Annotated in this window: 92 protein-coding genes and 2 pseudogenes (2 of these 94 cut by a window edge); 63 read left to right on the forward strand and 31 right to left on the reverse strand. The window is 43.6% G+C overall.

The features are described from left to right. Positions 1-1,603, forward strand: the 3' portion of a protein-coding gene (gene parC / locus QP775_RS02485) for a DNA topoisomerase IV subunit A (protein ID WP_285103331.1). It extends 830 nt beyond the left edge of the window; 1,603 of the gene's 2,433 nt are visible here — the last part of the coding sequence; the start codon falls outside the window, past its left edge; the stop codon is at positions 1,601-1,603. Positions 1,604-1,659: 56 nt separating this feature from the next. Here the strand turns inward: parC and QP775_RS02490 are convergent, their stop codons facing one another. Continuing rightward, a complete protein-coding gene (locus QP775_RS02490) occupies positions 1,660-1,827 on the reverse strand; it encodes a hypothetical protein (RefSeq protein WP_239327456.1) in 168 nt (55 codons plus the stop codon). A 203-nt stretch (positions 1,828-2,030) separates the two neighbouring features. Here QP775_RS02490 and QP775_RS02495 point away from each other — a divergent pair, with 203 nt between their 5' ends. Next, the gene (locus QP775_RS02495; protein WP_239327457.1) at positions 2,031-2,498 is read left to right on the forward strand and encodes a MarR family winged helix-turn-helix transcriptional regulator; all 468 of its coding nucleotides are present in this window, start codon (positions 2,031-2,033) and stop codon (positions 2,496-2,498) included. Between the two features lie 69 nt (positions 2,499-2,567). Here the strand turns inward: QP775_RS02495 and QP775_RS02500 are convergent, their stop codons facing one another. The 4 genes from QP775_RS02500 to QP775_RS02515 form a co-directional block, all read right to left on the reverse strand. Beyond that, positions 2,568-3,872, reverse strand: a complete 1,305-nt coding sequence (locus QP775_RS02500) for a CapA family protein (RefSeq protein ID WP_239327458.1) — start codon at positions 3,870-3,872, stop codon at positions 2,568-2,570. Between the two features lie 31 nt (positions 3,873-3,903). Further along, the gene (locus QP775_RS02505) at positions 3,904-4,632 is read right to left on the reverse strand and encodes an RluA family pseudouridine synthase (protein WP_239327459.1); all 729 of its coding nucleotides are present in this window, start codon (positions 4,630-4,632) and stop codon (positions 3,904-3,906) included. Between the two features lie 5 nt (positions 4,633-4,637). Next, positions 4,638-5,501, reverse strand: coding sequence for a class I SAM-dependent methyltransferase (locus QP775_RS02510; protein ID WP_239327460.1), 864 nt, complete (start codon positions 5,499-5,501; stop codon positions 4,638-4,640). A gap of 141 nt (positions 5,502-5,642) precedes the next feature. Continuing rightward, positions 5,643-6,335 (reverse strand): response regulator transcription factor, encoded by a 693-nt coding sequence (locus QP775_RS02515; protein WP_239327461.1) that lies wholly within the window; start codon positions 6,333-6,335, stop codon positions 5,643-5,645. A 170-nt stretch (positions 6,336-6,505) separates the two neighbouring features. Here QP775_RS02515 and QP775_RS02520 point away from each other — a divergent pair, with 170 nt between their 5' ends. Continuing rightward, complete coding sequence (locus QP775_RS02520) at positions 6,506-8,548, forward strand: sensor histidine kinase (RefSeq protein ID WP_239327462.1); 2,043 nt, start codon at positions 6,506-6,508, stop codon at positions 8,546-8,548. Positions 8,549-8,582: 34 nt separating this feature from the next. On the opposite strand, the gene QP775_RS02525 is transcribed toward QP775_RS02520, so the two are convergent. From QP775_RS02525 to QP775_RS02540, 4 genes are all read right to left on the reverse strand, one after another. After that, on the reverse strand, positions 8,583-8,903 hold the full coding sequence (locus QP775_RS02525) for a helix-turn-helix domain-containing protein (RefSeq protein WP_239327463.1): 321 nt from the start codon (positions 8,901-8,903) through the stop codon (positions 8,583-8,585). A gap of 396 nt (positions 8,904-9,299) precedes the next feature. After that, entirely contained in the window at positions 9,300-9,533 is a 234-nt protein-coding gene (locus QP775_RS02530; RefSeq protein ID WP_239327464.1) for a 3-dehydroquinate dehydratase, read from the reverse strand. Between the two features lie 225 nt (positions 9,534-9,758). Beyond that, a complete protein-coding gene (locus tag QP775_RS02535) occupies positions 9,759-10,049 on the reverse strand; it encodes a YxcD family protein (RefSeq protein ID WP_239327757.1) in 291 nt (96 codons plus the stop codon). Next, a complete protein-coding gene (locus tag QP775_RS02540) occupies positions 10,049-10,492 on the reverse strand; it encodes a hypothetical protein (protein WP_239327465.1) in 444 nt (147 codons plus the stop codon). Before QP775_RS02540 ends, QP775_RS02535 begins: the two co-directional genes overlap by 1 nt. A 130-nt stretch (positions 10,493-10,622) precedes the next feature. Here QP775_RS02540 and QP775_RS02545 point away from each other — a divergent pair, with 130 nt between their 5' ends. Then, a complete protein-coding gene (locus tag QP775_RS02545; RefSeq protein ID WP_285103338.1) occupies positions 10,623-11,168 on the forward strand; it encodes a DUF309 domain-containing protein in 546 nt (181 codons plus the stop codon). A gap of 88 nt (positions 11,169-11,256) precedes the next feature. On the opposite strand, the gene QP775_RS02550 is transcribed toward QP775_RS02545, so the two are convergent. Further along, positions 11,257-11,799, reverse strand: coding sequence for a PadR family transcriptional regulator (locus tag QP775_RS02550; protein ID WP_239327467.1), 543 nt, complete (start codon positions 11,797-11,799; stop codon positions 11,257-11,259). 201 nt (positions 11,800-12,000) lie between these two features. Between QP775_RS02550 and QP775_RS02555 the strand changes: the two genes are divergently transcribed. After that, positions 12,001-13,137 carry a CobW family GTP-binding protein gene (locus QP775_RS02555; protein ID WP_285103340.1) on the forward strand — a complete coding sequence of 379 codons (1,137 nt, stop codon included), beginning with the start codon at positions 12,001-12,003 and terminating at the stop codon, positions 13,135-13,137. A 306-nt stretch (positions 13,138-13,443) separates the two neighbouring features. Here QP775_RS02555 and QP775_RS02560 read toward each other — a convergent pair whose 3' ends face one another. Continuing rightward, positions 13,444-14,073, reverse strand: coding sequence for a beta-class carbonic anhydrase (locus QP775_RS02560; RefSeq protein WP_239327469.1), 630 nt, complete (start codon positions 14,071-14,073; stop codon positions 13,444-13,446). A 26-nt stretch (positions 14,074-14,099) separates the two neighbouring features. After that, the gene (locus QP775_RS02565; RefSeq protein WP_285103342.1) at positions 14,100-14,432 is read right to left on the reverse strand and encodes an iron-sulfur cluster biosynthesis family protein; all 333 of its coding nucleotides are present in this window, start codon (positions 14,430-14,432) and stop codon (positions 14,100-14,102) included. Positions 14,433-14,556: 124 nt separating this feature from the next. Between QP775_RS02565 and QP775_RS02570 the strand changes: the two genes are divergently transcribed. Then, positions 14,557-16,068, forward strand: a complete 1,512-nt coding sequence (locus QP775_RS02570) for a carboxypeptidase M32 (RefSeq protein ID WP_285103344.1) — start codon at positions 14,557-14,559, stop codon at positions 16,066-16,068. Positions 16,069-16,222: 154 nt separating this feature from the next. On the opposite strand, the gene QP775_RS02575 is transcribed toward QP775_RS02570, so the two are convergent. Next, complete coding sequence (locus QP775_RS02575; protein ID WP_239327472.1) at positions 16,223-17,326, reverse strand: nitric oxide synthase oxygenase; 1,104 nt, start codon at positions 17,324-17,326, stop codon at positions 16,223-16,225. Positions 17,327-17,549: 223 nt separating this feature from the next. Here QP775_RS02575 and QP775_RS02580 point away from each other — a divergent pair, with 223 nt between their 5' ends. From QP775_RS02580 to QP775_RS02715, 28 genes are all read left to right on the forward strand, one after another. Then, the gene (locus tag QP775_RS02580) at positions 17,550-20,168 is read left to right on the forward strand and encodes an FAD-dependent oxidoreductase (RefSeq protein WP_239327473.1); all 2,619 of its coding nucleotides are present in this window, start codon (positions 17,550-17,552) and stop codon (positions 20,166-20,168) included. A gap of 97 nt (positions 20,169-20,265) precedes the next feature. Further along, a complete protein-coding gene (locus QP775_RS02585; RefSeq protein WP_239327474.1) occupies positions 20,266-20,526 on the forward strand; it encodes a metal-sensitive transcriptional regulator in 261 nt (86 codons plus the stop codon). A 231-nt stretch (positions 20,527-20,757) separates the two neighbouring features. Continuing rightward, complete coding sequence (locus tag QP775_RS02590; RefSeq protein ID WP_285103348.1) at positions 20,758-21,771, forward strand: ABC transporter substrate-binding protein; 1,014 nt, start codon at positions 20,758-20,760, stop codon at positions 21,769-21,771. A 36-nt stretch (positions 21,772-21,807) separates the two neighbouring features. Beyond that, positions 21,808-22,602, forward strand: coding sequence for an ABC transporter ATP-binding protein (locus tag QP775_RS02595; protein WP_285103350.1), 795 nt, complete (start codon positions 21,808-21,810; stop codon positions 22,600-22,602). 43 nt (positions 22,603-22,645) lie between these two features. Then, positions 22,646-23,428, forward strand: a complete 783-nt coding sequence (locus tag QP775_RS02600) for an ABC transporter permease (protein WP_481857244.1) — start codon at positions 22,646-22,648, stop codon at positions 23,426-23,428. 146 nt (positions 23,429-23,574) lie between these two features. Continuing rightward, the gene (locus tag QP775_RS02605) at positions 23,575-24,078 is read left to right on the forward strand and encodes a GNAT family N-acetyltransferase (protein WP_239327478.1); all 504 of its coding nucleotides are present in this window, start codon (positions 23,575-23,577) and stop codon (positions 24,076-24,078) included. A gap of 141 nt (positions 24,079-24,219) precedes the next feature. Further along, positions 24,220-24,858, forward strand: a complete 639-nt coding sequence (locus QP775_RS02610; protein WP_285103353.1) for a GTP pyrophosphokinase — start codon at positions 24,220-24,222, stop codon at positions 24,856-24,858. Between the two features lie 103 nt (positions 24,859-24,961). Then, the gene (locus QP775_RS02615; RefSeq protein ID WP_285103355.1) at positions 24,962-25,984 is read left to right on the forward strand and encodes an aromatic acid exporter family protein; all 1,023 of its coding nucleotides are present in this window, start codon (positions 24,962-24,964) and stop codon (positions 25,982-25,984) included. Between the two features lie 103 nt (positions 25,985-26,087). Next, positions 26,088-27,419, forward strand: a complete 1,332-nt coding sequence (locus tag QP775_RS02620; RefSeq protein WP_285103357.1) for a hypothetical protein — start codon at positions 26,088-26,090, stop codon at positions 27,417-27,419. A 467-nt stretch (positions 27,420-27,886) separates the two neighbouring features. Next, positions 27,887-28,447, forward strand: coding sequence for an outer spore coat protein CotE (locus QP775_RS02625; RefSeq protein WP_239327482.1), 561 nt, complete (start codon positions 27,887-27,889; stop codon positions 28,445-28,447). 145 nt (positions 28,448-28,592) lie between these two features. Then, the gene (locus QP775_RS02630) at positions 28,593-30,128 is read left to right on the forward strand and encodes a putative amidoligase domain-containing protein (RefSeq protein WP_285103360.1); all 1,536 of its coding nucleotides are present in this window, start codon (positions 28,593-28,595) and stop codon (positions 30,126-30,128) included. A gap of 205 nt (positions 30,129-30,333) precedes the next feature. After that, complete coding sequence (gene mutS / locus QP775_RS02635) at positions 30,334-33,153, forward strand: DNA mismatch repair protein MutS (RefSeq protein WP_285103362.1); 2,820 nt, start codon at positions 30,334-30,336, stop codon at positions 33,151-33,153. Positions 33,154-33,286: 133 nt separating this feature from the next. After that, on the forward strand, positions 33,287-35,569 hold the full coding sequence (gene mutL / locus QP775_RS02640; RefSeq protein WP_285103364.1) for a DNA mismatch repair endonuclease MutL: 2,283 nt from the start codon (positions 33,287-33,289) through the stop codon (positions 35,567-35,569). Between the two features lie 75 nt (positions 35,570-35,644). Continuing rightward, positions 35,645-36,430 carry a class I SAM-dependent methyltransferase gene (locus QP775_RS02645; protein WP_239327486.1) on the forward strand — a complete coding sequence of 262 codons (786 nt, stop codon included), beginning with the start codon at positions 35,645-35,647 and terminating at the stop codon, positions 36,428-36,430. After that, on the forward strand, positions 36,414-37,367 hold the full coding sequence (gene miaA / locus QP775_RS02650) for a tRNA (adenosine(37)-N6)-dimethylallyltransferase MiaA (protein ID WP_285103367.1): 954 nt from the start codon (positions 36,414-36,416) through the stop codon (positions 37,365-37,367). Before QP775_RS02645 ends, miaA begins: the two co-directional genes overlap by 17 nt. Before the next feature lie 49 nt (positions 37,368-37,416). Further along, a complete protein-coding gene (gene hfq / locus QP775_RS02655; RefSeq protein WP_028546686.1) occupies positions 37,417-37,656 on the forward strand; it encodes an RNA chaperone Hfq in 240 nt (79 codons plus the stop codon). Between the two features lie 352 nt (positions 37,657-38,008). Further along, positions 38,009-40,741, forward strand: a complete 2,733-nt coding sequence (locus QP775_RS02660; protein WP_285103369.1) for a transglycosylase domain-containing protein — start codon at positions 38,009-38,011, stop codon at positions 40,739-40,741. Between the two features lie 40 nt (positions 40,742-40,781). Continuing rightward, the gene (locus QP775_RS02665; RefSeq protein WP_285103371.1) at positions 40,782-41,492 is read left to right on the forward strand and encodes a peptidylprolyl isomerase; all 711 of its coding nucleotides are present in this window, start codon (positions 40,782-40,784) and stop codon (positions 41,490-41,492) included. Positions 41,493-41,583: 91 nt separating this feature from the next. After that, a complete protein-coding gene (locus QP775_RS02670; protein ID WP_285103373.1) occupies positions 41,584-42,243 on the forward strand; it encodes a YdcF family protein in 660 nt (219 codons plus the stop codon). 290 nt (positions 42,244-42,533) lie between these two features. Then, positions 42,534-43,550: an AAA family ATPase gene (locus QP775_RS02675; RefSeq protein WP_239327491.1), complete on the forward strand. Its 1,017-nt coding sequence runs from the start codon at positions 42,534-42,536 to the stop codon at positions 43,548-43,550. Positions 43,551-43,958: 408 nt separating this feature from the next. Further along, a complete protein-coding gene (gene hflX / locus QP775_RS02680; protein WP_285103375.1) occupies positions 43,959-45,248 on the forward strand; it encodes a GTPase HflX in 1,290 nt (429 codons plus the stop codon). 63 nt (positions 45,249-45,311) lie between these two features. After that, positions 45,312-46,568, forward strand: a complete 1,257-nt coding sequence (locus QP775_RS02685) for a methionine gamma-lyase family protein (RefSeq protein ID WP_239327493.1) — start codon at positions 45,312-45,314, stop codon at positions 46,566-46,568. 214 nt (positions 46,569-46,782) lie between these two features. Beyond that, positions 46,783-47,193: a MerR family transcriptional regulator gene (locus tag QP775_RS02690; protein WP_028546681.1), complete on the forward strand. Its 411-nt coding sequence runs from the start codon at positions 46,783-46,785 to the stop codon at positions 47,191-47,193. Positions 47,194-47,226: 33 nt separating this feature from the next. Further along, entirely contained in the window at positions 47,227-48,555 is a 1,329-nt protein-coding gene (gene glnA, locus QP775_RS02695; protein ID WP_285103378.1) for a type I glutamate--ammonia ligase, read from the forward strand. 701 nt (positions 48,556-49,256) lie between these two features. Continuing rightward, positions 49,257-50,507 carry a Kelch repeat-containing protein gene (locus QP775_RS02700; protein ID WP_285103380.1) on the forward strand — a complete coding sequence of 417 codons (1,251 nt, stop codon included), beginning with the start codon at positions 49,257-49,259 and terminating at the stop codon, positions 50,505-50,507. A 192-nt stretch (positions 50,508-50,699) separates the two neighbouring features. Then, entirely contained in the window at positions 50,700-50,918 is a 219-nt protein-coding gene (locus tag QP775_RS02705; RefSeq protein WP_285103382.1) for a hypothetical protein, read from the forward strand. Then, complete coding sequence (locus QP775_RS02710; protein ID WP_285103384.1) at positions 50,903-51,049, forward strand: hypothetical protein; 147 nt, start codon at positions 50,903-50,905, stop codon at positions 51,047-51,049. Before QP775_RS02705 ends, QP775_RS02710 begins: the two co-directional genes overlap by 16 nt. 208 nt (positions 51,050-51,257) lie before the next feature. Next, a complete protein-coding gene (locus QP775_RS02715) occupies positions 51,258-52,913 on the forward strand; it encodes a PA14 domain-containing protein (RefSeq protein WP_285103386.1) in 1,656 nt (551 codons plus the stop codon). A gap of 351 nt (positions 52,914-53,264) precedes the next feature. Here QP775_RS02715 and QP775_RS02720 read toward each other — a convergent pair whose 3' ends face one another. The 5 genes and pseudogenes from QP775_RS02720 to QP775_RS02740 form a co-directional block, all read right to left on the reverse strand. Continuing rightward, positions 53,265-53,633, reverse strand: coding sequence for a hypothetical protein (locus tag QP775_RS02720; RefSeq protein ID WP_285103388.1), 369 nt, complete (start codon positions 53,631-53,633; stop codon positions 53,265-53,267). Between the two features lie 689 nt (positions 53,634-54,322). Then, positions 54,323-55,243: pseudogene (locus QP775_RS02725) on the reverse strand (VOC family protein). Positions 55,244-55,775: 532 nt separating this feature from the next. After that, positions 55,776-58,037: a beta-glucosidase family protein gene (locus tag QP775_RS02730; protein WP_285103390.1), complete on the reverse strand. Its 2,262-nt coding sequence runs from the start codon at positions 58,035-58,037 to the stop codon at positions 55,776-55,778. 62 nt (positions 58,038-58,099) lie between these two features. Next, the gene (locus tag QP775_RS02735) at positions 58,100-59,335 is read right to left on the reverse strand and encodes a PTS sugar transporter subunit IIC (RefSeq protein WP_285103392.1); all 1,236 of its coding nucleotides are present in this window, start codon (positions 59,333-59,335) and stop codon (positions 58,100-58,102) included. 212 nt (positions 59,336-59,547) lie between these two features. Further along, the gene (locus tag QP775_RS02740; protein WP_285103394.1) at positions 59,548-62,043 is read right to left on the reverse strand and encodes a GH39 family glycosyl hydrolase; all 2,496 of its coding nucleotides are present in this window, start codon (positions 62,041-62,043) and stop codon (positions 59,548-59,550) included. Positions 62,044-62,897: 854 nt separating this feature from the next. Here QP775_RS02740 and QP775_RS02745 point away from each other — a divergent pair. Beyond that, positions 62,898-63,350 carry a hypothetical protein gene (locus QP775_RS02745; RefSeq protein ID WP_239327589.1) on the forward strand — a complete coding sequence of 151 codons (453 nt, stop codon included), beginning with the start codon at positions 62,898-62,900 and terminating at the stop codon, positions 63,348-63,350. 402 nt (positions 63,351-63,752) lie between these two features. Here the strand turns inward: QP775_RS02745 and QP775_RS02750 are convergent, their stop codons facing one another. Then, positions 63,753-64,145, reverse strand: coding sequence for a hypothetical protein (locus tag QP775_RS02750; protein WP_285103397.1), 393 nt, complete (start codon positions 64,143-64,145; stop codon positions 63,753-63,755). A 401-nt stretch (positions 64,146-64,546) separates the two neighbouring features. On the opposite strand from QP775_RS02750, the gene QP775_RS02755 reads away from it, so the two are divergent. Beyond that, positions 64,547-65,329, forward strand: coding sequence for a hypothetical protein (locus QP775_RS02755; protein WP_285103400.1), 783 nt, complete (start codon positions 64,547-64,549; stop codon positions 65,327-65,329). A 568-nt stretch (positions 65,330-65,897) separates the two neighbouring features. Then, a complete protein-coding gene (locus tag QP775_RS02760) occupies positions 65,898-66,068 on the forward strand; it encodes a hypothetical protein (protein ID WP_285103402.1) in 171 nt (56 codons plus the stop codon). A 468-nt stretch (positions 66,069-66,536) separates the two neighbouring features. Here the strand turns inward: QP775_RS02760 and QP775_RS02765 are convergent, their stop codons facing one another. Then, positions 66,537-67,019: a hypothetical protein gene (locus QP775_RS02765; RefSeq protein WP_285103404.1), complete on the reverse strand. Its 483-nt coding sequence runs from the start codon at positions 67,017-67,019 to the stop codon at positions 66,537-66,539. 442 nt (positions 67,020-67,461) lie between these two features. On the opposite strand from QP775_RS02765, the gene QP775_RS02770 reads away from it, so the two are divergent. The 6 genes and pseudogenes from QP775_RS02770 (at position 67,462) to rpoN (ending at position 76,454) form a co-directional block, all read left to right on the forward strand. Further along, positions 67,462-68,790 (forward strand): cohesin domain-containing protein, encoded by a 1,329-nt coding sequence (locus tag QP775_RS02770; RefSeq protein ID WP_285103406.1) that lies wholly within the window; start codon positions 67,462-67,464, stop codon positions 68,788-68,790. Positions 68,791-69,951: 1,161 nt separating this feature from the next. Then, positions 69,952-70,776: pseudogene (locus QP775_RS02775) on the forward strand (MerR family transcriptional regulator). A gap of 78 nt (positions 70,777-70,854) precedes the next feature. Further along, positions 70,855-71,994, forward strand: a complete 1,140-nt coding sequence (locus QP775_RS02780; protein WP_483311982.1) for an agmatine deiminase family protein — start codon at positions 70,855-70,857, stop codon at positions 71,992-71,994. A gap of 344 nt (positions 71,995-72,338) precedes the next feature. After that, the gene (locus QP775_RS02785) at positions 72,339-73,949 is read left to right on the forward strand and encodes an FAD-dependent oxidoreductase (protein WP_483311983.1); all 1,611 of its coding nucleotides are present in this window, start codon (positions 72,339-72,341) and stop codon (positions 73,947-73,949) included. Between the two features lie 332 nt (positions 73,950-74,281). Then, on the forward strand, positions 74,282-75,031 hold the full coding sequence (locus QP775_RS02790) for a YEATS-associated helix-containing protein (protein WP_285103410.1): 750 nt from the start codon (positions 74,282-74,284) through the stop codon (positions 75,029-75,031). A gap of 85 nt (positions 75,032-75,116) precedes the next feature. Next, a complete protein-coding gene (gene rpoN / locus QP775_RS02795) occupies positions 75,117-76,454 on the forward strand; it encodes an RNA polymerase factor sigma-54 (protein ID WP_285103412.1) in 1,338 nt (445 codons plus the stop codon). A 9-nt stretch (positions 76,455-76,463) separates the two neighbouring features. Here rpoN and ablB read toward each other — a convergent pair whose 3' ends face one another. Further along, complete coding sequence (gene ablB, locus QP775_RS02800) at positions 76,464-77,324, reverse strand: putative beta-lysine N-acetyltransferase (protein ID WP_285103414.1); 861 nt, start codon at positions 77,322-77,324, stop codon at positions 76,464-76,466. A 192-nt stretch (positions 77,325-77,516) separates the two neighbouring features. Between ablB and QP775_RS02805 the strand changes: the two genes are divergently transcribed. The 7 genes from QP775_RS02805 to QP775_RS02835 all read left to right on the forward strand — a co-directional run bounded on the left by QP775_RS02805 (position 77,517) and on the right by QP775_RS02835 (position 85,192). After that, positions 77,517-77,993, forward strand: a complete 477-nt coding sequence (locus QP775_RS02805) for an SRPBCC family protein (RefSeq protein ID WP_285103416.1) — start codon at positions 77,517-77,519, stop codon at positions 77,991-77,993. 355 nt (positions 77,994-78,348) lie between these two features. Then, positions 78,349-79,689: an aspartate aminotransferase family protein gene (locus tag QP775_RS02810; RefSeq protein WP_285103418.1), complete on the forward strand. Its 1,341-nt coding sequence runs from the start codon at positions 78,349-78,351 to the stop codon at positions 79,687-79,689. Positions 79,690-79,758: 69 nt separating this feature from the next. Beyond that, positions 79,759-80,394, forward strand: a complete 636-nt coding sequence (locus QP775_RS02815) for a CoA transferase subunit A (protein WP_239327761.1) — start codon at positions 79,759-79,761, stop codon at positions 80,392-80,394. After that, positions 80,361-81,023, forward strand: a complete 663-nt coding sequence (locus tag QP775_RS02820) for a 3-oxoacid CoA-transferase subunit B (protein ID WP_239327597.1) — start codon at positions 80,361-80,363, stop codon at positions 81,021-81,023. The genes QP775_RS02815 and QP775_RS02820 overlap by 34 nt, the downstream gene beginning before the upstream one ends. A 98-nt stretch (positions 81,024-81,121) precedes the next feature. Beyond that, on the forward strand, positions 81,122-82,426 hold the full coding sequence (locus tag QP775_RS02825; protein WP_285103420.1) for a peptidase: 1,305 nt from the start codon (positions 81,122-81,124) through the stop codon (positions 82,424-82,426). Then, the gene (gene gabT / locus QP775_RS02830; protein ID WP_285103422.1) at positions 82,386-83,750 is read left to right on the forward strand and encodes a 4-aminobutyrate--2-oxoglutarate transaminase; all 1,365 of its coding nucleotides are present in this window, start codon (positions 82,386-82,388) and stop codon (positions 83,748-83,750) included. Before QP775_RS02825 ends, gabT begins: the two co-directional genes overlap by 41 nt. Before the next feature lie 20 nt (positions 83,751-83,770). Continuing rightward, entirely contained in the window at positions 83,771-85,192 is a 1,422-nt protein-coding gene (locus QP775_RS02835) for an aldehyde dehydrogenase family protein (RefSeq protein WP_285103424.1), read from the forward strand. Between the two features lie 287 nt (positions 85,193-85,479). On the opposite strand, the gene kamA is transcribed toward QP775_RS02835, so the two are convergent. The 3 genes from kamA to QP775_RS02850 form a co-directional block, all read right to left on the reverse strand. Then, positions 85,480-86,988: a lysine 2,3-aminomutase gene (gene kamA / locus QP775_RS02840; RefSeq protein ID WP_285103426.1), complete on the reverse strand. Its 1,509-nt coding sequence runs from the start codon at positions 86,986-86,988 to the stop codon at positions 85,480-85,482. A gap of 130 nt (positions 86,989-87,118) precedes the next feature. Beyond that, positions 87,119-88,564: a sigma-54 interaction domain-containing protein gene (locus QP775_RS02845; protein ID WP_239327602.1), complete on the reverse strand. Its 1,446-nt coding sequence runs from the start codon at positions 88,562-88,564 to the stop codon at positions 87,119-87,121. 132 nt (positions 88,565-88,696) lie between these two features. Continuing rightward, the gene (locus tag QP775_RS02850; protein ID WP_285103429.1) at positions 88,697-89,800 is read right to left on the reverse strand and encodes a helix-turn-helix transcriptional regulator; all 1,104 of its coding nucleotides are present in this window, start codon (positions 89,798-89,800) and stop codon (positions 88,697-88,699) included. Between the two features lie 170 nt (positions 89,801-89,970). Between QP775_RS02850 and QP775_RS02855 the strand changes: the two genes are divergently transcribed. Then, positions 89,971-90,876: a Gfo/Idh/MocA family protein gene (locus tag QP775_RS02855; protein ID WP_285103431.1), complete on the forward strand. Its 906-nt coding sequence runs from the start codon at positions 89,971-89,973 to the stop codon at positions 90,874-90,876. Between the two features lie 251 nt (positions 90,877-91,127). Next, the gene (locus tag QP775_RS02860; protein ID WP_285103433.1) at positions 91,128-91,784 is read left to right on the forward strand and encodes a CatB-related O-acetyltransferase; all 657 of its coding nucleotides are present in this window, start codon (positions 91,128-91,130) and stop codon (positions 91,782-91,784) included. 178 nt (positions 91,785-91,962) lie between these two features. On the opposite strand, the gene QP775_RS02865 is transcribed toward QP775_RS02860, so the two are convergent. Then, on the reverse strand, positions 91,963-93,345 hold the full coding sequence (locus QP775_RS02865; protein WP_285103435.1) for an MFS transporter: 1,383 nt from the start codon (positions 93,343-93,345) through the stop codon (positions 91,963-91,965). Between the two features lie 112 nt (positions 93,346-93,457). Between QP775_RS02865 and QP775_RS02870 the strand changes: the two genes are divergently transcribed. Further along, positions 93,458-94,345 carry a LysR family transcriptional regulator gene (locus QP775_RS02870; protein ID WP_285103437.1) on the forward strand — a complete coding sequence of 296 codons (888 nt, stop codon included), beginning with the start codon at positions 93,458-93,460 and terminating at the stop codon, positions 94,343-94,345. Positions 94,346-94,552: 207 nt separating this feature from the next. On the opposite strand, the gene QP775_RS02875 is transcribed toward QP775_RS02870, so the two are convergent. After that, positions 94,553-95,449, reverse strand: a complete 897-nt coding sequence (locus QP775_RS02875; RefSeq protein WP_285105670.1) for a LysR family transcriptional regulator — start codon at positions 95,447-95,449, stop codon at positions 94,553-94,555. Positions 95,450-95,571: 122 nt separating this feature from the next. On the opposite strand from QP775_RS02875, the gene QP775_RS02880 reads away from it, so the two are divergent. From QP775_RS02880 to QP775_RS02900, 5 genes are all read left to right on the forward strand, one after another. Then, positions 95,572-96,561 carry a quinone oxidoreductase family protein gene (locus QP775_RS02880; RefSeq protein WP_285103439.1) on the forward strand — a complete coding sequence of 330 codons (990 nt, stop codon included), beginning with the start codon at positions 95,572-95,574 and terminating at the stop codon, positions 96,559-96,561. Between the two features lie 127 nt (positions 96,562-96,688). After that, positions 96,689-97,810, forward strand: a complete 1,122-nt coding sequence (locus QP775_RS02885) for a response regulator (protein WP_239327609.1) — start codon at positions 96,689-96,691, stop codon at positions 97,808-97,810. 153 nt (positions 97,811-97,963) lie between these two features. Beyond that, positions 97,964-98,662 (forward strand): GGDEF domain-containing protein, encoded by a 699-nt coding sequence (locus QP775_RS02890; RefSeq protein ID WP_285103441.1) that lies wholly within the window; start codon positions 97,964-97,966, stop codon positions 98,660-98,662. Between the two features lie 61 nt (positions 98,663-98,723). After that, complete coding sequence (locus QP775_RS02895) at positions 98,724-99,725, forward strand: glycosyltransferase family 2 protein (protein WP_239327611.1); 1,002 nt, start codon at positions 98,724-98,726, stop codon at positions 99,723-99,725. Between the two features lie 401 nt (positions 99,726-100,126). Further along, positions 100,127-101,383 (forward strand): macrolide family glycosyltransferase, encoded by a 1,257-nt coding sequence (locus QP775_RS02900; protein WP_285103444.1) that lies wholly within the window; start codon positions 100,127-100,129, stop codon positions 101,381-101,383. Between the two features lie 61 nt (positions 101,384-101,444). Here the strand turns inward: QP775_RS02900 and QP775_RS02905 are convergent, their stop codons facing one another. Beyond that, a complete protein-coding gene (locus QP775_RS02905) occupies positions 101,445-102,899 on the reverse strand; it encodes an ABC transporter substrate-binding protein (RefSeq protein ID WP_239327613.1) in 1,455 nt (484 codons plus the stop codon). 314 nt (positions 102,900-103,213) lie between these two features. On the opposite strand from QP775_RS02905, the gene QP775_RS02910 reads away from it, so the two are divergent. The 3 genes from QP775_RS02910 to QP775_RS02920 all read left to right on the forward strand — a co-directional run bounded on the left by QP775_RS02910 (position 103,214) and on the right by QP775_RS02920 (position 106,644). After that, a complete protein-coding gene (locus QP775_RS02910; protein ID WP_285103447.1) occupies positions 103,214-104,707 on the forward strand; it encodes an alpha/beta hydrolase family protein in 1,494 nt (497 codons plus the stop codon). A 251-nt stretch (positions 104,708-104,958) separates the two neighbouring features. Then, entirely contained in the window at positions 104,959-105,891 is a 933-nt protein-coding gene (locus QP775_RS02915; RefSeq protein WP_285103449.1) for an NAD(P)/FAD-dependent oxidoreductase, read from the forward strand. A gap of 30 nt (positions 105,892-105,921) precedes the next feature. Next, positions 105,922-106,644, forward strand: a complete 723-nt coding sequence (locus tag QP775_RS02920; protein WP_285103451.1) for a DUF1361 domain-containing protein — start codon at positions 105,922-105,924, stop codon at positions 106,642-106,644. A gap of 103 nt (positions 106,645-106,747) precedes the next feature. Here the strand turns inward: QP775_RS02920 and QP775_RS02925 are convergent, their stop codons facing one another. Beyond that, positions 106,748-107,656: an alpha/beta fold hydrolase gene (locus QP775_RS02925; RefSeq protein ID WP_285103453.1), complete on the reverse strand. Its 909-nt coding sequence runs from the start codon at positions 107,654-107,656 to the stop codon at positions 106,748-106,750. A 195-nt stretch (positions 107,657-107,851) separates the two neighbouring features. On the opposite strand from QP775_RS02925, the gene QP775_RS02930 reads away from it, so the two are divergent. Beyond that, positions 107,852-108,472 (forward strand): bifunctional transcriptional activator/DNA repair enzyme AdaA, encoded by a 621-nt coding sequence (locus tag QP775_RS02930; RefSeq protein WP_239327618.1) that lies wholly within the window; start codon positions 107,852-107,854, stop codon positions 108,470-108,472. A gap of 477 nt (positions 108,473-108,949) precedes the next feature. Here the strand turns inward: QP775_RS02930 and QP775_RS02935 are convergent, their stop codons facing one another. From QP775_RS02935 to QP775_RS02945, 3 genes are all read right to left on the reverse strand, one after another. Further along, complete coding sequence (locus tag QP775_RS02935; protein WP_239327619.1) at positions 108,950-109,312, reverse strand: nuclear transport factor 2 family protein; 363 nt, start codon at positions 109,310-109,312, stop codon at positions 108,950-108,952. Between the two features lie 346 nt (positions 109,313-109,658). After that, on the reverse strand, positions 109,659-110,759 hold the full coding sequence (locus QP775_RS02940) for a GerAB/ArcD/ProY family transporter (RefSeq protein ID WP_239327620.1): 1,101 nt from the start codon (positions 110,757-110,759) through the stop codon (positions 109,659-109,661). 337 nt (positions 110,760-111,096) lie between these two features. Next, positions 111,097-112,842, reverse strand: coding sequence for a methyl-accepting chemotaxis protein (locus QP775_RS02945; protein ID WP_285103457.1), 1,746 nt, complete (start codon positions 112,840-112,842; stop codon positions 111,097-111,099). A gap of 325 nt (positions 112,843-113,167) precedes the next feature. On the opposite strand from QP775_RS02945, the gene QP775_RS02950 reads away from it, so the two are divergent. Beyond that, on the forward strand, positions 113,168-115,343 hold the 5' portion of the coding sequence (locus tag QP775_RS02950; RefSeq protein WP_285103459.1) for a hybrid sensor histidine kinase/response regulator. The gene runs 926 nt beyond the window's last position; 2,176 of the gene's 3,102 nt are visible here — the first part of the coding sequence; it begins with the start codon at positions 113,168-113,170; the stop codon falls past the right edge of the window.

Raw genomic sequence — 115,343 nt, forward strand, 5'->3', positions numbered from 1 at the left:
TATTCGGTTGGAGAAAAAAGTAGATGGCATAGCAGAAGTTCGCGACGAGAGTGGTCGTGAAGGTTTACGAATTGTCGTTGAATTAAAGAAGGAAGCGGATGCACAAGGCATTTTGAACTATTTGTTCAAGAAGACAGATCTTCAGACCGCTTATAACTTCAACATGGTGTCAATCGTTAATAAGACACCAATGCAGCTTGGCCTTATGCCAATGTTGACAGCGTATATCAATCACCAGAAAGAAGTCGTGACGGCACGAACCACATACGATCTCAAGAAGGCGGAAGACAGGGGTCATGTACTGGAAGGGCTTGTGAAGGCACTCGATATTCTGGATGAGGTCATCGCAACGATTAAAGCATCGAAGAATCGTCAGGATGCACAGCAGAACTTGGTAGACAAGTTTGGCTTCTCTGAACGACAAGCGGATGCTATTTTAACGCTGCAATTGTATCGACTTACAAATCTTGAACTATCATCCCTAGATAAGGAGCTTAACGAGATTCGCAAAAAGATCGCCGATTTGCAAGCTATATTGGCCAGCGAACGCAAGCTGTTGTCCGTGATTAAGAAAGAGTTAACAGACATTCAGCAGCGATTCGGCATTGATCGTCGATCTGCCGTGCAAGGTGAGATCGAGGAAATAAAAGTGAATCTCGAAGTGATGGTGAACGCCGAAGATGTAATTGTCACGGTCTCAAATGACGGTTATGTCAAACGGACAAACATGTTGTCGTTTACTCGCTCTGGAGGGGAATTGCATAGCTCAGGCGTCAAGGAGGGAGACCATATTCGTCATGTGTTAGAAGTAAACACGCTGGATAAGCTGTTGATCTTCACACAGAAGGGACAATATTTCTCGCTTCCCGTCCACTTGGTGCCTGAATTCAAATGGAAGGATAACGGTACAGCAATCGTCAATGTGATTTCAATTGCCAAGGAAGATCAGATTGTCGCGGTGATTCCGGTGAAGTCATTTGACGATGAAGCGTTATCACTAATGTTTGTCTCAAGGCGAGGTCAAGTGAAACGTACACTGTTGAAGGAATACGAAACTAATCGTTCAGCCGGAGTAGTTGCGTGTAAAGTATCAGACGGTGATGAACTGCTGCAAGTCATGCTGTCAGACTCCGCACAAGAACTGTTGTTAATAACGAAGCTGGGCATGTCCATTCGCTTCCATGAAGGTGAGATTAACCCGATGGGAAGAGCGGCGAGCGGTGTTCGTGGCATCCAATTACGCGAAGATGATGAGCTTGCAGCTGTCATGCGGGTAAGTGGGGATGAGGGTGAAGTGACAGTCATTACGGACATAGGTTGGGGCAAACGTTCTTTGCTGCTTGATTATCAGCTGCAAGGCCGCGGAGGCAAGGGGATACAGACGTTTGAATTCAAAGAAGGCAAACGTGTCAAGCCTAACGGGTCTAAGTTGATTGGCGCATTTTACAGTAAAGAAGCATACTCCATCATACTGCTTAGCAGCACCCACGCCGCTCATCAGTTGATCACAGAGCATGCTCCTTTAATGGATCGCAAATCGATCGGGAAGTCACTTGTCTCCTTAGAGAAAGAGGAATACCTGGTTAAAGCATTTGTCTTATAAACTGCTTCCCAACGCGTAATACCGCATTTGCTCATTGTTTTCCTTTCTATGATCCGTTAATCAAACGGTTTATGCGGGGGATCAAACATTTCGTTTAATTTCAGGGCAATATCCAACATAACCCACAATGGGGCCGGCTCATCGAGGCGGCTGCACCATTGTGGGTCTTTTATTATTCCAGCCTCCCAAGCTTTCCTGAACAGTTCGTTCTTCCAATTGTCCATCGTCATGCTCCTTTCCTCATTGTGTCACCCCGTACAAATGCCTACATTCCATCTTATGAAAAAGGAGAGTGAAGTGTGCCGAATGTTGTCCGTTTTCGTTTATATTTAAACATCCATCATATCGAATGATGACCAAGGCATGCGGCATGTGGTATAATTTAGTTGTTTTGGAGAAACGGGATGAGATGTAGGAGGGTTATACGATGAACGCGAACGATTTCTCGAAGCTATGGTCGAAATTATCAAAGGATTATAAAGGCGTGATGGATGAAGCGCTTGCACCAAGTTTGACCGAAAGTCAGCTCATCGTGCTGGAGCGTGTCTCCGAATATGAGCGCGTGAAGCCCTCTGATTTACTTCAGCATCTTGCAACAACCCCGGCAGCGGTCACCACTCTGCTGGATCGTATGGAGAAGAACGCTCTTATTATACGTGAGCGTGATATGGGAGATCGCCGTATTGTCTGGGTTAGCTTGACACCGTTTGGGCAACAAGAAATGCGCCGAGGAATCCATATTCGCGAGTCGTATTGGAACGACATTTTGAATCGGATCTCGACGCATAACCAGCAACTGCTTATTTTATTGCTGAATAAGTTAACGAGTGGAGCTCCTCCAGGAGCTTCGTTGCAACCGTCTGGAACAGGCTCAAGAGGGCCAAATTCACAGTAAGATGGTTTATTTATGAGATGAAAGTAATGAGAATATATGAGTGCTATAAGTCCGTCCTTGCTACGCTACTTACGTCAATGCTTTAACGACAGCAGTATGAGGTCGGGATCTGAGATGTTTCATGGCGGAATTCAGCATCCGTTTCATGTCATCTCTTTGTTTTTTGCTCCAAGTCGAGGTTTGCTTCTCGTAAGCAACTGCTTTTAAAGGAACGATTTTGTAGGTCCTTTTTGATTTTGTACCTGCTCTGTATACCCACGTAGGATGGACCTCGGTATCCAGAATTTGAATAGTCCCGTCGGCTCCGCGTTTCTTTATGGTTAGCTGCAGCATGACACCAATATCTTTACCCTCTCCGCGCTGGTTAGATACAAAGTTACCCATTGAATACATAATGATACCATCGCGTTTATGTCCGTCTGCAGCGTGTACAGTTACGCGTTCATAGGGTTGAAGCACGTGTGGGTGTGAACCTAAAATAATATCTGCCCCCGCAGCCACCAGCTTGCGTGCCAGCTTGATTTGCTGTTGATTCGGATCGGGCTCGTACTCATTCCCAAAGTGAAGTGCAATTGCAATAACGTCCGCTCCTGCTTGACGGGCTAAACGGATGTCTTTGATGATCTTGTCTTCATCAATAAGAGCCACCATGTAGGGTTTATCCTTGGGCAGCGATATTCCATTCGTTCCGTAAGTGTAGGCAAGAATGCCAAGCTTGATCCCGTTTTTCTCGATAACGGTAGGCTGTTCGGACTCCCACTTCGAAGCAAAAGTACCCTTCGTAATGAATTGACGCTGTTTAAGTACCTCTAATGTCTTCAAGACTCCTCTTTCGGATCGATCGAGTGAATGGTTGTTAGCATTCGTGACGATATCAAATCCAGCGTAACGTAGTGCATCTGCTAACTCTGCCGGCGCATTAAATCTAGGATAACCAGTGTACTCTCGCTCACCGCCAAGCAGCGGTGTTTCCAGATTGGCCCATGCAAGATCAGCTTGTGTAATATAAGGCTTGACCAGATCGAAATAGCTGTTAAATGAATAGCCTCCGGTCTTTCGATTATAGTAAGCTGGAAATTGGGGACTGTGCATCATAATGTCTCCGACAGCTAATAACTTAAGCTGCTGATCGTGCTGGTTCGCTGATTCGGCACTTGGATAAGTTGAGGTAGATGACTTGTCGCCAGGGGCAGTTGGTGTCGGCAATTGCGCGGTATGGGATTGACTGTCGTTCCCTGACTCCTGCTGGATTGTGTGTGATCCATGCTCTGCTTGCTTTAGTGGACCAACATTCAATTGACACGCTGCAGTTAACATCAGCAGCATAGCAATAGAGACAAGGTACAGCCCTTGCCTCCATTGAGACGATTCCACGTGGCATCGGTCCTTTCGGTCGGGTCTACCATTAAGATAACGTATTTAATTTGGTGTTCATTAAGTCTACTACATCCCAGTTATTCCATGGATAAGTGGGAGGCGGTATAGATCTAAATGCCATTAACTCTTTAGTTGTGGGATGGCAGAAAGAAAGATATGTGGACCAAAGTGCGATTTGTTGGCCTGCTTTGTTAAGAGCTGCTCCGTATCTTTGATCCCCATACAAAGGACAGCCGATTGCCTGCATCTGAACACGGATCTGATGAGGTCTTCCGGTATGTAATTCCACAAGAACCAGAGACAGATTATCATGTTGGCCGATTACTTCATAGTCCAGTCGTGCCTCTTTGGCATCTGGAGTACCCGGGTTGGCAGTCCGTACTGTATTGGTGCGGCTGTCTTTAAGTAAATAATGTCGAAGCGAAGCGCGAGATTGTGCCGGCATTCCGTGAACGACAGCAATATAACGCTTGGCCAATTCCTGTTTCCGTACCGTATCGGAAAGGCGTGACGCTGCTTTGGATGTCTTGGCAAATACCATTGCGCCACCCACAGGGCGATCAAGTCGATGTACAAGCCCCAAGTAAACGTTCCCAGGCTTGTTGTAGCGTACTTTAAGATCATTCTTGAGCAGTGTAAGCATATCTTCATCATGCGTAGAATCAGCCTGTGACAGCACGTTCACAGGCTTCTCTACAACTAGGATATGATTGTCTTCGAACAGGATTGGAATCGTAGGCGCTGTCTCATATCCCATAAGATCTATGCCTCCCAGCGACCAAGTATACCGCACGGAAGGGCAAGCCCCGTTTCAGTAGTCGGCAGTCCAATCTCACCGCACGTTATCGTTCCGCCGTACTGTTTCTTCATAGTTAAATGAAGCATGTTTTCTAACACTGCAGGCGAGAGGCCTGTCGTATAAGAATTAATCAACATAAACAACGGATTGTCAGACATAATAGTCATGCACAATTCAAGGAACGGATAAAGACTTTGCTCAAGCTTCCAAGTCTCGCCGTTTGTCCCGCGTCCATAGGATGGTGGGTCCATAATGATTGCATCATACTTGCTGCCACGGCGCTGTTCTCGTTGTACAAACTTAAATACATCATCTGTAATATAACGCACAGGGCGGTCAGATAAGCCAGATAGCTGAACGTTCTCTTTCGCCCACTGTACCATACCTTTGGCAGCATCGACATGACATACTTCTGCACCAGCATAAGCACATGCAACAGAAGCACCGCCAGTATATCCAAACAAATTTAACACTTTCACAGGGCGCTTGGCTGCTGCAATCTTGTCCATCATCCAGGCCCAGTTCACTGCTTGTTCTGGAAACAGTCCAGTATGCTTAAAGCTTGTTGGACGGATATAAAATTGGAGATCACGGTATCTGATCGTCCAGCGGTCAGGTACAGGCTTCTTCATATCCCATTGTCCGCCGCCTGAGGAACTTCTGTGATAATGTCCATGAACGTTATGCCATCTCTTGGTTTCTTCCGCGATTGGCCATATAATTTGCGGATCAGGTCGACGCAATACAATATCTCCCCAACGTTCCAGCTTTTCTCCGCCACCAGTATCGATGACCTCATAGTCTTTCCAATCTTGAGCCATGTACATCACGATAATTCTACCTTCCTTATCTTCACAAAGTCGCTAACCGCTATTGTACTACAAAATGCGCTGCGAAGCTATGGAAGCAGCTCAAGAGAGTGCATGAAACGCAAGGGGCATGCAGGATCGTTGGTTATGCGTTAGCCGTCAACAAGTAAACTTGTAGCCGACGCCGCGTACGGTCAGAATAAAGCGGGGATTGGCGGGATCGGGTTCTATTTTCTTGCGTAAATTGCTGATATGTACCATTAACGTGCGGGTGTCACCAAAGCTCTCCGAGTTCCAAATCAGTTGATACAGCTGTTCCAGCTTAAACACTTTGTTAGGAGATTGCGCAAGGTGTGTCAACAAGTCAAACTCTTTGGAAGACAATGAGATGACACGTCCGTCAACCTTAACGGTGTGGCTGTTCAAATCAAGTTCCAGACCAGGATAGGAAATAATATCTCCTTCGGAAGCAGAGTTTTCTTGAATCAAACGGCGCCTTAATTGAGCCTTAACCCGGGCTACGAGCTGACTGGGACTAAATGGCTTCGTAATGTAATCGTCTCCACCAATCGTCAAGCCTAATATAATATCGACATCGTCACTTTTGCAGCTAATAAATATGATCGGCACAGTGGATGTTTTTCTTATCTGCTTGCATACTTCGATGCCGTCCAATGACTTTAACAGGATATCGAGAACAATTAGATCCGGCTTGACGGTCCTAGCTAATTCTAATGCAGCATGTCCGTTATCTGCTACATAGACTTTAAATCCTTCCCTTTTCAAATACAGTGAGATCAATTCCGTTATTTCAAGTTCATCATCCACAATCAATATTTTGTGTTCAGCCATATGAAGCTATCACCTCCACTATCATCCCCATTATAGCGAATGTTGGTAGAAGATGACAATGATAGGATTGGAAGATCTCGCCAAATGAATTGCGGTGATATACAATGAGAAAAAGCAGGAGGTGCAGAACGATTAGACGCATATCATTTCATATAATTGTAGCCCTAGTAGTGGTTACTATATTGCTAGTTCAACTCATCAGCGATGTATCTCAGCGCAAGCTTGCACCTCAATCCTTATTTGGCGTGATGGATCTTCGCTCCTGGGACTTTGCCAAAGACGGCTCAGTTTCATTAAAAGGCAAGTGGGAGTTTACATGGAAAGAACTAGTGCGGCCGGATCAATTCTCGAATCCAACGAGGGAGCGCCAATATGTGCAAGTACCCACGTCCTGGAATCAAATGATCTTAAACGATTGGCCATTAAGCGGAACAGGATATGCGACTTATCGGATACAGATTCTTAAAGACAAAGAAGCCGGGATGTTGGGAATCTGGCTGCCTGCCATATACACATCATACAAAGTATGGATTAATGGCCACCCCTTTGTCAGTGAAGGGAAAGTGGGGGATGAACCGGAAAAAGCAGTCCCCGGCATGAAACAGCGTCTTGCTATGATGGTGTTTGATGATGAAATATTGGATATTGTTATACAGGTCTCTAATTATTCCTATGTCAAAGGCGGGATGTGGCAAGCACCCGAAATCGGATCAACCGAGCAGATGATTCGCAAAAGTAAAATGGAAACCGTAAGAGATGCGGTCCTCTTCGGATGTCTCTTTATTGTTGGCCTTTATCATCTGGGTATGTTCCTAGAAAGAAGGCAAGATGTATTCACTTTCCATTTTGGACTGCTATGTGTTGCGATCTCACTTCGTATCTTAGCGGTCGGGGATATGCTGTTGTATAACTGGTTTCCATGGATCCCTTGGGACAGCGTGGTAAGGCTTGATTACTGCTTGACGATATGCGCCGTAATGTGCGGTGTTAGTTACGTCAAGACATTGTTTATAAAAGAGTCTCATCGAACGTTGTACCGCTTTATTTTGATTGTGGGCATGGTGCTATTCGGTTTAACACTTGCGTTATCGACGATCGTGTTTACGTCTTGGATGCTTCTCTATCAGGTCTACATTGTCATTGCGATGTTGTTTATGTTGTCTGTTACGATTAAGGCTGTACTGAGACAACGTCTAGGTGCAACGATAGCTTTAATCGGGTTTACCGTGTTCTGTGTGCTCATAATTAATGATTTGCTTTACTATCAGGAACTTGCTCCAATAAGGGATTTGTCTCCTATCGGACTTGTCATTTGTGTATTTATGCAATCGCTGATGATATCGATGCGCTATTCTAATGCTATGGAGGAAGTGGAGTCCGTGTCCAGTGAGCTGCGTGAACTAAATACGGGTCTAGAACAGAGGATTCAAGTCCGCACAGGGGAATTGCTCCATATGAATGAGAATCTGGAACAGAAAAATAAAGAACTGGAGCGAATGGAAAATTCACGCAGGCACTTGCTGACCAATATATCGCACGATCTTAGAACACCGATGACATTGATTCGCGGCTACTTAGAAGCGCTTCATGACGACGTTATTAATGAACCTGCTGAGCAAAAAAAATATGTCAAGCTAATGCTCAACAAAATTAATAGTTTGAATCATCTCATCGGCGATTTGTTCGAACTGTCTAAGCTGGAAGCGAGGGAAGTACAGGTTACGATGGAGGATATGCTGCTAGAGCATTTTATTTCACACATTGAAGAACATTACGAGTTGGAATTACGTAGACGTGGTTTCTTATTTGCCTGTTATAACTTAACCTATCGGGATGCACCGCCGGTAAGCTTACATTTGCGTATAGATATCGATCGGATGACTCAGGTGTTTGACAACCTTATTTATAATGCAGTCAAATTTACACCTGCCGGCGGCACAATTAGTATCCGGGTTCAATATGTTGCGTACAAATCGTGCATTCACTTGGAAGTTACCGATACGGGTATCGGAGTGGACTCAGAAGATTTACCTTACATCTTTGATCGCTTCTACAAAAAGGACAAATCAAGAAATTCATCTTCTGGAGGCAGCGGTCTGGGACTTTCTATTGCGAAAGAAATTGTAGAACTGCATCATGGATCGATCTGGGCTACAAGTATGCAGGGACAGGGATGCACGTTTCATATTGAACTGCCTGCGCGATTGCAGTAGCAATCTGAGGTTGTCCAAAAGATGTTTGTTTGTATTATTTTAACTCGGAATGCTTCATGACATGCTGCATCATACTTAACGTTTGCTCACGTGAATGTTCGTCCATCGATTGCCACATTTGAAGAAGTCGCTGTGTTTCAACAGGCTGTTTATCCTGATTATCCGCATTCACCAAATAATCAATGGATACGTCAAAAAGAACTGCTAGTTTACGAATTGTATCGTAAACAGGCTGACGACTGTTGATCTCGTAATGACTGTATGCGGAACGTGTAACTCCGATATGCCGGGCGACTTCTTCTTGAGACAATTTACGAGACATCCGCAGTCTGCGTAAGCGCTCTCCAATTGTCATTCACTTTACTCCTTTTTTGTTCATGATAATGCTGCAGTAGGAATAGGGCACTATTTGTAATGTATGATACAATATGTATCGTGTCAAGAAAATTATTTTTACTGTGTGCAGAAATAAGGCCTTAATCAGATGAGGTGCAATATTTACCATATTATAAAGACCTCGACTTGGTAATCAGGTGTGACCCAATACAAAAACGGCGTATCTTCCAAAAGAAGATACGCCGAATGTTTGCAAAATAATTTGTACAGTGGTTAAATAAGAGTTGTGTTCATGTATATAGGTTAGCTAAGTAGCATGCTGGGCTATATACGTTCGTAATTTACATTGTGCCTTATCCAACTGCCGAATCAACCTCGATGCGGTCGTGCAGTATACAACCTGATCATGTGTGTACTAGTAGAGCGAGAGGGCTAGTGTGTCGTTTTCTCTGCGAGAATGAAGTATCGCTTCTGACCCTACGATCTCGATACTGATTAATGTCTCCAGGCAAGTCTTAATGGCTCTTTTACCAGAATTGAGCTTCCGATTAAGTGCGTCTTTAAGTAGTGAAAATGTATTTTTGTGGGACACGGTTGTACAGAATACAGGTATTTTACGATCTTGGAAATCAATATATACAGTTTTCATTCATATCGGCCTCCTGTTTCATTCTATTTCTCTTGTTATTATCTTAAGGGGTGAACATTAAATTCACCTTAAAAACTGGCTACAATGTTGTTACAAAACGGCTTTTTTTGAAAAATAATTCGTCATTTTCATAGAGAAAAGGTATTGCTAATAGAAGAAAACGGCTGCTTCCTAGATGATTATGATTCATCTTGGAGCAGCCGTTTTATACGTTGGTATAGTGGACTAGCTCAATTGAACGTCTGCCCACATTTCCTCATCGTTTACCTGGAGCTGAATCTGTGAACGGAAGACACGCTGCCCATGTGTGTTATAAACATATTGTTCTAATGCTTCCAGCATATTAGTCTCGACAATATATTGCTGTCTGCCCTGCACCCATACTTGAGCAGAGAATCCATGTTCTTCATCCCAACACAGTTCAACCTCGATATCAGAAGGCTGAACTTGTCTACGCATCGCCATATTGAGGCAGATTGCATTCACAATTTCATCCATCGTCAAGGTTAAATTCATTAGTTCCACCGTCCGTCATTAGATGCTGGCTTACGGCGCTCACGCCACTTGCGAACAAACATCGAGATGACCATAACTAACACGATCAAAGCGATTACGTTCAGCATTAAGCCTAGAATTTCCCCCATCATTCCCATGTTGCCGAATAGCCCGCCAAATAGAAGCCCAGCAAGACCACCAATCATCAAGCCTTTCATTAAGCTTCCACCACTAAAGAAACCCCGTTTAGCTGTTGTTCCCGTATTTGTGTTTTTATTGGTCGAGTTGTTTACATTCGACTTGTTGTTGGTGGAATTGGAAGTACCTGAGTTGGATTTGCTCGTAGACGGATTATATTTCTTGACTCCTGAGCTGAATCCTCCTCGTTTAGCATCTACAACTCCTGGTGCTGTTACAGCGAACAGAAGTGCGACTACCAAAAAGACCGACATCCATTTGCGCATGATTTGCCTCCTCTAGAAGAATGGTTACCGTTTCGACATGCTTTACGTTTTCAACACACAAATGGTTTCAAAAAGATGATGGGATTTGTTACAATAGTCATAGACGGTAACTGCCAAGGAGGGAAGCACCATGTATGCAGATGGCTATATTCAATATTTGGTGGAATTCCACGTCACACGTGACTGGTTTGAATGCCATGAGATTATGGAAGAGATGTGGAAGCAGGAAACAGATGCTGATCTCCAGCAGACTTGGCTCGTGCTCATACGTTTGGCGGTGGGGTTATATCATGAACGACGAGGGAACTTGCCGGGCGCAGAGAAGATGTATCGTCAAGTTGAGGATAGTATACGGTCGATTGATTGGAAAGGTCTTGGCATAGAGGGGGATAAGTTAACATATATGGTGGGTCAGCGATTGAAGAAAACGGAACACCTTATGATGTCCTCAGAACGTGTCCGCTCTGATCGTGTATTTGAGACGATGAACTTGCCTATTGATGATCCCCATTTGTTGAAGCAGTGCCAGATTTATTGCAATAAGCACGGCTTAGGCTGGAATCTAGCAGACACGGACTTTACGGACGAACTGATCCATCGTCATCGTCTTCGGGATCGTTCCGATGTTATAGCAGCAAGACAGGCTGCGCTTAATCGAAGACTTCCTAACTGCTAACCTACAAGTGGGAAGTGGCTGCAAGAATATCAAATAACCGCAGAGTTCATTCACTCACTCTGCGGTCTTAGGACTCATATATAAGATGTTATTCGTCTTCACTAGTTGCTTCTAGCATTGTAACCACCCAGCGGCACCATTTAATCTGAGCTTCCGCTAATGTGATAGCGCGATTCAGTAAGATATAATCGCCGAAATGCAAGGAGCGAGCATGACGCTCGTTCTCAGGGATACGAGAAAGCAGTTTCTCATAATAAGCAATCTTAGTGTCTAGCTGTTTGAGTCGCGTTAAGAACAAAGGGATGGCAATGTTACGATCAGTCATCCATATACATTGTGCCTTCAGACTAAGCTCGTCCCGCGTCGCAGCATCTGCTGGCGCCTCCCCGAGCCAATTCATCACGGCCTTAGTTCCACTCTCAGTAATGGAATATACTTTCTTGTCTGGTTTATCTCTTTGTTCAATGCGTACGAATTGGACGAAGCCTTCGCGCTCAAGCTTGGCAAGAAGCGGATAGATCTGGCTATGCTTGGCCTGCCAGAAAGGCTGAATCCGCAGCATTAAATCATAACCGGAGCAAGACTCCCGGGCCAGTAGTCCAAGCAGTCCATACGATAAAGTGTTTAACATAAATGAATCCCCCCAATTCAACTGTTGGTGCCACTAAAGTTCCCCTGCTAGATAAACAAACATAATATTCATTTTGATTATATGAAAAAAATTACATAAATTCAATGGGTGATTGCTAAAATAGTCTAGATAAGGGTAAAGTGTCTTGCGCTGCCAACGAGGAAGGTTGTATCATGTGATGAGACTTTATTGTACAACATGATGGGGGATAATGATATGATTTCATCCATATCTGATGAGAATGCAGTTAGACAGGATATACCTGTTATTATATTAGCTGGGTTTCTAGGAAGCGGCAAGACGACATTGCTCCAACAGCTTCTGGCTTGGAGCTTGGAAGCTGGACTCACCCCGGCCGTTATTATGAACGAAGTTGGCGATGTCAATTTGGATGGCCAATTGCTGCCAGAACAGGTTCCGATGGAGGAACTGTTAAGCGGATGTATATGCTGCTCTATTCGGGGAGACTTTGGCGTCAAACTGCACGAATTGGTGTCCGAGCAGGCTCCAGATGTTATATATGTAGAGTGTACAGGCATCGCAGAACCGATGGAGCTTGTGGACACATTAACTGAGGTATCGTTATATGCTCCAGTACAATTGACACAGATTGTTACGCTGGCAGATACCGTCCAATTAGCCGATCAAGTATTTCCCCCGTCCGATGCGACGCGAGCCCCATCTAAGAAATTGGAGCGTCTTCTGCGTGAACAGGTGCGTGCAGCTAACGTGCTTGTGTTGAATAAATGTGATCTGCTGTCCGATGAAGAGGCAAATCGTGTCGAAAGCCATGTGTGTGCTTGGAATGAAACTGCCGTTAGGGTGCGAACAAGCAAGGCGATTGTGCCGCGATCAGTGTGGGAGCATGGCTTACTGACATCGCAGCAGCTAAGCAGCGACTTTATGTCAACACGTGTATCACAGGTGTCTTCCGACGAACGCAACGTTTGTACGTGCAACATGCATAAGGACGATGAACAGTATCATTCTGCTATTAGGAAAGAAGCGAGTCCCGAGCATACGTGCTCAATCCATCGTTCTCGTCAATCTTCCCATGCTCATGTGACTGTGTGGACGCACCCAATCGATAAGCCGCTCGACAGTGAACGATTCGAGCAATGGCTGATGGACCTTCCACAAGAAGTGTACCGTGCCAAAGGAATTGTAAGTTTCACCGATACATCTAAACGCTACATGTTCCAATATGCGTATCGTGCTACCGAGTTTATTCCGATTATGCCACAAGGCCAAGTGGATGATGTTATTGTGCTAATTGGGGAACAGATGAATGCGGATCAACTATACAAGCGACTGTCAGCTTGTATGGATGAAGTCTAATTAGTGAGCTGTTTGTGAGGTGTTAATAAGCCGTCCAGAGCTGAGCTTCTTTAGAAGTTTAGTTCTGGACGGCTTTTACATTTGCAGAGCTTAATGAGCCTGTAGGCACTGTTATAGGTGAGGTTTCACAACAATAACGGGATGGACGCAAGTGGGGAGGTTGGGTGTAGAATGTTGGGGGAACCGTGGAACTTAATGAGGGTAGAGTCGCTATCTTCTTCTGGATAAAATGGTTATAATTACAATTATAGCACACATAAAAAAGGAGTTGCGTTCAACTCCTTTTTTATGTGTACACGACAGTAATTATCTAGTTGCTGAAGGAGAAGGAGGGATATCTGTTGACGCACCGTTAGAAGACTTCTTCTCTTCCAAATAACGATATCCATCAGCGATCCATTCTAAAGCACCCGTCTCGGGATGAATCAGCATGCCATGTACTGGAATGTCAGAAGGTAGAAGCGGGTGGTTGCGTAAGATACGCACACTGTTCAGCACTCCTTCATGCACGTTATCGAATCCACGCAGCCAATGATGAAGCTTAATGCCAGAGTTTGTCAATGTATCCAGGACAACATCATCAACTCCGCGTTCCTTTGCTTGATCGATAATATGCTGCGAGTTCAAACCCGTCATGCCGCACTCATAATGGCCGACAACCATAACCTCGTTGGCCTCCAACTCGTAGATCGCTACTAAAACGCTGCGCACGACACTACCAAAAGGCTGAGATATAATTGCCCCAGCATTTTTTATGATTTTGGCATCCCCATTTCGCAAATTCATCGCTTTAGGAAGAAGCTCCACAAGTCTTGTATCCATACATGTAAAGATAACCATCTTTTTGTCGGGAAACTTGTTCGTTAAATATTGCTCGTACTCGCGGTTACTGACAAACTGTTCGTTATATTCTAAGATTTCAAACATGTTGGACATTGATTTCCCTCCTACGCATTAATTAACTAAGTATGACGTTTGTCTATACAAGCCACATGCACCGAATAAATTTGCTGATTGCTCGACAATTTATAGTATCCGCTTCCTTGCGTATATAATCGCATCTGTTCTTCAAAGAAGACCGTTTGATGTCGATCAATGACGATAGGGAAGGGTGCATTGGTCAGAATCGAAACGTCAAATGCTGACGGTTCAGATACCAGCCATAGACTTGGCACGCCGTTTACGGCACAGCCGCAACCATCAGTATCATAAATGAGCTTTAATATTCCTGTTCCGTTCAACTGCTGCTCAATCGCTTCGATAGCGGCTTCCGTCAGCTGTAGATCGATGTTCATACAAGAGTTCAGCTCCTTTATGCAATAGCAATGAAAATTTCATGTGCTTTTGAAAGTTGATTATAAGCCTTACACAGCGTATCATCAAGAGGCAGGTTCAATTTGATACCGAGGTGATCGAAGCATGAGTACAACACAATCAGAGACAATTCAAAAGTTTCGAGATATCGTGACGAAGTTGAAGTCTTACGAAGAAGCGATAGGTCTGATGTATTGGGACTTGCGTACAGGCGCTCCACGCAAAGGTGCGCAGATGCGTTCGGAGACGATTGGAATGTTGTCTACCGATATGTTTAAGCTGGGCATTTCCGAGGAGATGGGACTGTGCTTGGATGCTTTGGAAGCGGATCTAGAGCAGTTGGATGCGACTACACGTAAGCTCGTAATAGAGGCAAGAAAGGAATACAACCGCAACAAGCTCATTCCTCCACAGCTTTATCAAGAATACATCGTGTTAACCTCCAATGCGGAGACCGTGTGGGAAGAAGCAAAGGCCAATCAAGATTTTGAAATGTTTAAACCTTACATAAGAGACATCGTAAAGATGAATCAGAAGTTTATTGACTACTGGGGTGCGAAAGAGACGCGGTATGATACGCTGCTTGATATGTACGAGCCGGGAATGACGGTAGCTAAGCTGGATGCGATCTTCAGCAAGCTCCGCGATCAGCTGGTTCCATTGGTACAGGCAGTCCAGCATTCAGACAATAAGCCGGAGCACGGTTTCCTAGATCAATCTTTTGACATAGAAGGTCAGAAACAATTCAGTAACTTTATTCTAAAGCAAATCGGCTTCAACTTTGATGCAGGCCGTCTTGACGAGAGTGTCCATCCATTTGCGACAGGACTCAATCCGGGTGATGTTCGGATTACAACCAATTACTTACCAAATGACGTAGCAAGTGCTGTATTCAGTTCGCTGCATGAAGGTGGACATGCTCTGTATGAGCAAAATATCCGTGAGGATCTGGCGCGCACGCCTCTCTGCACGGGTACCTCGATGGGGATTCATGAGTCACAATCCCGTTTTTGGGAAAATTTAATAGGACGCAGCAGTCTGTTCTGGTCGCGCTACTTTGCAGATCTGCAAAAAGTATTTCCAGAGCAGCTTGGTGCTGTGGAAGTTGAGCAGTTCTATCGGGCAATCAATCGTATCGAACCGTCACTTATTCGCATTGAAGCCGATGAAGTAACTTATAACCTTCATATTATTATCCGCTACGAAATTGAGAAGATGCTGTTTAATGACAATCTGTCCGTAGACGATCTGCCTGACGTGTGGAATGAGAAATATGAAAGCTACCTGGGAGTGAAACCTTCTCACAATGGCGAGGGTGTGCTGCAGGATGTGCATTGGTCCAGCGGTGGTTTTGGATATTTCCCTTCTTATTCACTCGGAAACATGTATGGAGCGCAAATGATGAACAAGCTCCGTCAGGTCATGCCTGATGTGGACGAACGCATTGCTAGGGGAGACCTGCTGCCGATCAAAGAGTGGTTATCAGAGCATGTCTATCAGTATGGAAAATTGCTGACACCATCTGAAATCATTGAACGTATGACAGGTGAAGCGTTAAATCCACAATATCTGGTTGACTATCTTACTGCAAAGACGAAGGATGTATATGGTTTTTAAACGATATGACATCGTTTGACAAAGCAGTCTAGGTTGTTGCTTGTGCGGCACGATTTATATTTATAGCAGTTATAATAAGACTCTGCCTGTCGGATATCAAAGCCGATAAGCAGGGTCTTATTATATTGATGAGCTTAGGGTTTGGCCAAGTCTATCATTTTGATGGTTTACTTTTATAAAAGAAGTTAGGGGAATTCCAGGTGTTGTCATAGCTTTGATGAAAAATGGAAGTTGCAGCCGGAGACATGGGAGGGATAAGCCAAGTCCAGTCCCCAGTTATCGTTCGTCCTTCTGTTTGTTCTCGCTGCTCGAACTGCTTGAACTGGCGAGCAGCAGTATGATGATCAACGATACTTACACCTGCTTGCCTATAAGAATGAAGAACTGCTGCATTTAATTCAACTAGCGCTCGATCTTTCCACAAATTGATGTTGGAATGGGTGGAAAAGCCCATGTATTCAGCAACAACCGGCAGCAAATTATAACGTTCTTCATCTGCCAGATTGCGGGCGCCAATCTCGGTTCCCATATACCAGCCATTAAATGGCGCGGTATCATACCATAATCCACCCATCTCCAACCTCATGTTTGATACGATTGGTACAGCGTACCATTTCCAATTAAACGCACTGAACCATGCATATTCAGGGTGGGTAAGCGGAACTTCAAGTACATCTGGTTCTGGAATGTTTCTCCATACTGGTTCATCTTGCCCCCATTGGATGACAAGCGGCAGCAGATCAAAGGCACCGCCTTGGCCTCGCCAGCCCAATCGTTGGCACTGTGCTGTCAGTTCAACAGAAATAGGATCTCCGATCACACTATCAGCAGTCTTGTATCCAGCATAACGAATAAGCTGATCATTACAAATCTGCCAGCCATCCTCATGATCTTGATGGGATTTAAAGACAGTTATCGTGGGCCGAATTTGGCCACTATTAGTCGCATAACGGATATGTTCAAGCAGGGCATCAAAGTATTCGTCTGCTGTAGCCGCATGTCGCTGATCTATCACATGCAGCGTGTTCCAAAATAGCCTGCCGATACAACGATTGCTGTTGCGCCACGCCATTTTCGCCCCATGAATAAGTTCTTCGCTAGTATGTTCATACGTTCCAGTCTCGGCTATACGGGTTCGAATATCGGCCAGTCGGTGTTCCGTATATTCATCGGCAAGTTGCAATTCCGAATGACATGTTCGAATAAACAGTTCAGCTTGTCTATATAGAGAGGCTGTTTCATTTGGTATTAAAGTCATTAGGTTCCCCTCCCTGCGACAGATAAAATCATAATGACAGATTAACATAAAGTAGTGATTCCAAAACATCAGAAATGACACAAATTAATGACAGGTTGACGTGTTGTACACTGCATGTTACTATACCCATGGGGGTATAAATTACACGCTCAATAATACCCCATAGGGTATTTTATAAAATAACAATGATGTGAAGAGAGGCCAGGTGCTGCACATGTCACAGATGAAGAAAACAACAACTCAAGATGAGCCGGTTGTACAAACGAAAAATTCAAATGAGCAAGGACGTACTATAGTAATTGTTGGAGGAGTAGCAGGGGGAGCTTCTGCCGCAGCAAGGCTCCGCCGAATGAATGAGACCGATCATATTATTATGATTGAGCGCGGCGAGCATATTTCATTTGCCAACTGCGGATTGCCATATTACATTGGCGGTTCCATAACAGACCGCAACAAGCTATTGGTACAAACGGTAAAAGGTCTTTCTGATCGCTATGCAATTGAAGTGCGCATCTGGAGCGAGGCCGTTTCCATTGATCGAGAGCGTCAAATTTTAAGCATAAAAAATGTTCAGGACGGAACGGCATATGAACAGCCTTATGATATTTTAGTATTATCACCTGGTTCAAAGCCAATACGTCCTAATTTCCCAGGCATTGATGAAGCAGACAACATATTTACGCTCCGGAATATCCCAGATACGGATTTGATAAAGTCACATGTCGATCAGCACGGCACACGGAAGGCAGTCGTAATTGGCGGCGGATTTATTGGTGTGGAAATGGCAGAAAATTTACGAGAACGCGGCATACAAGTGACATTAGTTGAGAAATCGGAACAGGTTATGAATCCGCTGGATCAAGAAATGGCAGCGATAGTGCACCAGCATATGCGAGATCACGGTGTAGAACTGCTGCTTGGCCAAGGGGTACAGGCTTTTGAACAGCAAGGGCATGTTGTTGTGTTGGATAGTGGACTCAAATTGGATACGGACATGACAATACTAGCCATTGGCGTTCAACCTGAGAATCAGCTTGCTGTTACGGCGGGATTGGATACGGGGGTAAGAGGCGCGATCCGTGTGAATGAGCAGCTCCAAACAAGTGATCCTCATATTTATGCGGTTGGTGATGTCATTGAAGTGAAGGATGCGGTTAATGGGCAGCCAACATACGTGCCGCTTGCATGGGGAGCAAACCGTCAAGGTCGTCTCATTGGAGATATTTTAAATGGAAGATCTGTCAGCTACAAAGGCGCATACGGTACGGCGATTGCGAAAGTATTTCAACTAACTGCTGCATCCACAGGCAATAATGAAAAAGTATTGCAGCGATCTGAAATAGCCTATCGTGTTGTGCATACACACCCATTGTCACATGCAGGCTATTACCCTGGGGCAGCCTCTATGTCATTAAAGCTCTTATTTTCTCCTGAGGATGGTCGCATATTGGGTGCGCAAGGTGTCGGCATGGCGGGGGTGGACAAGCGGATTGATGTGATCGCGACGGCAATGCGCGGCGGACTTAGCGTATACGATTTGTCAGACCTTGAACTTAGCTATGCACCGCCTTACTCCTCGGCGAAGGACCCTGTTAATATGTTAGGCTACATCGCCTCCAATATGATGGATGACTTGGTGGATACAGTCCAGTGGAATGAAGTGGATGCCTTAATCAGTCAAGGTGCTACTGTGATAGATGTGCGTGAGCCTATTGAAGTTCAGGCTGGACATATAGAGGGAACGATCAACATCCCGCTTCATCAATTACGAGCACAAGCGGAGAAGCTTCCCAAGAATGAAACTGTTTATGTGTCATGTCAGGTTGGCTTGCGCGGGTATGTTGCTGCACGTATGCTGTCACAACAGGGCATCCAGGTCCGAAACATCGATGGCGGATATAAAACGTATGCAACGATGGTTAAGGAACGGATCAGCCGTGCGTCGGGTGGAGGAACTTCAGGACAGGCAGCCTCGTCAGGTGAACCCGACAATGATCAGGGAGAGAGGCGCGCTGAACATACGGAGAAAATAGCCCCGTCAGATCCTAATCAACTGACTGCACACAAAGTAGTGGATGCGCGGGGACTTCAATGCCCAGGTCCCATTATGCAGCTGTATCAGGCCGTGCAAAGTCTGGAGGCAGGTCAGGTCGTGCATATAATGGCAACCGATCCTGGCTTTCGTTTGGATGCTCAGAAGTGGAGCGAAAAGACCGGGAATACACTACTGCACGCTGAGATGAAGGATGGTCAAGTTCATGTTTATATTCAAAAGGGAGCTCATGCTGCTTCACTGATGGAGCCCCCAGCAGCTGGCAGCTGCAATGCTAGTTCCAAGCTGCCTGCCGAAGTTGCATCGAACCAGCGGTCCGCTGATTCGGCTACGATGGTTGTATTCAGCGGAGAGTTGGACAAAGCGATCGCATCGTTTATTATAGCTTCAGGGGCAGCTGCTATGGGCAAGAAAGTGACGATGTTCTTCACATTCTGGGGCTTATCCATTCTAAAGAGGTCTGACGCGCCGCGGACAGATAAGGATACTTTCGGCAAAATGTTTAGTATGATGCTGCCTGGCAGCGCTAAGCAATTGCCATTATCGAAGATGAACTTTGGCGGCATTGGACCGAAAATGATTGAAACGATGATGGCACGTAAAAATGTCGACAGTCTGGAAACGTTAATGAACAATGCGATGGAGGCGGGTGTCAAGTTTGTCGCTTGTACCATGAGTATGGAGTTGATGGGTTTCACAGCCGATGAATTGCTGCCGGGTGTGCAGCTAGGTGGGGTAGCTACTTATTTAAGCGATGCGGACGATTCGGGCTTAAACTTATTTATATGAACCTCAATCCTAAGGTAAGTGGATGTTGATTGGTAAATGATAGGAACAAGAAAGTGATCAATATTAAATTTATTTTAATCAAAATGGAGTTCATACGATGGAATATAATGATGCTGTAAAAAACAGACTTAAGCGGGTAGAAGGACAAATTCGAGGCATTTTAAATATGATTGAGAAGGGGGAAGACTGCCGTAGTATTGTAACACAGCTTTCGGCGGTACGGACAGCGGTTGATCGTACGATAGGGGTCGTTATCGGCGAGAATCTCGCACATTGTATTCGGGAACAAGTTGAGGCAGGGCAAGATCCGGATGAGGTCATTCAGGAAGCAGTCGAATTAATCGTAAAGAGTCGATAGTGTGCCCAAAAAGGGTAATGTGATGTGAAGGCTGCTCATCACTTCAATAGGTGTAAAAAGAAGCTCCCGTGTATGACACGAGAGCTTCTTTTGTGTGTTCATCTGCGTTGTGCATCTTGAGCTGGCGCTGCAAGCTCTATTAACCAATAGGCGATTATCCGCATACGATGCACTAAGAACGACTTGCAACGAAACGGGAGTTGCAGGTGCAATGAAAGGAAGGGGTTCAGAATGCGGGCTTATAAAAGGGCAGGAAACGCTGTAGTTGTTGTTGTCCTGATCATGTCGGTTGTACTGAGCGCATGCAGCAGCAGCTCGGGAGCACGAGAGAAAGTTCGGCTGGGCGAAGTGGCAAGAACTATTTTTTATGCTCCGCAATACGTTGCGCTTTCTCAAGGCTTTTTTGCAGATGAAGGTCTGGATGTCGAACTGCAGACAACTGCGGGTGGCGACAAGACGATGACGGCACTTTTATCGGGTGTTATCGACGTTGCTTTGGTTGGTTCAGAGACATCAATCTATGTCTACCAGCAAGGGGCGGATGATCCCGTAATCAACTTCGCACAACTAACCGCGACGGACGGTACTTTTCTGATGGCAAGAAACAAGCAGGATACTTTTGAGTGGAACGATCTGAAAGGCAAGGCATTTCTAGGACAGCGAAAAGGCGGTATGCCGCAAATGGCAGGCGAATTTACGCTGCGGAAGCATCACATTAATCCTCATGAGGATCTGGAATTGATCCAAAACATTGATTTTGCAAATATTGCGTCTGCATATGCTTCTGGAACAGGAGAATATGTACAGCTTTTTGAACCGCAGGCGTCGATCTTTGAACAAGAAGGAAAAGGACATGTGGTGGCTTCGTTCGGGGTGGAAAGCGGAAAACTGCCCTATACCGCTTATATGTCAAAAGGAAGTTTTCTGAAGAAACATCCAAGCACAGCACAAAAATTTACGAACGCGCTCTATAAAGCACAGCTTTGGGTTGCTGACAATAGTACCGAGCGAATTGCTGAAGCCATTCTTCCTTACTTCAAAGACGCGGATCGTAACATTGTAATTCGTGCCGTGCAGCGGTATAAAGAGCAAGGTTCTTATGCATCCGATCCTTCTTTTGACCAAGAAGAGTGGAGCAACTTATTAGATGTACTGCGGACAGCAGGCGAGTTAAAGCAAGATGTCGCAATTGATAAGCTCGTGGACAATCAATACGCAGAGCATGCGCAGACTAACGTGAAATGAGAAGTGAGTGGATGATGAAGAAAGGAGGCGGTCTCCGTGCTTCCGACGGTCGAACTGCGTAATGTAACGCATGTATATGTCAATGAGAGAGAAGCTAAGCTCGCTGTCGAGCAGCTTTCAATCTCGATCGCGCCCGGCGAATTTGTCTCTCTTGTTGGACCGAGCGGATGCGGGAAGACGACACTGTTGTCGATTATAGCAGGACTTGTTAATCCGACAGAGGGCGATGTGTTAATTAATGGCGATCGCATAAAAGGAACGACACCTTATATAGGCTATATGCTGCAGCAGGATTATTTGTTTCCTTGGCGGACGATTATGGACAATGCATGCATAGGTCTAGAGTTAACAAAGCAGTTAAATGAAGTGACGAAGGAACGTGTACTTAATCTGCTTGACGGTATGGGGTTAGGCGGAACCGAGAAGTTGTACCCCCATCAATTGTCTGGCGGAATGAGACAACGAGTAGCGTTGGTACGGACCCTGGCGACGGAACCAGAGCTGCTGCTGCTAGATGAGCCGTTCTCAGCGCTTGACTATCAGACTAAGTTGCAGCTGGAAGATCTGATTGTGGAAACACTCAAGGCGCGTGAGAAAACGGCAGTGTTGGTGACACATGACCTGTCAGAAGCAATCGCAGTCAGTGACCGCGTCATCGTCTTGAACCGTGACCCTGGCAGTATGAGACGTTCGTTTCAAGTGCCAGAACCTATTCGGTCTGCACAGCCTTTCTATGCTAGAGAACAGCATGGATTCAATGATTTGTTCCACGAGGTATGGAAAGAATTAGAGGCATCAGATCGCAAGGTCAGGGGGAGAAACAATGCCTAACAATCGTGTGCCAGGCGCTCCATTTCGCTCCTCTTCGCTTGTGATGAAGACATATGATGATTTTCGTAAGCAACAGCGCAAGTTTAAACTTCAAGTATCGGCAACACAACTGCTTATCCTCGTTGTTTTTATTGCTCTATGGGAAATAGCAGGGCGACTAAAATGGATTGATCCTCTGCTCTTCAGCTTCCCTAGCAAAGTAGGATATCAGATCTGGAAAGATATGATTGACGGTAGCCTATGGCCCCATCTTGGTATGACGGTTGGCGAGACCATCGTTGGTTTTTTGCTGGGCACCGTGCTTGGAACGCTTCTTGCTATTGTTATATGGTGGTCCCGATTTCTTGCAAAAGTGCTTGATCCCTATATGGTTGTGTTTAACAGTATGCCCAAAGTAGCGCTTGGACCGTTGTTTATTGTTGGTTTTGGTCCTGGATTTACTGCTATTGTCGTGACCACACTATCTATCACGGTGATGATTACTACAATTGTTGTATATAACGCTTTCCGTGAAGTTGATCCAAATTATGTAAAGGTTGTTCAAGTATTTGGTGGCAGAAGAGACGTTATTTTTATGAAGGTCATTTTACCTGCGTCGTACCCCGCGATCGTTTCTACGCTAAAGGTCAACGTTGGTTTATCTTGGGTAGGTGTCATCGTTGGTGAATTTCTCGTATCCAAGGTTGGTCTTGGCTACTTAATTATATATGGTTTTCAAGTGTTTAATTTTACATTGGTGTTAGCTTCGCTTGTCCTCATAGCGATAGTGGCGACCTTTATGTATCAGATTGTGGATTATCTGGAACGTCGATGGCTGCAAAAGTAACTTTTGATAGCTGCCCTGCATCCATTTTTATGGAGCTGCGGGGCCTTCGTGCGCTGCCGATTCCAATTATTCGATTCCTGTTATAAAATGTTTAGGTGAGTGTTATTCGCAGTGGAGAACTTAGTACATGAAGGACGTGATCGCACATGTTGGACAACTTATCGATAAGAGACGCACAAAGGGACGATCTGGATGCGATTGTACATATTTATAATTCGACGGTATGGAGTCGATTAGTTACGGCTGATACTAGCCCTGTAACGGTACAGAGCCGCGAAGGGTGGTTCCAGGAGCATACACCAGACTTCAGACCACTGTGGGTTGTGGAACAGGACGGAGAAATATGTGCATGGTTCAGCTTTCAATCTTTCTATGGAAGACCAGCCTACAATGCGACGGCAGAAGTGAGCATTTATATTGACGAGCGCTACCGAGGACATGGTCTTGGCAAATATTTGTTGGAACGTGCGATGGAGGCCTGCCCTGAACTTGGAATCCGATCCCTGTTAGGTTTTATTTTTGGCCATAACGAGCCCAGCCTGGCCTTGTTTCAACGTTACGGTTTTGAGCAGTGGGCTTGCCTGCCCAAAGTAGCGGAGCTTGACGGGATTGAAAGAGATTTGATTATTGTAGGAAAAAGAGTCGGATAATCTTCAAGGAAGCTTAACAACTATCGCGAGGAAACTGATGATTGGACATGTTATAATAGCGACATCTTGTTAAGAAATAATAAGGGAATAATGATAACTGAGCCTATTTGCGAAGGGCAGCATCATGGAGGAGTCAGCAGGATGAAGTTGCAGGTAAACCGAATTGAAATGTTTGAATTGATTCAAAGATCATGGGGTGCCTTTTTTCATAAGTATGAGATGGCGTTGAATGAGCTCCAAAGTGATTTTCAAATTATTGACCTAGAGTGGAAAACCAAGTTCGGTTATTCGCCGATTGAGCATATGAAGGCACGTGTAAAAAATCCGTTGTCGCTTCTTAAGAAAATAGAGAAGAAGAACATACCGTTTAATCAAGCTGCTGTATGTGAGCAAATACGGGATATAGCAGGAATGCGAATCGTCACCACGTTTATTGATGACGTCTACATGCTGAAGCAGCATATCGAGAATCGTGAGGATATGCGTGTGGTTCAAGTGAAGGATTACATCGAGAACCCGAAGGCAAGTGGCTACAAGAGCTTACATTTGGTCGTAGAAACACAGGTGATTTTATCTGAAGAAGTATTGTGGGTACCTGCCGAAATCCAACTACGCACTTCCTCGATGGATTTTTGGGCTTCCACGGAGCACAAATTAAACTATAAGTATCAAGGCGGGGCAGTTCCGCAAGAGGCGAAGGATCAACTGGTTGAGTTGTCAAAGGCATCCTTCTCTTGGGACCAGCAGATGTCTGAGCTTCGTAATCAATTGCTGAAGTAGCGAGCGCTAAGCTCGCTTTTTCTGCGTTACACCAGGAACTAGAGGAATAAACGTTTAATTGATTTCGCAAGTAAAGGTGCTTATCAACACAATCTTTTACATCATGTTATTGAACGAAGGAGCACTCATCATGTTGTTTGGATTTGTCGGCTTTCGTGTGATCAAGACCGCGATTGCTGCTATTATGGCTATTTTGGTGGCGGAGCAGCTCGGCCTAAACAGCCATTTAGGAGCGGGGACGTTAGCAATATTGGCCGTAGATGTTACCCGAAAAAAGAGCTTGAGCTCAGTATCGTCTCGTTTCTTTGCTTCTATTGTTAGTCTTCTGGTTGCGTGGTTCTTATTTAAAGTGTTCGGTTTTTCACTTTGGGTATTGGCGGCTTATATTTTATTGACATTCCCTATTGTAGCTAAAATGAACTTTAAACAAGGTATTGTAACAAGTGCGGTTGTTGTGTTTCATTTGTATGCTTCGGGTGAGGCGACACTTGCATCCGTCTGGAACGAAGTACTGCTGCTCGTGTGCGGTCTTGGCTCGGCAACTCTTGTGAATATGGCCTATATGCCGAAGGAAGATGAGAAGTTGATTCAGGATCGAACAGATGTAGATAACAGCTTCTCCAGCATTTTTCTCCAAATCAGCTACAATTTGCGGGATACTACGTACGTATGGGACGGACATGAATTAATGGAGGCGGCAGCTAAGATTGATGACGGTATTGAAGTCGCTTCAAAAGCGTTGGAGAATCGTATTATGCCTACAGAGGAAACGAAGATTGAAGAACATTGGCTGCTTTATTTCTATATGAGAAAGTCTCAGCTTGACTCAATCCAAAGCATGCTGCTGCTTCTGGCGCAGATTTACCAGTCACTACCATACTGCCATCTTGTCGCAGATTTGTTTGAACAGCTGAGCGAGGATGTAAAGAATCCTCGTTACACCGGTAAGACAGAACGACTTCTCAATGAGCTGGAGCCGCAAATTAGAGAGATGGAACTGCCAAAGACTCGTGAAGAATTTGAGGTGCGGGCGGCTATTCTGCAGGTGTTCCGCGAGTTAAGAGACTACTTGAAGATAGCAAAGAAAGATAAAAAGGATACGCTGGATGGCGAAGTACATGAGTAATGTCTGCTGCAAGAATATTTGACGCTTGCAGTTAATATATGAGTAAAGGGACTATGCTCATTGTGAGTATAGTCCCTACTTGAGACAAGATGGGGTGGTGAGCGTGCCTCAACTCAACAACCTGATTCGTATCGGGTTTGTCTTTTCTGTTCATCCTGAAAAAGCGGCTGTCCGTGTCGTGTTTAACGATCAGCCGAACCAAGTCAGTGGGTATTTGCCAGTGATCGTGCAGCACAGTACCTATTCGTTGCCTGTTGTTAACGATAACGTGCTGTGCTTGTACCTGACCGATGCAGACGAGGGCTTTTGCTTAGGTACGTACCACGTGACAAATGATGAGCTGCCAACGCTATCTGACGCGTTTCGATCAGTATGGTTGAAAAATGCGACGGTAGATCGGAGTCTCAGCATGCGTGAGAGCGGGGACCTGAGCGAGCAGTCGAAATACCATTTTGCGGTTCTAACGGGGATACGCGGTGGGGTAGAGTACACGGAACTCTGGATTTTAGTTAATGCATGGTATGACTACACCACTCAACGTTTTAAGCGGTTTAACGTCAACAATTTTAGCTTTGGTTGGCAGTTTCAGGGGGGAGGAACGTACCCTGGAGAAGAACTCATTGGCGACTCCATGAACCAAGGGATTAGCTTGTGGAAAGCAAATGGCAAGAAAGCGTATGCAGAAGGGGACCCGATGCGTGATCAGACAGGGCTGGATATTGGCGCACCTGATGAGCAGGGAGGCTGGCGCGAGTTCGGCATCACTCTTGGCTGGAACAATGTCTTTATGTGTGACAGCTATGGGGGAATGACGATTGGCGGCAGTGGGCTAGAGATTGACGGCTCAGGGATATCACCTTTTAAAAGGGTGTCGCTAGGGAAGTTTAGTGGCGGCAGCGTTAATCCTGATCGGGCATACAAGGACTATGGTTATGCGTACAATGGAACGATGTGGAATACCCAACATGGTATGTGGAACATGGATGAGAATAAATACAACAGCTATTATTGGGGAATGGTCAGTCCACTTGATTTTTATGACACAGGGACGTACAATCCAGGGTCCAATCGGGCGCTACTTGACAATACCAAATGGGTATGGCGCATGCTGAACAAAAATAAAGAGCCCAAAGTAGAGAATTGGATTGACGTGTTCGAAATTTCGCAAACAGGCGATGCTAAGCTGTTGGGTAAACCAGTTGCAGCCATTCAGGTTGTTCGTGCAGACATTGTGAATGTCACTGACTTTAATATGTCGTATCCAGACGCGACGTGGGGCAAACACAATACATTAATTGTAGCTGTTAAAGGTGTGCTCAAGGACGGAACAGTCAAGCAGCTTGGCGCGATCAACGCTACGTATACCGATTATGGGCTGTATGGCTATTTGGGACAGGGATTTGCATCTGCACAAGTGTTTATTTCAAAATACTGATCGATAAGTCGCAGGTGCATAAGTGGAACCATACCTGAAATAACAAGATACATGTAAAGAGGACATCTGATCTATTAGCGGGTGTCCTCTTGCTGTAGGTATTAAGGTGACGTCAAGGAGAAGATACACCTCTGTCTTTAAACGATGACATAACGTATTTTTAGCAGAATTTCCGTTAATCCAATCCGGCAATATCAGGCTCATTATTTGACGAACGTCATACGAACATAATGTGAATTCATACGTTTTAACTCATTTTTTATGAATCAGTTCTATAAGCTTTAATAGTAGGAAGGTCAATCCGTGCATCGTGTCATAACAATCAGAGTATAGGTATCGCTCTAAATGATTATCGTGTATCAGGCGACAGGGCTATTATTTTTTCGGATAATTTTGTTGGAGTAGTAACATAAGCCCACATCGCGCATACACTTTAATTGAATGATTGTATGGAGGAGGTCCAAAGGATGGCAATTTCAGATAACAACCATTGCCGGGAGATTATCACGAAAGCGGTTTGCGGCAAAGGTCGTAAGTTCTCCGTCGTCACACATACGGTCACTCCGCCTCACAATCCGACCAGCATATTGGGGGCATGGATTATAAACCATCAATATGAGGCGGTGCGGGCGGGGGATGGGATTGAGGTTATCGGTACTTACGACATTAACATCTGGTATTCGTACAATAACAACTCGCAAACAGATGTTGCCAAAGAAACAGTTTCGTATGTAGACCTCGTTCCTTTATCGTATGTTGATCCGAGACACCGTGCGTCAACAGAGGAAGTGTCTGCTGAATCCACACAGGAGCCTAACTGCGTAGAAGCTACGGTTTCGGCAAGCGGAACGAGTGTTGCGATTCGCGTGGAGCGCGAATTCGCAGTGGAAATGGTTGCAGAAACAAAGGTATGCGTTAAAGTAAGTCCGAACGGCTGTCTTGATCTTGATGACAAAACATTTGATTTTAGCGGGGATACCAGCGAATTCGATGATTTGGATCCAGACTTGACGGACGAGGAAGTGTAAGAAGATCGCCGCAAGCCCTTGCGGCGGTTTCTCTTTTCTAAGGCATACTTTAACGTATGCACGAAAGTGCATGACGTAGAGGGCGATAGCCCTCCTTTTTTTTGAAAATGAAGAAATGGGCTTGAGGCAGATGGGAGGGGGCGTCGTGACGGTCCAGACGGTATCGTACATTCAGATCTGGGAGGAAGGTGATTCGATCCTGCCTGTCCTTCCGGTATCCGAAGGTGGGGCTCTCTTTCATTGGCTAATTGGAAGTGCAGGCTGGAGGACAAAATTGACGCAGCACTTGGCTAAATTAGAGTTAGAGCAGCAGTCTCGATTGCTGTTATTGAATCGATATAGTTATGAATGGACAGACGAAACGATGCGGCGGCGTCTGAAGTTATTTGGTATACCTGTATCCGAACAGGCAGTATGGCATGGGAAGTATATGCCTGCAGCAACTTCATATGCAAGAACGATAACTTTTTGGGTCAATCAGTTAGAAGTCGCAGCAGCTGGGCATAGCTTGTTTCAGCCAAGCGGCAAATTTATGCATCGACAGCTTGATGACTGGAGCAAGCCTCCATACAAAAGGTTATCTCAGTTGGCCATTCGAGCCGCCTATGCGCTTGGTTGGGATACGTTACAAGTAACGGTCCAATATGTACATAGTGGAACGCAGCATGAACTATATGGAGCGCACACCATTGACGATGTTCAGGCAGGTGATGTTGTCCTCTTGACTAGTCCAGTGTCCCGTCAAGGTGTCCCAGCATGGGTGTGGGATGCTTATGCACACAGCTTGCTTGCAGCCGCGATTTCCATTCTGCGTGAAGAGCGAAGGGCCTATAAGGATCTTAAATATGGTCTAGATATGGAATATATATTATACGACTCGTTGAGACGTAAATTCATATCGGCCGCAAGATTTTTACCGCGCAGTGGGATTGCTGGATGTGATGCGGTTCGAGTGAATGGAAACGTATGTTACCCTATTATGGAATTGCGGCCATTGCCGTCATCAACTCCAGCAGGACTTGTACAAGAATTAGAAGGAGCCATGCGAATTGCTGCGAAAGTGATTGACAGTGCAAATGGATTCCATATGAGCAGGCAAGTGGATACACTGACAAAGGCAGATCAGACTGATAGTGGCAGCTCATTGTTGTGGCATGCCGGTGGACGGCCTCGTGGAAGGTTTCCACTGGGAGGTCATATTCACATGTCTGGAATTACAGTTACAAGTGAGCTTGTACGTGCGTTGGATTCGTATGTAGCACTTCCGATTAGCCTCCTGGAGCAGGAAGAGTCAAGCGCTGCTTTACGACGCAGACCCAAGTACGGGGCACTCGGCGATGTTAGGTCGCAGGAGCATGGCGGAGCCGGTGGATTCGAATATCGCACGCTGCCAAATTTTGCTTACTGTCCTGAGTTAACGTTAGATGTTCTAGTGCTTACCGATTTGGTTGTGCGTCATTATAAACAGTTGAGCAGACGAAGTGGTGCCTTGCGGAAAGTGTCTGATGCCTTTCAGCGGGGAGTAAGAGATGTTTATAGGGACGATGCGGTAGAAGGATTGCTTGATGTATATGTGTTAGCGAACGTGAACGCTCGGATAAGTATTGAACGATTAATAAGAAAAATCGAGCTGAATTGGACTTGGAATGAGAGCGATGATATCCGCTCTGTATGGTTGTGACAGTGATGTTTTGTGTTCTGTCATCATCTGCAGGGTGAGGAATCGCTCTTTTTTTGCTATGATAACAGATAGGACTTTTATGTGCAGTGTGTGCATTCGATACGGAAGCATGTTGTTAAGGAATAAAGAGCATAAAGACGAACAGCAGAATGCATCGTTCTTATTATTATCATAAATCAATGATGACTGGGTATGGAGGTATATGATGTCAACTTATACACCAATGATTCAACAATATCTGGCGGTAAAGAAACAGGCAGAGGATGCCTTTTTATTTTTCCGTTTAGGCGACTTTTATGAGTTGTTCTTTGATGATGCTCTGCTAGCATCCAAAGAACTGGAAATTACGCTAACCGGACGAGGAGGGGGCACAGAAGAGAAGATCCCGATGTGTGGTGTCCCCTATCATGCCGCTGAAAATTATATTCAACGTTTGATCGAGAAGGGTTATAAGGTAGCGATCTGCGAGCAAGTAGAAGATCCTGCAGCAGCAAAAGGGGTAGTGCGGCGGGAAATCGTACGGATTGTTACACCGGGTACCGTGATGGAAGGTAAATCGATAGATGAGAAATCCAATCGTTATCTGATCGGAATAACCGAACTTAACGGCAAGCATGCATTGGCAGCCTGCGATCTGACTACTGGGGAACTGCTAGTGTCCTCGGCGCCAAAGGGAACTGGATGGCTGATGGACGAGCTAAATGTGTATGCTCCAAATGAGATGATTGGAGACGAGGCCCTGTTGGCAGAAGTCAAGCCGTTGACCAGTGCTTGGAATCGGAATGTTCTGTTCACGGCGTGGCCAGAGCGAGATGATTTATTGGCAAGGCAACAATTTGGTGAATCGGTATGGGGCCGCCTTGAGATTGAGCGGCAGCATGTCATCAGTATGATGATGGCTTATTTAAAAACTACGCAGAAGCGGTCACTCGGCCAATTAACGACAATTCGTGAGTTGGAGCCGGATCAATATCTAGTACTTGATCCATTTACCCGCCGGAATCTGGAGCTAACGGAGACGGTGCGAGAGCGGGCTAAGAAAGGGTCGCTGCTCTGGTTGCTTGACAAAACGGAGACTTCGATGGGTGGAAGACTGCTGCGTCGTTGGATCGACAAGCCGCTGCTGAACCGGACAAGCATCGAAGAACGCCTTGAAGCAGTGAATACATTGTATCACCAGCTCATTTGGCGTGAGGAGCTGCGCGAGCAGCTTTCTGCAATCTACGACTTGGAGCGCCTAGTCGCGCGTATCGCGTTCGGAACGGCGAACGGTCGGGACCTGATCTCGATGAAGCTGTCATTGGAACGCGTGCCACAGCTGAAGGAATTGTGCTTGAATATGTCTTCAGCAACGCTGCAGCAACTTGCCAATCAAATGGACGCGTGTCAAGATATTGCGCAGTGGATCGAGCAAGCTATCATTGAAGAACCTCCAGTATCAACACGTGAAGGCAATTTGATTAAGACAGGTTATGACGCTCATTTGGATAAGCTCCGTGAAGCAAGTGTGAACGGGAAACGCTGGATAGCGGAGTTAGAGCGGAAAGAGCGCGAAGCGACTGGCATCAAGTCGCTCAAGATCGGGTACAACAAAGTGTTTGGTTATTACATCGAAGTAACAAAGTCTAATCTGGCAGCACTGCCTGAAGGACGCTATGAACGCAAGCAGACGCTTGCAAATGCTGAACGATATGTTACACCGGAATTAAAGGAAAAAGAAGCATTAATTCTAGAGGCCGAAGATAAGATGGTTGGGCTTGAATATGAGTTGTTCAGTGAACTGCGTCAACGCATTAATGATCATATCCGGCGCTTGCAAACGTTGGCGGAAGCACTGGCAGAGATGGATGTGTACCAATCGCTTGCGACCGTAAGTGCCAAGCGGCGCTTTGTGAAGCCTACGTTGCATGACGGCTATGACTTGGATGTAACCAATGGGCGGCATCCTGTCGTAGAGGCTGTTATGCAGCAGGGTAGCTTTATGGCTAATGACACTGCACTTCATGAGCAGGAATCTTCCATGCTGCTCATAACCGGGCCCAATATGGCCGGCAAGAGCACCTACATGCGCCAAGTGGCGTTAATCTGTATTATGGCTCAAATAGGTTGTTTTGTTCCAGCAGACGTCGCATCTGTTCCTTTAGTAGACCGTATCTTTACACGGATTGGTGCGGCAGATGATCTGATCGGCGGACAGAGTACGTTTATGGTTGAAATGATGGATATTCAGGTGATGACCGAGAAAGCAACAAGGCGCAGCCTGGTTGTCATTGATGAACTCGGGCGAGGCACTTCCACCAGCGAAGGGATGTCCATCGCGCAAGCGGTAATTGAATACGTACATCATCGTATCGGCTGCAAGGCGTTGGTGTCTACGCATTTTCATGAGCTGGCGCACTTAGAGGACAGATTGACACGTTTGACCAACGTCTGCATGGCCGTACAGGAGAACGGCAATGACGTGACTTTCCTGCGTAAACTCATTCCAGGAGCGGCTAGCACAAGTTACGGCATTTACTGTGCTCGGCTAGCAGGACTTCCTGATACGATAATAACAAGAGCATATGATCTGCTCACGAATTATGAAGGAGAAGCGGTACAAGTCTCAGATCCTGATACTACGCATCCATCAAGTGCTGAACGGGAAGGGGAATCAAAGCTGGTTCAACTGTCTTTATTCGGTGAAGAAACTGGAATACAGTCTGCCAGTCCGAACATACATGCTGATAAGAAGGATAAGTCAGAAGATTTGAGTGCGGCAAGATTACAAGCGGCGGCAACCGCTGAAGCAGACAATGCAGTCGGCGACAAGCAGGTACCTTTCACCCCGAATCAAGGGTTTGGGGATGGAGAGCATCCGGTTGCTATGAAGGAAATGAGTATGGAACAAACGGATCCTCGCACCGAGCAAGCATTAAAGTTACTGGAAGCATTGCAGGAGGTCGATGTCATGTCTATGACGCCGCTTGAAGCGATGAATCAACTGCATGAATTGATGCGTTCGGCACGGAAGATGAAGTATTAGTTTGCATTTTAAGAAGAAATATTAAGCAGTTATATTAAGAAGAAAGTACCATAAACGGTAAGTATGATACAATGATCGGCGTTGACATGAATGCTTCATCTGAATGGAATGCTCAAATGGACGGGGTGAGACGATGGCTATTATTCATGTGCTGGATGATCAGCTTGCGAACCAGATTGCTGCTGGAGAAGTAGTGGAGCGTCCAGCATCTGTAGTGAAGGAATTAGTTGAAAATGCAATTGATGCTGGCAGCAGACATATTGATGTGGTCGTCGAAGAGGGAGGTCTCCAGTTAATTCAGGTAAAAGACAATGGATCTGGTATTGCGGAGGATGATGTGGAGACCGCTTTCGAACGCCATGCTACTAGCAAGATTCGTTCGAATCGTGATTTATTTTCGATTCGCAGTCTAGGTTTCCGCGGTGAGGCTCTTCCCAGTATAGCCGCGGTAGCTAAGGTAGAAGTGGTTACTTCTACAGAGTCTACAGGCTTGGGACGCCGGATTGTCATCGAAGGTGGGCATCTGTTGACGCATGAGCCAGCACAGTCGATGCAAGGCACAACATTTACGATAAGAGAACTGTTTTATAATACACCGGCACGATTAAAGTATATGAAGACAATTCAGACAGAGCTCGGACATATATCTGATCTGATGTATCGATTAGCCTTGTCATATCCCGAGATTGGCTTCTCTCTTAAACATAACGAGAATATGCTGCTGCAAACATTGGGTAACGGCGATCTATTACAAGTCATTGCTGCAGTGTATGGTGTCCACACCGCTAAGCAGATGATTAAAGTAAAAGCAGAGCATTTGGATTACGATGTAGAAGGTTATATCGGGAAACCTGAACTCACACGCTCTAATCGAAATGCTATGTCTTGGTTTGTAAATGGACGTTATGTCAGGAGCTTTCCGTTAAATCAGGCGGCGCTGCGGGCGTATCATACGTTATTACCAATCAATCGTTATCCTGTCATTGTCATGCAGGTGAAAATGCACCCGACCCTGGTGGATGTTAACGTACATCCGTCCAAGATGGAGGTGCGTTTCAGCAAGGAAACAGAACTGTCTGAGTGCGTGGAACTGGCTTTCCGCCAGGAGCTTGTCGGTCAGACGCTCATTCCGAAGGCGGTTCCCACTCCTAAAGCGAAAGTGAAAACTTATGTCGAGCAAGCTCAAATGGATTGGGCCGCTTCTACAAATGAACAAGGCATACCGATGCAAGCGCGAGGCTCGCTTGTGTTTCACACACCAAAGGAAGGGAATCCCACTAGTAAGAGGGAACTTTTTCCAGATGCAGATCATAGGGGTGCTGCGGAGGCCTATAATAATATAGCTTTGCCTGGTGCTAAGGCTGAAGAGTTCAATCGCCCTAATAAAATGGAAATTCCAAATGATGTCCTAGATGCAGCCTCTCCACAGCCTGCTGAAACCGAACATATGGAGGATACTGCTCTACAGGCTGCTGACGTGCAAGCGGAGCAGGCTAAAGCTGCAGAAGATGTACTGCAATCGGCAGCGCCTATTTCAACGGATCAGAAGGAAGTGGGAGATCATGGGCTGACAAGCCGTGCACCCGCCAATCCTGATCTACAACGTGAGCATGCGGCTAATTATGAAGTTCATCGTAATACAGGGGCAATGCCTGATGAGAGTGTATTATTGAATAGAGATCAGGGATCGCAAGTGCTCCATCAACCAACAAAGGCGGACTATGTCCACAACCGGCAATCACAGAGAGAAGAACGTACACCTGTTAATCGTACAACTGTCGCTGCATGGAACAAAGTAATGGAGCAGAGCTCGGCATCAGATGCCGCTCTCCCCCCATTTCCGGCCTTGTCCTATCTTGGTTCTTTGCATGGTACTTACTTAATCTGTGGCAATGAAGAAGGATTATATTTAATAGATCAGCATGCAGCACATGAACGTGTCAATTATGAATACTATGTAGACAAGTTCGGTAAACCGATCGATGCTTTTCAAGAACTGCTAATTCCATTAACAATCGAGCTTACACCGAATGAAGCAGGTCGTATTCGAGAACGTATGCCGCTGCTGGAGCATGTGGGGATAGCAGTAGAGCCGTTTGGTGCTCAGACATTCCTGATTCGTTCTCATCCCTACTGGTTTCCGAACGGGGAGGAAGAAGGTCTCATTCAAGAAATGATGGATTGGGTGCTAAATGAAAAAGCTCCAAACATCACTACAATGCGTGAAGCATCGGCCATTATGTGCTCCTGTAAAGCCTCCATCAAAGCCAATCAGCGGATTACACAAGAGGAAGCGGATATGTTAATCGCAAGGCTAGGCGCATGCAGGCAGCCGTTTACGTGTCCGCACGGCAGGCCGATCATCATCAAGTTCACGAATCATGATCTGGAAAAGATGTTTAAGCGTATTATGTGATAGGCACATATGCGATTTAGGGTACATGAGCATTTGTATTTACGTTTCAGTACCGTTTATAATGAGGAGGAACCTATGATTATTACGACAGGTGATTCGACTTCGCCTCATGTCATTGCTCAAGCTCAATCGCTGGCGAAGGAACTGGGTTGCCTGTATACGACTCGGAGAAAGCAATCGTTTCCCCAATTGAGGAAACGTTATGGTGACGACCAATTTCTGATTATGATGGACTCTGGGATTCGTTATACACAGATCGGACAGGCGGATCTTACCTATCATCCAAGCATGGCATTTATTCGATCAAAGCGTATACTGAACGGGGAGTCAGACACGATGATTCGTGCGGCACGTATTAAACCAGGTGCTTCGGTGTTGGACTGCACGGCAGGATTAGGGGGCGATGCCCTTGTTTTTTCCATGGCTGTTGGCGACAAGGGGAGTGTTACAGCTTGCGAAAGTCAACTCCCGTTGTTTGTTTTGGTCAGAGAAGGGCTCCGCGCATATGTGTCAGAGGTGGAAGAGATCAATCGTGCGATGAGACGTATCCGTATGGAGCACAGTCATTACTTGGACATGTTATTACGTCTACCTGATCGATCCGTTGATACGATTTATTTTGATCCGATGTTTCGCACGCCAGTACAAGAATCCGCGGCTATCGATCCGCTGCGTCATCTAGCGAATCACGAACCATTGGCAGCAGAGGCGGTGCATGAAGCGATGCGTGTAGCACGCAAGACGGTTGTTATGAAAGAGCTGCGTGGCAGCGAGGAATTTAATCGATTGGGGTTTACCCGCGTCGAGCGGACAGGTTCTAAATTAGCATATGGAGTGATTGACATTGTCGGCAACGAATAGTCCTAGACATCGACTGCTTGTTTTAGTCGGTCCTACGGCGGTCGGCAAGACAAAATTGAGTTTGCAATTGGCCCATCATTGGAATGCTGAGATCATATCAGGTGATAGTATGCAGGTGTATCGGCATATGGACATTGGGACAGCTAAGCTTCCTTTTGCTGAACGCGATGGGATTCCACATTATATGATGGATATTCATGAGCCCGATGAACCATTTTCGGTTGCTGAATTTCAGGATCGTTGTCGCGAGCTTATACCAGATATAGCATCTCGCCATAAGCTTCCATTTATTGTTGGTGGGACGGGTCTTTATGTGGAGTCTCTATGTTACGGATTTGAGTTCAGCGAACAAGGATCTGATGAGCCATTCCGACTAGAAATGGCCCATCTTGCGGAAGAGCAGGGGAACGAAGTTCTGCATGAGCAGCTGCGGCTCGTGGACCCCGAATCTGCTGAAAGATTACACCCGAACGATGTAAGAAGAGTGATTCGTGCTTTGGAAATATTTCGTTTAACATGTCAAAAAATGTCAGATCAGTTGGAGGTCCAACAGCGCCAGCCACAATACGATTTGTGTTTTATTGGTTTGACAATGGACAGGCAATTGCTATATAAACGAATAGAGGCCCGAATTGATGAGATGCTTGAAGAAGGGCTTGTCCAAGAAGTTGAGCAATTACTGCAGCGAGGGTATTCCCGATCACTTGTATCGATGCAAGGTCTGGGTTATAAAGAAATAGCCGCTTATTTAGCAGGCGAGACGTCCTATGAGGCTGCTGTCACACTGCTCAAGCGCGATACCCGTCGATTCGCTAAGCGTCAACTGTCATGGTTCCGTCGCATGAAGGACATTCATTGGGTCGATGTGACTGACAGTACACGATATGATGAACATTTCTCACAAATTTGTGGCATCGTAGCAGGAAAGTTTCGCTAAGAGGTTGAATATATTTCAACACTATATCAAGATTATGGGGGTACGGACGATGAATAAATCCATTAATATCCAAGATACTTTCTTGAACCAGCTACGCAAGGAGAGCATTCCGGTAACTGTATATTTGACGAACGGGTTCCAGATTCGCGGTATCATTCGCGCATTTGACAACTACACAATCGTCATAGACAGTGACGGACGCCAGCAGATGGTATTTAAGCATGCGATCTCCACATTCACGCCGATGCGCAACGTATCCCTGATGCAGGACCATCAGAACGAATCTTAATCCGTTGCTTAAGGTGCTGTCGCAGCTCCTTGAGAATGAAATGAAACTTTTTCAGGCTTTGCAACGTCTACATGTATAGTACGGTCAAGAACAACCCTAAGGGGTTGTTCTTTTCGTTGGAGTGTACAGCAGATATTCTCCACCCTCTTGACTGCATCGTTCCAGTACGATAATGAAGGGCAGCGGCCAGTCGAGTGCGTCGAATCTTAACCGTATATTTTGCGTACAGAGAAAGGTTGGAGCGATGTGCAGCTTGCTGCCGTTTCTAGACGGCCTACGAAAGGGTAATAACACTCATCTTCTCCAGCAGCGCAATAAAGAGAAATCCTCACGGAAAAGGGAGTCGGAAAGAATGTCTACAAATGATAAATTGTCCCGCAGTAACCGAGGACAACGAGCTAGTAGTACCGGTCACACAAGTAATTCCAATAATTCTGGTCAGCGTGGCAATGGTGGTAGTGGTGGCAGTGGCATGTCCAAGCCCAAAAAGAAATGGTCATGGAAGAAGACTTGGTGGCTTATGTTTTTCACTACCGCATTTGCGATATTTTGTGCGGTGGGCGGATATTTGTTTATTTTGCTAAATGGCGAACGACTAATGAAAGAATATAAAGAAGCAGACATGTTCCAAATGGCAGAAGCATCTACCGTGTTTGATCGTAAAGGTAATGAGATTGCAAAGCTTGGCCATGGGGCAAGCAATCGTGAAGTTGTAGAAGCAGGAGAGATTCCTGATATGTTGGAAAACGCGTTTATTGCAACGGAAGATCGCCGCTTTCAGGAGCATCAAGGAGTAGACCTGTGGTCAATTGGACGTGCGATGGTAAAAGACGTCATGCACGGCAGCCTGAAGGAAGGCGGCAGCACGATTACACAGCAGTTGGCAAAAAATATGTTTTTGACGAGTGACAAGACGTTTTTCCGTAAAGCAACGGAAGTATCTATTGCACTAGCTTTGGAGAATCACTATACAAAAGACGAAATCATTACGATGTATTTGAATCGTATTTTCTTTGGCCAAGGTGCCTACGGTGTGAAGGCTGCATCCATTCGATATTTTGGTGAAAGTGATTTGAGTAAATTAAAAGTATGGCAGATGGCGACATTGGCGGCGATGCCGAAGGCGCCTTCTCGATACAATCCGATCTCGAATCCGGAGCTTTCCAAGGAACGTCGTAAAGTTGTCTTGTCCCTCATGTATGAAGAAAAATACATTACGTTGTCGGAAATGGAAGAGGCAGCGGCTGTTGATTACGTGCCGCTTAAGTCAAATGGTGGCAATGATCAGACTGAAAAGGGCGATGCGGCGTATATGGCCTTTGTCGATTATATGGTGCAGGAAGCTGAGGAGCGCACGGGGTTAACGGAGGATGAATTGCTGCGTGGAGGGTTCAGCATCTATACTACGATGGATGGAGATGCACAACGCGCTGTTTTTAAAGAGTTCAGTGAAGATGATAACTTTGAGAAAAGTAAAGATGACATCAAATCCCAAGGTTCAATGGTCATATCCGACCATCAAAATGGAGCACTGATGGCAATGGTTGGCGGACGTGATTATGTAAAAAAAGGTTGGAACCGTGCGAATGTAAAACGCCAACCTGGTTCTGCTTTTAAACCAATCGTATCATTTGGGCCAGCAATAGAGTCAGGTCAGTGGTTCCCTTGGTCAACGCTTCGTGATGACAAGCAGTGCTTTGGCAACTATTGCCCGACCGACCTAGGTCGTAACAAGTATGTGGGACCGATTGAAATGACAGAGGCCTTCAAACGTTCTACTAACTTGCCGGCTGTTTGGCTGCTGAACGAGATTGGGATCAAGAGCGGCACTAATTTTGCGAAGCAGCTGGGAATTGAGCTGGACAAGGGCGATTACAACCTGTCTATTGCACTTGGGGGTATGACGAGAGGTACAACACCTATCGAGATGGCGGAGGCATATAATGCGTTTGCCAATGGGGGTTATTATTACCCGGCATATACGATCAAGCAGATCAAAGATCGTAAAAATACTGATGTGTATACCTATACTGTGCCTAAGCCTGAGCGAGTAATGTCAGAGAAGACGGCCTATTATATGACACAGATGATGCAAGAAGTGGTTAACAGCGGAACAGGTAAAGCGGCCAAGATGGATCGCCCTGTTGCAGGTAAGACTGGTTCTACACAGCACTCTGTACCTGGTTATAATGGTCCTGGTAATCGTGATTTGTGGTTTGTCGGCTACACGCCAGAGTGGACAGGATCTGTTTGGATGGGATATGACAAGACGGATAGTAATCATGTTCTTGTTGGCAGCAGTGGTCAGCCTGCCGCCTTATTCAGTAAAGTTATGACTCAAGCGCTCAAGGGGGTTGACAGTCAATCATTCAACAAGCCAGAGGACGTTAAAGAAGATGAAAAGCCGAAACCGCCAGCGGCAGTATCTGGTTTACAGGGTTCCTATTCTGAGAATACAAAGTCTATCTCGTTAACTTGGAAAGCTGTTGAAGGAAAGAACGTCAAGTACAGCTTGTATCGCAAAGCAACTGCTGACCCGCAATTTACGAAAATATTAGCCGGCATTCAAGCAAACGAAGCAGAAGATATTGGGGTATTTGCCGGAGAAACGTATACGTATTATGTGACAGCTACGAGTGAGGACAAACCGGAAGAGTCTGCCAAGTCCAACGAAGCTGTAATCAAGATTGAAGCTGAGAATGTCGAGCCGCCGCCAGATCCAGTTGTTCCGCCAGTGACAGATCCTGTGGACCCTAACGTGCCTGGTGGAGAGATTGACAATCCTAACGGCAACAACGGAAATAATAGTGGCGGCAATAACGGCAATGGTAATGAAGGAAATGGCAGCAACAATGGGAATGGAGACAGTGGTAGCGTCGGTCCAGAAACTGGCGGTACAGAAGGGCCAGATAATGGGATTGACAATACTACGTCTGGCCAGTCGGGTAACGGTTCCAGCATCGAGACTGGCGGAAGCACTTCCAATAATACAGGCAAGCATGATAATCAGAACGGTAAGCCTGACAAAAATAAAGAGCGCGGCGGGCAAGGAGCGGATTCCACTTCTTTCCCACCAGCGGCTTAAATAAAGACCTACAATTCGTTTAATAAGGAGCGAGCGTACGTTGAAATCAAATCGACCATCCACGTGGTTAGGGCAGACAGCAAGGAAAGCAGGAGGTCTATTGTTATTAAGCGCCTTATTAATCAGTATTATTGGCTGCGGACAAAAGAATACGCCTGCCGCACCAGCGGAAAACAATGCTGCAAGCGGGTCAGCTCCCATCGAGAACAAAGCCAAGTCATGGGCTGAAATGCCAAAAATGTCTATTGATACGAATGCGAACTATGTGGCTGAAGTGAAGACCACGAAAGGAACATTTGAGATCGAGCTGTTCGCCAAAGAAGCGCCGCAGACCGTAAATAACTTTGTGTTCCTAGCGAATGAACATTACTATGACGGCATTACCTTCCATCGCATTATCGAGACGTTTATGGTTCAATCGGGAGATCCGCTCGGCAACGGTATGGGTGGACCAGGATATACAATCCCGGACGAGTTGGACAGTAAGCGATCATATGAGCCTGGAGTAGTGGCGATGGCAAAGTCTAGTCAGCCGAATAGTGCTGGTAGCCAGTTCTTTATTTGTACCGGTGATGATGCGGGGAGCTTGAACATGCAGCCTGTATATCCGATTTTTGGTAAGGTGAAGAGTGGTATGGATGTGGTGACAGCGATAGCCAAAACTCCAGTGGTAGAGAACCCGGATACGATGGAGCAGAGCAAGCCGCAAGAAGAAGTCAAGATTGAAACGGTTACGATTCATAAATCTTAAAGTTTAGAGATAAGAATGTCATCATTGATCATGAAGAAGCACGCAATAATTGAATTGCGTGCTTCTTTTTTACCTGAGGGAGGACCATAATATGCCAAAAATGTTGGATCATGCAGCAACTCCAATGCGCAGTGCTCGTAAGAATAAATCGAGAAAAACCGTTCTGATACGTAAATTAGTTTTGTTGGTCGGATTCCTGCTCCTGTTAGGTTTATTATGGACAGGGTACGTACTTTGGAAAATAACAAGCTCAAGCGACGCCAACTCGCTTGCAACGAGTGATGTTGGCATTGTGCTGGGAGCATCTTTATGGGGAGATGAGCCAAGCCCTGGGTTAAAGGAGCGCCTTAATCTTGTGGTGAAACTTTACAATGAAGGTCGCTTCAAGCAAATTATCGTCACTGGAGGCAAAGATACGCCTACGGCTACTTATACAGAGGCGGAAGGCAGCAAGCGTTATTTAATTGCTCATGGAATTCCGGAGTCGGTTATATGGCTAGAGAATTCATCTACAAGCACATTGGAAAATTTAAAATTTGCACAGCCTATTGTTCGCGAACATCAATGGTCATCGGTTACGATTGTCACTCATGATTTTCATGGGAATAGGGCGTATGAAATAGCGGATAAGCTGGGGTATGAGCAGCTGCATGTAGAAACTGTGGCAAGCAAGGTGCTTTCAACCTTCTACCATTTTGGCAGGGAAACACTTGCCTATACGAAGTGGAAATGGGACGAGCTGTGGCTCTAAATCTGCTAATATCCTCGCTATCGATAGAATATGTTGGATAAGCGGCAGTGATAAGCTTATGAAAGAAAGGCTGTCTTTCTACAACTTGTCGAGAGGATGAATCTAATGCATGATCATTTTCAAGTAGCACATCCGAAGCTGAGTCTGCTCAGGAGACAGCCAACTATCCATTACATTGTGTGTATGTGGTTTTGTGTCTCATGGGTTATGGGGCATCAATTCGTAGCACTCTGACTAGAATAGGAGATGCGACTCTCAGGGTGCAGCTTTTAATGAAGGAGTGATTTAAAGTGACAAGTGATAATCGCTCTATTACAACTCAAGATCGAAAAATCAGCATAGTCTTCAATAACAATTCGGAACCAATACAACCACCTGAGCCGAATGAATCAATGAACAATTCCATTTCTGAAGAGTTTCCTGAAGCCTTTAATGAACTTGACGATATGATTGGTCTTGATGAGGTAAAACAAATCGTATTTGAAATATACGCAATGCTGCGTGTTCAAAAAATTCGGCAAGCCGAGGGGCTGCAAGCAAATTCTCAAGTTTATCATATGATCTTTTCAGGTAACCCCGGCACAGGAAAAACGACAGTGGCTAGAATTGTAGCTAAGATGTTTCATCAGCTTGGAGTAATTTCTAAAGGTCATCTGCTTGAAGTAGATCGTGCCGATCTTGTTGGGGAGTACATCGGCCATACGGCACAGAAGACGAGAGAAGTAGTTAAAAAGGCAATGGGCGGCGTATTATTTGTGGATGAAGCCTATAGTCTGGCGCGTGGTGGGGAAAAAGATTTTGGGAAAGAAGCAATCGACTGCTTAGTGAAATTAATGGAAGACCGGCGTAATGACTTTATTTTGATTATTGCTGGATATCCCCGAGAAATGAATGATTTATTGGAATTAAACACAGGGTTACCTTCTCGATTTGCCATGCACGTAGATTTTCCTGACTACTCCATCGATGAATTGATAAAGATTTTACTTAAGATGGCTTTTGAAAAAGAGTATGTTATCCAACCATCTGCAATTGATAAGATTAAAGAGTACATTGTGAAAGAAAAGGAAATAAAGCAAAATTTCAGTAACGCTCGTTTTATTAGAAATATGTTGGAAAAAGCGATACGAAACCACGCAGTGAGAATAACTAGGAAATTATCTTCAGTGAAAATAAATAAATCAAATTTGATTAATTTAACGAACGAGGATTTTCATTACTTTGAAAAGAATGACACAGCTCCCAGCCAAACGGTTGATCCGTTTGATCGTTATATCAATTTGCTTACGAAGGATTCGAGATATTAATTCTGGCGATTACACGGTAGGATTCTCAAAGAAGAGCATCCTGAGAATTCAATTAGAGATGTTAATTGTATGATGTTGTCTGATGCAGATCCATTCAGGCAAGCTTTCTCGATTTATGATTGAGATTCATATTATTGAGAGTACATGGTACTTGCTAAGAAAGTGATTTTGCCAAAAAGTCCAGCAATTTGCGTGGTACGCACACAATAAAGGCGAGCTGTTATCCCATTTGTCGGCATGATTATTGAATTTAAACCCCGTGTAAATGCCTAGCTAGCTGGGACTTATGACGTTAAGAGCACTGCATTTAAAATGCAAGCGGAAATGAGGTATACTGTATATCGTATTGCATTGCATTTACAGGTCAGTTGTATTGATACTGTTAGACGAAGGAGCTTACGCTGTTACATGCGAACGACTACATACGACACAACCGAGGCGATTCCGGATCGAGCTGTCTTGGTAACCCTTATCACGGACGAAGTAAAACGAAGCGGTATCGATGCCCAATACTCATTGGATGAGCTTGTGCAATTGGCAGAGACAGCAGGTGTGGAAGTCGTCTCCACGATGTCACAAGCTCGTGATACTCGTGACCCGAAGTGGTTTATTGGCAAGGGCAAGGTACAGGAGCTAAAGGCGGTTATGGATGAATTAGCAGCCAATACTGCCATATTCGATCAAGAATTGTCAGGTGCGCAAGTACGCAATCTGGAACAAGCGTTAGATGCTAAAATTATAGATCGGACTCAGCTTATTCTTGACATTTTTGCGCAGCGTGCCAAAACGAGAGAAGGAATCATTCAAGTAGAGCTGGCACAGCACTCTTACTTGCTGCCGCGTCTTTCGGGACATGGGAAGAATTTGTCCAGATTAGGAGGAGGCATTGGCACTAGAGGTCCCGGGGAATCCAAACTGGAGACAGATCGGCGCCACATCCGTAACCGTATTGCGGAGCTTAAGCGTCAATTGGAGGAAGTTGTAAAGCATCGCCATCTTCATCGGGAACGCAGAAAGAAGAGCGGTGTAATTCAGATAGCTCTTGTAGGCTACACGAATGCAGGCAAATCAACACTTCTTCAACAATTGACTGCAGCGGACGTCTATATCGAAAATCAATTGTTTGCTACCTTAGATCCGACGACCCGTACATGGGAACTGCCGAACGGCAAAGAAGTGGTATTAACAGATACGGTAGGGTTTATTCAGAATTTGCCTCATGATTTAATAGCGTCTTTTCGGGCGACGTTGGAGGAAGTAAATGAGGCAGACCTGATACTGCACGTCGTTGATGCTTCGTCACCGATGCGGGACGATCAAATGCGCGTAGTCGCTAATATTTTGCAGGAGCTAGGGGCAGGAGCAAAGCCGGAGATTGTGTTGTACAATAAGAAGGATCTGTGCTCTAAAGAACAACTGCAATTACTTCATCAAGACGGTACGCACTTCCTCATTAGCGCCTATGAAAAGCAGGATATGGAACGGGTACGCACGGTGGTGCAAGAGCATCTGATTGGACAGACGGTTACGTACTCGATTCCAGCTTCACGTGGGGATCTAGCTGCGCTTGCTTATCGGATGGGCGAAGTAGTAGACCAACAGACAGAAGACGAACAATTGCTGCTGCGTGTACGGTTGGACCGCGCGGCGGCTGAAGTTCATGGACATAAGTTGAAAGAGTACGAGAAGCAGAGCTAATCCATGTTAGGATTAGTCATTAGTGTTATTAATAACATGATCAGCAAGGGGAAACGAGCATACATGAATTTTTCATCCGCTTTACAGCAGCTTGAACAACAAGTAGAAATTAAAATAGCAGGTAGTGTACGCGACATTGAACGTATTGCAGAACGAAATCAATGGAAAGTTATTGATGCCTTTCAAACCCATCGTGTGAGTGATTATCATTTTGCCAGCTCCACAGGCTATGGCTACAATGATAGAGGCCGCGAAGTGCTGGACGAGGTGTATGCGACCGTGTTTGGCGCAGAAGCAGCATTAGTTCGTCCGCACTTCGTATCGGGTACGCATACAATTGCGACAGCATTATTTGCTGTACTACGTCCTGGTGATGCATTGTTGTACATTACGGGAACACCATACGATACCCTGCACAAAGTAATCGGTAAAGATGGTGATGGAACAGGTTCATTACGCGACTTTGGTATATCGTATAATGAAGTACCATTAACAACTCAAGACGCAGTGGACTGGGAGGCAGTTGCTGCTGCCATAACGAAAGATACTAAAGTTATCGGAATACAACGTTCACGTGGCTATGACTGGCGGGCATCATTTACCGTTGACCAAATAGGGGAGATGGTAAAGCGTATCCGAGAGATTCGCTCTGATCTGATCGTATTTGTCGATAATTGTTATGGCGAGTTTACGGAATTGTTAGAACCGACCGAAGTCGGTGTTGATCTGATAGCGGGCTCATTGATCAAAAACCCCGGTGGTGGAATAGCCTCTACGGGCGGATACATTGCTGGTCGCCAAGCCTATGTGGAACTTGCTGCACAACGCTTGACAGCGCCAGGGATTGGAGGAGAAGTTGGAGCTATGCTTGGAATGACACGTGCCATGTACCAAGGCTTGTTCTTGGCTCCAACGACTGTCGGACAAGCTGTGCGAGGGAGTGTGTTCGCAGCGGCACTATTTGAAGAACTAGGCTTTGAGACCTCACCGCATTGGTCTAAGCCAAGAACGGATCTGATTCAGGCGATACGTTTCCATGCAGCAGAGCATTTGATTGCCTTTGTGCAGGGAGTGCAGCAAGCATCTGCGGTGGATGCCCACGTTGTACCAGAACCGTGGGACATGCCGGGATATGAGCATCCCGTTATTATGGCTGCCGGGACCTTTATTCAAGGCGGGAGCCTAGAACTGTCTGCTGATGCGCCGATACGTGAGCCGTACACGGCTTACATGCAGGGTGGGCTTACGTACGCGCATGCTAAGCTGGGAGCATTAAAAGCATTACAAACGATGATCGATCGCGGCTTACTGAGCGTATAATCTCAGCTTAAATGTCCTTGTGGGATATTGTGTTATATGACCGTACAAATCAATAAGAATAGAATAGCTAAAAGCGCAGGTTAGTTATGATGAGGACTATTTCATCAACCTGCGCTTTTTTTGTTGTTAGTTTAGCTCACATGGGTTGACACCTTTGCTTCCGAAGGTTAGAATAAACCTAATTCGGTATTACGATGAGGAAGGTTGATGAACGATGGGTGATGACATTCGCAGAAATATGGCGTTGTTTCCAATCGGCATCGTAATGAAGTTAACGGATTTGACTGCTCGTCAAATTCGGTACTATGAGCAACATGAACTCATTATGCCGGCTCGTACCTCGGGAAACCAGCGTTTATTTTCATTTAACGATGTTGAACGACTGCTTGAGATTAAAGCTCTCATAGAGAAGGGCGTCAACATTGCAGGGATTAAGCAAGTTCTGAATCCCATGTCCAAGGAATCTAGCGAAGCAACCGTGTTAAGCGCTGACTCGGAGTCGAAGCGCAAAGAAATGTCCGATGCTCAATTGCACCGTATGCTTAAGCAGCAGTTAATGGCCGGCAAGAGACCCGGGCAAGTCTCGTTGATTCAAGGAGAATTGTCCCGTTTCTTTACGAAATAAGTATCATAAATGAACATAAAGGAGAGGTTCCACGTGGGTTACACAAGAGAAGATATTATCCGTATCGCTAAAGAGCAAAATGTTCGTTTCATTCGTCTACAGTTTACTGACTTGCTTGGAACAATCAAGAACGTAGAAATTCCAACGAGCCAATTGCAGAAGGCATTGGACAACAAGATGATGTTTGACGGCTCCTCAATCGAAGGATATGTACGTATCGAGGAATCGGATATGTATCTTGTTCCTGATCTTGACACTTGGGTAATATTCCCATGGGTGGCTGAAGATCGTGTAGCGCGTATGATCTGTGATGTGTACATGCCAGACGGCACACCGTTTGCTGGCTGCCCGCGCGGTATTTTGAAGCGTGCGCTGAAAGAGGCGGAAGAGCTTGGATTCACAGCGATGAATGTTGGTCCTGAACCTGAATTCTTCTTGTTTAAGACAGACGAGAAGGGCAATCCTACAATGGAACTGAATGATCAGGGGGGATATTTCGATCTTGCCCCTACTGACTTGGGTGAGAATTGCCGCCGTGAAATCGTATTGAAGTTGGAAGAAATGGGCTTTGAAATCGAAGCTTCGCATCATGAAGTTGCGCCAGGCCAGCATGAAATTGATTTCAAATATGCAAATGCAATTAAAGCGGCTGACCAAATTCAAACGTTCAAGCTGGTCGTGAAGACGATAGCTCGCCAACATGGGCTGCATGCTACATTTATGGCGAAACCATTGTTCGGCGTAAACGGCTCCGGTATGCACTGTAATATCTCTTTATTTAACGGCTCCGAGAATGCATTTGTAGATGAGCAGGATTCCAGTGGCCTTAGTGCAGATGCCCGTTCCTTTATGGCGGGTGTATTGAACCATGCGCGCGGGTTTGCGGCAATTACGAATCCTACAGTTAACTCATACAAGCGCCTTGTACCTGGATATGAAGCTCCATGTTATGTAGCTTGGTCAGCAAGCAACCGTAGTCCGATGATCCGTATCCCAGCTTCCCGCGGCTTGAGCACACGTGTTGAAGTACGGAACCCGGATCCATCTGCTAACCCTTACTTGGCATTGGCTGTTATTCTTAAAGCAGGTCTGGATGGAATTAAGAACCGTACGGCTCTTCCAGCTCCAACAGATCGTAACATCTATGTTATGACAGAAGAAGAGCGCGTATCCGAAGGCATTCCGAGCTTGCCATCCAGTTTGAAGGAATCGCTTGAAGCGTTGCTGAGCGATGAGACGATGTGCGAAGCATTGGGCGAGCACGCGTTGCAGCACTTCCTTGAGCTGAAAGAGATCGAGTGGGACATGTATCGCACGCAAGTTCACCAATGGGAACGCGATCAATATATGACGTTGTACTAGTACCTGAAACCCTAGGAGCCATAAGGCTTCTGGGGTTTTTCTTTTTTGGGCATAATTATGGATGCGGTAATGATTTGCTGATCGCCCAACAAATGCCCAGATCGTTAAGCCATCTCCATCAGCTTTTGCAACTGGTAGGGTCGCTACAGTAGGAATTAAAGTATATAAAGAGTATCGGAACAAGCAATGGGACTGGATTACTCGAGTGAGAGATATTGTAGAGGCTGCAGACGATACTTTTAGCAGGGATATTAATATAAATTTAAGTGTGGGAGGTAAGAACTGAAAGGGTACAGAACAAATGAATATGACTTAGTCGTCAGCTTTATCGCTGACAGAAAGATGGATAACCAAGGATTGATCCAGGTTCAACCTATCCAATTTGTATAATGAATTATGGAATCGTCTATTCAACTACAGAGTGGTACGCAGAGCATAAAAATCTGTTATCTGGACGCGCACATTGGTATGGTATCGGACCTTAAAGGGAGGTGTCAGATGACCGTAAACGTGTTGCTAAGAGTCGCTGTTGCGCTGAACATAATCATTTATAAATAAATTTCTAGAGTCTGCTAAAGTTGGGTTTAAAATAAATAGAATCTATTTTCATATATTGAAAAATATGTTTACTAATGTTTAGACAACTTGTCTCCTATGTTGTAGGCTTGCATATGACAAAACATATGTGGAGGCTAACTAGAATGAATAAATGGAAGTTTAGTACTATATTTTTCGTGTTTTTAATTTTTTGGCTGTCATTAACGACAGCTTCTGTTTTCGCTGCTGATAGTATGAAATGGGTCAAAAAAAGTGATTTACCAGAGCCAAGAGCCGGTGCTGCCGTGGTTACAGTGGACGGAAAAATATATGTGTTTGGTGGGGCATCTGATGGTAAGGCAGCTTACGGTGGAGTAAAACGAAACAATACCTTTGTTTATGATACTACAGCAGATAAGTGGTCAGAGAAGAAAGCTATGCCGACAACAAGGGCTGGTGCAACAGCATCTGCATTTAACGGGAAGATATATGTATTCGGAGGATATTATGATCTAAATGGTAAGGTGGAAAGAACGAATAAAGTGGAAGTGTATGATCCTAAATTAGACTCGTGGAGTCAAGCTTCAGATATGCCTACAGCACGCTCATGGGCATCTTCAATAGTTATTGGGGACAAAATATATGTGATAGCAGGTGGTGATAACACTAGTGCGTTATCGGTTACTGAATGCTTCGATCCTATTACAAATACCTGGAGCAAAAAAACGGACATGCCAATTACAAGTAATGGGATAGTAGCTGCTGAAGTAAGTGGAAATGTATACGTATTTGGTGGTTGGGATTTTACTGATTCTACTAGTGTGATCTTAAAATATGATCCTGCCCAAGATACATGGACACAAACAAAGCATAGTTCAGTAGCGAGGAATGCTATGAGCATTGCAGTAGTAGATGGGAAAATATATATTTTAGGTGGATCCACAAACGGTTCTTCCGGTTCGGTAGATAAAATCGAAGTGTACGATCCAAAATCAAATACACTTACTAACTTTGATAAATTAACGTTCCCTAGAACTCAGGCTGTGTCTTCTGTTGTTAACAATAATTTGTATATCATTGGCGGGACAACAAGCGAAAAGATAGTTACCACTTTAGAGATGTATACATTTGGAAATAAAGAAGTTCCCGAACCTGAAGTGCCAGAGCAACCACAGGGAGAACGAGCAATTTTAGTCGTCACAATGAATACAGGTCTCGAAAAAGAGTTTGACCTTAGCATGCAAGAAGTAAATGCATTCATCACATGGTATGAAAACAAACAAGCCGGTTCAGGAACAGCTTCCTATGCAATAAACAAGCATAACAATAATAGAGGGCCATTCAGCGCACGTAGAGACTATGTGATCTTTGATAAGATTCTAACTTTCGAAGTTAATGAGTACAACACTAAATAAACTTATTACCGCTCCATAGGAGCGGTTTTTTCATTTCAGCCAAAAAAGGACGTATTAATTAACGTTTAATGTCGTGTTGTCATGGATTTACCAATGTAAGATAGTAATATTGACGCAAAGGCAAACATTCTTCCTTAAGTATTTGCTTAATGTTATACCCGAGATCATGGGGCAAATAGCAGAAGCTCACCGTTGAACATGCATTGGGATCAGATCATGATTCAGTATGCACTGATACTAAGGACGCAGCAGATTATGTTCGTTAAAGATCGTGATGAAAGTACGACGATTATCGGTATCATTGGTATCAATGAACCTAATCATAGGATTATCTGTATTGGCTATAGCATTTTTTTCTCAGGCAGTGTTGATTATACCGTGGGGGAGGTGCGATCATGGATCAAAGGTTAGCTAGAATGATGATAGACGAGTTGGGTAAGAGTACCGAAAAAGGATCTAAGGGACGTATGTTTGTCATAGGCGCTCGACCACTTCCAAAAGAACTCACAAGACAAAAAGCAAGAAAAGAAAAAGTGTATTAATGGACTATGATTAATAGTTCGAACTGAGATAATTGTTTTAGTGTCTCCAAAAAACTCATCATCTTTTGTTGCTTGGAAATCCAAAGTTTCATCAATTATAATAGAGGAGTTTTTAAATCAATATCGCTCCATGTCGTTTTAATAAATCCTACGAATTAACATTTATCGCGAATGAAGCCGATACATAGCATATACTAGGAGGGGTAACATGAAAAAGTTAGTTGCTATATTGTCAGTTATTGTCGTTTCTTTATCATTATTCAATCCATCGTCAAGTGCAGCACCGTTAGATCTATTTACTCAAGGAGAAGGTTATCAGCAAGGTAAGTATGATAAAGAAGCAGAACAGCCAATAGGATTAAATTGGGACATGAATTCAAGATATGAAGGCGTAAGTAAGGATATTTCATTAAAGTGGAAGTATGATATGCCAGGTACTAATCATTCAGCTTTAGTTATTGATAGAAATGGTACCGTATTTGTTACTAGTTATGTAGTAAATGCATCAGTTAAATATCAATTGACAGCTATCAGTCAAGATGGCAGAGAAAAATGGACTTTTAAAACAAATGATGATTTATTATATTCATCTCCAGTTATAAATGAGCAGGGGAACTTACTCATTTCAGTAAAGGGTTCTCTGTTTGAGTTTGATGCGGATACAGGAGAGCGAACGATATTAACGAAACCAGTTGAAACTACCATTAGCAGTGAACCAGTAATTGATGAAAATGGATTTATTTATGCACTTTCATTTGGACCGGTCAGTCGTCTGAACGCATATAATTCTGATGGAAGTAATAAGTGGAAAGTATCTATACCAAGTGGAGCGAATGGTGACATTTCTTTATCAAAGGACGGAACATTATATTTTAAAGCGGGTGTCAATAATTCAACCTTCCTGTATGCTTATAATTCTGTAGATGGAGTTAATAAATGGAAATATCAAATTCCTTATGGTTCATCTACCACTGCACCAACTATAGGTTCTGACGGTACTGTTTATACTGTTGATAATAGTGGTGTGATTTTTGCGATCAATCCTGATGGCACATTGAAGTGGAGCTATAAGACACCAATTAAAGGCAGCAGTTTTGGACGCTCATTCGAACCTGTTGTAGGACGTGATGGTACAATTTATGCCAGCAATGGATATAACAATTTATATGCGCTTAACAAAGAGGGTACTTTGCAATGGGTATATACATCCTCTGAGATAAAACAATCACCTATCATTGATAAAAACAACATCGTATATTTTGCTAATGGCGATGAGTTGATTGCATTAAATCATGACGGAACAAAAAAATGGTCATACCCAGTTAAGACAGCCTATTTTTCAGCTATGGCTCTAGGTTCAGATGGCACGATATACGTTCAAGATTGGTATGGACCTCTCGTAGCAATCGGAGGTAAGTTATCTGATTTACCAAACATAGAAAATGGACTAATTGGTGAATATTATAACAATGAGGATTTCACTGATAAAAAATTCGATAGAAATGATGCTAATATTGACTTTGATTGGGGTCTTGGTTCTCCCGATGAGCTAATTGAACCACAAACATACTCTATTAGATGGACAGGGAAGATTAAGCCATCATTTTCGGATGAGTTTTGGTTCTCTACTCAATCGGATGACGGAGTAAGATTATGGATAAATGATGAGTTGATTATTGATAACTGGAATTTGGATGCTGGGCCCACAGAAAAGTTTGGCACTATTAGATTAGAAGCTGATCAAAAATACGACTTCAAACTAGAATATGTCAACGGAACTGATCAAGGAAAAATCAAGTTGAAATGGGGAAGTGAGTTGCATGCGGGAGAAGTAATTCCTTCTAGTGCATTTTATACAAAATAGCTAAACAGCCGCTGAGTATTCAGCGGCTGTTTTCAGATGATTTCAATCTAATGTGTCTCAAAGAGATAATGAACAAGTCATTACCTACAGAAGGAGTGGCGGATTCTATTTGAGCAATTATGCACCGATTCAGTTTGAAAATGAATGAGTGCACACTTTGCACAAATACACATAGCCAGTATAGGCGATACCTCATTTGCAGCCAAACAGATATCAGCTAGATACATAGTGTTGATCCTACTGCAATTGATGATAAGGAAGAATAAGGGGAATCATGCTTGAACAGCCGGATCAACTAAAAGTGCATAGAAAAAAGTGCCAACCATTATAGGATGACACTTTTAGCGCTCATTATTGATAGTTTTGTAGTTTGCCTACTGCGGGGAAAGCTCCATCAGTCTTAACATAGAGTCTATACGAACAACTAGAGTTCATGTAGTAATCTATATTCTTAGTTCCTCCGTCAGGCATGTTATAATTGTAAACAGTGTCTGTGTCAGAGGCTTTGCTGCAATATTCATGAATAAAACCAGAAAATGCACCACTTGCATTGATTGTTGCTTTTCCATATTGATTTTGACCGGTAATAGCCTCGGTTGCTTTTGCGAAGTAAGTATTGCCCGGCACATAAACTGAAACGGAAGAGTTAGCAGCAAATACAGCAGTTGTTGTCATCAATAAGATGAGCAATGTGAGGCCAATAATTTTTAAATTCTTCATAGGCACCTCCAATATTTTCTAATTCTTTTCGCTAATAGTTCCCTGTTCACCTTAGAACAAGGTACATGTAAATAATTCTCTATTAATTCACAATATCCTCCATAAATTAAAAATATATTGAAAAAAACCTAATATTAATGAAGTCATTAAACATTACTAGATCGCTACTATGATAACATCATTACAAATGAGCGAACAACTTTAGAGAATGAAATTACTTTATTGGACAAAGACATAAATCTACTCGGAGAAATGAATTGGGATCACGAATATGACCTTGAATGGATGGGGACAGGACGGCGAACAGGTAATAAAAGAGGGGTAGAAAGCATGGAAGCGCGTATTAGTTTCAGATGTCCGATATCGTTTTGTGAGCGATATTAGTACGATGGAGAATGAATAACGATAAATCATAGCAAATATTAGAGGCACACCACAACTGGTGTGCCTCTTAACTCTATATAGGTTCTAGGTTACTATCCCGTAATAGATGGTGCATGCAAACAAAATGAATATCGGTGCATTAAAATAACGGATGATATAGTTTAACTTAAGAAACAAAAGATGGAACTAATGTTCTTTGCAGATATGCCACAATTGAATAAAGTGAAAAGAGCTGTTTCTTCATGATAATAAAGCAACTCTGAATGATGGACATACATCAGAAGAAATTCTGAAGTATAACAACATTATCTTCTGTATGCTCTTTGTAATTCCTCAAGATCAAATTTCTTCATTTTAAGAAATGCTTTTGTTACGGAAGCAATTTGCTCCGGTGAACCCTTGCTCATTATCTCGTCCATTTCCCTCGGCACGATTTGCCAGGACATGCCATACTTATCTTTTAGCCAGCCACATTGCTCGGCTTCAGGAACCGCAGAGAGATTTTCCCAATAGTAGTCAATTTCATCTTGTGTGTCGCAATACACCATGAATGATATGGCCTCGTTGAAACTAAATCTATGCTCATGCGCGCTGTCCATTGCGGCAAACCACTGATTTTCAAGCATGAAATCAGCGAACATGATCGTTCCTTCTTTGTCGGGCTCCATGCCTTTTGGATAGCGAGCAGTAAGTCCCTGCTTGGAGTTCTTAAATACTGACAAGTAAAAATGAATCGCCTCTTGCGTTTTACCGCATACCTCACCGACAAACAATATCGACGGTATTATCATAGGGCGTACTTCTCTATTTGGTATGGTAATAATTAACTGTCACGTCAAACCATACTTGTCTTGAATCCAGCCATATCTCTCACTAAACGGATACTTATCGAGCGCCATTAACTCTGTGCCACCATCGGATAATTTATTCCACACCTCATTAATTTTCTCTAACGCATCTTTGTCTCTAGATGGGTCAAAATGAACCGTGAAAGACACTGTCGGATTAATTTTAAAATAGGGACCTGCGCTGATCGCCATGAACTTCTGACCACATAATTCGAAAGATACTATTTGGCTATCACCAGATGGTGTGTTATGTAATGTGGTTACATTCGTAATTTTTGAGTCTGGGAACAAGGAAGCGTAAAACTCTGCTGCTTCTTTAGCCTCCTTGTCGTACCAAAGATGCGGAACGATTTTTTGATCTGTTAAATGGATTGACATTATTCACCAGCCCCTTTATGGAGAAATTTTGACACCCTATATTGTTATATACCATAATTGGGCCATTCAAACACTATTTGGGAATAAAGCAACTGTATATTTGAAAATATCAAAAACGTCCATTCACTTATCTCCACTCACACATACAATGTTTTAGTCCATCAATAAAGGAGTGAAAAAGCTCCGTTCCACTAGGAATGAACGTTTTCGTCTGTGTGTTTACAATCGATTTTTCTGTAAGTAATCTCTTTTTCTCCTTTACTTAGCTTCTAGCTGAATTAGTCCTACAGCCCCAATAGCTCCGAGGGTAAGGATATATATTTTAGTAGCGGGCGTATACCACCATTATTCTCTGTGATAAGCAGACAAATGCACTCCATTTGTTAAAAAAGTCTGTCCTCAACGCAAAACACCTTCAGGAGTTGTCCACATATCTCTAAATGATATGGGCATTCTCTTGAAGGTGTTCCTAATGAATGTTACATGATGAGATCTGTTTCAGAATCAAAGCTCCGGAGTGGCTTCTTCTTACTTAATTCCGTTCGAAAACTGCAATCATCTCTGCGATTACATCATCTGGCGAACGATCTACCAACCAGGTTTGGCCAAACATCTGGAAGATTTTAATGGTCGGGAAATCGCCCCAGAAGCCGACAAATACATCGTCAAGGATTACTTGCTCGTTAACATGCTTGTTCATTTCAGCAAGATAGCTCTCGAAGATTGCCTTTGCCTTCGGAGTGCTAATCCAGTCGTTGACCAAGCTGAACTTGTGGTAGGAGACAGGCTCCTCACCGAAGTTGCAAAAGACGCGTTCACGCAGGCGAATGTCTCGAGAAGAACTGCCGATCGCAATTTGGAAGTATCCAGTCTCAGCAACCCATTTGTTATATTTAGTGTTGTAGTAAGCGAAATCGCGCTCTTCCAGCACAAAACGAACCTGCTGCTTCTCGCCTGGTGCAAGGGCAATTTTCGCAAATGCTTTAAGCTCCTTCTCTGGACGGTTCCATTTACATTCTTCATCGTGGACATAGAGCTGGACAACCTCTTTGCCAGACATCGTTCCCGTATTCTCTACAGTAAAGGTTACATGCACATTTCCTTCTTGCTGGACAGACTTCAGGTCGGAATAAGCAAATGTCGTATATGACATTCCATGTCCAAACGGAAATTGTGGCACCATCTCCTTACGGTCATAGTAACGATAACCGATGAAGAGTCCTTCACGATAGTAGAGCTTGCCGTTCTCACCGTGAATTCGCATATGCGACGGGTTATCAGACAGCTTGACAGGGAAGGTCTCCGACAATTTACCGGAAGGGTTGACTTGCCCGAACAGAATTTCAGCAATCGCTCGGCCGCTACCTTGTCCCGTAAGCCAGGAATGAAGCGCACCTGGTACATATTGAATCCAGGAATGCATAGCAAGCGCAGATCCGCTGCTGCTTACAACGATGCAGTGCGGTTGAACCTCTGTCACCGCCTTGATCAGCTTCTGCTGATGCAGAGGTAGCTCGATCGTCTCCAAATCATGCATTTCCGATTCAACGTACTCCGGTTGACCGACGAACAGCACTGCCACATCTGCAGACGCCGCAAGCGCTACGCTCTCCACGATCATTTGCTCATCGAGATGGTCATCCTTCGGATAGCCATCGGCATAGACCATTTCCACCTTATCACCGACTATATTCTTCATTTCATCCCATGGAATATCTACACGAGTTGGCGTAACTTTCGCACTGCCAGCTCCCTGAATTCTCGGTTGCTTCGCGAACTTCCCGATTACAGCTATTTTAGAAATCTTCTCAGAATCAAGCGGAAGAATACGATTATCGTTCTTCAACAAGACGATACTCTCGGCCGCAGCCCGGCGCGCCAGTTCATGATAATCAATGTTCGATGGAGCTGATTCTATATTAGCTTCCTTAACCCTGCGTACAAGTTCCAGAATACGACCAGCTGATTTATCAACGACCGCTTCATCCAGCTTGCCTTCCTCAACCGCCTTAACAATCGCTTTCGTGTTGTAGTAAGCAGGGCCCGGCATTTCAAGATCCAGACCTGCACCCAAGCCGCGAACCCGATCATTGACGGCGGTCCAGTCAGAGATCACAACCCCGTCATAGCCCCATTCCTCGCGCAAAATATCGTTCAACAAATGCTCGTTCTCACTTGTATAGGAACCGTTAAGCAAGTTGTAGGAGCACATGATGGTCCAGGGGTTCGCTTTTCTCACAATACGCTCGAAGGCACTCAGATAAATTTCACGCAATGTACGTTCATCGACTTCAGAGCTTGTTACCATCTTCTCGAACTCCTGATTGTTACAAGCAAAGTGCTTCACGGATCCGCCGACGCCTTGGCTTTGCAAGCCATTGATAAATGCGGCTCCAAGCTCGCCCGACAGGCACGGGTCCTCTGAATAATATTCAAAGTTGCGGCCGCCAAGCGGGGTACGCTTCATATTGATCCCTGGCCCTAAGAGCAGGTCAACTTCCATCTCGCGCCCTTCAATCCCTAGAGCAACACCGAGTTCATGCAGCAGTTCTGTGTTCCAAGACGAGCCGATCGCAGATCCTGTAGGATAGCAGGTTGCAGGGATATTCTCCCCTGTAATACCCATTTCTTCGTTGCTGTTCGTTTTACGAATTCCGTTTGTCCCATCATACATTTGGAGTGCTGGAATCCCATGATGTTCGAAGCCTTGGGTCATCCACATATTTAGTCCGGCGCATATTGCCACCTTTTCTTCCAAAGTCATAGCTGCGAGCAATTCTTTCGTTGGTTTCATAGTACTCTCTCCTATCCTTATAGAGGTAGTTAAAAAGGTCGTTTTTTGAAGCCGCATATAAATTATTTAGTAGCAAGCTGTTCTTTTTTAAGCTCTTGCTTGTCGTATACTTTGACGAATGGGAGCCAGACGATGAACATCTGCAGTAATACCACTGCCAGAAGCAAGAGGCCTTTAAATCCGGTTAAGATAAACGTTGAGATTCCAATCGGCGTATACCAGAGCTGGAATACTTTACTAGGAATATCTACAAGCCCAAGATCAAGTACGATGTAGACAATAATTGGTGTAATGATGCCGTTGATCCACATAGGGATCATCAGGATCGGGTTAAAAGCGACTGGTGCCCCGTAAATAACGGGTTCATTAATATTGAACAGTGACGGTACAATCGTTGCTTTCCCGATTGATTTCAGTTTTTTCGACTTAGAGAACAAGAACCAGACAATCAGCGGTAAAGTTGCCCCAAGTCCGCCAACGCCAACCCAACCAGAGAAGAACGTCTCGAATGTGTTGATATTAATAGGATCCAAACCTTGAGCGACAAGGGAAGCATTCTGTTCAATTGCCGGAATCCAGATCGAGTAGAAGATAGGGGTCATAACCCAAGGGCTGACACCAAAGGAATAGAGAAGAACTCCGATAAAGTTGAACAAGACAAATCCTGCAAGGGTCTGGCTAATCTTTTGTAATGGGGTGAAGATGTCTACAATAAGAGCGAACATATCAAATTGCAATTGATAGGTCAGAATCCAGCCGATGACTAGAACAATCGCAATTGGAACAAGGAAGTCAAACCAATCTTTAATAAATTCAGGCAATGACGTGTCTTTCTTAAAGAAAGAGAAACGATTGAAAGCATTGATGATTACCGCTACAAAAACTCCAACCAAAAGAGCTGTAACCATTCCGGAAGGCCCAAATCGTTCAAGAACGAATTGCACCGTTCCATCGTCTTGGAAGGTGGGCTTGAGCAGCATCATGAACAAAGATAAGCCAGTTGCACCTGCTATGAGCTTTATTTTGTCATGGCCTTTTTTCTGCATAACGGTATACGGGGTTAGAAAAGCAATAAAAATTCCAAGTAACCCGAAGCTAAACGTCGTGATGGGTGATAAATCGGGCAAGCTTGGGATGAAATCATTCAGAATGGATACTAAGGTAATTAATGAACCAATGAAGATCATCGGTAAAGTAACCATAATCGCTTCCTGAATGGAATCCACCCATACATTTTTTGTGAATGCTTCTAAACGTGGCGCAAATTTCTCTTCCATCCACTTCATTAGACGCTGCATGATGATTCCTCCTATTTGATTAAGCATATATTAAACGCTTACATTCCTATTATAAGAAGGATTGATAACGCTTTCTTGTTGTTCCTTGCCTTATGCAGGTTTGTTTTTTGTCATGTTGGATATCAATTCATTAACTTGCTACAAACACTTCCCATTTATACAGCAAAAAACACCTCTTCACTTGAAAAGGCGTTTTATTAGGTTCATGCGTATTAATATTGAGGTTGTAAAGTTATTAGCAGGATACCATGCGAGGGGATGATAAATGTCCTCTCAAGCTGTCCTACCGCGTCCAGCCATTCAACATGGATTTCAGGAACGCTTCTATTCCGCAAAAATTGCAGCTCCTCCTCTGTTGGATAGGTCGGTGCGCCTAAGCAAATCCATTCATCGAAGACAGATCCATGTTCACGATCCAGCCGGTAGCTTGTCATTTTATATTTATGTTCCTGTCCATCCAGATTAAGCTTAAAGGAACAGTTTCCTTTTTCTTCAAAAATAGTATACCGACTTGTTTCAGTCAATCCTGACCAATCACCGCTTGCAAAAAGTTGATCCACATGGGTGTAATTATACATCAGAATTTGCAAGCATCCATCTCTGGCACTCGTTACGATATATCCGTCACCTTGGGCCAAAATACAATCCCCCAGTCTAGTAAGCAGCTCAAAGGCATGATAACTGGGTTTCTTCAAGCCATTACGGTTGATGAGGCCAAAACCGCCGTAGAAAATGGAGGAAGGCACTAAGCTTTCTTCAAAAACATCCGTAAATGACCAGAAGGCAATGGATTTTAATGTACCCAGCGTTTGTAGCACATGATGAACGACAAACGCTCCCATAAACATCGTATCGTGGATCAGATTGCGGTCATACAGTGAGAAATTCCATTCTGTCATGTGAAGCTCAAGTTCTGATATGTCCGTCCCTGTAAGCTTTGATCTCAGACGCTTCACGCTATCCAAATAGAATGAAGGAGGCATGAGCGTCGTTAGTTTATCTTTTTCACTTTTCTGGTTCGGGTATTCCGAATAGACATGGAATGAAAAAAAGTCAATCGGAATCTGTCTTTCACTGCAAAAGGCAATGAATTCGTCAGCCCAGTTATCGTTCCATACAGAGCCGTAGCCCATAGCAGGTCCACCTACGCGGAACTTGGAAGAAATCGATTTGATCGCGGATGCCGTCTCAGCATAGAATTCAAAATATTCCTGCTTTGTTCCTGCCCAACATACACCGGATAGATCAGGTTCATTCCATACTTCGAAGTACCATGTCGATACTTCCTCCATGCCGTAACGGTTCAAGCAGTGAAATACGAATTCACGAACAAGTGCATTCCATTTATTCTGGTCTTTGGGTGGTGCAATATGCCCTCTCCACCAGAAGATCGTTTCATTCGAACGAGCAAGTACCGATGGCATGAAACTTAGAGCAACAAACGGGCGGATGTCGGCCTTCAGTAAAAAATCGTACAGCTTATCGACATAAGCCCAGTTGAAAATGGGTTCCCCTTCTTCCGTCTCTGCATACACCATCATCTCATCATTAAAGATGCCATGAAATCGTATATGCGAAAACTTTAGATTACGCTGCAATTCCAATAACTGTGACTGCCAATCGGCACGTAATCCTTCAACTGCTCTTCCTGCTGTAGTAAGCCAATTCCAATGTTTCATATAAGGAATACCTGCAGTTTTTAAATTGACGGATATTTCCATTTGATTGTAAATGACGTTCTCCGTAGAGGATGTGAGAAATGATTCTTGTGATGTCTCCAAATATCGATAGAGCGACTCCATCGCTTGGATCGTATCGACTTCATAATAATCGGCGCTAGTCGATTCTTCATAAGTAAGCGGTTTGCGAGTAGGATCTGCAGACTTGGATTCCATTATCGACTCACGGAAAACGCCGGGAGTGGTATCGTATTTTTCTTTGAAATATTTATTAAACAACTTGACGTTTGCGAAACCGCAATCCAGCGCAATCTGAGTCATGCTGAGATTAGTATTTATCAAAGCATCAACAGCTTTCTCCAACCGAACCGTAGTCAAATATTTCTGAAACGGAATGCCGATTTTGTCGCTGAAGAAATGAGAGAAATAGTGTAGGCTTAAATGCTCTTGATCAGCAATGGATTGCAGCGTGATTTTCTGGCTGTAATGGCGGTCAATAAATTGCAGTACGCGATTCAAACGCTGATAATCATAATCCTTAACATTCCTACGCTTCTCTTCCGTCATACGCCTGGAAAAAAAACGCATAAGATGTCCCGCTAGCATATACAATAGACCCATTGAATAATTCCGGCTGCCTTGTGTTTTCTTACTCGCTTCCCAAGCCATTTGTGCCAGATAACAGCGAATTCGATCATAATGATTCCGATTCTCGGGTGTCTGATACAATGAATTGCAGGCCACAAGCATATGCTCATCAAGCAGTTCCGGACTAAATTGAAGCGTAAGTAGAACATTGTCCTGATTTGTGTGCTCGATCTGATGAACGGACATGCTATTCACGACAATAATATCGTCCTGATTCAGTGTGTAACTTTGCTGGTCCAGGTGCATTGTAATCGCGCCCTGAAGTACATAGATAATCTCGACTTCCTTATGCCAATGAAAAGGTACATACGCAACGCTGTTGACGAACAGCCTGATTGGCAGGTCCTCCTGATAGTCGATAAATTCGTACAAATAACTCATCGGCAAGGATCTCCTTTATAAATAATTGTACCTTGCTACAAAATAACGAGGTTTCAAAAAAGGTTTGAGCGTTAAAGTGGGGGAGCTATAGCTAAAAATAATATTCCATATTTCACCTCGTTTATCCATCTTTATTCTCTACCCTGCTATACTATCCGACACTTGTGCTAAAGACGAATAGAAATGAGTGATAGAACTACTCATTTTTTAGTATTTTTTTCGCACTAATTTGTAGGTGGATACGTCAAATACGCTTGTAATAAATAATTCTATCAAGCTAAGAAGGATGATTTCAATGATAGTCACTATTGAGGGGACAAAGAAAGTGGCTCCTATATAGTAAAGATATACGAACAAGATGTTTATAAAGCGAAAGCAATAAAGGCAATGGCTTGGTGGAATACCGCAGATGGATGGGAATAGATGGGGACCTGGAATGTGGGCGAGGGGAGGTGAATGGAATGAGGGTTGCGCCAGTATACAATGTAAGTCTGTTGCATTTAATCAAACAACACAGTGGTTTAAGCATTGAAGATATCCAGAATCACGAGGACTATAAGGATACTAGTATAGCTACTTTGGAGAATGAACTAGTAGTATTATTGACATGAGAGAAATAATATTAACAGATGATCATAAGTGTGTTTAAGCACTCTAACCGGTGCTTTTTTCTTTTGCCTAAAAACCAAAATTCAAAACGCTTATAAGTACTGTTTAGTTTTGTTTTATGGTAGAAAGATGACTTTCTTCGGTGCTTTGATTACTGTTTCTCCCAAATCTATTGCTGAGTAATTGACTATGTATAATAATGAGATTGCAGGACGATTATATCCCAAATATTAGGAGGTATTTGTGTGCTTTATATGAAAAAGAAGTTCGTAACAGGTATTTTAACACTTGCCATGGCAGTTGGAATGTCCTCATCAGCTTATGCAGATGATATTAAGCGAGTTCAAGAAATTGAACCTAATTTCAGTTTCGCAAAAGCTACTAACTTTACTATTGTAGATTATGTTATTCTTGACGGTGAGATGTCTAGTGATTCTGATTTCGATTATTTCAGGTTTCAAGCCCCAAAAACCGGAACCTTTTCAATCGATTGTGGCATATTGCAGGATGTTCCTGCTGGGGATTTAGAGGTTTTACTCTATTCCAAAACAGGAGCGGTATTGAAAAGCAAAAAATTGAATTCTCGAAACGAGCTAAGATTTGAGTATCAATTAACTAAAGATGAGGTTTATTATATCGGCGTAGAATCTATGTATTCCAAGCCCTTCGAATATACAATTGATTTCGAAGCTAAGTGAAGACAAAAACTCTTTGCAGTACAAATAATTTATTTTAAAGCACCCATCGCGGTGCTTTTTATTATGTCCAGAAAGGATGAGAGGCAATGAACTTTGGTCAATCAATTGAATTGCAAAGGGCAGGTAAGAAATTTACGCGAAAAGGATGAAATGAGCAAGGGGGGGCTAGCATATGTATCTTCTTCACCTTTTCGTATACCAGATTCAAATAGAATCTTGAAGGAAATCGATTAAATGTAGCTATTACTTGTATGATTTTTGAATAAAACGAGGAATATCACTTGAATCCATGAAGGTAGAATGGAGGTCAACCAGTCATAACACAGAATGCAAAAGAACTAAAAAAGACAGCGCCTCTAAGAGCTAATTAGATACTCCTAATGACGCTGCTGCTTATGTAAGTTACACAATGTCTGAGATCAGAAGTGTGTTGTCCTCCATAATGAATATCACCTTTTTAGTTAACCCTGAAGGAGTAGCATCGCCTGGGATCACTTGAGCATCACCATATGACCCTGTTTGTGAATAATAATATTGAAGCTTATAATCATCAAACCAGAATGTAAATGTATTATTATCGCCTGAAATGGTCATGTGATGTTCAGCGTAATACTCTGGTCCACTACAATCAGGAATATCACACCCTTCATCATGTTGGCCAGAAGTTAAATTAACACTAGGTAGAGTTGAGGAAGAATATGCTTGAATTAATATACTATCTTTGGAACACTCTGTGTTCGTAAAACTATACTTTTGATTGGTTTTGTTGATAACGATTAATAACTTTTTAAGCATATATTCGCCTCCAATAATAAGTTGCTTTCAAAATGAATATATTCTGCAGTATTGATATATATGTGCATTGGGTAAAAAAGTGATGGTAGACTTAGGGGTATGTGTACAGACACAATGATTAACACTCTTGGCTATATATGCATCATTGGTCTCAAAGGATAAAAATTTAACTACATTAATCAACCAATTCAAAGTTAAGTAGCACCATAACTGGTGTTTTTTGTTTGTAATAAGGTTCTGTAGAACAACTTATAAAGTAATCAAATTACCCAAAAAGGTCATGGGGATGCTCTATTTAAAAACATACCTGATGACTAAACTTATATTATATCCACCACCTATATTCTCATCGACTACTACTTTAATTTTGGCGGATAAAGAAAGATAAGGGAGGATTTTTAATGTTAATTACAAAGCATGTAAAAGAAAGTAGTTTAATTATGATCATGATTTTTATTATGGTTGCTTTATTTGCTCCAAGTACGCAAGCTGCAAGTTCCTATACTTATGCTAAGCAAACAGCGAATAATAAAACAGTGCTTCATGTAATTAGTACAGACCCTAGCAATATCCAGTTCAAATTACTCAATGAAAAAAGCACGCTCGAAAAATCGGGGTATTACGGCATAAATGGTGGTTTTTTTAATATGGGGAGGAATGATGGAACCCTTCATATTGCAGTCATGAACGACAAAACTGTTACAGGAAAAGGGCAATGGGAAAGTAACAGCGGTGGATATAACGCTATTAATAAATCAAAAAATAAAGAAGCAGGAACGATAGTGTGGGATGGCAAAAAGAATGAACTCTCTTTGCAACTTGTGCATGGTATGGGAGACATTAAGGTAAGTGAAAGAAAAAATTATTGGGCTCAAGGAGGTATCTCAATGAGTCTTGATGATGATAAAAACTGGGTAGCAATTGCTGATGCTCAAGGTTTAGCAGGCAGAATATTAGAGAGAGAAAGAACGGCAATGTTGTTTAAAGGGAAGACGGTTTATCTTATTGTTACAAACAACAAGATAACAGCAAGTGTATTCAGAGATGCTATTAAGGAGAAGTACGGGGATAAAGTTAAGGCTATTTTCCTTGATGGTAGTTATTCTTCACAATTAAAATGCAAAGAAGTATCTGTTGAAGGAAAAGAAGAAAGGAGACTCCAACAAATTATCACCTTAAAGTAGTTAAATACCATAAATAATGCCGCTGTTGACAGCGGTTTTTTTATTTACGAAACAATAATAACCGAAGTATGGAGTGGTGAGATGCTTAAATGATATACAAACACAGGTTAGCAGAGTAGGGATTCATGCAAGGCATGAATTACAAGAGATAGCTGAGAAGCGTGACGTCACGCTCAACAGGACCAATTTCTGGAAGCAAAGACATGGCTGGCAAAGAAATAAAAGGTATTCAAAGAAAATGGTGTGCACAGCTACACTCGCAGGGAAAGTGCTCAATATGCTTTAGGGAACAATAGAGTTACCCCAAAAGAGAACAGCAACGCCATAACGGATGGATTTTTTCAATAGTATCTGCCTGATGAGATTTTGGAACAAATAGCAGGACTCTCATCATTAGACATGCTTCGGACCAGATTATGTTTTAGTATAGAGGTATGCTAATGGTATAACAGACTATTTTTAAACCAATGAGCGTAGTAACTTTGTTGCCGACATTCACGGAAGCAAGCTTTAATCTTTTAATTCATATACTGCACACATGAATACTTCATGATCGGAGTGGTTTTTTATGTCTTCAATAGGAGCTTTTGAACGACCAAGAAAAGCAATCAAAGATTACTTAATTAATGACCTTAGACATAATATTGTAGAATTAATGCGTGATGACACTCCATTAAACATAAGACTGGATAATCCAGAACGCGTTCAATCAGAAGTAGAAGTTGTCAGAGTCGGATAAAAATTGAATATCCTATCAACCACAAGCATGTGGATAGTAAATGGTAATATATTGTATGCTAATAGCGTTGCTGGTACATGGGTAAAATATGGTGAAATGACAATATTAACTTTTATTCCAAAGCCTAATACAAGATACATATTCAAAATTCAGTCTGATATCCCTTACACGGTGCCTAGCAGTCCATATTTATTCTCTATCATGCAAAAATAATAAAGTAGTAAAAAGAGCCGCAGGATTAATCCTCGGCTCTTTTTACTACTTTAATGGTATTCACTACTTCACAGGAAAGCATTCTATGGAGAGTGAGATGGTTTTTCAGCTTCTAAAGGTGCTTTTTCATAATGGCGTTTGTTTGCAGCGTAGGGAGTCGTTCAAGTATCATGGCCTATGAATTAACAAACAACAATTTTATTAAAAAACTTTTAACTTTAATTAATATATAAAACTTAGGAATATTTATATAAACTAAGATTGAAATAGATCAAAGCTATACTGTTGTAAGGGGTTAGTGTCTCCTAAAAAAGTAATTGATAAGACATACATTGCTATTGGACTGCCAGGATCATTTGAGGGTGTAAATTTAAATGCTTGTTCTTCACTTCTCTGATAAAGTTTAGTAGCTTCAGGAGTCATGATCCCCTGTTTAAGATTTGATAGTTTATAGACAGATAATAAGTATGGTTTAGAATCAGGCGGTGTGAATAGGACTGTTTGACCGCCACTTCCATTTGTTGCGAATTGAAACATATCAATGGTATCACTTACAGAGAGATTTCCAATATAAGTATAACCATAGGTGCTGTTGTGTACATTAGTGATAGGGGGAGCTGTAATATAATTGTTATTACTAGGCTCAAAGTCCTGATTATAAGGATTTGCGCTGGCAGGGACAGCGGCACATAATGATAGGGCAGCGCTTAGTAATAATACAGTTAATTTTTTCTTCATGTAATAACCTCCAAAGGGATATAATAGAAACATATTACATATTCTAGGATTCATTTTAAATTCCTTCTTTTAGCTTGAAGAAATTTTGGACTTGATGCTTCACTGTACCAATGACCTTCTATTAGGTACAGTGAAAAATCTGCATGATTACTAGACACTAAGTGAAACAAGGCCAGGAACAATTAGATAATTTGTATGCTTGAATTAAAATGGCAATCATTTTTAATAGTTAGCGTGTTTATTTTCATTCTATCGCTTCAATAATAAGTTGGCTAATAGCATTAGAAAAGAAGCTTTCACTCCCCTTTGATTGTTATTATGAAAGCTTATTCTTATGTTCATATAATTAACTATTTTATGAAAAAAAGTTTTTTTATGTTTAGACATTTAACTTGGTTAAATATATTCTTGTAAAGGACATAATTTATTGGAGGTTATCAAAATGAAGAAGTACCTATTAAGTTTGGCTTTTCTACTTGTTTTTGTTGTCATGATACCGCAACAAGGATATGCTGCGGTGGATTACAAAGGAGGAGTTTTAGATGGAGTTCATGTCTATCTAAGCTCATCAGAATCTGTAGCAGGAGCACCTTTAGCTGCAGCCACTGATAATGACGAATCTACAGTAATCTCTATGACCGGTCGAAATGTGGGTGGTGACAAAGACCATATTGTAAAAACTTTCATGGAACCAGTAACAGTAAATGCAATTAGAGTAAGTGCCACAAAATCTATTAATTTTGGATTTTACGATAAAAGTGGAAAATATATTACTGTAAATAACAAAACTTTGAATAAAATATCTGCGGATGAAGCAGATGGTAGATTAATTGAATTTCCTCAAACAAGTGGGATTTATAAGGTCATTTTATTTAATGATTTAAAAGATCCTGTAGATATTAAAGAGTTTAATATTTACAATGGCACAATAGAAGCTCCTATTCTTACTGCAGATGCAGGAGTAAAAGTGGTTGATTTGAATTGGGGTTCAGTAGCTTCTTCAGTAGGGTTTAATATTGAACGCTCAACAGTGCCGGGTGGTCCGTACGAAAAGATTGCAACTAGTGTGACTGGAACTACATACAGTGATCAAAATGTTGTAAATGGTACAACCTATTACTATGTGGTTACAGCCCTGAATCACAAAGGAGAAGGACAACGATCTAATGAGGCTTCTGCTACACCTAAAGCTTCAGCGGTCACATTAGATATCGAATCTGCAAAAGATAAAGTCTTTCTCAATGAGACATTTACTGTACAAGCAGTATTAAAAAATGCAACTAATATTTACGCAGAGGACTTTAACGTTCAATATGATAAAACTCGTTTCCAACTGGTAAGTGTAACTGCAGCAGATCACATGGGTCTATTTCATAAGGGAAATGTGTCTGATGATACGATTAGACTGATTACGGCAAGTTTAGGTAAAGAGCATGGTATAAATGGAAATGGTACGTTAGTTAATTTCACTTTTAAAGCAATTGGTCTTGGTAAAGGCAAAGTTGATGCAACAAGAGGGAAAATTGCAGATAATGGAACAACGGAAACTACATTAGCAGAAGAAAATTGTGGCGAAAAAGAGATTGAGGTTATTGGTGGTGAATTTACACTAAAGCATCTGGGTTTGTTGGGGTTTAACTACAATCAGGATAAAAACAATTTAACTGATGAATTAAAAACCTTTCTTGGTTCTACAGGCAACGTTGTAGATATTGACCTTGTTGACTTAACAAATGCAATCCTAGCTAACCCAAACTATGATTTTAATTAATATGAATGATGTAACCGCTCCTTTTGGAGCGGTTTTTCATTTGAATTCTCAAAAAGCCATATATTTTCTACTTTAGTTTAATTGTATTAAAATATAGCCTTTAACATGGAAATAAAGACAGCTGCGTAACAAGCCGATTACTTAATTATGAAGCTTGTAATGTCTAAAATCATATTGGTAAATTGCCCATTTATCCAGTATTGGCTCTCACCCTGTTTATTTCATTCACAACTTTTTAATGATTTATCGCTTACCAGAGTCAGTAGAATGATGACAATCTCCAGTAGTATTTTGACATATTAGTCTAGACCAATTGATGATAAGTAGTCTTTGTTTTAGAGTGAGCTTGCAGGGGAATAATTCCATGTGAGGAGAAATCTAAAATGAAAAAAGCTATTACTGCTGGTTTATTAGGAATTACGCTTTGCCTAGCGGTTGTTTAATTTTTTCTGGAATCATCCTTCATTATAGAATGAAGGATAATCTCGCACCTGCCGCTCAGCCTCGGCTAAAGCATTAGCTGCATTTAAATAAAGCTTCTCTGTCTTCAAGTGAGAAAAGAAGGGCTTCATACATGGATTTTCCAGACAGACAGTTACACGTCTGGAATGACTGAGGAGAATACCGGGTTTCTTCAGATTGCTGTTAAATGGCTTAGATGTGTATTAAAGTCGCTGATCCTAGTGGAGAAGGACGCCTCAGAGCTCCTCGCTCTTACTTAGGCTGTCTAGTGTCCCGTTAACAAAAGCAAGATCATTTCGTTCCGAAAGGTTCCAAGCTACAATTTCATTATTAAATAGATCCTGAATAGCAGCAAGATAGGCAAACCGTTCCCAAACTAATATGTCAGTAATGTCTTTAGTGAGCATGGCTAAAGGGGTGTCCATCCGAAATTACCGCTAAGATCTGATTAGTTTCACAACTGAACCTGTTTACCAAAGAAACGACACTTCTTTTGAATGGTCGGGCTTAGCTTTAAAGCGCCTTATTGCAGCTTAAAATAGGCAATTTTCCTATTCCGAAATATTGGTTGTTTCATTTACCAGCAAAGCCTTTGATTTACATTAACGGACATGTTATCGTATCGTAACTGGCACATTTGCGGTAATTATACCGAGCTATATGGCTAAACAATATCAGCACAATAAGGAAGAGAGCAAAATGTACACGATCAGCAGATTTTCTCAGCTTTGTAAAATGAGTGCGCGCATGCTGCGTCACTATGACAAGGAAGAACTTTTGAAACCCGTTCATGTGGATGCCACGAACGGCTACAGATATTATGAGAAGAACCAATTAGAAACGGCATTACAAATTAAGAAGCTGAAGGAATAAAGATTCTCCCTGCCAGAGATCAGAACGGTTCTGCAGACAGCGGACAGAAAAATGCTGACTGGATTAATACATTTAAAAATAAATGAATTATCCGACGAGATGAATCGAAATAGGCAGATCATTAAAGAAATGCAAGAAATGATAAATACAGATGTAAATTTGATGGGTGAAGAACATAGATCTTATGATATATTGCTCGGCATGAGGAATGAGAAAAGTGTTATATATCAAAGAATGTCTATAAACATTGCAGATATGGACCAATGTATAGATTCCTTATACGAAAAGGCGGGAAAAGGTAATATCCCGGTGCTGGGTGTTCCGTCTGCTGTTTTTTTTGATGAAGAATTTATCCCTGACCATAGCGATATGGAATTGATGATTCCCATTATGCTCAGGAATGAAGAAGCCATATCAAAGGATTGTAACATAAAAAAACTACCCCAAACCATGATTGCTACTACCCTGCATATCGGAGATTACGACTACATCGGATACGCACATTTGGCACTTGAAGAATGGATAGAACGTAATGGCTATGGCTTTGAGGGCCCGCCTTACGAAACCTACTTAAAAGGTCCAGAATGTGACTGCCCAGTGGAGGAGTATGTTACGCAAATCTGTTTTCCTGTCCGTATAGAGGCAAAGTAATAAGTGCTTGACCTTAACACTATGTCAAAGCTTATTCTACATCTGAGAGAAAGTTAGTCACATAAAAGGAGATTAAAGATGAAGAAGATGGTTGTTGTGTGTTCGGGAGTAGTATTAACGGCAGGAATCATAATGGGATGTTTTCACAGTACAACTGCTGAGAGTCAAAGTGTGAAGCAGCAAAACGTAGGCAAATACACCATGCCTGATGAGAGAAGCAAACATGAAGGGACATGGCTACAATGGCCCCATAACTTTACATACGGTAAAGGCCATAAAGAAAAGCTTGAGGCGATTTGGATAGAGATGACCGCTGCGCTAAGTGAAGGTGAAAATGTTCATATCATCGCATATGATAAGTACGAAAAAGAATACATTTACGATCTTCTGTATGATGAAGGTATAGATATGGACAAAATCGACTTCTATATTGTTCCTACGGACGATGTATGGGCAAGAGATACCGCCCCAATTTTTGTATACGACAAGGATAACAATATAAAACTCATGGACTGGGGATTTAACGGGTGGGGAAAGAAAACACCGTATAAAAAGGATGCTCAAATAGCGAACAGACTTGGTAAGCAGTTGGAGAAGGAAAGAATTGATCTCAATGAGGTCGTACTTGAAGGTGGAGCCTTTGAACTGGATGGTAATGGTACATTTTTATCGACACGAAGTGCAGTTACAAATAAAAATAGAAACCCTAAATTCTCAGAAGCAGAAATAGAGGAGTATATAGAAGAATATCTTGGCGCCCCTAATTTCATTTGGTTAGATGGTGTACCGAATCAGGATATTACTGATTTTCATATTGATGGGTTTGCAAAATTTTATGATAAATCCACAATTGTAACAATGAAAGGGGACGATTTAGAAGAATGGGGTGTCTCCATAAAGGATATGAACACACTAATGAAAGCGAAGAATGTTGCGGGCAAGCCTTATAAGTTTGTGTATTTGCCAATTAGTAAGAATAATGTTGTACTCAACAGTGGACAAAATCTAGGATACAAAGGTTCTTATATAAATTATTATATTGGAAATACAGTTGTATTGGTTCCTAATTACAATGATCCTAATGATCAAAAAGCTAACGATATTATCCAAAAACTATACCCTGATCGTAAAGTAATAGGCATAGATGTGAGAGAGCTGTATAAAGACGGTGGTATGATTCATTGTGTTACACAACAACAGCCAGTTAATCTAAAGTAAGGGTTGCGCCATAAATTTCAATATAATTTTATAGGTATAATGATAAGTAGAGCATTACTTTTTGCTGCAAAGCTTATTTCCTCACTTCTCTGGACATTGTGTGATTACCTTGTCCCGGAAAAGTAACATTACCCTAGAGTCATTCCATCATAGGAATCGTTTCTAGGGTCATTTTTATTTGATTTTATATATTCGCTGCATTACAAACTGAACGGTGAGAACCGACCCAATTAGCTTAGCTCGTATAAGTCAATTCTAAAATTTTCCTTAACAATAATGTGTTCACCACACCTTTTCTGATGATATGGGGTAAGTACTATTGTAAGACAATCACTTAACTTTATATGAAAGGAAGTGGCATTTTGCGAACAAATCGTAAACTTAAAGCAGACTTTATTGTGTTAGGTGGAGGTCTCGGCGGTTGTATGGCTGCTTTAGCAGCAGCTAAGTCAGGCTTGACCGTAATAATGACAGAGGAAACAGACTGGATTGGCGGGCAGCTCACAGCCCAAGCTGTTCCACCAGATGAGCACCGTTGGATTGAGCAATTCGGATGTACGCGAAGTTATGCTGAATTCCGTCGTCGTGTGCGGGACTACTATAAGTCGAATTATCCATTGGTCGATACTGCAATGAATAATGAGTTCCTTAATCCCGGCAATGGCTGGGTCAGCCGGTTATGCCATGAACCTAAAGTAGCGCTGCAAGTCTTGCAGGACATGCTTGCAGCCTACACGAACAGCGGCCGCATCCAAATTTTATATCAACATCGAATAATAGAAGCCGTGATGGAAGGAGATCGTTGCGTATGTGTGAAAGTGATCAATGACGATGACGATCTAGTCACACTGCAAGGCAAGTACTTTGCGGACGCCACTGAGTGCGGGGATCTGCTTCCTCTTGCTGGAGTGGAACATGTTATGGGCGCCGAAGCGAGAGCAGATACAGACGAACCTCATGCTGCTGATAATGCGGATCCGCTGGATATGCAATCAATAACCCATGTGTTTGCTTTGGATTATGAAGAAGGTGGGGATCATACTATTGATCGTCCTGCCCAATATGATTTTTGGAGACAGTACGTACCTCAGAATTATGAGAATTTGCCGCTGCTAGGCTGGCTGGTACCGGAGATTAGCAAGAATGGCACAATTAAGGAGTATGGATTGTTTCGCGGCAAACGCGGAGAATGGTGGGAATCATTGTTTAATTACCGCCGCATGATCGACAAGTCTCTATTTACTAACGAACTTTACAAGAGTGATATTTCTCTTATCAACTGGCCGCAAAACGACTACCATCTTGGCTCTATTTATGGTGTGTCTAGTCATGACAGACGTAAGCATCTTAGAGGTGCGCGTCAGCTAAGCTTATGTTTGCTGTACTGGCTGCAGACAGAAGCACCACGCCTTGACGGTGGTAAAGGATATCCAGGGCTTCGTTTGCGGAAGGATGCACTCGGGACAGACGATGGCTTTGCCAAAGCTCCTTACATTCGGGAGTCCAGACGTATTGAATCGTTATACCGGATTACCGAGCACGATGTGAGCAAAGAAATACGTGGTGATCAAGGAATTCGAACGTACGAAGACAGTGTAGGTGTAGGCAGTTACTATTTAGACCTCCATATGACAACGGTATCATTTCGTAGCTTGTACGTTCCGACATATCCATACGAGATTCCACTGGGCGCTTTGCTTCCGGTACGTGTAAAGAATATACTTCCTGCCTGCAAAAACATCGGTACGACTCAAATCTCAAATGGATGTTATCGCCTTCATCCTACGGAGTGGAACATTGGTGAGTCTGTAGGCTACTTGGTTGCCTATGCGCTCAAAAACCAGCTTGATCCACATGATGTTAGGGAGGATTCTGTCCATCTGCAAGCGTATCAGGATCTGCTGGAGCAGCGAGGCGTACAGCTTCATTGGCCAGAGGACATACAGCTGCCTTAAGATCCTGTGCGTGAATGAAGCACAATGATGTATGAGTCATGGCAGCCCAAAAGACAGCACCACCATTCAAAAGAATCTTCATATCCACTGTAAGTAGTGGGTGTGGAGATTCTTTTATTTCTCTCTAGCGGGATGGCATCATTTCACCATGTACATGGACTACTGCTTCTCTATTCCTAATTCAAAATTTACACCATCTCTTAGCTTTCGACTGACATCGTTAGACAGCTTATGCAAGGGTGAAGCAGTACAATTTTATGAAGATGGTTATAACGGAATAGTAGCAGTGATGCGGTATATAGGATAACAACCTTTCAAAGGAGGTTTCTTACATGTCACATGGACTCACCTTATTTCTGATTATGCTTGCAGCAGGCATTGTGGGAGGGGGAGTAAATTATTTATTAGTAGGTAAGTATGGGACGGTATTTTACAAAGATTGGATGCTTTATAAGGCGGTTTTTGTTGGAATTGCGGCTTCTTTCCTCGTACCTCTATTTTTGAATACGATATCTAGCAATCTGCTTCTCGAAAGTAAGCAAGAAGGCACCCAATTATTTGTATTTGCAGGATTCTGTTTAATTGCCTCTATCTCCTCTAATCGATTTATTAAATCTATTTCGGATAAATTTATGCAGCAATTACATGACGTTCAGCATCAGGTGAACAATGTAAAGCAAGATGTCGAAGCTTTGACGGAAAAAAATACGGAAGCGGACGACTCTATTATTCGTAATGATCCTTATGAAATACGGATGTTGCATCGTGGCACGGTGGCAGAGGAGATTCAGCTTGAACAGTCTCCAAGTCTACATGCTGACCCGAGCCTAAAGGTTCTTCAAGCGCTTCAGGAAGGGGACTATGTATTCCGTACAGTCACTGGTATTTGTAAAGAGACCGAATTGACAGAAAGCTGCATTCTCCGCATTTTGCAAGAGCAAATACAATTGGGAAACGTAGTTCGTTCAGAGCGGGAAGCTGGTATCCGGTATCACATTACACCTGCCGGTCGTAAATACATAGGCCGTCATGATCATGTCCGAATGGATATCTTATCGGAAAAAGGCGAGCAGATTTCATGAATATTCATATCATGGTTTATGGGTATACACGTAGTAGGTAGTGAACAGTTCATGTGAATAAATGACAAGTGAAGTGGTGAGAAAGATGAATTATCGGTATGGACTTCACCAGAGACAGACGTTGCAGATGACATCACAGATGCAGCAGTCGTTAAGTATACTTCAAATGTCCTCGCTGGAACTGTGGGGGTATGTTCAGGAACAAGTAGAGACGAACCCATTGTTAGAAGTGAATGGCGAAGGACATCCGCTGTATGCAGCGGATGAACTGGGCTATGGATATAGGTATCCGGGCGCGCAGAACAAAATCAATGAGGATAAGCATACACCTTGGTATGATCTGGAACGTGAAATGACATTGGAGGGTTACTTGTCTCAACAAATAAATTTCATAGCTAACCTGCCTGATAACCTTCGTATGATCATGAAATATATAGCAGGTAACCTCAGCCCACAAGGTTATTTACAGTTGTCCATTTCATTCGTTGCGGATCAGCTAAAGGTTACGCTTGAAGAAGCGGAACAAGCGCTGCAGCTCATCCATACACTAGAACCTACAGGGGTAGGAGCTCGTACTCTGCAAGAGTGCTTACTGATCCAAGCTAACATGATGCCGGATCTTGATCCACTAGTGATTACGCTTATTACGTATCATTTGCCGGACATTGCAGCGCAAAAATTAACGGCACTTGCAGGTAAGTTGAGAACATCTACACAAGAAATCGTGAAAGCGATCTCAAAAATAAAGAACTTAAATCCAAAGCCCGGAAATCAATTTTTCCATTCCGCGGTTCCGGTTGTTAGACCTGATATGTCTATTCAAAAAGCGGGCAGTCGTTATATTGTCGTTATGCACGATTGGGCAGTTCCACTGCTTATGCTTCAACCTGCGTATGCAGCTATGGGCGCACAGAAGGGACAATACTTGCAAGGGGAATATGAATATATTCGTCATCAACGTGCCAGTGCCCTGTGGCTGCTCAGAAGTATAGAGCAGCGCAAGCAGACGCTGCTGCGGGTGGCGCAGAGTATTGTGGAGGAGCAGCTTCTATTTTTTCAGGAGGGACCTTCCGGCTTAAAGCCGATGAATTTGGCGCACATAGCTGATAGGCTGAGTATGCATGAGTCAACTGTTAGCAGATCAACTGCTGGGAAGTATGCCGAGACGCCATGGGGTACATTTGAATTAAACTATTTTTTCCCGACGGGCATTCATCAGGATAACGGGGAACTGGCGTCTGCCGCAAGTATTAAACTAAAAATAAAGGCGATTATCGCTGGTGAGCCGCAATGTTCGCCTGTCTCTGATCAACACATTACATTGTGCCTCCAGAAACAAGGCATCCGTATTTCCCGGAGAACGGTTGCTAAATATCGAGAAGAGCTTGGCTTAGCATCCTCGTTTGAACGGAGACGACGGTAGCCAAGCTTTTTATTGAGGTAACGTTTTAGTCCACACGTTCATATCCTCGAATTTATCATAAATATTACAGTTTTTAGTCATTCGTCCCCCGTATTCATAACCGAGTTGTTTAAACACAGCGTTCATACCCGTTGATAAGGCCCTTGCAAGAGAATAGGCACAGGTAATGTTTCGCCGCAAAAGTTCTTGCTCCAGTTCTTGCAGCAGCAGCCTCATCAAGCCTTTATTTCGGCAGGTATGTAGCGTTGCGCAGTCTGTCATCTCGGCATTGTGGAAGGTTGTATTTATTTCTGCAGAGGCTGCACTGACCAGTTGACCTTGAAGCTCTGCTACGTGGAAGATCGTTCCTTCCTGAATGATATGCTCCACATATAACGGATCGTGCATCGGGGTAGGGTACGTCGCAAATACTTGGCGATATAACGCTGCCAGCACATTTGCATCCTGATCAGTCGCTTGACGAAGCAAAAATCCAGCAGCGCTCTTATTTAGTTCTGATTTTAAGGGAAGTGCCTGGACCTCAGCTAATAACTGGTCTTCGTAGATCCAATAGTCGCTTGTTCTACGTTCCAAATCTGTATACAACGCCATATTAAAAGCATCATGACCTTGGAAATAACCTTTAATAACAGCTTCTAGCATATAACCATGCGTAAGGAAGCAGCCCCAATCATAATGACGCGCCTTGATAAATACCTTTGTGAAATAGTGGAGCTGCATAAGCTCCTGAACGCGCTCAAAGACAGAGTTCGGATTGCCTCGATAATCATCTACTCGCAGTCTTTTATTGTAATAATCAAGGCACATGTGCAGACTGTAATCGCGTCCATTTTCAACCAGATTAGTGTAGTACGTATCATTGTTAGACATACGCGGCCCTCCTTTATTGACTAGAACATTACTGATACCACCGATATGTATATATTTTATACGCAAGATGCATGCCAACCTTATCTGTCATTCTGTAGAAAGGACTAACTTGTGTTCTTCGCAGGCAAACTCTACAATGTGGAATAATAGTCTGCATGAATAGCAATCAAGCATTTAATAAGGAGGAACGTCATGTTAGCCAATGTTCAGAAAGTGGAGCAAGGTTATATTGCTCGATTTGAGCGTCATTTTCCGTACACCGTTGAGCAGGTATGGGCTTGGCTTACGGACAATGATAAGTTGAAGCGCTGGTTTACCGAATTGCGAGTCGTTGAGCTTCGTAAGGGTGGTATCATTACATTTGACATGGGCGACGGTACTTTTGAAGAGCTTGAAATTACAGCTTATACGGAACAATCTGTTTTGGAGTATACATGGGGCAAGGACAAAGTTCGTTTTGAATTGTCTCCGCTCAGTGAAGGCTGTCAGCTCAATTTGATCGAGCAGATCACGATCATGACGGATCATACTGCCAAAGATCTTGCTGGATGGCATGTGTGTCTTGATGTGATTAAGCTACTGCTTGATGGCAGTACCACCTTGTCGCGTGAAGAGGAGTGGAAGCATTGGTATGCGGAATATAAAGTGCTGATTGCCCTTTATCAATAGTTGATTTAGTCAGGGGTTCCGACAAGCGATAATGTGGCCATACATATAAATATGCGAAAATGTCTATAGAAGATGCCATTACTCTTACGGAGTGACATGGCATCTTTTTTGACTTTGTAATTAGTTGAAATACATGCAGCGCAGTATATACAGCACGCAACAGATCTATTACTAAGAGCAGTGGATCTGTCCATTAACGTGGAACGCAATCGGGTCAGGAGCAATGTGATTGCCTCGTTACCCTGTCGAACTTTCCAAATAACGTTTATCAGGTTGGCATGGAGTTTGCGTGTTTCTATTTGACGCGGCATGCTGCGCTGGAGGACAGAATAAGATGGAGGAGGAGGTGGCAGCGATGAATCGGGAATATTTGATCAAGCCTATGCTGGACCGTCATTATCCAGCTATCCAATATGGGCATGGCGTGTATTTGTACGATGCCGCCGGCAGCAAATATTTAGACGGTTGTTCCGGTGCGGTAACAGCTAGTCTTGGTCATGGCCTGCAAGAGATTGGTGAGGCTATGGCCGAGCAGGCACGGAAAGTATCGTTTGTGTATCGTTCCCAGTTTACGAGTGAACCTGCGGAACGATTGGCCAAAACACTTAGCGAGCTGGCACCGGGTGGGGAATATTGGTCTTTCTTCGTTAGCAGCGGCTCTGAAGCGACAGAGACCGCGATGAAAATTGCCATTCAGCATTGGCAAGAAAAGGGGCGCCCGAGTAAATACAAAATATTGTCTCGGCATATGAGTTATCACGGAATTACGCTGGGCGCTTTATCGATGTCAGGTCATGTGTTAAGAAGAAAGCGGTTTATTCCACTGTTAGAGGATTTTCCTGTTGTGGCAGCACCTTATTGCTATCGTTGTCCTTATCAACAAAGCTATCCTTCGTGCGGTATGAAATGTGCAAGCGATCTGGAAGTGGCCATTCGCCGGATTGGGGCTGATCAAGTAGCGGCATTTATTGCAGAACCGATTGTAGGTGCTGCTGGCGGCGCCGTTGTCCCTCCAGCGCGCTATTATAACGAAATCAAAGAAATCTGTGACCGTTATGAGGTGCTGTTTATCGCAGATGAGGTGATGACTGGAATTGCGCGGACGGGCAAAATGTTTGGCATCGAGCATTGGGGAGTTGAGCCTGATTTGATCGCGCTAGGCAAAGGAATGAGTGCAGGTTACACGCCGATGGCGGCTGCCTTGGTTAGCGATCGAGTGATGGAGCCGATACTTGCAGGATCAAAAAGTATTATGGCTGGTCACACGTATAGCGCCAATCCTCAGTCTGCAGCTATTTCTTTAGCTGTGCTGGAATACATCAAGAAGAATAAGCTGGTGGACGCCGCTGTAGATAAAGGACGCTACCTAAGAGATAAGTTAGACCATATCGCCCAAAAATCCTCGATTATCGGTGATATACGCGGGAATGGGATGCTGCTGGGACTTGAATTGGTATCCGATCAAGCAACTAAAGCAAGCTTTGCCGTGGAGCGGCATGTGACGTCACGTATGACTGAACTTGCGTTCCGTAACGGACTGCTTATATATCCTGCCGGAGGCGGTTTGGATGGTACGGGAGACGCTATTATTATTGCTCCGCCATTGGTCATTACTAACGAAGAGATCGATGAGCTGGCCGAAAAGATGGCACAAACGATATTCGAAATGCAAGAAGAACTGCGGGCGGTGGTTTAATTGGATGGCATTGATAAGGTGGGAACTTTAACAGCGGCTCTTGCTCATATAAAAGATGGCAGCACGTTAATGTATGGTGGTTTCGGAGGTGTTGGCACACCGCCGACGCTTGTTAATGGTATTTTGGAAAAGGGGATTCGAGACCTCGTTGTAATTGGAAATGATACTGGATTTCCCGATATTGGAATCGGGAGGCTCGTAACTGCAGGTCGGATCAAGAAAGTGATTGCTTCTCATATTGGCTCCAATCCCAATGCTGGGAACATGATGACAGCCGGTACGCTGGAAGTCGAGTTCTACCCGCAAGGAACTCTTGCTGAAAAAATTCGTGCGGGTGGGGTTGGTCTGGGTGGAATTCTAGTTGATGTTGGATTAGGCACCGTAATGGCGGAAGGAAAAGATCAATATACACTGGCAGGTGCCTCGTATATTGTGGAGCCCGCGCTGACCGCTGAGATTGCAATTGTACACGCCAAGCAGGCGGATCGTTTTGGCAATCTCGTCTATGACAAGAGCGGTCGCAATTTTAACCCGCTAGTTGCGATGGCAGGCGTGTTTACAATTGCCGAAGCAGACGAGATCGTGGCGCCTGGCGAGCTTGATCCAGAGATCATTGTGACGCCCAGTATATTTGTGGATATGGTCATACCAAGCGAAGGGGTGCCATGGAAATGGGTATGGGAGAAGAAGTCCGCTGCCGAATAGCGAGAAGAGCTGCACAAGAGGTTGTTGATGGTATGGTTGTCAACTTGGGAATCGGCATTCCTACGCTTGTTCCCAATTACATTCCAACGGATGTTCATGTCCTTATTCACGCCGAGAATGGTATTCTCGGTTCGGGACCTACGCCTGCACAGGGCAAAGAAGACCCTTATTTGTGTAATGCGGGGGGATATCCGATCAGTCTAGTCGAAGGTGGGTCCTACTGTGACAGCGCGGTGGCTTTTGCAATGATTCGAACAGGAAGGATAGACATGACGATTCTCGGTGCATTGGAAGTAAGTGAACGCGGCGACCTAGCGAACTGGATCGTGCCTGGACGTCGGGTTCCAGGTATTGGGGGAGCAATGGAGCTGGCACAAAAAGCGAAGCAAGTTGTTGTACTGATGAATCACCTGAATCATGCGGGCGAATCTAAACTCAAGCCACAATGTACTTTGCCTCTTACAGCTCCTGAATGTGTAGATCTGATTATTACGGATATGGCTGTCTTTCGAGTTGGGTCTCAAGGGCTGATCCTCTGTGAGATCATGGCTCCATACACAGTAGAGCAAGTGCTTTATTACACAGATGCGCGTGTGTGTTTAGCTGAACATATTATAACGATTCCTTAACAAATAAAAAGGCTCCAATTCAACGAACGGGTTACTACATACCCATTCTGTATCGAATGGGCACGGGAGGGAGTGATGAACAAATGTCCATCTCATACATGAGACAACTTATTCACGATTGGTTGGTGGCCCATCGTGATGAAGGCATATTGCTACTGCAGCGGCTGGTTCGCTGTCCTAGCAAAGCCGGTGCAGAATCAGAGGCGCAGCAAATCATTGCAGACCATCTGCATAGCCTGCAACTGGAAGTCGACATGTGGGAACCCGATGGCTCTCAGTTGGCTGAACACGATTACTTTTATTCCCCACGAAAGGCGTTCAAAGGTAGCCCGAATATTGTCGCCAAAATAGTGGGAACCGGCAAAGGGCGTTCCATCCTGTTGAACGGCCATATCGACGTAGTGCCAGAAGGCAACCAAGGGGACTGGAGACACGATCCCTATGGCGGCATCATTGAAGAGGGTAAGCTGTATGGTCGCGGATCTTCAGATATGAAGGGGGGAACGGTTTCCTTACTGCTAGCCATACAGGCCATCAGGCAGCTTGGTATTCGGCTTATGGGAGACGTTATTTTTCAAAGTGTGATTGAGGAAGAGAGCGGAGGAGCGGGGACACTCGCAGCAATATTAAGAGGGTACAAGGCGGATGCTGCTTTAATACCGGAACCAACCAATTTACGTATTTTTACAAAGCAGCAGGGTTCGATGTGGTTCCGGATTACAGTGACGGGAAGAGCGGCACATGGTGGCACAAGATATGAAGGCGTTAGCGCGATTGAGAAAAGCATGTTCATTATTCAAGAGCTTCAAGCGCTGGAACGCCACAGAAATACCAGAATTACAGATCCGCTGTACGCGGGCAACCCGATTCCCGTTCCGATCAATGTTGGGATCATTCAGGGAGGGAATTGGCCTTCCTCTGTACCGGATACGGTTGTGCTGGAAGGGAGAATGGGGGTTGCACCGAATGAGACCTTGGATCACGCTAAACAAGAAATGGCCGAGTGGATTAGAAAATTGGCAAAGCAGGATGTATGGTTGCTAGAACACCCTCCTGAAGTGGAGTGGTTTGGTGCACGCTGGATACCAGGAGATGTCGCTCCAGATCACGAGCTTGCACTTGTTCTAAGGGATCAATTTTGTGCGACGGTTGGGCATGAGCCTGGGGTGGAAGCTTCTCCGTGGGGAACGGATGGTGGGCTGCTGACTAATCTGGCCGATACACCCTGTATTGTGTTTGGTCCCGGTGTTACCGAGGTAGCACATTATCCAAATGAATATATCGTGCTGGATGACGTATTTACGGCGGCTGAAGTGGTCGCTATGACGTTGATCGAATGGTGTGGAATGGAGGTAATTCAGGATGAAACCGACACGCACGACACATATCAGCCTCAAGACTGAAATCCCGGGACCAATTGCACAGGAGCTTATGCTCCGACGCAAGGAGCATGTTCCTCAAGGACCTTTTAACACGGTTCCAACCTTTGCTGCTTCTGGAAAAGGGGCACTGCTAACAGATGTCGATGGCAATACATTTATTGATCTGGCAGGTGCAATCGGAACGTTGAATGCAGGACATTGTCCGCCGCAAGTTGTTGCAGCGCTCAAGGATCAACTGGATAAATATATACATCCTTGTTTCCATGTCACGATGTATGAGCCTTATATTGCATTAGCGGAGGCCTTAAATCGAATCACACCAGGTGACCATCTTAAGAAAACTTTCTTTTTGACTAGTGGAGCTGAGGCTGTTGAGAACGCAGTCAAGATTGCACGCAGATATACGGGGCGCCGCGGAATTGTCTCTTTTGAAAGAGGATTTCATGGTAGAACCTATATGGCGATGTCTTTGACAAGCAAGGTAAAACCGTATAAAAACGGATTTGGCCCGTTTGTTCCTGATGTGTATAAGCTGCCTTATCCATATTATTACCGGGCACCCGAAGGCATGACAGCTGCTGAGTGGGATGATGCGCTGCTAGCAAAGTATGAAGAATTTTTTCTGGCTGAGGTACCAGGCGAAGATGTTGCCGCCATCATTATGGAACCTGTGCAGGGAGAGGGAGGATTTATAATTCCCTCAGTCCGGTTTGTGCAAGGGGTGAAGGCGATCTGTGAGCGCTATGGGATACTATTCATTGCCGATGAAGTTCAGACAGGGTTTGGTCGAACAGGCAAACGGTTTGGCATTGAGCATTACGGTGTTGTTCCAGATCTAATGACGATGTCCAAGTCGATTGCTGCTGGGCTCCCGCTTAGTGCTGTGACAGGAAAAGCAGAGATTATGGACGCACCCGGCATAGGGGAAATTGGAGGCACTTACGGGGGCAGTCCGCTGGGATGTGTGGCGGCGCTAAAAGTAATTGAATTGATGGAGACGGAGGATTGGTGTACACAGGCAGTCTGTATCGGCAACTTGTTTCAAGATCGTTTTAGCAAGCTGCAGCAGGAGCTGCCATCTATTGGCGACGTAAGGTCTCTCGGCGCTATGAGTGCGTTTGAGATCGTATCCAATCCCCATACAAAATTGCCTGATAAAGCCTTAACCCAGCGCATCATTCAGCTGGCGCATCAACGGGGTGTCTTGATTATGAGTGCCGGTCTATATGGGAACGTAATCCGATTACTAAGCCCACTTGTTATAACCCTTGAACAGATGGCAGAAGCGCTTGACGTTGTTGAATCGGCCGCCCGAACGTGCATCTTGACACATAATGGCGCATAATGGAGGAAGGAGGGATCGAGATGAGAAAGCATTTATATATAAAGGGAAGCTGGGTAGAGGCTGCGGAATATCGCCCCTTATATTCTCCTTACAATGGTATGAATATCGCTGAAGTTGCTTATGCGAACGAAGCAGAAGTGGAGCAAGCGATAGCTGCGGCAGAGCTTGCTTCACCATTAATGGCACGTATGCCTGCGCATGAACGCGCTTCTATATTAGGGAAGGTTGCCGTATTAATAAGCGAACGGGCAGACGAATGTGCCCATCTTATCGCGCTGGAAGCAGCTAAGCCGCTTAAGGCGGCACGTGCGGAAGTAGATCGCACGGCGATGACCTATCAATTAGCGGCGGAGGAAGCACGACGGATTCACGGGGAAACGATTCCTCTGGACGCTGCACCAGGAGGAGAGGGGCGCATCGCGTATACGATACGTCAGCCGCTAGGCATCGTTGCTGCTATCACGCCGTTTAACTTCCCGATGAATCTGGTTGCACACAAAGTAGGACCTGCGCTTGCCGCAGGTAATACGGTTGTATTGAAACCAGCTGGGCAGACACCACTGAGTTCTTTGCTGCTGGCCGAGCTGTTTGAGGAAGCTGGCCTGCCTGCCGGAGCGTTAAATGTGGTCACGGGAAGCGGAAGTATTATTGGCGATATACTTGTTCAGGATGCAAGAGTCAAAGCGGTGTCATTCACGGGCAGCCCTGAAGTTGGAATTGGAATTCGCCGTAAAGCAGGCTTAAAGAAAGTTACGCTTGAGCTCGGCTCTAATTCGGCCTTGATCGTGGATCAGGGGGTCCAGCTAGATAAAATGATCAGCAGGGCGGTGACTGGCGCATTCTCCAACTCGGGTCAAGTATGTATCTCTCTGCAGCGAATATATGTGCATGAGCTGTTGTTCAATGAGTTTGTGGAGAAGTTTGTAGCATGTACAGAGGCGCTGCATGTTGGTGATCCTCTGGACCCGTACACGGATGTATCAGCCTTAATTGCTCGAAAAGATGTTGAACGGTCACTTGAATGGATTGCGGAGGCGAAGCGGCTGGGTGCGGAAGTGGCAACGGGTGGCGTGAGTCAAGACAACGTGGTTCACCCAACCGTGTTGTTAAATGTAGACGCCAGTGCGCAGATTTCGTGCAGTGAAGCTTTTGCGCCTATTGTCCTCATTAATCGTGTATCTTCGATGGAAGCGGCGATACAGGCAGTAAATGATTCTCGTTACGGTTTACAGGCGGGCATTTATACCAATGACATCGGCACAGCTTTAGCCGCAGCCGAACGACTAGAGGTCGGAGGCGTAATGATTAACGATATTCCGACGTTCCGTGTGGATCATATGCCCTATGGCGGGGTGAAGGATAGTGGAATCGGACGCGAAGGCGTGAAGTATGCAACGGAAGAATTTACGGAATTAAAGCTCATCTGTTTTAAAAAGGAATAAGTGCGCACGTTTGTCCATGAGCAAAGAAGAGCACGCCAACGTCGGTCCAAGACCCGCGTTGGCGTGCTCTTTTTATTTAAGCAGGGGCGTCTTGTCTGGTGACCATTAAACTTAAACACAGCCTTGGTGCGGCAATAACCGCACCAAGGCTGCTGCTTACTGTTGGTCAGCTGTCTGTACAGGCACCAAGAATCTTAATGGATTAATGGCCCTCATCATTCTCTGTCAGTACTTCACTGGCTTCCTCACTACAGAAGCGAGACTTATTCATTACAGACGTGGCATTGTTAATCGTTAACCTTTGAGGACGTATCCTCAGTATTGCTACTCTCGGAAGCATTTACATTCTTCTCGTCTTCTTTCTTATCAGCCTCGGCAGAGCGATACTTTGCATCTTTGCTATCAATAAGTTTTTGCTTCATCTCGTCGCGCTTTTGACGTTTGTCTTTTAACGACATATGCTCTGGAGACTCCTGATAGGTCTGGCGTCGCCCGATGCGGCGCAAATTTTCTGGCACCAGATTAAATTTCTCATCTTTCATTAAAGCAATAATGCCCGTGCTTTCAGGGGCTTTACCAAGTTCGTATATTTCGTTAAAATACTCATCTGCTCGTCCTGGCACGTACGCTTTGGGCTCAGGATACCCCACGATAACGCCTTCATAATTTCGCAGAATGACTTTATCTTGGCTTTGCGACAGCAAATAATTTGGCTGCAGTGCAATCTTGCCGCCGCCCCCAGGAGCGTCCACGACAAAGGTAGGCACAGCATAGCCACTCGTGTGTCCGCGGAGTGCTTCAATAATTTCCAACCCTTTAGAGACAGGGGCACGAAAATGCCCAATGCCTTCCGACAAATCGCATTGATAAATATAATAGGGCCGAACACGTATCTTTACTAGATCGTGCATCAGCTTCTTCATAATTTGAGTGCTGTCGTTGATGCCTGCCAAAATAACAGCTTGGTTGCCAAGTGGAACACCGGCGTTGGCCAGCATCTCACAGGCAAGCTTCGCTTCAGCAGTAATCTCTAAGGGATGGTTAAAGTGGGTATTTAACCATACGGGATGATACTTCTTTAGAATGCTGCATAAATTTTCGGTAATTCGCTGCGGGAAAACTACGGGAGCCCTTGTTCCGATACGGATAATTTCAACGTGTGGGATCTCACGTAAATTTTTTAAAATATACTCTAAAATTTGATCATTTATAAGCAGTCCATCTCCACCGGAAAGCAGCACATCCCGTACTTCTGGAGTATTTCTAATGTACGCAATTGCGTCGTCCATTTGCTTCTTAGGAACGCCCATGCCCACTTGACCGGAGAAACGACGGCGCGTACAGTAACGGCAGTACATAGAGCATTGATTCGTAACGAGGAACAGCACGCGATCTGGGTAACGGTGAGTCAGACCTGGAGTAGGGGAGTCCTCGTCTTCGTACAGCGGGTCTTCCAAGTCATATCTTGTTTTCATGATTTCAGCCGAAATAGGTACCGATTGCAGCCGGATCGGGCAGCGCGGATCGTCTGGATGCATGAGCGCTGCGTAGTAAGGAGTAATATTTAACGGAATGGTGCGGGTAGAGATACGAACGCCTTCCTCTTCATCAGGTGTCAGATTGACAACCTGCTTTAGGTCTTCCAGTGTACGTATCGTATTGGTTAACTGCCATAACCAGTCATTCCATTTTTCATCGGGTACATCTTTCCATAACTCGATTTGTTTCCAGTGACGTTTGCTGCTGAGAGGAATTGCATGTGTTCCATCTGATGTGAGATCGTTCTGAAGTTCCATTAATCCGCACCTCCGATAATGATTGTTCTTGTCTATATTCCTGCTCTAAATAAGAAGCAAGAACGATGCCAAGTGGAGGGCAGACGTGTATTCTGTATAACATTTGTAATTAAAGGTTATTGCTCTTTGTCTACTCAGGCCTGCGGCTGATCCCATAACGAGTCAGCTTATATTGCAGTGCTTGACGCTTAATGCCTAAGGCTTGTGCGGCCTGTGTAATATTATACTGATGGCTGTCCATGGCCGCTTGAATAGCTTCGCGCTCATACTTTTCCAGCATTTCAGGCAAATTAGTGCTGCGTGCTGGCATTTCCATAGCCAGTGTCAAAAGTGGAGTGTGTTGTTCGCTATGCTCGGCAGCAGAATAATTCAGATACGGAGGCAGGTGGGACACCTCGATCCGCTCATCGTGCAGTTCCATCATATTGAAGGCGGATTCGATGACATGCTTCAGCTCGCGAATATTGCCAGGCCATGAATAAGTGATCAGTCGTTTCAGGGCGGTAGTACTAATGGCAGATACTTTTAATCCGAACAGGGGATTAAAAGCTTCGATATAATGCTGAACAAGTAGATGGATATCTTCCTGTCTCTGGCTTAATGAAGGGAGGTGGACATTGATGACGTGCAATCGATAAAATAAATCGGAGCGTAATATGCCCTTCTCCAGTGCTTCCTTTGGCTCCATATTCATAGCAGCGATAATACGAATATGGACTTGTTGTTCAGTCGTTCCCCCAATTCGTCGGACGATTCCATCTTGCAAGACGCGCAGCAGCTTTGCCTGCAGATACAGATCAAGACTATTCAGTTCATCCAAAAATAACGTGCCGCCATTTGCCTGTTCAAACAAACCTGGCCTGTCAACAGCACCTGTAAAGGCTCCTCGCGAGGTGCCGAACATCAATCCCTCCATAAGTTCCCCTGGGACCGCAGCGCAATTTTGTGCAATAAAAGGTTTCTCTCGGCGAATGCCTGCATTGTGGATGCTTTGAGCAATCAGCTCTTTGCCTGTTCCTGTTGCACCGCAAATAAAGACGGAAGAGTTAGTACGAGCTGCCTTTTTTGCAATAGAAAGCGCTTCTAAAAATAAGGGGCTCTGTCCGATAAGGTCACTAAAGTGATAACGAGCGGCCCCTGAGCGGCGATGATCGTGCTGCTGGGCTCTGTAGAGCTGGTGCCTCAGATCGAGAATCTGGTCATGAAGCTGAACAATGCTCGTAATATCTTTGGCAACTTCCAGCGCACCAACGATATGATTATTTTCCACCAACGGAAATGTACTGTTTACAGTTGTGATTCTTTTACCCGACATATTTACGTAAGTCTGAATATGCTCGGCAATCTCTTTACCGGTACGAAGCACCTTGATTAATGTACTTGTCTCATGCGTCAGGGAGGGATACAGGTCGAACACACTTTTTCCAATGACTTGAGCACGGTGTAGACCATCGATCTCAGCCATCTTGGCGTTATAAAGGATGGTGATTCCATCTTGATCCAGAAGATGAACTCCAACGTCAATCCGATTAATGATCCATTCCAAATGTGTAGATCCCATGCTGCGTTCCAACATCTATTCACCTGCCTGTACAAAATAGCGATCATTCTATGAATATGCTGAAGCAGCAGGATTTACCCCTACCATTTGGCAGTAGAAAAAGAGTGACATCTCGATTACTCGAATGTATGTCACCCTGATTGTTTATTATTTTAAATGTGTTGTGTCCGGCGTATCGTACACGTGGAATCGGGAGAACAAGCGCCATAACAATTCTCTGCGGCTGGTTACGCCTGTTTTGATAAAAATGGACTTGAGGTGATCCTGCACCGTATAAGCTGAAATATGGAGGGACAAAGCCAGCTCTTTAGTAGAGAGTCCCTTTACAACACGATCGAGAATCTGCTTTTCACGCTCAGATAAGCCGTACGCTTCTGACAAGTAGGGCAGCATGTCGTTGGGCGAGGCGGCACCTATCCATACTGCGAGCTGGATTGTCCCTGCCGGACCGTTAAGGCGGCTGGCTTGAATCGTCACATAATGCCCATTAGGAACACGCAAGCATACTTTTGCCAAAGAGGAAGATCCGGCACTTCCAGCTGAATCAGCTAAGGCACGCGTACACACGGCTTGAATCGGTCTCGGAATAACATGATTTGTAATGTGTTCCCATTGTCTTAGCAAATGCAACCAATACGCTGAAGCATCGTTGAACGAGATAATATCTAATTGATCGGACAGCACCATAATACCCGGTCCTTCCTCTATCCAGACGGTGTCCTCAGCCGGCAGCGAAAGATGAATAGCCCGTAACTGATAGGCAATAGCAGGGACAAGCTCAGCGACGAAATCCCGTTCACTTTCTGTGAACAAGGGAGATCCTTGCTTACGAAATAAGGTCAAGTAACCCCAGCAGGACTGATCATTAACTAAAGCAGCCCGCAGCTCGTCTTTAAATCCAGCTGGCTGCAGGACGTGACGATAGCGTGCGCTGCGTTCCATTTGTCCATTCGTTGCCCCGCTTAAAGTAGCAACGGGTATATCCGACTCTACTAATTGAGTATAGGTGTTAAAATCTGCTTGCACATATTCGTACTCAAACAGGCGGTGATGAATGGCTTCTACACCTTCTTCGGTCACTGCACCCGTAGATAGTAAGGTTTGTGGATCTACCGCGGTAAAACAGGCGGCATCAAAAGGGATGATCTCACGGAGTCGACTGATTAAGGCTGTTCTGAATTCATACGATGTTGCACCGTGACCTGCCAGTTTGTTTATGAGTTGTTTGAACGATTCTATCTTTGCATTCATGGTTGATTGCTCCTAACTTATCACTAACTTTAGTGTAATGGACTGAATTAGGAAAGTCATCTCATTCCTTGATCGTATATGGGATGCGAGTGAAACAGGTTAAATCTGCTATACTGATATAAGCACTTGAAGTTGTAGACATCGCTATAAATATGAGAGGGTGGTGCACGATGAAAATTGGGATGATCGGGATTGGAGACATCGCATCCAAAGCCTATTTGCCTATATTGGCCACTAGACAGGACATTGAGCTATCGATTGCAAGCCGCAACCAGGAAGTTGTTCATCAAGCAGCGCAGCAGTACCGCATTAAACAAGCCTACACTTCCGTCAGCGATCTGATTGCTTCTGGTATTGATGCGGCATTTGTACATACTGCAACGTTGTCTCATCCAGAAATAGTGAAGCAGCTTATCAGTGCAGGAGTTCATGTATTTGTAGACAAACCTATTGCTTACACGTTAAGTGAAGCAGAGCAAGTTGTGTCTTATGCGAAGCAGCACGATGTACAGCTCATGGTCGGTTTTAACCGCAGGTTTGCTCCTATGTATAGGGATGTGAAGCAGCATATTCAAGCACCGGAGACCATTTTTTTGCAAAAAAACCGGACGGGCCCTTTATCTGACTTGAGAACAACCCTGTTTGACGATTTTATACATGTTGTAGATACACTGCTTTATTTTACGGGTGAACCAACAGCGCTGTCGGTGAATGCCAAGATAGAGCAGCAAAAGGCTCATTATGTAGTGCTGAATTTACATAAAGACAACACGACGGCTATCGGTATGATGAACCGCAATACAGGTGTAACAGATGAGCGATTGGAAATGACGGGTAATCAACGAAAGTTGGTTGTACACAATATGGTGAATGTCATTTCTTTTGAGCATAATCAGGAGCAGCATCGTACATTTGAAGATTGGACAACGACACTGTATCGCCGCGGCTTTGTTGATATGATAGATCATTTTATTGAACATATTAAGCAGGGGACAACGTGTGAATCAAGTGGAGAAGCTGCATTAATGGCACATGAAATATGTGAGCGAATGATACACGAGCTAGTCACCCGCTAAAAAGATGGCAGGAGTTAACGTCATTTTAAGATCTTAAATTGGTTAATTGTAGTCACGTAAATAGAGGATGGTTAGTGTTAACAGTATGGGGTAATTTGACGAACAAATGATTCGTTTGCTACAATGACCCCATCAAATAGGAATAGGATGAGGACGATGGTTCGTCGTTTGAAACGGTTAAAGAACGTTGCTACTGCATTAAGCTTCTAAGTAAACAATTGAGTTATATTACTTAGAAGCGAGGAGAAAGCATGAAACCATATAGGTATAACCACTGGTCTGAAATTAAGTATCTGAAGGATATTGTCACCAACCCAATGATTGAAGTAGGAGAGTACTCCTATTATTCTGGGTATTACGATAGTCATGATTTTGAAGACGGATGTGTCAGATACCTTTGGGGAGATGAAACTTCAAGAAAGTTATTTAACCCTATCGAAGATTATGGTTGGTATTTAGATAAATTGATTATAGGAAATTACGTATGCATTGCAAGTGGTGTCATAATTTTAATGGGTGGTAATCACAATCATCATCCTGATTGGATTACTGTGTATCCGTTTGTAGAGCAGATTGCAACCTCTTACGAAGCAAAAGGGGATACAATCATCGAAAGTGATGCCTGGATTGGCATGAATGCAATGATTATGCCTGGTGTGAAGATAGGTGAAGGTGCCATTGTTGCAGCAGGATCAGTTGTTGTAAAAGATGTTCCACCCTATACGATAGTAGGCGGCAACCCTGCTAAAGAGCTAAAGAAACGCTTTACAGACAAAGAAATCGCAAAGTTAATGGAAATGCGTTGGTTCGATTGGGAACGTGAGAAGATTGAGCGAGCCAGTCATATCTTATCAAGTAGTTCTGTTCATCAATTATATGACTTTTATCAAAGTGAAATAAGTCCATAAGGTAATCTCATTTAATAAAGATGAGAATGCACAGAAAGTGAACTATGGATTAGTCTAATCATAGATTCAACTAACTGGTGCAATAGTGCTATACAATTGATTAAGGCCTCCCATTTGATGAGAACCTAGAGTCAATAGGTTTAATGGGAGGTTTTATTATATTAGGTGAACCCTGAACCTACGATTCCTGCAATTGCTCTGACTCCCGGCGGCGACTTATGTGTACCAAAGACAAGGCAATTACCGTAAGGATAATCCCAAGCGCTTGAAAGCCCTCGATGTTGAACTTTCCTCCCATGACGATACTTATTAACAATGAAGAAAGAATGGTTCCCAGGTATCTTGATGTATTAAATAATCCGGATGCTACACCGATTATTTCTTTTGGACAACTTTGGAACAAGGCTGCTTGCATGCCTACATTGTTCAACCCGTTGCTGATGCCGAATGCAGCCAAAGCCAAGCATACACTGATAACTGGTGAAGTTTGATTCAATGTCACGAGCCACATTGATCCCAATGTCATCAGCATTGCAGACACCAGCAATGCTGGTCGAGGTCCTGATTTATCGATCCATCGTCCTGCTATTGGAGAAGTAACTAGCGAGCACAAGCCTAAGCTTAGCATGAGAATTCCTGTTTGGAACTCGCTAACATGACGTACCATTTGCAAGTAGGATGGAACTCCGAAAAAGAGGGAGTAATAAAGTACGTTCACGAGCATGAATTCCACATTAACCCAAGTCATTGCAGGATATTTGGCGAATGTGCGTAAAGGAATAAAGGGTGACGTCACTTTTAACTCATGTCGTATGAATACTCCAAGTAGAGCGAGGCCTATCAGCCCCACAGTGACATTTCCTAATGAGATGTGCCCTGATGATTTGACTGAGAGTAATCCAACAAGTAAGGCAACCAGCCCCACTGTGAAGAGCAGGATTCCAAGCGCATCAATTAAATCAACCCACTTTCGAAAGGACATGCTGCGTGCAGCGGAAGTTGACGGCTCGTCCTTAGGAATTGTCTTCCAAGCGAATAGCAAGCTAGCGAATATAAACGGAATATTGATCAAAAAGATTGCAGGCCAACTCCACCAATGAATCAAGAGCCCGCCAATAAAAGGCCCAATTGCTGCCGCTCCCGATAAGAAAATGGATAAAACAGACAGCGCCGTCGCTTGTTTCTCCGTAATATGGATTCGAACAATGGCCATTCCAATCCCAACCATCATGCTTGTTCCGATAGATTGCACAATGCGGAACACGATGAGCCAGCCGAAGCTTGGTGATAATGGAGCTAATAAGGATGCAAAGAAAGATACAACAAGCCCGGCAATAAATATCTTCCTCCGCCCGAATAAATCGCTGGCCTTTCCCATGACGGGTTGCGTGATAGCACTTGCAATGTAGAAAGAAAAAATAATCCAAGAAACACTTGTAAAATCAAGCTGGAACACATTTTGCAGACTTGGAATAGCAACGGCAACCATCGATGAATTTAATGGATTTAATAGTATTCCTAGACCAACTGAAATCATTAACCACCTGCTGCGAACACTCATTTTTGGTCCCTCCAAAGCGTAATAATCTCATCCTACTTGATATCTTTTATTCATTCCAACGCATTTGATGTTATAATTTCATTGACTAGAGGGAATGAATTGGAGGTGTGAAATGGAGCTTCTTCAACTGCAATATTTTCTGGCAGTAGCTCGTTTGGAACATGTGACTGAAGCTGCACGAAATCTGCATGTAACTCAATCGTCACTAAGTAAAACGATTCAACGCCTGGAGGAGGATTTAGGCGTCCCTTTATTTGATCGAAGCGGGAGAAAGCTACGCTTGAATGAATTCGGAAGCAGCTTCCTTCGGCGTGCAGAAAGGGCTTTGTTTGAATTGGAACAGGGGAAACAGGAGCTTCATGATTTATCCAAGCGGGAACATAGTACACTTGAGCTAGCGGTGACGACCGCAAGCACCTTACCCGGCATTCTTCGTGAGTTTCGGAACAAGCGTCCCGATATTCAATTTCATGTGCAAATGCTGACCACGCAGGAAATGGTTACGCTCCTTCAAAGAGGAGAGGTTGATTATTGCTTGTCCTCACCATCTATTGAAGGGGATGAGATCGAATGTCAAATCGTATTTATCGACCCTATCCTTGTAGCCGTGCCAAAAGGGCATTGGCTGTCAGATCGAAGCAGCGTAACCTTGACAGAATTAAGGGATGAATGGTTTGTTGGTGTAAAGAGAGGCTACGGTACTCGCGATTTAATAGACTCTGTATGCAAATCAGTTGGATTTGTACCTAAATATGTTTATGAGGGGGATGAACCTGCAAGGCTTAGCAGTCTTGTGGAAGCCGGAGTTGGCATAGCTTTCATACCCAGCACGGCAAGAAATGCTCGTGAACAGATCAAATATCTTCAAGTAGAAAATCACGAATTGGTACGGGAGATAGCTTTGTTGTGGCACAGGGATTGTTACATTTCGCGGGCTGCTCTGGAATTCCGCGAGGTCGTTGTAGAATATTTTGAAGTAATATCTAAACAGACAATGTAATCTGTACAACTAGTACTGCTACTATTGACGGACCCAAACAGGCGTAACCAGTACTTAGATCGGTATAAGAACAAATCCTTCAGCAATACTGAAGGATTTTTCGGCGTTTTGTAAGTAAAGAGTATACCTAACACAATTAATAAATAATATTAATTGTGCCATCAGTTCAAAATTTGATTAATGAAGAAATCGATAAGGCGTAGTCGCTTATACCGTTTTATCTTCTACTTGCGAGGGTTGATAAATATCCTCTGCAATAGCTAGAAATGCCCGCACAGCTGGAGACGCGCTCTGCAGAGAGGGACACGCCAATTCGATGCTGCGCCATTTTAATTGAGTCAGATGACGCGTTGTAATGCCGGATTGGCTTGTCAGAAACAGCTCAGGCCCGATCGTAATACCGAGTCCTTCTTGCACCATATTGGCTATTGTATTACAGTCCATTACCTCAAAACGAATACAAGGCTTATAACCAGCCTCTAGAAATATCTCATTAACATGTGTACGGTAGACACCCTTTGGCATAATCATCGGTTCACTTTCCAACTGTTGAACATCAACCACGGATTCCTGATGGAATCTATGATCAGCCCCGAAAGCAACAACCATTCGATCTCTTACTAAAGGAATTGTATGGAATTTTGTATTTTCATTTGGTTGGAGGACAAAGCCTATATCCACAACTCCCGTATCCAGCCATTCCTCGATCTCTTCATACGTTCCTTCATAAAATACAAATTCAATATTGGGATATTTACGATGGAAAGCAGAAATGAGCCTTGGCAGCAAAGATGAGGAAGCACTAGTAAAGCTGCCGACTCGAATTGAGCCTGCTTCAAGATTAGAGACGAGTGCAAGTTCCTGCTTCATCTTATAGACACTGTTAACGATATCCTGCATATGGATAAGTGTCTTCTGTCCAACCTCCGTAAGCAGCAATCCTCGCTTGCGATCACGAAGCAGCAAAGTTACACCCCATTCTGTTTCCAATCCAGCTACCGCATGGCTAACTGCGGATTGTGTCAGGTTTAACGTTTCTGCTGCCTTGGTAAAGCTACCTAGCTCCACTACTTTAGTAAATACTTCAAATCTGGCAAGTGTCATGAGCGATACCTCATCATTATTATGAAATACATTAATTTGATTCATGCTAACACGCGGCATATACTTATGCAAGTCAGTAAGTAAGTTGCTTGTAAGGAACATGAGGCGCAGGAGGAGATCAAATGAAAGCAATCGTTCATTTTGGCAGCACGGAACTGGGGGGACTTAGCTACAATGATATAGATATGGTACAACCTGGATCTGGGGACGTGTTAGTAAAGTTGAAGGCAGCAGGATTAAATCATCGGGATTTATTCCTGATGAAAGCACGGACGGAGCAGGACGCGCCACTTATTCTTGGGTCGGACGGGGCAGGTACAATCGTCGAAGTAGGAGAAGGGGGAGATAAAGACAGCATTGGCAAAGACGTGGTTCTAAATCCAACACTGAACTGGCCTATTACAGATGAAGTTCCAGAACTTCCTGTCATATTGGGAAGCCCTTCGGAAGGAACTTTTGCCGAGTATGTGGTTGTTGCCGCACAACAAGCAGTGGAAAAGCCTGCTTATCTTACTTGGGAAGAAGCGGGTGTGCTTCCATTAGCGGCCTTGACAGCGTATCGGGCTTTATTTACACGCGGTGAGCTCAAGGCAGGGCAGCATGTACTTATTCCAGGCATCGGCAGTGGCGTTGCTACATATGCTCTGTTGATGGCTAAAGCAGCAGGCGCACATGTAACGGTAACGTCACGCAGTGAATATAAGCGTGAGATGGCGCTAAAACATGGAGCTGATCTGGCATTGGATAGTCAAGAGGATTGGAGTAAAGCACTCCACGGGGAAAAAGTAGACTTGGTCATTGATAGTATAGGTCCAGCTACATTTTCGAAATACTTTGACGTTGTGAAGTCGAATGGGCGCATTGTAACGTTCGGGGCAAGCTCAGGGGATGTTATCCAATTCCCGATACGCGCGCTGTTTTTTCCACAAATAAGTATAATCGGAACATCTATGGGAAGTAGTGAGGAATTTGCAGCTATGCTCCGTTATATGAACGAGCATGCGATTAGACCTGTGATTGATCGGATGTATCCATTAGAAGAGACGGTTCTAGCGTTTCAGCGAATGAAAAACGGAGAACAGTTTGGTAACATTGGCTTAATAATGGGTTAGAACTAGTGGATAACAGGATACGGATGTTGGTTGGGTTTCAAAAAAATAATGCTCTTGTTCGTTCATTCTCCTATAATGTTGGTTATACACATCTGCGATAATCGATGAAGGGAGCGCCAACACTATAATGAAGATCATGATCGTAGACGATGAGAAGTTAGCTTTGCGAAGCATGAGTCACCATTTAAAGGAATTCACCGATGTTGAAATTGTTGGCATGTTCAACGACCCAAGGGAAGCACTTAAGCTGGCGGGCAACGAGCATATAGATTTGGTATTTCTAGATATTGAAATGCCTGAAATAAATGGGATGGTACTTGCAGAAAGGCTAATGGAACAGCAGTCGCACATCCGTATCGTATTTGTAACCGCTTATAGCGAATATGCCATTCAGGCATTTGAGCTAAACGCGATGGACTATTTGCTGAAACCCGTGCAGCGCAGCCGAATAGCGGTAACGCTGCAGCGGTCCAACGACCAGCTGGCGAAGGCTGCTGCTAACAAGCCTGGCTCTAATTTTCAGCTTTGCTGCATGCACAGCCTTTATTTACGTGATGATGAAGGGCAGAGCCATTCTTTTCAGTGGCGGACACTAAAGGCACAAGAGTTGTTTGCCTATTTGCTTCATAATCGCGGCCAGACGGTTCGAAAAGAGTCGATACTGGAATGGATGTGGTCGGATTGTGAACCTGATAAAGCATCCAACTTGTTACATACGACGATCTACCAGATTCGTAGAGTGTTAAAGCTCAAAGGGGTGGACGTGCATATCAAATATGCAGACAGCGGATATCGATTAGAGACAAATGCAGTCTTGTTTGATGTAGAGACGTGGGAGCAGGAGCTGAACGCGACATTGCCCGTCTCACCTCATAACTTGGATCATCAGCATCAACTTTTAGCCCAGTATCGCGGCGATTATTTGGGTGAGTACGATTATATATGGGCGGAAAGTGAACGTGAACGGCTGAGGACGTTATGGCTTATCCGCGCGCAACAGGTTGCTTTATGTCACAGAGAGCAACTACAGCATGTCGAGGCTTTGCAAGTGTATCTGCTGATGTTGGAGAAATATCCGTACAATGAAGAAATTTGGTTTGAAGCGATGAAGCTGCAAGCTGAACTAGGGAATACGTATGAAGTTAAAAAAATATTTGATAAACTGACTTCCAATTTGATGCATGAACTAGGCTTGAAACCAAGCCCGAATATTCAGGACTGGTATGGATCGTTTGTAACTAGGATGTAATATGGAGTCGACAAGCTGGCTGCTCTAGTATAGAGCAGTCTTTTTGCAATGCTCACAAGCGGGTGTCAGCAACGACGAAAAAGAGGTTTCAGAAAATGTTCAGTCTCTTTCCATATAATGATAGATATATAGAGTGGCAGGAGTGAGCAACAAATGAAACTTACAGGACGAATCAGCGTCAGTTTGTTATCCATAGGTATGTCAGCTATGTTACATATGTATTTATTTAGTTTTGGACAGACATCGATATGGATGTTGATGGTTATGGGAGTATGGATCGCAAGCTCATGGTATCTAGGGAAATATATTGACAAATTACGTTTTGAAATACAAATTGACTCGTTAACTAACGTTTTTAATCGAAAAGCAGCGATCGGTCTGTATCGAAGTCTTACAAAGCGGAAACCAGCAGGCACTCATATGGTTGCAATATATTTTATAGACGTTGATCGTTTTAAGTTAATAAACGATAACTATGGACACAGCGTCGGCGATGCTGTGCTTCGTTTTGTAGCAGCATGTTTGCAGCGGATCGACCGTCCAGGAAAAGCTGTTGTACGTTGGGGCGGGGATGAATTTGTTGTGATGGTACCATGTAAGCAATCGCAGGAGATTGCTATTATTTATGAGGAGATTCAATCAAGCATTAAGTCGGTAACACGAGGCCTTCAGGCGCCGATTCCGCTAACGATAACCGTAGGGATGTCCGTTTATCCCTGCCAAGGAAAGAAGCTCGAAGATTTGGTGCAGATTTCAGATAAACAGATGATATGGAATAAACGGCAGAAGCAGGGTGATTTGAAGGATGTCTCTACTACCTACAAAAGCACTGCCAAGATGAGAAGAGCTTGATGTTAGCCCTGGCAGCTGATACGCCAGAGAATACGTTATTTTAAAAGGAGTGTACTTGCAGGTGAAGCAGCTATCTATCGTTATACCGGCTTATTTTGAGGAAGAGGTTATCGAGCAATGTTATGTTCAACTGAAAGCGGTAGCGGAACAAACAAGCTATGGTTATGAACTTATTTTTATTAATGATGGCAGTAAGGATCGTACGATGGAAATATTATTGCAGATCGCGAAGCAGGATAATACCGTTAAAATCATTGACTTTGCGAGGAACTTTGGCCATCAGGCGGCAGTAAGCGCTGGGATAAACAGAGCCTGTGGCGACGCTATCGTGATTATTGATGCCGATCTGCAAGACCCACCTGAAGTTATCCATCAGATGTTGTCCAAATGGGAAGAAGGGTATGACATTGTTTACGGAAAGAGGAAAAGACGGGAAGGTGAAACATGGTTTAAGCTGCTCACGGCCAAGTACTTCTATAAATTCCTCCATTACATGTCTGATGTGGATATTCCAAGGGATACTGGTGACTTCCGATTGATTGATCGTAAAGTAGCTTATGTGTTTAATCGTATGTCTGAGAAAAATAGATTTATTCGCGGTATGATCAGTTGGGTCGGGTTCAAGCAATCCTATGTGGAGTATGATCGTCATGAAAGATTTGCGGGTGTAACCAAATATCCATTTAAGAAGATGATTAAATTTGCTTCCGATGGAATCGTATCATTCTCTTCCAAGCCGTTAAGATACATTATGAAAATGGGTTTTTTTGCTGTTTTGCTAGCTTTTGTAGTGTTGGTATACTCTGTATGCGCCAAGATTCTTGGTTTTCCTACAGAAGCAGGCTGGACTTCCATTATGGTTGCCATTACGTTATTTAGCGGCGTTCAACTGCTCTCGCTTGGTATTATTGGAGAGTATATCGCACGGATATACGATGAGAGTAAAGACAGGCCGTTGTACATTGTACAGGAAGAAGTTAACTTTGTCTCTGGTCAACCACATTACGAAGAGGAATATCCTCTGCCTACTGCCCCTGCTCCGATTAAAGTGGCAAACAGATAGCGGCTTAGGCATATAGCATTATCCGATTACAGGAAAAGGCCTGTCCTGCTTATAGGAGGATAGGCTTTGCTGTATTCAAGTGGTCAAGGTGGTAGAGAGGTTTATAGATTTACATTCAATAGTGCCATGAAGCACAAGATTCTTATAGCAGTTGATTCATATTTGCAGTAATTTTATTTTCCATGTGAGAAGTTAAAAAAGAAAAGTTTACCAATGGTTAGATCGCCCTTATAATAGAAGTGAAAGCGTATGTCTTTTAATTCTCTTCGAATCAGCCTTCAGTTGTCTCTCGTGTCTACCTTTCCCGTCATAATGTCCGTGTGCCTCTTCTTCTAGATATTCTATCAGTTGTGTAATTTATCAAATGATCAATGCCAAGTTCAGCTAAAAGGTGGTGCTTTATGGCAAGAGTGGTTTACTTCAGTGTAGATTTACATGGTCATGTTAATGTTTCGCTTGGACTGATTCATAAACTGATTCAGAGAGGGGAGGAAGTCATTTATTATTCAAGTGACTTGTTCCGCCCACGCATTGAAGCGGTAGGAGCAGAGTTTCGCAGTTATGAGCAATTAATAAGCTTTGGCTTACACGGCGGGGACCGCTTGGATACCTTCTTTATTTTTGCAAATTACATTTTGGAACGGAGTCAGGCAATCATTGATAAGCTAGGGGATGATATTAGACGCCTTAATCCGGACTATATTATTCATGATGTATTCTGCTATTGGGGCAAGGAACTTGGCAGACAGCTTGGTGTTCCGTGTTGCTCAATTACCGCCCCATTTCCTTATATCGATGAAATGTCGGAAGTAGACCCCTATCTCTTTATGAAGTCGATCTTGCGGTCAGAGGAAGATTCCTTCTTGTTAAAATCTAAAGATCCGGTTGGCGCGTTCCGCAATTATTTACATAAAAGCGCCAAGTTGTTAGCTCATAAATATGATTTGCCACAACCGCTAAATCTAATCAATGATGTGTTTTGCAGCCGTGAGGACCTAAACATTTTGTTTACCTCTCGTGATTTTCAGCTGTATTCAGAAGCGTTTGATCATCGCTATTTTTTTGCAGGATATAGTATCTATCCACGCCAGGAAGAAGTTGAATTCGAATTGGACTGGCTGGATGGTAGACCGCTCATCTATGTTGCATTCGGTACAATGCTAGAACGTCTTCAGGTATTGTATCGGAACTGTATAGAAGCTTTTGCCGATATAAAATGTCAGGTCGTCATGGCTGTGGGCAAGGGTGTTCGAATCGAGGAACTGGGGGTCATTCCCGATCATTTCAGGGTAATGAGCTATGTGCCTCAATTAGCTATACTTGAGCAAGCAGATATTTTTGTGAACCACGCGGGCACTAACAGTGTATATGAAAGTATCTGTTATCATGTGCCACAAGTTGTCATCCCACAAGCCTTCGATGAATTTATGGGCGGAATGATGGTGGAGAGTGCAGAAGTGGGATTATATCTGAAGACACAAGAGCCAAGTGCGAATGAAATACGCACAGCTGTGCAGACAGTACTCGCTAACTCGTCCTACAAGGAGAACTGCATACGGGTGCAGCATTCATTTGAATCGACTGGCGGCTTGGAACGTGCAGTGGATCACATCCTTCAATATGTGGACAACAAAAGATCGCCAGTCAACTACTATTGAAGTCCTTAATAGGGTAAACGCCAAAAACAACTGGATTGATAAATCCAGTTGTTTTTTATGCTTATTCCCCGTAAATGGCTTTGCGAATCGTTTCATCTTCATTTATATTGCCATTAGGGTTGTTCTTAATCGCTTGCAACAAAGTGCTGCCAACTGCTTCCCATTTCTTCAGCATGTCGGCTGTGCTCAGTTTGCCGTCCTTCGCTTTTTCATACAAGCTACTACCTGCATCATTAATTACCCACAGATTTCTTTTCTGACGAGTGATCTTCGGTTCCTTGCTATTGTCAGGCTTCATCGCGTAGAAAGCTTGGATGTTATAATTCATGCCATCTTGTGGTTTAATGTAAGTCTGACGGGTGACTAGCTGTCGGCTGGAGCGAGACTTCAACTTGGCCCAATCCTCACTATGAATGAATCGAATAAAATTCCATGCGTCATCTGGATTTTGTGCTTGATTGTTAATGCCTAAGATTGTATTTACCTCCATCCAGCTGTTTACCTCGGGGGCTTCAACATGATGAGGTATCGTCACGACATCCCAGTCAGGCATTTTAAAGTTCTTAAGATTGCCCGCGTATTTGCTAACCTCAAGCAGCTCAGCAGTGTAATCATAGTAATTCACAATCATTGCCACTTTGCCGGACAGAAATGGATCACGATCAATAGGGTTATAAGGTCGATCAGCTTCACCGCGATCTGTTTGTACAGGAAATATATGTTCTTTCTCTAGTTTTAAGAAAGAATCAAATACTTTTTCCCATTGAGGGGAGTTCACCATCATTTTCTCAGCTTTGTCGTCATACAATCGCAATTGCAATGGCTTTGCATAATTAAATATGTGGTAATAGTTGTCGGACCAGTAATTGCTAAAGTTAAACCCAAATTTCCGGTCCGCTCCTTCTCCTTTTGTAACACGACGGGCCAAATCAAACGCTTCATCCCAAGTCATGTTGTCTTTTGGCAATTCAACGCCTGCTTCTTTAAAGAGAGTTTTATTATAAAATATCGCACTTGTATAAAAAGTGGGGGCCAATCCGTATAGATTGCCGTTCCCCATAGCTTTGAGATGTTCCATAATGGAAGGTACAAAGTCGCTAGTATCCAAACTATCCTTCTTCATAAAGGAATCCAACAGCTTTAATTGACCTTCTTCTGTGTAGACTTGGAAGGCATCCTTATCCATCAAAACAATATCAACCGGATTACTGCCTGTCATCAGTTTTTTCATTTCTTCTACGGCATCAGGCCTTTCTTTCTCATCTTCCTCAATCATATAATTGTATTTACTATAGTCAACTGCTGGTATGATCTCAATGGTCATATTGGGATTCATGTACTCGTATATATCAGTGTATTGCTGACGTATATTTTGTTCGTTTCCCCCGCCTGACATCACACCAATTCGCAACACACGTTTACTCTCTTGATTGGGAGTCCCTCCTCCACAAGCGGACAACATGGGAATAACCAGCAAAAAGGCGAGGGTTGATAAGAACAGCTTTTTTGTCTCCATAATGATTAAAACGCTCCATTCTGCATTTTTTACCTTGAATATGGTTCATATGTAATACGCATCCAAGAGAGTGAATCTTACACCTGAGAAAATGTAAAACAAGTAGGCTGATGGTAAGTAGTAAAAAAGGCGTACCCAAATCACCCCATAACTTATTCCAAGATATACCCAGTAAGGGTTGAAATAATCTTTCAATAATGAAATGTTCCAGTACTTATATGTCATTCAAATCAATGGCTCTCCTCTAACTGGAAAGATATGATATGCGTATAAAAGCAGCGTCAGGCTGTGCTGCGTACAAAGGAGAAAAATTGATGAGGCTATATGAAATTTTGTTAGTGTTGTCCAGCTTGTCCTTATTGTTATGCGTATGCCTACCGAGACTGATACCGCAGCGATTCGTTGTTATGATTAGTGGTGCTAGCACTGTGGTGCTGGCAATGCATTTATTTATGGAGGGGTACAGATGGCAGCTTTATGCTGTGTACGTCATTGTTGTTCTGCTGCTCCTGCTTCAGCTAGCGAAGTATTTATTTAAAATAAAAAGGATTAATATTTGGAGTCCTGTGAAGTGGGTTGTATGTGGGCTGCTAATAATCTTGATTGGTTTAAGTACTGTAGTATCTGCATATTTGCCTGTCTTCCAACTCCCGCGTCCCGATGGTCCATATGCAGTAGGTACGCAAACGTTTCATTTTACAGATTCGAATCGGGAGGAAATATTTACTGAAAGGAAAGATGACAAACGAGAACTTATCGTTCAATTTTGGTATCCAGCGGCAGAGGTTGAACAGCAGAAGACGGAGTATTTGCTGGCGTCTTCCAAAAATATGTCTAAACAGGTGGCAAGAGCATATGCCGAGCAGATGGGACTGCCGGGGTTTGTATTGGAGTACTGGAAGTATGTACGCACCAACTCATATGAAAATGCAAAGGTGCAGCCAACCAACACCCCGTATCCCGTCATTCTCATTAGTCATGGTATGGGGACGGGGCGGATGCTGCACACTTCGCAAGCGGAACACCTTGCCAGCCAGGGATATATTGTCGTTGCTGCAAATCATACGTACAGCTCGACAGCAACTGAGTTAAAGGACGGGACGATTGCCGGATCCAAAACGAATTTTACAGTAGACCAATTCTATGCGCCTAACAATCTTGTAGGGCAAGTGTGGACAAAGGATGTTGAATTTATTATCCGCCAACTCGGACAGCTGAACGGAGGTCAAATTAAAAGTACCTTGAATGGGAAATTAGATTTAAACAAAATTGGGGTAATGGGTCATTCCTTTGGAGGTGCGACTGCATTTAACGCCTTCTATAACAATCCGAATATCAAGGCCGGAATTAATATGGATGGCTCACTTTATAACGTAGACAACAAAACCAAATTTACGAAGCCGTTTATGTTTATGGAATCCGGAGAGTATTTAACGAAAAAACATGAAATGGAGACGAAAAAATTGACGGATGCTGAGTTGGCGGACATACAGCTGACAAGACCGCAATACGAAAATATGGTTCGAAGTGTAAAAAAAGAATACGGTATTGTCGACAAAGTTGCGCAGCATGGGGGGACCATGGTTGTAGTGGATGGCGCAGGACATTATAATTTCACAGACCTCCAATTGTATTCATCGTTTACTACGTTTATGGGAATGACTGGAGATATTAAAGGTGAACGAGGGGCAGACATCGTTAACAAATATGTGCTGGATTTCTTTAATAAACAACTAAAAGGAGTCGGAGGCGAGTTGATCAAGGGGCCCAACCCCCAATTTCCTGAAGTGGAGTTTCCATTAGACTAAGGTTCTTTGCTTGACTTGATGGCAAGAGTCAGATAGCCCTCTCTCGCTCATTAATAACACAGCAGCACAAGTTTCTATTAAACAGCTAACTGGCGTCGAACGTCTGACGTCAGTTTTGCTGCGTGTAGGCGATAATCCTATTGCTCGTTAGACTGATTAACATCGATCCTAAATGTAATACTTTATAGTAGCCGTTCAGTCGTGCAGCACGGCTGTTGATAAGGATTGAGGCGAGAAAGGATGTCTAGCGTATGGATTACGAATGTATTATTATTGGTGGCGGTATTGCTGGGATGCAGGCGGCAATACAACTAGGCAGGTATGAGCATAAAGTGCTGGTCATCGATGCTGGCGTGGGCAGATCAACGATTTGTGGCTCCTATCGCAATGTATTAGGATGGCCTGACGGCATATCGGGAACCAAGCTGCGTCAAATAGGGCGAGAGCAGGCACAGTCACTAGGTGTGTCGTGGGTGACGGATGAAGCCATAGACGTTTGTAGTGAGGACGGGCACTTTATTGTCCGTACGAAGGAGCAGGGAACATATAAAACCGTTACACTTCTACTTGCAACTGGGGTAATGGATCGTTTTCCTGAACTGCCGAATTTAAGATCTTGTCTGGGCTCCACCGTGTATGTATGTCCCGATTGTGATGGTTATGAGGTTAAAAATAAACGCACAATTGTTCTAGGTTCTGGTGATACGGGGGCGAATATGGCGGTGACATTATCGTGTTGGACTGATAAGATGATATACGTCAATCATGAAAAATTGCCAATATGTTCAGAGTTGCATGCAAAACTATCCGAGCTACAAATCGAGGTTATCGCTGAGCCGATTGAGCAGGTATTATGCACTGCGAAAGGCATATTTAGCGGCATTCGTCTTGCAAATGGGTGTGTTATTGCGGGAGAGCGCGGATTTATAGCTTTTGGAGGCAACGAGGTACGATCTACGTTAGCCTCGCGGCTTCGTATAGAACGGCTGGAAAACAAGCATATCGTGGTTGATCCCCGTACCAAAATGACGAATGTCCCACACGTATGGGCAGCGGGGGATGTTTGCGCTCACGCTGAACAGTTAACGATAGCAATGGGAGAAGGTGCACAGGCTGCGATTTGGATTCATAAAACCATTGTGAATGTAAGAAGCGCTAATGAAGATACGAGGCATCATCATTAAGCTGCATCGTATGAGGAGGTAACTTTTATTTTGGAGCGACAATTTTCAAATAAAACGAGTGTCATTCCGTTCACGGCTATCATTCTTTTGTACTTTATTTGGATTACCGCATTTGAACGTGGGGGTCAAGGGTATATGATCTGGAATGTGATCTTGGCCGCCATCCCGTTTTACGCTTCTATATTGCTATATCGCAGTCAAGGCTGGGTGGAGAGAAGTAAGTTTTCTCTATTAGGTAAGGTGTACACCGGTGGATTGGCTGTTATTTGGTTTTTGTTTTATCCTAATGCACCTTATGTTGTGACGGATATGATCCATATTCAAAGTGAGAGATTTATCATAAAGAATCCGGATTACGTTCCTTACATGGGCCAACCACGAATCCTGTTTAATTCAGATATGGCACTTTGGAGCAACTTTTATACCATCGCTATCGGTGTGTTTATAGCGGTAATATTAAGTTTTGTCTCCATGTATGTTCTGCAGCAGTTAATTGCTAAGAGATGGAATCGGCAGCTTAGCTGGCTGTTGGTGGCATTGATGCAGCTGTTAAGTGGATTCGCCATTTATCTTGGAAGATTCATTCGCTGGAATAGCTGGGATCTGATCACAGAACCTAGTAACTTGTGGACTATTCTGACAAGAGACCTGCATATGGAGTCGATCCAGTTTGCTATTCTATCTGGAACCACGCATATGATTATTTATTTGATGCTGTACTTATTAGTTAATAGGTTATCTGTTGGTAGATAGGCAGCAGGAGTATGAATCTATGATCTCCATGATCGTCGAAAGGTACAGCAATAGTACCTCCCTGATCATGGAGATTTTTGTCATGAATTTGGAGTCAATTTACTTAATTATGTGTGTAAGTTGTCAATTGGATCAGATCTGAAATATGTTGTATGACCAGTTGAGGATTTTGCGTATGAAGGTAGTGACCATGATCGGGATCGATTTGATGTGTTGTAAAGTTCGAAAGAGATGCCAGATTCAGCTGCAGGTTAGCCCAGCGTTGTTCCATATTACCAAAATTAGGTGGGTAACCGTGGTTGCCTCCCGTGAGCACAGAAATGGGGACATTCCGTAAGGAATCCTGCGCACGTGCAGCCTCCACTTGTTGGTACGAAGTTAACAGGTCATGATAACTCCCTTCGATCGGCACGCCTGTGCCATTAGACAAGTCAGCCTCCATGATGTTGCGACGATCTGTATCCGTAAAGTCGGGAGCTGGGAACAGGGAGGCTTCCATGTTTTCGTAGCTTGAATCTACAAAAACGATACCTGCTACTTCATCAGGATACAAGGCTTGGAATTCTCTAGCATACAACCCAGCTATGGAATGGGAGACTAGCAGATAAGGGCCTTTCACTTGTGCTTTATGTAATAAGGAGTGAAGGCGTTCTGCCGAACCTTTGGCACTGCGATCAAGGCCAGCAGCTTGATCTGACTGCCCAAGGCCGACACGATCGTAAGTAAACGTCTGCGTGGAGGTGGAAATCTGCGGCGCTACTTGACTCCAAATGGTAGAATCATCCCCATTACCACTGTCAAAGACGACAGAAGGCACATCCTCGTGTGTCTCACCCATCAGGTTAACATAAAGACTGTAAGCTCCTAGATTTATTTTCCCATGAAATTCACTGCTAGTAGCTTTGTTGCTCGCTAGAGACGTGTTATACGGGGCTGCCTGCGCAATTGTACCAAGCGCAAGAAATGACCATATCATCGCGAGCGCTGCCAACGATTTTACTGCTTTAATCATGAATGTCATAACCTCCTACATGAATTAGAATGAATGGCTTAGATAATTGTCCATTTCTTTCTGTAAAATAGGACGTTTTAGGAGCTATCTGCCCTTCAAAAGATAACCATTCACTATTTTACTATCTTGCTTTTACATTCCAAAATGCAGTCAAGAAGTCTTATTTGGGGGTATACTGTGTTTGGAGGTGATGAGATGAAAAATACAAAAGAGCATTCACATATAAATAATCGCTCTACACATAAACAAACTCTGGGCCCAAGCTTGTCGAAGCTGGCTGAAGAGCAGTGGCAAGCGATCATTACAAACGATGGAACGTATGACGGGCAGTTTATTTATGCGGTTACGACAACGGGCATTTTTTGCAGACCCGCTTGTAAATCACGACCTCCTAAAAAAGAAAATGTCTGTATTTTTCAAAATGCAGCACAAGCTGCAGCTTCCGGTTTCCGGCCATGCAAACGATGTAAGCCAACAGGGCAGCGGCTGCCTGACGAGGAGTGGGTGGAACAGATTGCACATTACATTGAGGCCCACTTCAGCGATACATTAACGCTTGCCGTACTGGCAGATATGTGTCATGGCAGCCCTTATCATTTGCAGAGAACATTCAAACGGATAACGGGACTGACCCCGATCGAATATGCACAGCGCACGAGAATAACAACAGCGATCGAATATCTGATTCATACGGACAAATCCATATCGGATATTGCGAGGTTGGTGGGTATTCCGAATATCCCTTATTTTATAACCCTTTTCAAAAAGAGAATAGGACATACACCTGCCGAGTATCGTAAATTGTATGAAATATAACAAATCAAGAAAGTAAGATTTGATCGTGATGCAAGATACGACAATATAAGAGCTATTACAAAGGAGACATGTGTTTTGCGGAGCAGGAACATGTCTCCTTGCATGTGGACTTATTTAGAGACTTGGACATGCAAGTCGTATGAATGGGCTTACGGCAATAGTCTACGTTATTCTGAATATGAGTGTGAGAGACACTTAAGAGTCGATTGAATTCATTAATTCAAATTAATAATGTGGTGGGCGTTATTGAGCGCAACATTGTAACTAAAGATTTTCGATGTGGGAATCTGACGTTTCGAGTATGTGATACGAAAATGTGAAAATTCGACAAGTGTATATTTTTAATTAAATGGCTCTGTTTACGTTTATTGTTGATTTTTGATTAAAAAGAAGACCACCCACTGAAAGGCGGTTAATTTAACTATTGTTACCGAGGGAGCTTGTTATAATTGCCTGTGAAGGGCAATGACTGGAGCATCACGCTACGGAACTACAATGACCTGAGACAATTTTCCATTTCCCGATACGACACTGCCAAACACGAGTGTAACAGAACTCACCTTCAAATGGAGTTCCGAATATACCAGTTAAAGTCACTCGTGTAACGGTTACGGCTAACATATCAAAGAGTCTAATTCTTTGGTCCAAAATATCAATTTCAGTAATTTTCAAGTTTCCTGAACGGTGGGCTTCAAGATCAATTTCTTTTGATAAAATTTGTCCGAAATGATTAACGAAGATAAGGTCGTCAGCAATCAGTTCATCTAACACTTCTACATTGCTGGATAGCATTGCTGTCCGAAGACGGTCTTCACAAGCAATGATTATGGTTTCATCCACAAAAACCCCCCATTTGTTTAGAAAGAAAAAGATGTTTGGCGAAGACTGGTGTTTGTCTCATTTACAGTAAAGAGACAAGAGGCGACCAGCATATTTTTCTTATTCGACGTTGTATTCTCGTATTCCTTGCTGTTGATTTATTAGATAAATAATTAAAGTTTTAATAACTGAATGTCAGCCGTTACCTCCTGCATGGTCAAGGATTGTACATGGATGTATCCGTACAAAAGTCAAGTAATGCTGAATATCCATCGTTTTCATAAGCGGCCTTGCCCGGAAGGACTTTGCGACTTCCGGGCTATTCGAAGTGGGACGTTATGCTCAACGCATCAACATCAAATACCCCTTACACTTCAGAGCGTTTCGACCTGCCAGGCATTAGCTGGATAGCTTTTATGTACAGCATTAATATGATAGGGAGTAGATAAGCTACTATCAGGCCAGAGTACTTGCACCAATTCATCCATTGAGTGGACTGCTGCCATGAGGGCTCTATCCATGCAGACAACAAAATAATAAGGACGCCAAAAGTGAGAACAAAAGGCGAATGGTTGTTGCTTTTTACAAGCTGCGCAGCGCATATGCCTGTCGAGTGGACATAAGGTACCCAGGAAGTGGATACAACAAACAAATACAGGGCCAGGAATATGACATCAATTCTTTCTAGAAACCGAAACTCGACGACCTTTAATAAGTTAAGGACAGGCTGGCTATATTGGGTGACTTCATCAGGGCTAAAATAAGCAAAACTGATAAGGGTGACAAACAAATACAATAACATCGTTAATGTATTTCCAATCATAACACCGTACACGGCAGTCTCTTTTTTTTTCAGAAACGGATAAACCAAAAAAATAATTTCATTACCGATGAATGATACGGTTGTGTTGTCAACACCTTTCAGAACTGGAACCCATCCTTCTTTTAGCACTGGGAGCAGATGAATATGCTGCGCTTCTACAAGCGGAAAAAGCATGATTAGTGGCATCCACAACGTAAAGAAAAACACAAATTCATTGTACTGTGCGACGACTAGCATACTCTTTTTAGCGGTTAGGAGTGCAGGAACAATAAAAAGGCACATTATGATCGGGGTTTGTGTCATTGGAAGAAACCATGCTTTTATGTACAACATGGCATCAGCAAAGATACTCCAGGAAGATAGGGCAAAATTACACAGCAGTGCAATGATGACTAGAGCGGCGATGAACTTACCGAATAAACGTGTCAATAATTGTGGAAATGTAACATGTGGATACTGCGCCATTACCCACACGATCACAATTCCCAACACCAAATTGATGATCCATCCGAAAATAATGGAAATCCATCCATCCGTCCCAGCAGTCTCTGCAAGCATTCTAGGGAGTGACAGCACACCTGTTCCAACCTGTGTTCCGTGTATGAGCAAGATGAATTGCCTAAGTGTAATCTCGGATTTTTTCATGAATCGTCACCTTTTGGTCTTGATCGTATGCGGATATTTTTTCTGAACAGACATAATGATGTAGAGTCAGACCATTTTATGGATTAGTTAGATTTAACATTGTATATCAGTGTGTGTAGGTTGGCCGATTAATATGCGAGTCAAGTCATATGCGTGTGTGGAGCTATAGATTCAGCCAAATAAAAAAGGTGGCAGGAGTAACCCTGAACCACCTTACTTCAATTTGTACCTTGATGTTAGTTTCACAGTAGCTTGTGATGACACAGAAAAGGCCGATTTGTTTAGGTAAATAGAATATGAAGCATGGACTGAACTTGAACTTAATCGATTAGATCGACTAGTACTTAAATCGCTGGATTAATTTCTGCAATTCTGCTGACATTGAAGATAAATTCGTAGCTAACCCTGACACTTCTTCCATAGAAGCAAGCTGTTCCTCGGCTGAGGAGGCAATGTCTTGTGTGTTGCTGGCTGCAAGCTTAGCCAGATGAGTCACGTTCTCGCCACTTGCCGATATTTCCTCTACGCTAGCCGATATTTGTTCTGTTATGCTTGCTAATTCTTCAATTTGCTCCGATATACGAATAGTGGACACGGATATATCTTGGAATCTGCGATCTGTCTCATTTGTGATCTCTATGCCTGATACCACTTCTTGCTTCACTTTGTTCATTGTATGAACGGATAGTTTCATATCTGCTTGCATTTCTTCAATAAGCTTGGAAATCTCATCCGTCGAACGGTTGGATTGATCTGCTAGCTTGCGGACCTCCCCAGCAACTACGGCGAATCCTCGACCATGTTCACCTGCGCGTGCGGCTTCAATCCCGGCATTTAACGCGAGCAGGTTTGTTTGGCTGGAAATATTCCGAATCAGCGCAAGTACCTGATCAATTTGAGCAGCACGCTGTTCGAGACGATGAATGACTTCGTTTGAATCGTTAACGGATGTACTGATCGATTTCATCTGTCTAATGCTGTCCTGGATCGCGACGCCGCCAAGACTTGCAATATCCCGAGTATCCACAGATGATTCCGCGATAGTCGAGGAGCTTTCCGCTATTCGTTGGATACCGATCGCAATTTCATCAAGTGCTGTTGTTGTTTGCTCCAAGGCCTGTTGTTGTTCTTCCGCACCATCAGCAGATTCTTGAATAGACATTGTAATTTGCTCGGTGGCCTTAGAAGTTTGTTCCGCACTTAAAGTCAAATCTTTAGAGTATGAAGCAACCTGCTGTGTAGACGAATCGACTTCGCCAATAAAGAACCGCATTTGCTTCACCATATTATTAAAGTCGCGTGATAGACTGCCTACCTCATCAACAGACTTGTTTTGAATCTCTTTAACTGTAAAATCACCAGTCGCCACTACATTTAATTGACTCGCGACTAACTGAATCGGTTTGGCAATGCGGGATGAGAAATATGCTACGACCAGCACGCCTACAATAACAGCGATTGACCCAATCCACATCACTAGTTCTAATACAACTTGAGCACCGCTGTTAAATTCTGATACGTAAGCGCCAGAGCCAATAATCCAACCCCAGTTAGGTTCTAGCTGCACATATGAGATTTTCGTTTCAATTTTATCGGTATCACCAGGAAGTTTATATTGATAAGAAAGGAATCCTCCTTCTTCTGTACCTGTTTTAAGGATCGCTTGTCCTAATAATATGCCGTCTTGAGACTTGAATTGCTTTAGGTCCTGCCCTTCGTTGCTTGGATTTAATACGGAGATCGCATTTTTATCTACAGCCCAGGGGTATCCAGTTTTTCCAACCGTGTACTCCAGCTTGATCGGACGTTTATTGTTGGCGTTTTTAGAACCTAATAACTCTCTGCGAACCTTCTCTTGTGCTTGCTCCAAAGTCAGTTTTCCATCGACCACTTCGGCATTCATCAAGTTGATCATACCAATGATAGATTTGACGCTGTGTTGAAGCTGATTTTTTCCTGCTTCATCGAGCTTATTTTTGGATGTCTGATAGGTTGTTATCCCAATTAAAACCGTTGGTACAATTAACAGGAATAAGCATAGTACAATCAATTTGGATCTTATTGTCTTGAATTGCAGTTTCATGGAAAATCCACCCCTCGTATCGACAAAAGTTGTTTATTTCTCATATATCGGCAGGATAAAACCTATAAATGAATAGTTGAGAGCAGAAATAAAAAAATATCATATATGAAAGAGGGGAAACATCAATTTTAATAAGACTCATACATGATTTGGTATCGCTTTCCTTGTCTTAAAAGCAATCTTCGTTAAACCTCTGTTTTGATTTTTCTGCGACTATGCTATTATGGGCTTAATTTTGGTAGAAATGATAACTTGACAAATACCGCTTATCGAAGCTGCAAATGCAAACTTATATTTATTCGCGGGGAAAGTGAATCTGATACTGATGAGACAAAATCATAAGCTGCTAATTTGGGCAGGATTATTTCTGCTTGTACTTACTGGATTTCGCTTAGTATGGTTAAGTTCTCAATCTAATCCAGAACAACCACATGCTGTTCAAGGTGTGCTTGATTTGAGAAACTGGGACATTGAACATAACAAAGCCATCTCATTGGAAGGAGAATGGGAGTTCTACCCGGAACAATTGTTACAGCACGCTCCAGCAGGCAAGCTAGCTGATCATAAGCCACTTCAGTATCTCCATGTGCCAGGGAAATGGAATGATGCTATGCCGACAAGCCCTAATACAGCAATGGGCTTTGGCACCTATCGGCTTCGGATATTGACGGGAGCTTCGTTGAATCAGCCTTACGGTCTGTGGGTGCACAACATTCAAAGCGCTTCTGACATCGAATTAAACGGGCATAAGGTGGGGGCATTTGGAGTCGTATCCGATAAAAAGGAACTTTACAAGCCCGCGGCAAAATCATACACTTCCTCTTATATAGCAGAGGATGAACGTGAGATTGTATTGATTGTGCGTGTTGCGAATTTTGATAATCCAGTTAATGGAGGGATTGTCCAGTCTATTAGATTTGGCTCACAGGCAGCCATCGACAATGAGCGATTATATGCTGTCGGCTTTCAGTTGATTATTTTTGTTGTGCTGTTGTTGCATGGATTATATGCGGGTATTATGTATTATTTTAATCGTCAACAAAAGTCGCTGATTCCATTTTTCTTGCTGCTTGCTTGCGCGGCAATCGCGATTGCCGCAGATGATGATAAGCTATTGCTTATATGGCTGCCCATCAATTATACGTGGGGCATAAAGCTGGCTCTATTATCGTATATTGGCACCTCCTTGTTTATACTGGAATTGACCAAAAACCTCTTATTGGAAGAGCAATTTGGCTTTCCTTTCCGCTGGTTGTATAGGTGCGCTGGTGCATACGCTTGTTATTTGATGTTGGCGGACATCCAAAGTATTATTTATAGCAAGTTCATTTTTACTTTTTTATGCCTTGCTTCCATTACTATGATGCTGGTGCTGTTTGTACGGTCGCTGCTCAAAAATAACAAAGACGCTGTTTATTTGTCATTTGCGGCTGCGAGTATCACGTCGAGTGTAGTATGGGGTCTTGCAAAAGGTCAGGGGTGGGTAGAGATGACATTTTACCCATGGGATATTTTTGCGGCCATTATCGGCTTCTCTGCGTTCTGGTTTAAGCAATTCTATCGTAATGCGGAACAAAACGCGAAAATGACGGAGCAGCTTAAACGTGCAGACAAGTTGAAAGATGAATTTCTAGCCAGCACATCGCATGAGCTAAGAACACCATTGCACGGTATAATGAATATTGCACAAACTGTAGTGGCTAATGAGCGCCATACGATCCAAGAAAAAAGTGTGCATGATCTTGAACTGCTTATTACGATTAGTAGACGCATGTCGTACATGATTAATGATCTTCTGGATTTGACCCAGCTTCAAGAGAAGCGGATTCAATTACAGCCTGTTGATGTACGGATTCAATCTGTTGTGTCAGGCGTCATCGATATGCTTCATTTTATGACGGACGGCAAGCCAATTGAGGTGAAAATGGAGATTTCTCATTATTTTCCTCGTATCTGGGCCGATGAAAAACGATTTGTACAAATTGTGTTTAACTTGCTTCACAACGCGATTAAATTCACGGAAACAGGAACCATCTCCATTTCTGCGTATACGAAACAACGATATGCTTATATCTCTGTAGCGGATACTGGCATTGGAATGGATAAGGAACTGCAAGCACGTGCTTTTAAGCCATACGAGCAAGGTGGAGCAGACATTAACGCAGGTGGTGGAATAGGACTTGGCCTTAATATTTGCAAACAGCTGGTAGAACTGCACGACGGACGGCTTTATTTGCAGTCAGTACCTGGGAAAGGTTCTACATTTACGTTCACGATGCCATTGTCACCCAATGCGGTCGACTTCGAAGATGCTGCATTAGAACTGATAAGCAGCAAACTAGAACCAACATCGTATCTTGAGCTGGCTGCTGATTCGGAGATGAAGCCTTCTGTGCAGACTGTGTTGCCTGATACCACCTGTGGTGTCCTTACAAGCAAAGCGCAAATATTAGTGATTGATGACGATGCTGTCAATCTCAAGGTGCTTTGCAACATATTAG

Source organism: Paenibacillus sp. UMB4589-SE434 (assembly GCF_030226685.1).
Lineage (GTDB): Bacteria > Bacillota > Bacilli > Paenibacillales > Paenibacillaceae > Paenibacillus_B.

What these genes read in the sequence shown, in the direction of transcription:
- QP775_RS02490 (WP_239327456.1), bottom strand. Translation starts at nt 1,827, where the DNA reads ATGGACAATTGGAAGAACGAACTGTTCAGGAAAGCTTGGGAGGCTGGA.
- QP775_RS02495 (WP_239327457.1), top strand. Translation starts at nt 2,031, where the DNA reads ATGAACGCGAACGATTTCTCGAAGCTATGGTCGAAATTATCAAAGGAT.
- QP775_RS02505 (WP_239327459.1), bottom strand. Translation starts at nt 4,632, where the DNA reads ATGGGATATGAGACAGCGCCTACGATTCCAATCCTGTTCGAAGACAAT.
- QP775_RS02510 (WP_239327460.1), bottom strand. Translation starts at nt 5,501, where the DNA reads ATGTACATGGCTCAAGATTGGAAAGACTATGAGGTCATCGATACTGGT.
- QP775_RS02515 (WP_239327461.1), bottom strand. Translation starts at nt 6,335, where the DNA reads ATGGCTGAACACAAAATATTGATTGTGGATGATGAACTTGAAATAACG.
- QP775_RS02525 (WP_239327463.1), bottom strand. Translation starts at nt 8,903, where the DNA reads ATGACAATTGGAGAGCGCTTACGCAGACTGCGGATGTCTCGTAAATTG.
- QP775_RS02530 (WP_239327464.1), bottom strand. Translation starts at nt 9,533, where the DNA reads ATGAAAACTGTATATATTGATTTCCAAGATCGTAAAATACCTGTATTC.
- QP775_RS02535 (WP_239327757.1), bottom strand. Translation starts at nt 10,049, where the DNA reads ATGAATTTAACCTTGACGATGGATGAAATTGTGAATGCAATCTGCCTC.
- QP775_RS02540 (WP_239327465.1), bottom strand. Translation starts at nt 10,492, where the DNA reads ATGCGCAAATGGATGTCGGTCTTTTTGGTAGTCGCACTTCTGTTCGCT.
- QP775_RS02545 (WP_285103338.1), top strand. Translation starts at nt 10,623, where the DNA reads ATGTATGCAGATGGCTATATTCAATATTTGGTGGAATTCCACGTCACA.
- QP775_RS02550 (WP_239327467.1), bottom strand. Translation starts at nt 11,799, where the DNA reads ATGTTAAACACTTTATCGTATGGACTGCTTGGACTACTGGCCCGGGAG.
- QP775_RS02555 (WP_285103340.1), top strand. Translation starts at nt 12,001, where the DNA reads ATGGGGGATAATGATATGATTTCATCCATATCTGATGAGAATGCAGTT.
- QP775_RS02560 (WP_239327469.1), bottom strand. Translation starts at nt 14,073, where the DNA reads ATGTCCAACATGTTTGAAATCTTAGAATATAACGAACAGTTTGTCAGT.
- QP775_RS02565 (WP_285103342.1), bottom strand. Translation starts at nt 14,432, where the DNA reads ATGAACATCGATCTACAGCTGACGGAAGCCGCTATCGAAGCGATTGAG.
- QP775_RS02570 (WP_285103344.1), top strand. Translation starts at nt 14,557, where the DNA reads ATGAGTACAACACAATCAGAGACAATTCAAAAGTTTCGAGATATCGTG.
- QP775_RS02575 (WP_239327472.1), bottom strand. Translation starts at nt 17,326, where the DNA reads ATGACTTTAATACCAAATGAAACAGCCTCTCTATATAGACAAGCTGAA.
- QP775_RS02580 (WP_239327473.1), top strand. Translation starts at nt 17,550, where the DNA reads ATGAAGAAAACAACAACTCAAGATGAGCCGGTTGTACAAACGAAAAAT.
- QP775_RS02585 (WP_239327474.1), top strand. Translation starts at nt 20,266, where the DNA reads ATGGAATATAATGATGCTGTAAAAAACAGACTTAAGCGGGTAGAAGGA.
- QP775_RS02590 (WP_285103348.1), top strand. Translation starts at nt 20,758, where the DNA reads ATGCGGGCTTATAAAAGGGCAGGAAACGCTGTAGTTGTTGTTGTCCTG.
- QP775_RS02600 (WP_481857244.1), top strand. Translation starts at nt 22,646, where the DNA reads ATGAAGACATATGATGATTTTCGTAAGCAACAGCGCAAGTTTAAACTT.
- QP775_RS02605 (WP_239327478.1), top strand. Translation starts at nt 23,575, where the DNA reads ATGTTGGACAACTTATCGATAAGAGACGCACAAAGGGACGATCTGGAT.
- QP775_RS02610 (WP_285103353.1), top strand. Translation starts at nt 24,220, where the DNA reads ATGAAGTTGCAGGTAAACCGAATTGAAATGTTTGAATTGATTCAAAGA.
- QP775_RS02615 (WP_285103355.1), top strand. Translation starts at nt 24,962, where the DNA reads ATGTTATTGAACGAAGGAGCACTCATCATGTTGTTTGGATTTGTCGGC.
- QP775_RS02625 (WP_239327482.1), top strand. Translation starts at nt 27,887, where the DNA reads ATGGCAATTTCAGATAACAACCATTGCCGGGAGATTATCACGAAAGCG.
- mutS (WP_285103362.1), top strand. Translation starts at nt 30,334, where the DNA reads ATGTCAACTTATACACCAATGATTCAACAATATCTGGCGGTAAAGAAA.
- mutL (WP_285103364.1), top strand. Translation starts at nt 33,287, where the DNA reads ATGGCTATTATTCATGTGCTGGATGATCAGCTTGCGAACCAGATTGCT.
- QP775_RS02645 (WP_239327486.1), top strand. Translation starts at nt 35,645, where the DNA reads ATGATTATTACGACAGGTGATTCGACTTCGCCTCATGTCATTGCTCAA.
- hfq (WP_028546686.1), top strand. Translation starts at nt 37,417, where the DNA reads ATGAATAAATCCATTAATATCCAAGATACTTTCTTGAACCAGCTACGC.
- QP775_RS02660 (WP_285103369.1), top strand. Translation starts at nt 38,009, where the DNA reads ATGTCTACAAATGATAAATTGTCCCGCAGTAACCGAGGACAACGAGCT.
- QP775_RS02670 (WP_285103373.1), top strand. Translation starts at nt 41,584, where the DNA reads ATGCCAAAAATGTTGGATCATGCAGCAACTCCAATGCGCAGTGCTCGT.
- hflX (WP_285103375.1), top strand. Translation starts at nt 43,959, where the DNA reads ATGCGAACGACTACATACGACACAACCGAGGCGATTCCGGATCGAGCT.
- QP775_RS02685 (WP_239327493.1), top strand. Translation starts at nt 45,312, where the DNA reads ATGAATTTTTCATCCGCTTTACAGCAGCTTGAACAACAAGTAGAAATT.
- QP775_RS02690 (WP_028546681.1), top strand. Translation starts at nt 46,783, where the DNA reads ATGGGTGATGACATTCGCAGAAATATGGCGTTGTTTCCAATCGGCATC.
- QP775_RS02700 (WP_285103380.1), top strand. Translation starts at nt 49,257, where the DNA reads ATGAATAAATGGAAGTTTAGTACTATATTTTTCGTGTTTTTAATTTTT.
- QP775_RS02710 (WP_285103384.1), top strand. Translation starts at nt 50,903, where the DNA reads ATGGATCAAAGGTTAGCTAGAATGATGATAGACGAGTTGGGTAAGAGT.
- QP775_RS02715 (WP_285103386.1), top strand. Translation starts at nt 51,258, where the DNA reads ATGAAAAAGTTAGTTGCTATATTGTCAGTTATTGTCGTTTCTTTATCA.
- QP775_RS02720 (WP_285103388.1), bottom strand. Translation starts at nt 53,633, where the DNA reads ATGAAGAATTTAAAAATTATTGGCCTCACATTGCTCATCTTATTGATG.
- QP775_RS02730 (WP_285103390.1), bottom strand. Translation starts at nt 58,037, where the DNA reads ATGAAACCAACGAAAGAATTGCTCGCAGCTATGACTTTGGAAGAAAAG.
- QP775_RS02735 (WP_285103392.1), bottom strand. Translation starts at nt 59,335, where the DNA reads ATGCAGCGTCTAATGAAGTGGATGGAAGAGAAATTTGCGCCACGTTTA.
- QP775_RS02740 (WP_285103394.1), bottom strand. Translation starts at nt 62,043, where the DNA reads ATGAGTTATTTGTACGAATTTATCGACTATCAGGAGGACCTGCCAATC.
- QP775_RS02750 (WP_285103397.1), bottom strand. Translation starts at nt 64,145, where the DNA reads ATGCTTAAAAAGTTATTAATCGTTATCAACAAAACCAATCAAAAGTAT.
- QP775_RS02755 (WP_285103400.1), top strand. Translation starts at nt 64,547, where the DNA reads ATGTTAATTACAAAGCATGTAAAAGAAAGTAGTTTAATTATGATCATG.
- QP775_RS02760 (WP_285103402.1), top strand. Translation starts at nt 65,898, where the DNA reads ATGTCTTCAATAGGAGCTTTTGAACGACCAAGAAAAGCAATCAAAGAT.
- QP775_RS02765 (WP_285103404.1), bottom strand. Translation starts at nt 67,019, where the DNA reads ATGAAGAAAAAATTAACTGTATTATTACTAAGCGCTGCCCTATCATTA.
- QP775_RS02770 (WP_285103406.1), top strand. Translation starts at nt 67,462, where the DNA reads ATGAAGAAGTACCTATTAAGTTTGGCTTTTCTACTTGTTTTTGTTGTC.
- QP775_RS02780 (WP_483311982.1), top strand. Translation starts at nt 70,855, where the DNA reads ATGAAGAAGATGGTTGTTGTGTGTTCGGGAGTAGTATTAACGGCAGGA.
- QP775_RS02785 (WP_483311983.1), top strand. Translation starts at nt 72,339, where the DNA reads ATGAAAGGAAGTGGCATTTTGCGAACAAATCGTAAACTTAAAGCAGAC.
- QP775_RS02790 (WP_285103410.1), top strand. Translation starts at nt 74,282, where the DNA reads ATGTCACATGGACTCACCTTATTTCTGATTATGCTTGCAGCAGGCATT.
- rpoN (WP_285103412.1), top strand. Translation starts at nt 75,117, where the DNA reads ATGAATTATCGGTATGGACTTCACCAGAGACAGACGTTGCAGATGACA.
- ablB (WP_285103414.1), bottom strand. Translation starts at nt 77,324, where the DNA reads ATGTCTAACAATGATACGTACTACACTAATCTGGTTGAAAATGGACGC.
- QP775_RS02805 (WP_285103416.1), top strand. Translation starts at nt 77,517, where the DNA reads ATGTTAGCCAATGTTCAGAAAGTGGAGCAAGGTTATATTGCTCGATTT.
- QP775_RS02810 (WP_285103418.1), top strand. Translation starts at nt 78,349, where the DNA reads ATGAATCGGGAATATTTGATCAAGCCTATGCTGGACCGTCATTATCCA.
- QP775_RS02815 (WP_239327761.1), top strand. Translation starts at nt 79,759, where the DNA reads ATGTATGGTGGTTTCGGAGGTGTTGGCACACCGCCGACGCTTGTTAAT.
- QP775_RS02820 (WP_239327597.1), top strand. Translation starts at nt 80,361, where the DNA reads ATGGGTATGGGAGAAGAAGTCCGCTGCCGAATAGCGAGAAGAGCTGCA.
- QP775_RS02825 (WP_285103420.1), top strand. Translation starts at nt 81,122, where the DNA reads ATGAGACAACTTATTCACGATTGGTTGGTGGCCCATCGTGATGAAGGC.
- gabT (WP_285103422.1), top strand. Translation starts at nt 82,386, where the DNA reads ATGAAACCGACACGCACGACACATATCAGCCTCAAGACTGAAATCCCG.
- QP775_RS02835 (WP_285103424.1), top strand. Translation starts at nt 83,771, where the DNA reads ATGAGAAAGCATTTATATATAAAGGGAAGCTGGGTAGAGGCTGCGGAA.
- kamA (WP_285103426.1), bottom strand. Translation starts at nt 86,988, where the DNA reads ATGGAACTTCAGAACGATCTCACATCAGATGGAACACATGCAATTCCT.
- QP775_RS02845 (WP_239327602.1), bottom strand. Translation starts at nt 88,564, where the DNA reads ATGTTGGAACGCAGCATGGGATCTACACATTTGGAATGGATCATTAAT.
- QP775_RS02850 (WP_285103429.1), bottom strand. Translation starts at nt 89,800, where the DNA reads ATGAATGCAAAGATAGAATCGTTCAAACAACTCATAAACAAACTGGCA.
- QP775_RS02855 (WP_285103431.1), top strand. Translation starts at nt 89,971, where the DNA reads ATGAAAATTGGGATGATCGGGATTGGAGACATCGCATCCAAAGCCTAT.
- QP775_RS02860 (WP_285103433.1), top strand. Translation starts at nt 91,128, where the DNA reads ATGAAACCATATAGGTATAACCACTGGTCTGAAATTAAGTATCTGAAG.
- QP775_RS02865 (WP_285103435.1), bottom strand. Translation starts at nt 93,345, where the DNA reads ATGAGTGTTCGCAGCAGGTGGTTAATGATTTCAGTTGGTCTAGGAATA.
- QP775_RS02870 (WP_285103437.1), top strand. Translation starts at nt 93,458, where the DNA reads ATGGAGCTTCTTCAACTGCAATATTTTCTGGCAGTAGCTCGTTTGGAA.
- QP775_RS02875 (WP_285105670.1), bottom strand. Translation starts at nt 95,449, where the DNA reads ATGACACTTGCCAGATTTGAAGTATTTACTAAAGTAGTGGAGCTAGGT.
- QP775_RS02880 (WP_285103439.1), top strand. Translation starts at nt 95,572, where the DNA reads ATGAAAGCAATCGTTCATTTTGGCAGCACGGAACTGGGGGGACTTAGC.
- QP775_RS02885 (WP_239327609.1), top strand. Translation starts at nt 96,689, where the DNA reads ATGAAGATCATGATCGTAGACGATGAGAAGTTAGCTTTGCGAAGCATG.
- QP775_RS02890 (WP_285103441.1), top strand. Translation starts at nt 97,964, where the DNA reads ATGAAACTTACAGGACGAATCAGCGTCAGTTTGTTATCCATAGGTATG.
- QP775_RS02900 (WP_285103444.1), top strand. Translation starts at nt 100,127, where the DNA reads ATGGCAAGAGTGGTTTACTTCAGTGTAGATTTACATGGTCATGTTAAT.
- QP775_RS02905 (WP_239327613.1), bottom strand. Translation starts at nt 102,899, where the DNA reads ATGGAGACAAAAAAGCTGTTCTTATCAACCCTCGCCTTTTTGCTGGTT.
- QP775_RS02910 (WP_285103447.1), top strand. Translation starts at nt 103,214, where the DNA reads ATGAGGCTATATGAAATTTTGTTAGTGTTGTCCAGCTTGTCCTTATTG.
- QP775_RS02915 (WP_285103449.1), top strand. Translation starts at nt 104,959, where the DNA reads ATGGATTACGAATGTATTATTATTGGTGGCGGTATTGCTGGGATGCAG.
- QP775_RS02925 (WP_285103453.1), bottom strand. Translation starts at nt 107,656, where the DNA reads ATGATTAAAGCAGTAAAATCGTTGGCAGCGCTCGCGATGATATGGTCA.
- QP775_RS02930 (WP_239327618.1), top strand. Translation starts at nt 107,852, where the DNA reads ATGAAAAATACAAAAGAGCATTCACATATAAATAATCGCTCTACACAT.
- QP775_RS02940 (WP_239327620.1), bottom strand. Translation starts at nt 110,759, where the DNA reads ATGAAAAAATCCGAGATTACACTTAGGCAATTCATCTTGCTCATACAC.
- QP775_RS02945 (WP_285103457.1), bottom strand. Translation starts at nt 112,842, where the DNA reads ATGAAACTGCAATTCAAGACAATAAGATCCAAATTGATTGTACTATGC.